This is a genomic window from Lentibacillus cibarius, from assembly GCF_005887555.1.
GTDB lineage: Bacteria > Bacillota > Bacilli > Bacillales > Amphibacillaceae > Lentibacillus > Lentibacillus cibarius.
Window position 1 is genome coordinate 3,054,996 of record NZ_VCIA01000001.1, and the last position, 115,343, is coordinate 3,170,338.

115 protein-coding genes, 1 tRNA gene, 1 pseudogene and 3 riboswitches (2 of these 120 cut by a window edge) are annotated in these 115,343 nt (G+C 42.3%); of the genes and pseudogenes, 94 read left to right on the forward strand and 23 right to left on the reverse strand.

What is annotated here, in order from left to right; translation table 11 throughout:
• The 9 genes from FFL34_RS14965 to FFL34_RS15005 all read left to right on the forward strand — a co-directional run.
• Positions 1 to 327, forward strand: partial view of a DUF4352 domain-containing protein gene (locus tag FFL34_RS14965; RefSeq protein WP_138604134.1) — the 3' portion only. It extends 534 nt beyond the left edge of the window; the window shows 327 of its 861 coding nt (coding positions 535-861); its start codon lies off the left edge, out of view; the stop codon is at positions 325 to 327.
• Positions 328 to 512: 185 nt separating this feature from the next.
• Positions 513 to 986, forward strand: a complete 474-nt coding sequence (locus FFL34_RS14970; protein ID WP_181955021.1) for a DUF4183 domain-containing protein — start codon at positions 513 to 515, stop codon at positions 984 to 986.
• A gap of 241 nt (positions 987 to 1,227) precedes the next feature.
• Entirely contained in the window at positions 1,228 to 1,611 is a 384-nt protein-coding gene (locus tag FFL34_RS14975) for a DUF4183 domain-containing protein (RefSeq protein ID WP_138604136.1), read from the forward strand.
• Positions 1,612 to 2,823: 1,212 nt separating this feature from the next.
• Positions 2,824 to 4,209 (forward strand): MmgE/PrpD family protein, encoded by a 1,386-nt coding sequence (locus tag FFL34_RS14980; RefSeq protein ID WP_199799056.1) that lies wholly within the window; start codon positions 2,824 to 2,826, stop codon positions 4,207 to 4,209.
• A 1-nt stretch (position 4,210) separates the two neighbouring features.
• Entirely contained in the window at positions 4,211 to 5,041 is an 831-nt protein-coding gene (locus FFL34_RS14985) for a phosphosulfolactate synthase (protein WP_138604137.1), read from the forward strand.
• Between the two features lie 262 nt (positions 5,042 to 5,303).
• Positions 5,304 to 6,653, forward strand: coding sequence for an ISLre2 family transposase (locus tag FFL34_RS14990; RefSeq protein WP_234031459.1), 1,350 nt, complete (start codon positions 5,304 to 5,306; stop codon positions 6,651 to 6,653).
• A 199-nt stretch (positions 6,654 to 6,852) separates the two neighbouring features.
• The gene (locus tag FFL34_RS14995) at positions 6,853 to 7,197 is read left to right on the forward strand and encodes a hypothetical protein (protein ID WP_138604138.1); all 345 of its coding nucleotides are present in this window, start codon (positions 6,853 to 6,855) and stop codon (positions 7,195 to 7,197) included.
• 118 nt (positions 7,198 to 7,315) lie between these two features.
• A complete protein-coding gene (locus FFL34_RS15000; protein ID WP_138604139.1) occupies positions 7,316 to 7,750 on the forward strand; it encodes a cell wall hydrolase in 435 nt (144 codons plus the stop codon).
• A 409-nt stretch (positions 7,751 to 8,159) separates the two neighbouring features.
• Positions 8,160 to 9,098, forward strand: coding sequence for a ketopantoate reductase family protein (locus tag FFL34_RS15005; RefSeq protein WP_138604140.1), 939 nt, complete (start codon positions 8,160 to 8,162; stop codon positions 9,096 to 9,098).
• 107 nt (positions 9,099 to 9,205) lie between these two features.
• On the opposite strand, the gene FFL34_RS15010 is transcribed toward FFL34_RS15005, so the two are convergent.
• From FFL34_RS15010 to panB, 4 genes are all read right to left on the reverse strand, one after another.
• Complete coding sequence (locus FFL34_RS15010; RefSeq protein WP_138604141.1) at positions 9,206 to 9,682, reverse strand: GNAT family N-acetyltransferase; 477 nt, start codon at positions 9,680 to 9,682, stop codon at positions 9,206 to 9,208.
• Positions 9,683 to 9,806: 124 nt separating this feature from the next.
• A complete protein-coding gene (locus FFL34_RS15015) occupies positions 9,807 to 11,069 on the reverse strand; it encodes an SEC-C metal-binding domain-containing protein (protein ID WP_138604142.1) in 1,263 nt (420 codons plus the stop codon).
• Between the two features lie 191 nt (positions 11,070 to 11,260).
• Entirely contained in the window at positions 11,261 to 12,133 is an 873-nt protein-coding gene (gene panC / locus FFL34_RS15020) for a pantoate--beta-alanine ligase (RefSeq protein WP_138604143.1), read from the reverse strand.
• A gap of 11 nt (positions 12,134 to 12,144) precedes the next feature.
• Entirely contained in the window at positions 12,145 to 12,975 is an 831-nt protein-coding gene (gene panB, locus FFL34_RS15025) for a 3-methyl-2-oxobutanoate hydroxymethyltransferase (protein WP_138604144.1), read from the reverse strand.
• A 279-nt stretch (positions 12,976 to 13,254) separates the two neighbouring features.
• Between panB and FFL34_RS15030 the strand changes: the two genes are divergently transcribed.
• Together FFL34_RS15030 and FFL34_RS15035 are read left to right on the forward strand one after the other, a co-directional pair.
• On the forward strand, positions 13,255 to 14,106 hold the full coding sequence (locus FFL34_RS15030; protein WP_171046403.1) for a glycine betaine ABC transporter substrate-binding protein: 852 nt from the start codon (positions 13,255 to 13,257) through the stop codon (positions 14,104 to 14,106).
• Positions 14,107 to 14,332: 226 nt separating this feature from the next.
• Positions 14,333 to 15,409, forward strand: coding sequence for a C45 family autoproteolytic acyltransferase/hydolase (locus tag FFL34_RS15035; RefSeq protein WP_138604146.1), 1,077 nt, complete (start codon positions 14,333 to 14,335; stop codon positions 15,407 to 15,409).
• A gap of 42 nt (positions 15,410 to 15,451) precedes the next feature.
• Here FFL34_RS15035 and menC read toward each other — a convergent pair whose 3' ends face one another.
• Together menC and FFL34_RS15045 are read right to left on the reverse strand one after the other, a co-directional pair.
• Positions 15,452 to 16,558, reverse strand: a complete 1,107-nt coding sequence (gene menC / locus FFL34_RS15040) for an o-succinylbenzoate synthase (RefSeq protein ID WP_138604147.1) — start codon at positions 16,556 to 16,558, stop codon at positions 15,452 to 15,454.
• A gap of 16 nt (positions 16,559 to 16,574) precedes the next feature.
• Complete coding sequence (locus FFL34_RS15045) at positions 16,575 to 18,020, reverse strand: YfcC family protein (RefSeq protein WP_234031520.1); 1,446 nt, start codon at positions 18,018 to 18,020, stop codon at positions 16,575 to 16,577.
• A 119-nt stretch (positions 18,021 to 18,139) separates the two neighbouring features.
• Between FFL34_RS15045 and FFL34_RS15050 the strand changes: the two genes are divergently transcribed.
• From FFL34_RS15050 to FFL34_RS15215, 35 genes are all read left to right on the forward strand, one after another.
• Positions 18,140 to 18,964 carry a MurR/RpiR family transcriptional regulator gene (locus tag FFL34_RS15050; RefSeq protein WP_129676677.1) on the forward strand — a complete coding sequence of 275 codons (825 nt, stop codon included), beginning with the start codon at positions 18,140 to 18,142 and terminating at the stop codon, positions 18,962 to 18,964.
• Positions 18,964 to 20,091: a M20 peptidase aminoacylase family protein gene (locus tag FFL34_RS15055; protein ID WP_138604148.1), complete on the forward strand. Its 1,128-nt coding sequence runs from the start codon at positions 18,964 to 18,966 to the stop codon at positions 20,089 to 20,091. Before FFL34_RS15050 ends, FFL34_RS15055 begins: the two co-directional genes overlap by 1 nt.
• A gap of 316 nt (positions 20,092 to 20,407) precedes the next feature.
• A complete protein-coding gene (locus tag FFL34_RS15060) occupies positions 20,408 to 21,514 on the forward strand; it encodes a class II histone deacetylase (RefSeq protein ID WP_138604149.1) in 1,107 nt (368 codons plus the stop codon).
• 185 nt (positions 21,515 to 21,699) lie between these two features.
• Positions 21,700 to 23,793, forward strand: coding sequence for a sigma 54-interacting transcriptional regulator (locus tag FFL34_RS15065; RefSeq protein ID WP_138604774.1), 2,094 nt, complete (start codon positions 21,700 to 21,702; stop codon positions 23,791 to 23,793).
• A gap of 317 nt (positions 23,794 to 24,110) precedes the next feature.
• Positions 24,111 to 24,368: a hypothetical protein gene (locus FFL34_RS18965; RefSeq protein ID WP_325053281.1), complete on the forward strand. Its 258-nt coding sequence runs from the start codon at positions 24,111 to 24,113 to the stop codon at positions 24,366 to 24,368.
• Positions 24,308 to 25,480 (forward strand): aminotransferase family protein, encoded by a 1,173-nt coding sequence (locus FFL34_RS15070; RefSeq protein WP_325053282.1) that lies wholly within the window; start codon positions 24,308 to 24,310, stop codon positions 25,478 to 25,480. The genes FFL34_RS18965 and FFL34_RS15070 overlap by 61 nt, the downstream gene beginning before the upstream one ends.
• Positions 25,481 to 25,599: 119 nt before the next feature.
• Entirely contained in the window at positions 25,600 to 26,238 is a 639-nt protein-coding gene (locus FFL34_RS15075) for a GNAT family N-acetyltransferase (protein WP_138604150.1), read from the forward strand.
• A gap of 272 nt (positions 26,239 to 26,510) precedes the next feature.
• Positions 26,511 to 27,854 carry an APC family permease gene (locus tag FFL34_RS15080; RefSeq protein ID WP_138604151.1) on the forward strand — a complete coding sequence of 448 codons (1,344 nt, stop codon included), beginning with the start codon at positions 26,511 to 26,513 and terminating at the stop codon, positions 27,852 to 27,854.
• Positions 27,855 to 28,330: 476 nt separating this feature from the next.
• On the forward strand, positions 28,331 to 29,440 hold the full coding sequence (locus FFL34_RS15085) for a C45 family autoproteolytic acyltransferase/hydolase (RefSeq protein WP_138604152.1): 1,110 nt from the start codon (positions 28,331 to 28,333) through the stop codon (positions 29,438 to 29,440).
• Positions 29,441 to 29,765: 325 nt separating this feature from the next.
• The gene (locus FFL34_RS15090; RefSeq protein ID WP_138604153.1) at positions 29,766 to 31,190 is read left to right on the forward strand and encodes an NAD-dependent succinate-semialdehyde dehydrogenase; all 1,425 of its coding nucleotides are present in this window, start codon (positions 29,766 to 29,768) and stop codon (positions 31,188 to 31,190) included.
• 285 nt (positions 31,191 to 31,475) lie between these two features.
• Entirely contained in the window at positions 31,476 to 32,567 is a 1,092-nt protein-coding gene (locus tag FFL34_RS15095; RefSeq protein ID WP_138604154.1) for an ABC transporter ATP-binding protein, read from the forward strand.
• A 30-nt stretch (positions 32,568 to 32,597) separates the two neighbouring features.
• The gene (locus FFL34_RS15100; protein WP_138604155.1) at positions 32,598 to 33,665 is read left to right on the forward strand and encodes an ABC transporter substrate-binding protein; all 1,068 of its coding nucleotides are present in this window, start codon (positions 32,598 to 32,600) and stop codon (positions 33,663 to 33,665) included.
• Between the two features lie 109 nt (positions 33,666 to 33,774).
• Entirely contained in the window at positions 33,775 to 34,539 is a 765-nt protein-coding gene (locus FFL34_RS15105; RefSeq protein ID WP_234031522.1) for an ABC transporter permease, read from the forward strand.
• Between the two features lies 1 nt (position 34,540).
• Positions 34,541 to 35,392, forward strand: a complete 852-nt coding sequence (locus FFL34_RS15110; RefSeq protein WP_138604157.1) for an ABC transporter permease — start codon at positions 34,541 to 34,543, stop codon at positions 35,390 to 35,392.
• Between the two features lie 43 nt (positions 35,393 to 35,435).
• Positions 35,436 to 36,719 carry an NAD(P)/FAD-dependent oxidoreductase gene (locus FFL34_RS15115; protein WP_138604158.1) on the forward strand — a complete coding sequence of 428 codons (1,284 nt, stop codon included), beginning with the start codon at positions 35,436 to 35,438 and terminating at the stop codon, positions 36,717 to 36,719.
• A gap of 48 nt (positions 36,720 to 36,767) precedes the next feature.
• The gene (locus FFL34_RS15120; protein WP_138604159.1) at positions 36,768 to 38,288 is read left to right on the forward strand and encodes a bifunctional GNAT family N-acetyltransferase/carbon-nitrogen hydrolase family protein; all 1,521 of its coding nucleotides are present in this window, start codon (positions 36,768 to 36,770) and stop codon (positions 38,286 to 38,288) included.
• 180 nt (positions 38,289 to 38,468) lie between these two features.
• Entirely contained in the window at positions 38,469 to 39,662 is a 1,194-nt protein-coding gene (locus FFL34_RS15125) for an IS256 family transposase (protein WP_138602395.1), read from the forward strand.
• Between the two features lie 413 nt (positions 39,663 to 40,075).
• Positions 40,076 to 41,425 (forward strand): aspartate aminotransferase family protein, encoded by a 1,350-nt coding sequence (locus FFL34_RS15130; protein ID WP_411712877.1) that lies wholly within the window; start codon positions 40,076 to 40,078, stop codon positions 41,423 to 41,425.
• Positions 41,426 to 41,470: 45 nt separating this feature from the next.
• The gene (locus FFL34_RS15135; RefSeq protein WP_138604161.1) at positions 41,471 to 42,931 is read left to right on the forward strand and encodes a CoA-acylating methylmalonate-semialdehyde dehydrogenase; all 1,461 of its coding nucleotides are present in this window, start codon (positions 41,471 to 41,473) and stop codon (positions 42,929 to 42,931) included.
• A gap of 396 nt (positions 42,932 to 43,327) precedes the next feature.
• A complete protein-coding gene (locus FFL34_RS15140; RefSeq protein ID WP_138604162.1) occupies positions 43,328 to 43,969 on the forward strand; it encodes a prepilin peptidase in 642 nt (213 codons plus the stop codon).
• Positions 43,970 to 43,996: 27 nt separating this feature from the next.
• Positions 43,997 to 44,677 (forward strand): hypothetical protein, encoded by a 681-nt coding sequence (locus FFL34_RS15145; protein WP_138604163.1) that lies wholly within the window; start codon positions 43,997 to 43,999, stop codon positions 44,675 to 44,677.
• A complete protein-coding gene (locus tag FFL34_RS15150) occupies positions 44,670 to 45,317 on the forward strand; it encodes an SAF domain-containing protein (protein WP_138604164.1) in 648 nt (215 codons plus the stop codon). The genes FFL34_RS15145 and FFL34_RS15150 overlap by 8 nt, the downstream gene beginning before the upstream one ends.
• A 3-nt stretch (positions 45,318 to 45,320) precedes the next feature.
• Positions 45,321 to 46,448 (forward strand): AAA family ATPase, encoded by a 1,128-nt coding sequence (locus FFL34_RS15155; protein WP_138604165.1) that lies wholly within the window; start codon positions 45,321 to 45,323, stop codon positions 46,446 to 46,448.
• Entirely contained in the window at positions 46,432 to 47,754 is a 1,323-nt protein-coding gene (locus FFL34_RS15160; protein WP_138604166.1) for a CpaF family protein, read from the forward strand. The genes FFL34_RS15155 and FFL34_RS15160 overlap by 17 nt, the downstream gene beginning before the upstream one ends.
• Positions 47,754 to 48,683, forward strand: a complete 930-nt coding sequence (locus tag FFL34_RS15165; protein ID WP_138604167.1) for a type II secretion system F family protein — start codon at positions 47,754 to 47,756, stop codon at positions 48,681 to 48,683. Before FFL34_RS15160 ends, FFL34_RS15165 begins: the two co-directional genes overlap by 1 nt.
• A 6-nt stretch (positions 48,684 to 48,689) precedes the next feature.
• Positions 48,690 to 49,616 carry a type II secretion system F family protein gene (locus FFL34_RS15170; RefSeq protein WP_138604168.1) on the forward strand — a complete coding sequence of 309 codons (927 nt, stop codon included), beginning with the start codon at positions 48,690 to 48,692 and terminating at the stop codon, positions 49,614 to 49,616.
• Positions 49,617 to 49,632: 16 nt separating this feature from the next.
• Positions 49,633 to 49,863 (forward strand): hypothetical protein, encoded by a 231-nt coding sequence (locus FFL34_RS15175; RefSeq protein WP_138604169.1) that lies wholly within the window; start codon positions 49,633 to 49,635, stop codon positions 49,861 to 49,863.
• Positions 49,864 to 49,904: 41 nt separating this feature from the next.
• Positions 49,905 to 50,276, forward strand: coding sequence for a pilus assembly protein TadE (locus FFL34_RS15180; RefSeq protein WP_138604170.1), 372 nt, complete (start codon positions 49,905 to 49,907; stop codon positions 50,274 to 50,276).
• The gene (locus FFL34_RS15185) at positions 50,269 to 50,994 is read left to right on the forward strand and encodes a pilus assembly protein TadG-related protein (protein ID WP_138604171.1); all 726 of its coding nucleotides are present in this window, start codon (positions 50,269 to 50,271) and stop codon (positions 50,992 to 50,994) included. The genes FFL34_RS15180 and FFL34_RS15185 overlap by 8 nt, the downstream gene beginning before the upstream one ends.
• A gap of 42 nt (positions 50,995 to 51,036) precedes the next feature.
• Positions 51,037 to 52,443, forward strand: a complete 1,407-nt coding sequence (locus FFL34_RS15190; RefSeq protein ID WP_138604172.1) for a hypothetical protein — start codon at positions 51,037 to 51,039, stop codon at positions 52,441 to 52,443.
• 56 nt (positions 52,444 to 52,499) lie between these two features.
• Positions 52,500 to 52,805: a hypothetical protein gene (locus FFL34_RS15195; RefSeq protein WP_138604173.1), complete on the forward strand. Its 306-nt coding sequence runs from the start codon at positions 52,500 to 52,502 to the stop codon at positions 52,803 to 52,805.
• A gap of 280 nt (positions 52,806 to 53,085) precedes the next feature.
• The gene (locus tag FFL34_RS15200) at positions 53,086 to 53,385 is read left to right on the forward strand and encodes a hypothetical protein (protein WP_138604174.1); all 300 of its coding nucleotides are present in this window, start codon (positions 53,086 to 53,088) and stop codon (positions 53,383 to 53,385) included.
• Between the two features lie 218 nt (positions 53,386 to 53,603).
• Entirely contained in the window at positions 53,604 to 53,903 is a 300-nt protein-coding gene (locus FFL34_RS15205) for a hypothetical protein (RefSeq protein WP_138604175.1), read from the forward strand.
• Between the two features lie 130 nt (positions 53,904 to 54,033).
• The gene (locus tag FFL34_RS15210; protein WP_138604176.1) at positions 54,034 to 54,354 is read left to right on the forward strand and encodes a hypothetical protein; all 321 of its coding nucleotides are present in this window, start codon (positions 54,034 to 54,036) and stop codon (positions 54,352 to 54,354) included.
• 92 nt (positions 54,355 to 54,446) lie between these two features.
• The gene (locus FFL34_RS15215) at positions 54,447 to 55,784 is read left to right on the forward strand and encodes a vWA domain-containing protein (protein ID WP_171046404.1); all 1,338 of its coding nucleotides are present in this window, start codon (positions 54,447 to 54,449) and stop codon (positions 55,782 to 55,784) included.
• Positions 55,785 to 55,880: 96 nt separating this feature from the next.
• On the opposite strand, the gene fdhA is transcribed toward FFL34_RS15215, so the two are convergent.
• Positions 55,881 to 57,098, reverse strand: a complete 1,218-nt coding sequence (gene fdhA / locus FFL34_RS15220) for a formaldehyde dehydrogenase, glutathione-independent (RefSeq protein ID WP_138604178.1) — start codon at positions 57,096 to 57,098, stop codon at positions 55,881 to 55,883.
• Positions 57,099 to 57,293: 195 nt separating this feature from the next.
• Here fdhA and FFL34_RS15225 point away from each other — a divergent pair, with 195 nt between their 5' ends.
• The 3 genes from FFL34_RS15225 to FFL34_RS15235 all read left to right on the forward strand — a co-directional run bounded on the left by FFL34_RS15225 (position 57,294) and on the right by FFL34_RS15235 (position 58,911).
• On the forward strand, positions 57,294 to 57,707 hold the full coding sequence (locus FFL34_RS15225) for a GlcG/HbpS family heme-binding protein (protein ID WP_129674691.1): 414 nt from the start codon (positions 57,294 to 57,296) through the stop codon (positions 57,705 to 57,707).
• Positions 57,708 to 57,825: 118 nt separating this feature from the next.
• Positions 57,826 to 58,497 (forward strand): uracil-DNA glycosylase, encoded by a 672-nt coding sequence (locus tag FFL34_RS15230; RefSeq protein ID WP_138604179.1) that lies wholly within the window; start codon positions 57,826 to 57,828, stop codon positions 58,495 to 58,497.
• A 135-nt stretch (positions 58,498 to 58,632) separates the two neighbouring features.
• Positions 58,633 to 58,911, forward strand: a complete 279-nt coding sequence (locus FFL34_RS15235) for a YciI family protein (protein ID WP_138604180.1) — start codon at positions 58,633 to 58,635, stop codon at positions 58,909 to 58,911.
• A 353-nt stretch (positions 58,912 to 59,264) separates the two neighbouring features.
• Here the strand turns inward: FFL34_RS15235 and FFL34_RS15240 are convergent, their stop codons facing one another.
• Both FFL34_RS15240 and FFL34_RS15245 read right to left on the reverse strand, forming a co-directional pair.
• Complete coding sequence (locus FFL34_RS15240; RefSeq protein WP_138604181.1) at positions 59,265 to 60,473, reverse strand: DnaD domain-containing protein; 1,209 nt, start codon at positions 60,471 to 60,473, stop codon at positions 59,265 to 59,267.
• 31 nt (positions 60,474 to 60,504) lie between these two features.
• The gene (locus tag FFL34_RS15245; protein WP_138604182.1) at positions 60,505 to 61,071 is read right to left on the reverse strand and encodes a sigma-70 family RNA polymerase sigma factor; all 567 of its coding nucleotides are present in this window, start codon (positions 61,069 to 61,071) and stop codon (positions 60,505 to 60,507) included.
• Between the two features lie 358 nt (positions 61,072 to 61,429).
• Here FFL34_RS15245 and FFL34_RS15250 point away from each other — a divergent pair, with 358 nt between their 5' ends.
• From FFL34_RS15250 to FFL34_RS15270, 5 genes are all read left to right on the forward strand, one after another.
• Entirely contained in the window at positions 61,430 to 62,416 is a 987-nt protein-coding gene (locus FFL34_RS15250; protein ID WP_138604183.1) for a diaminopimelate dehydrogenase, read from the forward strand.
• A gap of 599 nt (positions 62,417 to 63,015) precedes the next feature.
• Positions 63,016 to 64,209 (forward strand): IS256 family transposase, encoded by a 1,194-nt coding sequence (locus tag FFL34_RS15255; protein WP_138602395.1) that lies wholly within the window; start codon positions 63,016 to 63,018, stop codon positions 64,207 to 64,209.
• 365 nt (positions 64,210 to 64,574) lie between these two features.
• Positions 64,575 to 64,684: riboswitch (TPP riboswitch) on the forward strand.
• Positions 64,685 to 64,784: 100 nt separating this feature from the next.
• Positions 64,785 to 65,468 (forward strand): thiaminase II, encoded by a 684-nt coding sequence (gene tenA / locus FFL34_RS15260; RefSeq protein ID WP_138604184.1) that lies wholly within the window; start codon positions 64,785 to 64,787, stop codon positions 65,466 to 65,468.
• 138 nt (positions 65,469 to 65,606) lie between these two features.
• Entirely contained in the window at positions 65,607 to 66,206 is a 600-nt protein-coding gene (locus FFL34_RS15265; RefSeq protein ID WP_138604185.1) for a DNA-3-methyladenine glycosylase, read from the forward strand.
• Positions 66,187 to 66,582, forward strand: a complete 396-nt coding sequence (locus FFL34_RS15270) for a hypothetical protein (protein ID WP_138604186.1) — start codon at positions 66,187 to 66,189, stop codon at positions 66,580 to 66,582. The genes FFL34_RS15265 and FFL34_RS15270 overlap by 20 nt, the downstream gene beginning before the upstream one ends.
• A gap of 80 nt (positions 66,583 to 66,662) precedes the next feature.
• Here the strand turns inward: FFL34_RS15270 and FFL34_RS15275 are convergent, their stop codons facing one another.
• Entirely contained in the window at positions 66,663 to 67,454 is a 792-nt protein-coding gene (locus FFL34_RS15275; protein ID WP_138604187.1) for an N-acetylmuramoyl-L-alanine amidase, read from the reverse strand.
• 342 nt (positions 67,455 to 67,796) lie between these two features.
• Between FFL34_RS15275 and FFL34_RS15280 the strand changes: the two genes are divergently transcribed.
• The 20 genes from FFL34_RS15280 (at position 67,797) to FFL34_RS15375 (ending at position 84,570) form a co-directional block, all read left to right on the forward strand.
• Entirely contained in the window at positions 67,797 to 68,198 is a 402-nt protein-coding gene (locus FFL34_RS15280; protein ID WP_138604188.1) for a GPO family capsid scaffolding protein, read from the forward strand.
• A gap of 141 nt (positions 68,199 to 68,339) precedes the next feature.
• Positions 68,340 to 68,526, forward strand: a riboswitch (cobalamin riboswitch).
• A gap of 120 nt (positions 68,527 to 68,646) precedes the next feature.
• The gene (locus tag FFL34_RS15285) at positions 68,647 to 69,633 is read left to right on the forward strand and encodes an ABC transporter substrate-binding protein (protein ID WP_138604189.1); all 987 of its coding nucleotides are present in this window, start codon (positions 68,647 to 68,649) and stop codon (positions 69,631 to 69,633) included.
• Positions 69,596 to 70,648: a FecCD family ABC transporter permease gene (locus FFL34_RS15290; RefSeq protein ID WP_138604190.1), complete on the forward strand. Its 1,053-nt coding sequence runs from the start codon at positions 69,596 to 69,598 to the stop codon at positions 70,646 to 70,648. The genes FFL34_RS15285 and FFL34_RS15290 overlap by 38 nt, the downstream gene beginning before the upstream one ends.
• A 98-nt stretch (positions 70,649 to 70,746) precedes the next feature.
• Positions 70,747 to 72,207: an adenosylcobinamide amidohydrolase gene (locus tag FFL34_RS15295; RefSeq protein ID WP_138604191.1), complete on the forward strand. Its 1,461-nt coding sequence runs from the start codon at positions 70,747 to 70,749 to the stop codon at positions 72,205 to 72,207.
• 3 nt (positions 72,208 to 72,210) lie between these two features.
• A complete protein-coding gene (gene cbiB, locus FFL34_RS15300; RefSeq protein WP_138604192.1) occupies positions 72,211 to 73,176 on the forward strand; it encodes an adenosylcobinamide-phosphate synthase CbiB in 966 nt (321 codons plus the stop codon).
• Positions 73,151 to 74,227, forward strand: coding sequence for a threonine-phosphate decarboxylase CobD (gene cobD / locus FFL34_RS15305; RefSeq protein WP_138604193.1), 1,077 nt, complete (start codon positions 73,151 to 73,153; stop codon positions 74,225 to 74,227). Before cbiB ends, cobD begins: the two co-directional genes overlap by 26 nt.
• Complete coding sequence (locus FFL34_RS15310) at positions 74,209 to 74,769, forward strand: bifunctional adenosylcobinamide kinase/adenosylcobinamide-phosphate guanylyltransferase (protein WP_138604194.1); 561 nt, start codon at positions 74,209 to 74,211, stop codon at positions 74,767 to 74,769. Before cobD ends, FFL34_RS15310 begins: the two co-directional genes overlap by 19 nt.
• Positions 74,766 to 75,620, forward strand: coding sequence for a cobyric acid synthase (locus tag FFL34_RS15315; RefSeq protein ID WP_138604195.1), 855 nt, complete (start codon positions 74,766 to 74,768; stop codon positions 75,618 to 75,620). Before FFL34_RS15310 ends, FFL34_RS15315 begins: the two co-directional genes overlap by 4 nt.
• Positions 75,610 to 76,416 carry an adenosylcobinamide-GDP ribazoletransferase gene (cobS, locus tag FFL34_RS15320; protein ID WP_138604196.1) on the forward strand — a complete coding sequence of 269 codons (807 nt, stop codon included), beginning with the start codon at positions 75,610 to 75,612 and terminating at the stop codon, positions 76,414 to 76,416. Before FFL34_RS15315 ends, cobS begins: the two co-directional genes overlap by 11 nt.
• The gene (locus tag FFL34_RS15325) at positions 76,374 to 77,000 is read left to right on the forward strand and encodes a histidine phosphatase family protein (protein ID WP_138604197.1); all 627 of its coding nucleotides are present in this window, start codon (positions 76,374 to 76,376) and stop codon (positions 76,998 to 77,000) included. The genes cobS and FFL34_RS15325 overlap by 43 nt, the downstream gene beginning before the upstream one ends.
• The gene (locus FFL34_RS15330; protein ID WP_138604198.1) at positions 76,952 to 77,407 is read left to right on the forward strand and encodes a bifunctional adenosylcobinamide kinase/adenosylcobinamide-phosphate guanylyltransferase; all 456 of its coding nucleotides are present in this window, start codon (positions 76,952 to 76,954) and stop codon (positions 77,405 to 77,407) included. Before FFL34_RS15325 ends, FFL34_RS15330 begins: the two co-directional genes overlap by 49 nt.
• Positions 77,408 to 77,409: 2 nt before the next feature.
• On the forward strand, positions 77,410 to 78,006 hold the full coding sequence (locus FFL34_RS15335) for a cob(I)yrinic acid a,c-diamide adenosyltransferase (protein ID WP_138604199.1): 597 nt from the start codon (positions 77,410 to 77,412) through the stop codon (positions 78,004 to 78,006).
• 6 nt (positions 78,007 to 78,012) lie between these two features.
• Positions 78,013 to 78,711, forward strand: coding sequence for a hypothetical protein (locus FFL34_RS15340; protein ID WP_138604200.1), 699 nt, complete (start codon positions 78,013 to 78,015; stop codon positions 78,709 to 78,711).
• Positions 78,712 to 78,771: 60 nt separating this feature from the next.
• The gene (locus tag FFL34_RS15345) at positions 78,772 to 79,233 is read left to right on the forward strand and encodes a divergent PAP2 family protein (RefSeq protein WP_138604201.1); all 462 of its coding nucleotides are present in this window, start codon (positions 78,772 to 78,774) and stop codon (positions 79,231 to 79,233) included.
• A gap of 134 nt (positions 79,234 to 79,367) precedes the next feature.
• The gene (locus FFL34_RS15350; RefSeq protein ID WP_171046405.1) at positions 79,368 to 79,685 is read left to right on the forward strand and encodes a YolD-like family protein; all 318 of its coding nucleotides are present in this window, start codon (positions 79,368 to 79,370) and stop codon (positions 79,683 to 79,685) included.
• 297 nt (positions 79,686 to 79,982) lie between these two features.
• Entirely contained in the window at positions 79,983 to 80,864 is an 882-nt protein-coding gene (garR, locus tag FFL34_RS15355; protein WP_138604775.1) for a 2-hydroxy-3-oxopropionate reductase, read from the forward strand.
• 30 nt (positions 80,865 to 80,894) lie between these two features.
• Positions 80,895 to 81,887, forward strand: a complete 993-nt coding sequence (locus FFL34_RS15360; RefSeq protein WP_138604203.1) for an LLM class flavin-dependent oxidoreductase — start codon at positions 80,895 to 80,897, stop codon at positions 81,885 to 81,887.
• 66 nt (positions 81,888 to 81,953) lie between these two features.
• Positions 81,954 to 82,178, forward strand: coding sequence for a hexameric tyrosine-coordinated heme protein (locus FFL34_RS15365; RefSeq protein WP_138604204.1), 225 nt, complete (start codon positions 81,954 to 81,956; stop codon positions 82,176 to 82,178).
• 245 nt (positions 82,179 to 82,423) lie between these two features.
• Positions 82,424 to 82,525, forward strand: a riboswitch (purine riboswitch).
• A 156-nt stretch (positions 82,526 to 82,681) separates the two neighbouring features.
• Positions 82,682 to 83,269, forward strand: coding sequence for a xanthine phosphoribosyltransferase (locus FFL34_RS15370; protein WP_138604205.1), 588 nt, complete (start codon positions 82,682 to 82,684; stop codon positions 83,267 to 83,269).
• On the forward strand, positions 83,269 to 84,570 hold the full coding sequence (locus FFL34_RS15375; protein ID WP_138604206.1) for a nucleobase:cation symporter-2 family protein: 1,302 nt from the start codon (positions 83,269 to 83,271) through the stop codon (positions 84,568 to 84,570). Before FFL34_RS15370 ends, FFL34_RS15375 begins: the two co-directional genes overlap by 1 nt.
• A 1,022-nt stretch (positions 84,571 to 85,592) precedes the next feature.
• Here FFL34_RS15375 and FFL34_RS15380 read toward each other — a convergent pair.
• Together FFL34_RS15380 and FFL34_RS15385 are read right to left on the reverse strand one after the other, a co-directional pair.
• Entirely contained in the window at positions 85,593 to 87,425 is a 1,833-nt protein-coding gene (locus tag FFL34_RS15380; RefSeq protein ID WP_138604207.1) for a cation:proton antiporter, read from the reverse strand.
• A gap of 115 nt (positions 87,426 to 87,540) precedes the next feature.
• Positions 87,541 to 88,728, reverse strand: coding sequence for a CdaR family transcriptional regulator (locus tag FFL34_RS15385; protein WP_171046406.1), 1,188 nt, complete (start codon positions 88,726 to 88,728; stop codon positions 87,541 to 87,543).
• 169 nt (positions 88,729 to 88,897) lie between these two features.
• On the opposite strand from FFL34_RS15385, the pseudogene FFL34_RS15390 reads away from it, so the two are divergent.
• Together FFL34_RS15390 and FFL34_RS15395 are read left to right on the forward strand one after the other, a co-directional pair.
• A pseudogene (locus FFL34_RS15390) lies at positions 88,898 to 90,063 on the forward strand (NAD(P)/FAD-dependent oxidoreductase).
• A gap of 74 nt (positions 90,064 to 90,137) precedes the next feature.
• Complete coding sequence (locus tag FFL34_RS15395) at positions 90,138 to 91,496, forward strand: sodium-dependent transporter (protein WP_138604209.1); 1,359 nt, start codon at positions 90,138 to 90,140, stop codon at positions 91,494 to 91,496.
• A 260-nt stretch (positions 91,497 to 91,756) separates the two neighbouring features.
• Here FFL34_RS15395 and FFL34_RS18360 read toward each other — a convergent pair.
• Positions 91,757 to 91,853, reverse strand: a tRNA-Sec gene (locus FFL34_RS18360).
• A gap of 113 nt (positions 91,854 to 91,966) precedes the next feature.
• On the opposite strand from FFL34_RS18360, the gene FFL34_RS18365 reads away from it, so the two are divergent.
• Positions 91,967 to 92,131, forward strand: coding sequence for a hypothetical protein (locus tag FFL34_RS18365; protein ID WP_171046407.1), 165 nt, complete (start codon positions 91,967 to 91,969; stop codon positions 92,129 to 92,131).
• A 475-nt stretch (positions 92,132 to 92,606) separates the two neighbouring features.
• Entirely contained in the window at positions 92,607 to 93,767 is a 1,161-nt protein-coding gene (locus tag FFL34_RS15400; protein WP_138604210.1) for a YkvI family membrane protein, read from the forward strand.
• 115 nt (positions 93,768 to 93,882) lie between these two features.
• Here the strand turns inward: FFL34_RS15400 and FFL34_RS15405 are convergent, their stop codons facing one another.
• Both FFL34_RS15405 and sdhB read right to left on the reverse strand, forming a co-directional pair.
• The gene (locus FFL34_RS15405; protein WP_138604211.1) at positions 93,883 to 94,779 is read right to left on the reverse strand and encodes a patatin-like phospholipase family protein; all 897 of its coding nucleotides are present in this window, start codon (positions 94,777 to 94,779) and stop codon (positions 93,883 to 93,885) included.
• Positions 94,780 to 94,941: 162 nt separating this feature from the next.
• A complete protein-coding gene (gene sdhB, locus FFL34_RS15410; RefSeq protein WP_138604212.1) occupies positions 94,942 to 95,715 on the reverse strand; it encodes a succinate dehydrogenase iron-sulfur subunit in 774 nt (257 codons plus the stop codon).
• 201 nt (positions 95,716 to 95,916) lie between these two features.
• On the opposite strand from sdhB, the gene FFL34_RS15415 reads away from it, so the two are divergent.
• Positions 95,917 to 97,401: a glycine betaine uptake BCCT transporter gene (locus FFL34_RS15415; protein WP_138604213.1), complete on the forward strand. Its 1,485-nt coding sequence runs from the start codon at positions 95,917 to 95,919 to the stop codon at positions 97,399 to 97,401.
• Between the two features lie 102 nt (positions 97,402 to 97,503).
• Here FFL34_RS15415 and FFL34_RS15420 read toward each other — a convergent pair whose 3' ends face one another.
• The 3 genes from FFL34_RS15420 to FFL34_RS15430 all read right to left on the reverse strand — a co-directional run bounded on the left by FFL34_RS15420 (position 97,504) and on the right by FFL34_RS15430 (position 101,892).
• Positions 97,504 to 98,166, reverse strand: coding sequence for a hypothetical protein (locus FFL34_RS15420; protein ID WP_138604214.1), 663 nt, complete (start codon positions 98,164 to 98,166; stop codon positions 97,504 to 97,506).
• 35 nt (positions 98,167 to 98,201) lie between these two features.
• The gene (locus FFL34_RS15425; RefSeq protein ID WP_138604215.1) at positions 98,202 to 99,788 is read right to left on the reverse strand and encodes a peptide chain release factor 3; all 1,587 of its coding nucleotides are present in this window, start codon (positions 99,786 to 99,788) and stop codon (positions 98,202 to 98,204) included.
• Between the two features lie 454 nt (positions 99,789 to 100,242).
• A complete protein-coding gene (locus FFL34_RS15430) occupies positions 100,243 to 101,892 on the reverse strand; it encodes a CoA-disulfide reductase (protein ID WP_138604216.1) in 1,650 nt (549 codons plus the stop codon).
• A gap of 154 nt (positions 101,893 to 102,046) precedes the next feature.
• Here FFL34_RS15430 and FFL34_RS15435 point away from each other — a divergent pair, with 154 nt between their 5' ends.
• From FFL34_RS15435 to FFL34_RS15470, 8 genes are all read left to right on the forward strand, one after another.
• Complete coding sequence (locus FFL34_RS15435; protein WP_138604217.1) at positions 102,047 to 102,418, forward strand: hypothetical protein; 372 nt, start codon at positions 102,047 to 102,049, stop codon at positions 102,416 to 102,418.
• Positions 102,408 to 102,668, forward strand: a complete 261-nt coding sequence (locus FFL34_RS15440; protein WP_138604218.1) for a metal-sensitive transcriptional regulator — start codon at positions 102,408 to 102,410, stop codon at positions 102,666 to 102,668. The genes FFL34_RS15435 and FFL34_RS15440 overlap by 11 nt, the downstream gene beginning before the upstream one ends.
• A 146-nt stretch (positions 102,669 to 102,814) precedes the next feature.
• The gene (locus FFL34_RS15445; protein WP_138604219.1) at positions 102,815 to 103,294 is read left to right on the forward strand and encodes a DsrE/DsrF/DrsH-like family protein; all 480 of its coding nucleotides are present in this window, start codon (positions 102,815 to 102,817) and stop codon (positions 103,292 to 103,294) included.
• Positions 103,295 to 103,393: 99 nt separating this feature from the next.
• Entirely contained in the window at positions 103,394 to 104,524 is a 1,131-nt protein-coding gene (locus FFL34_RS15450; RefSeq protein ID WP_138604220.1) for an MBL fold metallo-hydrolase, read from the forward strand.
• 60 nt (positions 104,525 to 104,584) lie between these two features.
• On the forward strand, positions 104,585 to 104,812 hold the full coding sequence (locus FFL34_RS15455) for a sulfurtransferase TusA family protein (protein ID WP_138604221.1): 228 nt from the start codon (positions 104,585 to 104,587) through the stop codon (positions 104,810 to 104,812).
• A 90-nt stretch (positions 104,813 to 104,902) separates the two neighbouring features.
• Positions 104,903 to 105,685: a sulfite exporter TauE/SafE family protein gene (locus FFL34_RS15460; RefSeq protein WP_138604222.1), complete on the forward strand. Its 783-nt coding sequence runs from the start codon at positions 104,903 to 104,905 to the stop codon at positions 105,683 to 105,685.
• Between the two features lie 43 nt (positions 105,686 to 105,728).
• Entirely contained in the window at positions 105,729 to 106,301 is a 573-nt protein-coding gene (locus FFL34_RS15465) for a class I SAM-dependent methyltransferase (protein ID WP_234031523.1), read from the forward strand.
• 169 nt (positions 106,302 to 106,470) lie between these two features.
• Positions 106,471 to 106,770, forward strand: coding sequence for a rhodanese-like domain-containing protein (locus tag FFL34_RS15470; RefSeq protein WP_138604224.1), 300 nt, complete (start codon positions 106,471 to 106,473; stop codon positions 106,768 to 106,770).
• A 92-nt stretch (positions 106,771 to 106,862) separates the two neighbouring features.
• On the opposite strand, the gene FFL34_RS15475 is transcribed toward FFL34_RS15470, so the two are convergent.
• Both FFL34_RS15475 and FFL34_RS15480 read right to left on the reverse strand, forming a co-directional pair.
• The gene (locus FFL34_RS15475) at positions 106,863 to 107,075 is read right to left on the reverse strand and encodes a hypothetical protein (protein WP_138604225.1); all 213 of its coding nucleotides are present in this window, start codon (positions 107,073 to 107,075) and stop codon (positions 106,863 to 106,865) included.
• A 40-nt stretch (positions 107,076 to 107,115) separates the two neighbouring features.
• Positions 107,116 to 107,409: a hypothetical protein gene (locus tag FFL34_RS15480; protein ID WP_138604226.1), complete on the reverse strand. Its 294-nt coding sequence runs from the start codon at positions 107,407 to 107,409 to the stop codon at positions 107,116 to 107,118.
• 161 nt (positions 107,410 to 107,570) lie between these two features.
• Between FFL34_RS15480 and FFL34_RS15485 the strand changes: the two genes are divergently transcribed.
• From FFL34_RS15485 to FFL34_RS15495, 3 genes are all read left to right on the forward strand, one after another.
• Complete coding sequence (locus FFL34_RS15485) at positions 107,571 to 108,962, forward strand: HAMP domain-containing sensor histidine kinase (RefSeq protein WP_138604227.1); 1,392 nt, start codon at positions 107,571 to 107,573, stop codon at positions 108,960 to 108,962.
• On the forward strand, positions 108,949 to 109,629 hold the full coding sequence (locus FFL34_RS15490; protein WP_138604228.1) for a response regulator transcription factor: 681 nt from the start codon (positions 108,949 to 108,951) through the stop codon (positions 109,627 to 109,629). Before FFL34_RS15485 ends, FFL34_RS15490 begins: the two co-directional genes overlap by 14 nt.
• 88 nt (positions 109,630 to 109,717) lie before the next feature.
• A complete protein-coding gene (locus FFL34_RS15495; protein ID WP_138604229.1) occupies positions 109,718 to 109,939 on the forward strand; it encodes an FAD/FMN-containing dehydrogenase in 222 nt (73 codons plus the stop codon).
• Positions 109,940 to 110,104: 165 nt separating this feature from the next.
• Here the strand turns inward: FFL34_RS15495 and FFL34_RS15500 are convergent, their stop codons facing one another.
• On the reverse strand, positions 110,105 to 110,296 hold the full coding sequence (locus FFL34_RS15500; protein ID WP_138604230.1) for a DUF342 domain-containing protein: 192 nt from the start codon (positions 110,294 to 110,296) through the stop codon (positions 110,105 to 110,107).
• Positions 110,297 to 111,296: 1,000 nt separating this feature from the next.
• Here FFL34_RS15500 and FFL34_RS15505 point away from each other — a divergent pair.
• The 3 genes from FFL34_RS15505 to FFL34_RS19070 all read left to right on the forward strand — a co-directional run bounded on the left by FFL34_RS15505 (position 111,297) and on the right by FFL34_RS19070 (position 113,984).
• Entirely contained in the window at positions 111,297 to 113,153 is a 1,857-nt protein-coding gene (locus tag FFL34_RS15505; RefSeq protein ID WP_234031576.1) for a copper-translocating P-type ATPase, read from the forward strand.
• Positions 113,154 to 113,321: 168 nt separating this feature from the next.
• Positions 113,322 to 113,531: an SHOCT domain-containing protein gene (locus FFL34_RS15510; RefSeq protein ID WP_234031524.1), complete on the forward strand. Its 210-nt coding sequence runs from the start codon at positions 113,322 to 113,324 to the stop codon at positions 113,529 to 113,531.
• Positions 113,532 to 113,906: 375 nt separating this feature from the next.
• A complete protein-coding gene (locus FFL34_RS19070) occupies positions 113,907 to 113,984 on the forward strand; it encodes a four-helix bundle copper-binding protein (protein ID WP_411712880.1) in 78 nt (25 codons plus the stop codon).
• A 258-nt stretch (positions 113,985 to 114,242) separates the two neighbouring features.
• Here the strand turns inward: FFL34_RS19070 and FFL34_RS15520 are convergent, their stop codons facing one another.
• A complete protein-coding gene (locus FFL34_RS15520) occupies positions 114,243 to 114,638 on the reverse strand; it encodes a cupredoxin domain-containing protein (RefSeq protein WP_138604234.1) in 396 nt (131 codons plus the stop codon).
• 141 nt (positions 114,639 to 114,779) lie between these two features.
• Entirely contained in the window at positions 114,780 to 114,905 is a 126-nt protein-coding gene (locus FFL34_RS18850; RefSeq protein WP_267900373.1) for a hypothetical protein, read from the reverse strand.
• Between the two features lie 193 nt (positions 114,906 to 115,098).
• Here FFL34_RS18850 and FFL34_RS15525 point away from each other — a divergent pair, with 193 nt between their 5' ends.
• A protein-coding gene (locus FFL34_RS15525; RefSeq protein WP_171046445.1) for a metal-sensing transcriptional repressor crosses the window boundary here: on the forward strand, positions 115,099 to 115,343 show its 5' portion. 46 nt of this gene lie beyond the right edge of the window; the window shows 245 of its 291 coding nt (coding positions 1-245); its start codon is at positions 115,099 to 115,101; its stop codon lies off the right edge, out of view.

Sequence of the window (115,343 nt, forward strand, 5' to 3'; positions counted from 1 at the left end):
TATGTCATGCATGTGGATAAAGTTGAGATTGCCGACAATATGACCCGCGTCTATGTGAAAATCACGAACAACACAGATAAGGAGATTTCTTTTTACAGTTTTAATTCCAGATTATTAATTGGCAACAAACAACTGGAGGAAGAGCAGGTCTATGATAGTGGTCTACCGGAAGTGCAATCCAGTATCCTGCCAGGTATGGAAACAGAAGGAGTGATCACGTTCCCGGCGGTTGATCCATCGACGGAAACGATGACCTTTCATGCCGAGGGGTCCTCAGAAAATTATGATCTTAATTTCAAACCATTTACCTTTGATATCGGGAAGTAGACATAGCCGGGGGATGCTTTCTCCCGGTTATTGGGTTAACGAAAAAAGATTCAGTTACCTAAGTAGGTCTTTTTAATCCCCTCAATCTTGACATCCGCACAAGCAACTCGTCCGTTGTTTAAATATGATAATGTATCAGCACGCTTTTATATGCTCGAAAAGTGCAAAGAAAGGGGGAGTTCAAGTTGACCAAAAAACAAAATCGCCCCTGTGGAGAGTGTGCGAAGAAAAACTTATTGGACGGAAATAGAAATGACTGCAGGCCGTGTGGGTGCTGCTGTAGGTGTTGCAAGCAAAGCAAAGAAAACGTTAACAATTGTCCCGTCAATACCTTTAATCCCACGTTTAATCCTTCTATTACAGTTAATGTGACCCCGGAACAGACACCAACACCTTCTATCGGTTTGGAAACTGCCCAATACATTGCCTTGGCTAGTGAAGGCAAAAAGGTATATACAAACCAAGATGCATTGAAACAATACGGAAGCAGCGATATTCTTCATCCTGACCATGTTTCCTATATCAATTTGTTTATAAATGGCGTTTTACAACCTCCATCCATCTACCATGTGGAGGAAGGTGTTCTTTATTTAAAATCGGATGATCTTCCCCCAATTGACGCTCCAATTAATCTTTTGTTTGTCATTGTGAAAAATTAAACCTTTCTAAATGCCCCAGTATGATCATTTAAAATTGATATGTGTTCCAGGGATCCTCTGAAACTAAGCCTCAAACTTAAAATAATTGTCCTTTTTCATTAAAAATGCCTGGCAAGAAATGCATGAACCTATTCATCTAGTTACTTGTTGGTTTTCGACCATTGGCTGACTCCTGTCCAAGCATTGGCAATGACCGACTCATAAGGTAATAGTAGCTTGGCAGAATGGAGGTGAATTCGGTATGGCACTTCAGCTAATGAAAATTTCCATTGATGGTACGATTGACACGAATGTTGAACCTGATTCAGCAAAATTCTTCTATGTCACAACAGCAGAAACCGCTGCTGGTGATACACTGATCGTTGATGCTGGAGATTTTCTTCAGGATGACGGTTCGACGGCTACGGAGCTTCCAGACCTAGCCACGGATAATAGTTATTACACGGTGTATATTAACGGTGTTGAGCAAATGCAAGGGTTGTCCACTTATACACCTGGAGCCACGGGAACCGGGTCGTTAGAAATTCAAGTTCCGGCCGGGGGTCCGTCCATTAAGGAAAACAGTCCTGTCGTCCTCCACATTGTTAACTTCACACCATCATCCTCAGGAACATTTGAAACCTAGTCAAACGGCAATTATTTCCCCAATGGGCTCCGCCAAGCATATTGGTGGGGCTCTTGAGGAAAAACCTTTAAGTACTGTCTGTTCTTCCTGCTACCCTCATCTATCACAGAAGGGCCCTCATCTACTTGGAATCGTTGGCATCCAGGCTTGCACGGCGCTCGGCTACATAAACGTTCCTTTTTGTATCTATTTTCCTGCAGGCTGATATTTTCCGGGAACAGCACGGATCGTGATGGCCAAACGATTTCAGCTATTGATGGCATTTATAGCATACACCAAGTCAACAAAACCCTTCTTAATAAAATGTTCTCTTACCTCATGATATAACTCATCTGACACATTGTGTACCGATATTTCCGTGATTGCTTCTGTTAGTGCTAAAGCGCTCAAGACCGTTTCGGCCGGATTCAGGTGCTGTTATGGTCTCGAGACGGGCTCTCAAGACCTTTTCAGCCGTTTTCGAGTGCTGTTATGGTCTCGAGGAAGGCTCTCAAGACCTTTTTGACCGGATTCAAGTGCTGTTATGGTCTCGAGGAAGGCTCTCAAGACCTTTTTGACCGGATTCAAGTGCTGTTATGGTCTCGAGACGGGTTCTCAAGACCGTTTCGACCGTTTTCGAGTGCTGTTATGGTCTCGAGAGGGTTTCTCAAGACCGTTTCGGCCGGATTCGAGCGTTGTTTTGGTCTCGAGACGGTTTCTCGAGACCTTTTCAGCCGTTTTCGAGTGCTGTTTTGGTCTCGAGACGGGTTCTCGAGACCTTTTCAACCGGATTCAAGTGCTGTTATGGTCTCGAGGAGGGTTCTCGGGACCGTTTCGACCGATTCCGAGTGCTGTTTTGGTTTCGAGGAGGGTTCTCGAGACTTTTTTGACCGGATTCAAGTGCTGTTATGGTCTCGAGGAAGGCTCTCAAGACCTTTTTGACCGGATTCAAGTGCTGTTATGGTCTCGAGGAAGGCTCTCAAGACCTTTTCGACCGAATTCAAGTGCTGTTTTGGTTTCGAGACAGGCACTCAAGACCTTCATTCACCTCTAAAAAAAATCAAAAGTTGTTGTTATCAATGTATATAAGTATAATGTATCACTTTTATAGTTTTAAATAATTTATTTTTATCGGTGATGGGTGTATTATAATAAGTGAAGCGGGACGAAGAAACGATATCCGCTTCCCCTTGCGGCCACAAGGACAATTATAGTCTCGAAGAGGTGGTTTACGTGTCACAGCAAAAAACGATGGTAGAGAAGCTGGGAGATTGGGTATATGCCGCTAGCTGGGATGATTTGTCATCCGAGGCTAAAGAAGCATTAAAGGGGCGTGTACTGGACTCCGTCGGCTGTGCGATTGGGGCATTAGAGGGAGCGCCGGTCAAAAGCATTCGCCGGCTTACCGATGATCTGGGTGGCAGTCCTTATGTCACTTTGATAGGCGGTGGAAAAACCACACCGGATAACGCAACATTCTACAATGGTGCAGCGATTCGTTACTTGGATTTCAATGATGCGTACTTGGCAAAAGAAGAAACAGGCCATCCATCTGACAATATAGCACCAGTACTAGCTGCTGCAGAATATGCCAATGCGAGTGGGGAGCAATTGTTGCTTGCGCTGGCGGTGGCCTACCAAGTACAGTGCCGGCTTTCCGATATCGCACCAGTACGTAAGAATGGATTTGATCATACCGTCCAAGGTGCCTACGCTGCAGCAGCGGGGGCGGCCAAGGCAATGGGACTGACTGCTGGTGAAATTGCCAATGCAATCGCCATTGCCGGAACTGGATATAACTCATTGCGCGTGACCAGAACAGGCGAATTGTCAAACTGGAAAGGACTCGCCTATCCAAATACCGCGATGGGTGCGGTACATGCGGCCATGCTCGCTAAGTACGGTATAACTGGTCCGCGTGAAGTTTTTGAAGGAAATAAAGGATTCATGGATGCCATTGCTGGTGATTTTACCATGGACTGGTCCAATGAGGATCTTGAGCGTGTAACCAAAACCATTGTGAAACGTTATAACGCCGAAATTCATTCCCAAGCATCGATTGAAGGACTGCTGGAACTGCGTGAACAGGAAAGAATAGCGCCGGAAGCCATCAAGTCCATTCAGCTAAAGACATTTGATGTTGCCTACCATATTATTGGCGGGGGTGAAGAGGGCGATAAAAAACGCATCCGCTATAAAGAAGAAGCAGACCATTCGCTACCGTATATGCTGGCAGCGGCGTACCTGGACGGTCAGGTTATGCCTGAACAATATGAAGCTGCACGCATTAAACGGGATGATATTCAACAGCTGCTGCAAAAAATTGACGTACAGCCAAGTGAAGCGTACAGCGATCGTTTTCCACAAGAAATGGCATGCGATATCACGCTGGAAACAAACGACGGACGAACGCTGACCATGGAAAAAAGTGATTACAAAGGATTTCACACACGCCCGGCCAGCTGGGACGTGCTTATGGAAAAATATAATGGACTAACACGCAACGTGAACAAGACAAATGCTGCGGCTATCGCAAGTACGATACGCGGCTTGGAAAATAAAAACGTTTCTGATTTAACAACACTACTTGAACAAATAACAGTCAGGGAGGCTGAATAATATGAACAATCAACGTGCATTTCAAAACATCCGTATGAACAACAGGCAAATGAAACCACGTAACCAAGGAATCACGGAGGTTCGTGGGCCATACTACACAGTGATGGGCAAGCATTATTTGCAGGATATGCTGGAAACGATGGGTGAGTATATAGATATTCTGAAGTTTTCGGGCGGTTCATTCATGCTTTACCCGGAAGACAAACTGCGCGAATTACTGGATTTGGCACACGTTTATGATGTCAAAGTTTCCACCGGGGGATTTATGGAAACCGTTCTGACGCAAGGACCGGAAGCAGTCGATCATTATTTGCAGGAATGCAAGCGGGTCGGCTTTGACATTATTGAAATATCGACAGGTTTCATTACGATGCCGACCGATGACATTGTTCGGCTGGTGAAAAAAGTGCAGGCTGCCGGATTGCTTGCTAAACCGGAAATAGGTGTCCAGTTCGGAGCAGGCGGCACCAACTCGATTGAAGAAAATGAAGCGGAAGGCGTAACAGACCCGTCGCAAGCAATTGAAGTCGGTAAACGCTGCCTGGACGCCGGAGCTTATATGCTGATGATTGAATCAGAAGGCATCACGGAAAGTGTTCGCTCCTGGAGAACGGAAATCGCCACCCAATTCGCGCGTGAACTCGGTACGGAGAATGTCGTGTTTGAAGCTGCAGATCCGGAAGTGTTTGAGTGGTATGTGAAAAACTACGGTCCGGAAGTGAATGTGTTTGTCGATCATAGTCAAATTGTTCAGCTGGAAGTACTGCGCAGAGGCATCTGGGGAACCAAAGATCTATGGGGCCGTGTCATTACGTTTAATGATGGTGAATGACAAGTGTGAGCAGCAGGGACAGGACATTTTGAAACTGTCCCTGTTTTTTCTATATAAAGGATAGAAAAATTGACGGTTAGAGTAAAATGTTTATGGGAGAACATATACCTCATCTTTGGTGTTGAAGTCGGAAGACTTCTACGCCAAAGATGAGGCCAGCAAGCGAAGCGCGGTAGTTTAAAGGGTGTTTTACATGAAAAAGAGGACCTTTTCTTGTATAGTTAAGTCTGCTACAACAACAACTATAGAAAGAGGTCCTCTAATGAAAGATATCATATCTGCGCTTACAATGAAAGAATTAGAACAAATTACATACCGTGCATTGCAGGAAAGTTTTTCTCAGGTGATGGCACAGACGTTACAGGAAATAGATGAGGCGATTGCTTCAGAAAGGGATAAGCAACGATTTTATTTGAAGGATAAAAGAACATTAAAGTTTGAGTCCGTCTTTGGGCAGGTGGAACTGAAAAGAAATTATTATCAAGATAAAGAGACGGGAAAGTATGTCTATTTATTGGATCAGTATTTAGCTTTTGACGGCACAAAGGGAATGAGTCCGGTGGTGCAAGATTTGGCTATTGAACTGGCTGTAACAGGCGTTTCCTATCGACAGGCTGGGAAGGCAATGGAGAAGCTTTTGGGCTACCCTGTCATCAGTCATGAAGGTATACGCCAGCAGCTTTTGAATACGGAGGTTGTGCCGGAAGAGTCAGTGCCACTCGAACAGGATGTTGTATTCGTGGAGGTGGACGGGCTTTATACGAAAAGCCAAGAGAAAAAGAAAAAAGGCAAGGAAATTAAGATTGCCAGTGTGCATCAGGGCTGGGAAATGAATGGTAAACGAGCAAAGCTGATAGAGAAGCGACATTTCATTCATGAAGGAAATCTGCCGTTCTGGGAAGAATTTGAGCAGTATCTAATGGCTACTTACGAGTATGATCCGACCAGGCACCACCTCGTTATTAATGGGGATGGAGCGAAGTGGATCACATCCTGCCGGGATCATTTCCAGCATAATGCGACCTTTGTCATCGACCGTTTTCATGTTGCCCGGGATGTGCAGCGTTTGTTTCGGGGTCATTCAAGATACCGCTCCATCCGAAAGAAACTAGCAAGCTATGACTGGGAAGGTTTCATGGTGGAATTAAACAGTGCGGTGGGTACGCTTGAAAATGAAAAGAAGGAAGAACGGCTGGAAGAGTTAATTGCCCAGCTTTCCCAATATCCAGAGGCACTGGGAGATTACCGTGAAAAACTAAAAGAGAGGGGCATAGATACAACAGGATTCCGCCCGATGGGGAGTGCAGAGGGAACGATGAGTGTGTTCGCTAGAAGGCTCAAAAACGGGCGTAGTTGGAGTGATAAAGGGCTTGATAAATTCATCGATATCATGGTTGCCCTCAAAGATAATCTGAAGATAAAAACGCTGCAGGGGATACTTGAACAGACGCAGGAATTAATACAGGAAAGCAAAGAAGAAAAGCCGCCTAAACACTTTGTAGAAAAGCTAAAAGAAAGTGCTGCAGAAGCAACACGCAACAATCTGGGTTATCTGAGGCAGGCTATCGGGAAACCAATTACAGACGCATTAAAAGGATTACGGGGAATTTGAAAAAGTAAAAAAGCACCAACTGATTAAAATGATATAAACATGAAACCGTTACCAAAAGTTGACTAAAACAATACAAAAAAGGGACTTGAAAAAAATCTCCCACAAGTACTTGACTCAATCAAATTGACGCACGTCAATGAAGTTTTCCAATCATTGATAGATAATAAGACTATCAAATGGAAGAAAGAAGGATGATCATATGATTAACACTGGTGATTGGGGACTATTTGTAAGTGATTACCCGTTCTTGTTCATCGCAGGATTGATTACGGCAGTTTTAGCCATTGCGCTGAGATCTCCAGTAGTTACAGGGCTGCAAATGCTCTTTATAATGGTTAGCTTTTTTATAGGTGGAATGAATGCAGCTATAGATCCCATATTGCTTATTATTCAAGCAGTGATCAGTCTAAGCGTGTTATATAAGTACGTCAAAGCGGTGGATATGAATGAACAGCTCATCCTGGAAAAGACCCATCAAAAGGCACCCCATCTGATCAAAGAGGAACACCGGGGCAGCCGCTTTTCATTCTGGCATACTAGGTAAGAGAGGACAGGGCAAGGAACTCGTCCCGGGAACGAATGAAGCATGGGAAATACAAGAAAGATAGGAATAATGATATCAAAGCGGGCTTTTTTTCATACACTATTTTTGGGGTGAAAAAATGTCAATCATAAAATACACAAGTAAAGACGTTGATTTAATGGCAAGGATGATGCGAGCGGAGGCCGTTGGTGAAGGAAAAATGGGAATGATGTTTGTCGGAAATGTCATTGTTAACCGTGCGAAAGCGGATTGTTTAGACTTTATCGATGTAAGAACAGCTCGAGAAGTCATTTATCAAGTGCAGGGGGGAAATTATTCCTTTGAAGCTGTTCAAAAGGGAAGTATGTTTTATCAGCCCGCGCGAGATGCTGAAAAACGATTAGCAAGAAAGAACTTGAAATTCTGGAGGCGCCATCCATCGAAATATTCGCTTTGGTATTTCAACCCATTTGCACCATGTCCGCCCACATGGTACGGCCAACCTTTTGCCGGCCAATATAAAAACCATTGCTTCTATGAACCGGCAGCCGGATCATGTGACAGTGTTTATTGAGTGATAAGGGCGACAGGGCGGCCCGCGGGAAGGGCGGCCCACGGGGACAGGTTCATTGGTCCACAAAGGACGATGGACCTGTCCTTTGTGGTTTATATTGGAAAGGAGGCTTCACTGGTGTGAGTCAGGCACTTGCGGCTGTAATATACTTTCATTTTTCAGTATTTTTGGTATACTATTTGTAGAAACACACCCGGTTTATCCATACAAAAATCTGCAAAGGAAGTGCACATATGACCCTCGCTGTATTAGTTAAGGAAAGCCCTTCAACTACACTCACCACGACCAACACTTTTTTTGAGGAATCTCTGGATGCCTTTTTCCGGATGTTCACGACAGGCATGGACGGAAAAAGTTTCACTGAGTGAATTTTGAGACGAGATAAAACTTTTAAAGGAGAATAGGAAAGATGAAACTATTAATCCTTGGCTCCGGTGCGATGGGGAGCTTATTTGCCGGAAAACTAAAACAAAGCGATGTGGACGTCACATTATTCAACCGGCCGAATGACCATGTGAAAGCTATTCATAAAGATGGCCTGCGGATAATCGATTGGGATGGAAATGGGTCAACTGTTGCGCTTTCGACAGCAACCAACCCGGCTGAACTGACCGGTGATTATGATATTGTGCTCGTACTCGTTAAAGCTTTTGCTACAGAAAGCGTCCTTGAAAAAGTTTTACCGGCCATACATAAGAATACGCCGATTATGACGCTGCAAAACGGGATTGGGAATATGGAAACAATTAAAGCTCTGGCACCAGCGAATGACGTCCTCATCGGCGGAACACAAGCCGGAGCAGGAATTGTAGAACCTGGTACCGTTGTTCAACGGGCATGGGGTACGACGTTTATAGGGAATGCGCAACATGGTGCTGATCAGCATTTGCTGGATGAGCTGGCATCGGTTTTTACCGAGAGCGGTCTCAAAACACATGTGTCGGAAAATGTCCAGTCCATTATCTGGAGCAAATTGCTCGTGAATGTGGCATATAACGGATTGACAGCAGTTACCAGACTTACGAATGGGGGCGCCATACGTACCCGGGAAGGTGAAGACATCCTGGCCAACTTGGTGACCGAAGCCGTAAAGGTTGCCAAAGCAAAGGAAATCCCTTTATTGTATAAGGACCCCGTAGCTGAATGCATCCGATTGGGCAAAGAAGAGATTGGCATGAACACATCTTCTATGCTGACCGATGTGCTCCATCAGCGCAAGACAGAAATAGAAGTGATGAACGGTGCCATTGTTGAAGAAGGAATACACCACGGGATCCCAACCCCATATAACGATATGATGGTCAAATTAATAAAAATTATTGAAAATAGTTATTACAAATCCACGTGAGAACCAGAGGGACAGGCTCATTGGTCCATGTGCTTGTCATGAGAACCAAGGGGACAGTGAGAACCAAGGGGACAGGAACCTCGGTCCAGTTGCGCTTGTCACGGTGGCTACAGTTCTTTTAAAAACCACGTGTCCATTGTATGATGTGTTGAACCATCCAGTGCAGTTTCCAGTCGTTGGAAGCCAAACTGAACGTATAAGCTGTTGGCTGCCTGGAGTATTTCCATGGTTTCAAGATAACAATGCGTATAATACTTCCTCGCAAAGTCTAGTGCTGTTTTCATTAATTCTTTTGACAGCCCCATACCTTGAGCAGCAGGTGCGATATATAGCTTTTGCAGCTCGCAAACTCCCTTCTCTTCCGGGAATGGTGCAATGCCAACGCCGCCAACCACTTCATCTTGTTCATTCACTGCAACCCAGTACTTTGCATAGGGTTGCTGCTTGTAAAATTGTGCCAGATTACGCAGCTGTGGATCAAAATAAGCCGTTCCCGGAATATCTAAACCAACTGATTCCAGGGAGCGCTTAATAATTTGCTCCATAGGTTTATTATCCCTTTCTTCCATCTCCCGAATCTGCATTCATACTACCTCCCATTCATTGGACCAGAGGGACAGGAAAACTGGTCCATTATGTATTGGCCCGCGGTTCCTGTCCCTCTGGACCACCCCATTCAATGGACCACCTGCCCCTTTGGACCACTTTCTATCTCCCGCAGCACTTCTTATACTTTTTGCCGCTTCCGCATGGACATGGATCATTCCGGCCGACTTTCTTTCTGGATTGGAAATCAACGACATTGTCTGTATGACCGGGGGATGAGCGCCAATTTCCTTTTTCCAGCTGATGTACTTCCTTTGCGGTAAATCCTTTTAAAAACCATTGTCTGGTGTTGTTGGACAGGTTGATGAGATGGTCCATAAATAACTTTACATCATCTATTCCTTTCATCTCGAATTGCTGTTGAAGTAAGTGCAGGATATCATTTGGTGATTCTCCAAGTTTAACGCCATGTGCACATTGATCAACAGTCATCTCTGCCTCTTCGCGTGAAACCTTATAATGCTGGGTAATAAATTTTTCGAATTGCTTAAAACTGTTGTTTTGTTCCATGTAGTCCGGCACACCAGCGGCAATTAGTTCTGACTTTGAGAACGGATAATAAGGAATCCCCGGTCGCTTATTCTGTTCGTTCAGTATGTGTTCCGGATTAAAAGCGTCGATATGGGAAAACCCATTCCAATCAGATCTGATTTCTTCATAGTAGTCTTCCGCTTCGTTTATAACCTTGAAAAAATCAAGTGAATCTCCCATTTCAAAGGCTGAATATTTTTTTACCATTTCAATTAACTTTGAATTAGAAAGTACGCCATAGTAGTACAAAAGCCCATGCGTCAGCTTAATCCACTCTGTATTCCTATCAATGGTTGTCTTTATATTTGAATGGTCAATGGATTGAAAAGCTGCCATAAGCTCGTCCGGAATGACCGCAACTTTTTCTCCATTATAACTTCCTGTAAAAACAAGACCATGGTTGCCAAGTTTTTTTAGTGTTTCAAGCGGTAGGTGTTCTGCGTTGACGGATCCGCCTTGGTTAGCAATCTTTTCGATGATACTGAATCTCTCTGTATCTATCGTTAAACATATTTTTTCGAACCTTGATGGGATTACCTGTTGTAAGAGCTGGATCAATTGCTCTTTCTTCAAACTGCTTGCGTTTTTAATGTCCAGTTTTTGACGTATGCTGGTGAGCTCATCCTTCGTCAATCTGGACAACGCGGCATTCAGGCTAATTGGAACCTGGATGTCACGCCAAATACGTTTCCATTCTTTGTTTTCCATATCAGCTCGGGCTTTCTTAGCGCCGTCCAGCGCACTCATCAGATTCTCTTGTAGTTCTTTATTATCAGTCCGATTACTCATATTCATCATCTCCAAACTATCCAGCTGCCTGGTGTTTGTAACCATTCGGAATTGCTCCGGTGCCTAGTACTAATATACTTGTTAATCTTTGTTTTCGTCCAGTCCCGGGCGCTGCTTTACATTCGGCCTGTGCCGCGCGACTTTCCTCAGACCAGAGGGACAGGAAACCTGGTCCACCATATATTGGAAAATGGCCCATGGTTCCTGTCCCTCTGGTTCCCTCATACCATTTCTGCCTAGTCATACCGTGCAACAATCTCTCCATTTTGATCAAGCAGCAGGTTGTCTATTAGTCTGGCCTTGTCAAAGTAAACGGCGGCAGCAAGAATGACCTGCTGATTAATCGTTGTCACAGGTTTTAGGGACGGGTAACTGAGCAGTTCCACATAATCGATTGTTCCTGATAGGTTCTGTTGCATGATTTCTGTTACTGCACGAACAACCTGGTCTGGGTGTTGTTCGCCGTGATGGATGAGCTGTTGTCCATGCTGCAATCCTTTATAAAGCCAAATGGCCTCGTTTCGCTCCTGGTCGGTCAGATTAACATTGCGGCTGCTTTTCGCCAATCCGTCTGCTTCCCGAACTGTTGACAATCCAACTAATTCAATGGGAAAATTTAAATCCTCAATTAAGGCATCCACAACGGCTAGTTGCTGGGCATCTTTTAAGCCGAAATATACTTTGTGCGGACTGACGATATGGAATAGTTTCGTTAATACGGTAAGTACACCTTCAAAATGACCGGGGCGGGAGCGGCCGCATAAGACGTCGGTCCGATCGGTGATTCCTAGTTGAATGAGTGTTGGCTTAGGATACATTTCAGCGGCGGCTGGGATGAACAACACGTCAACGCCTGCTTCCTCTGCCTGACGTGCATCCGCCTGTTCATCTCTTGGATACCTTTCATAATCTTCATTGGGGCCGAACTGTAATGGATTAACAAAGATACTGGCCACGACGATATCATTTTCCTTACTCGCTTCCCGCATCAGACTTAGATGTCCTTCATGCAGATACCCCATGGTAGGTACGAAACCAATCTGCTTCTTTTGCAACCTGTAATCGCTCATTAATTGTTTCATATCCGGAATCGAACGGATGACCTTCATGTTATCTCTCCTCACTCAGTGTCAGGTAATGAATCATGGCTCTTAGCCAAAAAGGAATGGGCGTCAGTAGGAAACTTTTCCTGTTTTACATCCGACATGTACGCTTTCAACGCTTCTGTCCCATGATCATTAAAATCCGCATAAGACTTCACGAATTTTGGTAGACGGTCGACACCGTATTTTAGAATATCGTGATAGACAAGCACTTGGCCGTCACAATCCACACCCGCCCCAATTCCGATGGTAGGGATGCTGATAGATTGACTCACCATTGCTGCAAGTTGTTTCGGAACGCATTCTAAAACAAGCGCAGCAGCTCCATGCTCGGCCACTTTTTTAGCGTCATCGAGCAGCTTTTGTCCAGCGTCTTTATCTTTTCCCTGTACTTTAAACCCGCCCAGCACATTGACGGACTGGGGTGTTAATCCTATATGTGCAATAACCGGGATTCCCGCTTCTGTTAAGCGCCGGATGAGAATAAGGATGTCGTCGGATGCGCCCTCAACTTTCAAACTTTGCGCGTTCGTTTCCTGAAAAAGCTTTTTCGCATTCCTTAATGAGTCCTCAAGTGAGATATGATAAGACATGAAAGGCATGTCCACCGCAGTGAATGTATTCGGTGCGCCGCGTTTGACTGCCTTTGCGTGGTGGATCATATCTTCCAGCTGGACTTCAACAGTAGACTCATAACCGAGCACCACCATTCCCAGCGAGTCACCAACGAGAATCATATCCATTCCGGCTTGCTCCGCCTGTTTGGCAGAAGGGTAATCATATGCTGTAACCATCGAAATCTTTTCCTTGTTTGCTTTCATATGTTTCAAATCTAGTATACTGAGCATTAAAATCCCTCTCCGTTTATATGATTCAGAACTATTTGATATTGATTATTATACAAAAAAGGGGGGCAAATGTATATAGGAAAAAGCGATGCAGTAACAGTCCTTGAGTCGAAGCGCTAGTTAAACAATTAGAAAAAGTATGTTATTATAACATGTGAAGTGTGCTTCAAACATGGGGGTGTAACCTCTATTTAATGCACTTACAAAATGAAGAAAGTGGGAGTAATTATTAGTTCTGCAAGTCTTGCAAGAAAATTAGTTTGGTTAAGCGTGACCCTTATGCTAGTGTTATCGGCTTGCGATGGGGATCAGAAGCAGGAAAGCAAAAGCAATCAGGAAAGTCAAAATGAAGACGAGCAAAAAACAATTTCCATCGGGTTAGACCCTTATGATTATGCAACGGTTCCGGCATATCTTTCTAAGGAGATTTTGGAACAAGTTGGGTATGAAGTGGAGATTGAGGAGGGGCAAGTTGGCATATTGTATGAAGCATTGTCCAACGAGGGTATTGATGCATTTATTGATATCTGGTCGCCCAATCTGCACAGCTCCTATTTAAAGAAATATAAAAATGATTTCGAAGTAGCGGGTACACTTTACTCTGAGATGCCGCTTGGCGTAGCTGTCCCAACCTATATGGAAGATGTGAATGCTATTCCGGATTTGAAAAAGTATCAGGACAAATTTGATGGGCAGGTATATGCCATCGATCCGGGAAGCGGGATGGCACAAACGACCAAGAAGATGGTAGAAGCCTACAACATGCAGGATTTTGAGATTAAAAACAGCAGTACTGCCGCGATGCTTGCTCAAGCCGAAAGTACTATGGCTGATAAAGGTGGCGTTGTTTTTAACGCCTGGCGTCCGCACCCGATGTTTACTAGATTGGATATCAAATTTCTGGATGATCCTAAAAATGTTTGGAAATTGGATGATGTTCAAATTGGCGTTACAGACGACTTAAAAGAACAGTCACCTACAGCTTATACACTGTTTTCCAATATGAAGCTGACGCTGGATATGGTTGAAAAATGGCAAATCGGCCTTTCAGAAGAAAAAGAACCGGAAGAATTAGCTAAAGCCTGGGTGAAGAACCATCAGGATAAGGTGGATAAATGGCTAGAGAAATAGTGATGCAGCAGCCGCGTCCAAGTTAGAGGATAGCGGCTGCTGTTATTAACGGTGGGTGATTTGGCTATTTCGTTGTAACGACGATCTATAATACGTTAGTAATTGACACTACACTGCAATTAATTCAATAATTAAAAATTGTCTGATGAAGTGAGTAGTGGTAACATTAAAAATAACAATCACCGTTTCGACGTAATGTAGGGAAAACATAGGGAGGTAGGGCTTTATGAAAGCATTATATTTATCTGGTACAGCATTTGATATTGGAAAACAACATGGAACACAAGCCAAGGAAGAGGTTCACCACAGCTTGGATTCTTATGAAAGGTTGTTTTGGTATGAAGCAAATATGAAATGGAAGCATGCGATTGAATTAGGAAAGTTGCATCTTGATTACATCGAAAAGACAAATATTGCTCTTTTGGATGAAATGGAAGGGATTGCAAAAGGAGCTTCCGTCAGTTTTCATGATATTTTAGCTTTAAATGCCAGAAGTGAAATAGCTTTAACCAATAATAAAAGTGACGGCTGTACAAGTGTGGCATTAATGCCTACGATAGCAGAAAGTGCATTTTTAGGACAGACTTGGGATTGGCGAGCATCTCAATCAAAAAGCTTGATCTTCACTAATATTAAGCAAAATGATGCACCTGAGATCAATATGGTGACTGAAGGTGGGATCATTGGGAAAATTGGCTTAAACGCTTACGGATTAGGGGTTTGTTTGAATGCGTTACGTGCCAATATGAAGTCGAATAAATTGCCGGTTCATTTAGGCTTAAGAGAGATTCTTAATTCAATAGATCTGAATGAGGCACTTGAAAAAATAAGGGATCAAAAAATAGCTTCTTCTGCAAATTTCTTAATTGCTCAATGCGATAAATCGGGCGCAAAGGCAACCAATGTCGAAATATCCCCTGTTGGAGAAGACAGAAAAACAACGCGAGATAACTTTTTATATCACACGAATCACTTTTGTTCAGCAAGACTTGTCGATCAAATAGGAAAAGAAAAACTGAATACAACAGAAAATACATTTTACAGAGCTAGTAGGATTAAAAAGCTGATAAATAATACAATTAATGATAAAAAGATTATTACTACAGATATAATTAGACAATGGTTTTCTGATCATGAACATTATCCGAATTCGATTTGCAGGCATATGGAAGAGGATTCATCAGAATATACAAGTACGGTTACAGCCTTTTCTATCATTATGGATTTGAACAAACATAACTTGTATCTCATGGAAGGGCAGGCTTGCAATCCTAGCGAAATAGCTAATTTCCATTTTAATTGAGTAAAAAAGGGGCCCTGGACGTATAACCAGAGCCTCTTCGTTTCAGTTAAATTTTTTACTTTCCGTTGTATTACGCAATACTTCATCCAAATTCACATCAAAGCCAATTCCCGGTTTATCCGGCACCGTAAGTAGTCCATTCTCCACAACCACTTCCGGATCTATAATATCTTTATGCCAATATCTAGCGGACGATGCCGTATCACCTGGCAGGGTGAAGTTGGCTAGAGAGGTGATTGCAATATTATGTGCCCGTCCCACACCTGATTCCAGCATTCCACCACACCACATAGGGATATTTTCTTGTTTACATAGGTCATGGATTTTTTTAGCTTCGGTTAAGCCACCAACCCTGCCGACTTTTAAATTAATAATTTTTCCACTGCCGATTTCAACCGCTTTTCTGGCATCTTCATAAGAGTGGATACTTTCATCGAGACAAATCGGTGTTTCCATTTCTTTTTGCAACTTTGCGTGATCGATCAGGTCACCGGCTGTTAGCGGCTGTTCAATCATCATTAGATTAAATCTATCCATTTCTTTCAATGTCGGAATATCATCTAAGGTATAGGCTGAATTTGCATCTACCATTAATGGGATATCCGGGAATTGTTTCCTAACCTCTGCAAGAACATTTACATCTTTTCCTGGTTTAATCTTAATTTTAATTCTTTTATATCCTTCTTCTGTTTTTTGTTTAATATTGTTTAGCAAGGTATGAATATCTTCTTCAATTCCCAGACTTACCCCGACTTCAATAGTTGACTTAACGCCGCCCAAAGCTTCGGCTAAGGTCATATCTTTTGATTTAGCATATAAGTCCCAAACTGCAGCTTCTAATGCTGATTTGGCCAAGTGATTGCGCTTGTATGCTTTAAACCTGTCTTGTAGTTCGTCTGGATGCTCAATTTTAGTCTTTAAAACAGCAGGTATAAGGAATTTTTCAAGCATCATCCAGCTTGCGTCTGTAAACTCCTCAATGTATAAAGGGCGTTCTGTTGTTACGCATTCACCCCAGCCAGACAAATCATTTTCATTTTTTACTTCCACCAGTATAAATTTTCGGTTTTGTTCCGTTCCGAAGCTAGTGGTAAATGGATTTCTCATTTTCATGGTTATTTTATATAAGTTGATTTCTTTAATATACACGTTTAACTATCTCCTTTTACATTGGTCCCCAATTAATTAACACGGCAATTGATAAGTAAATCATGCCAATGACATACCAAATTAATGCTAGTGGAATTGCGAATTTGATCCATTTTGTCCAAGGGATTCCTGCAATTGCCAAGTTCGCCATCAAAACTCCCGATAGAGGTGTAATCATGTTTGTGAATCCGTCCCCCATTGAGTATGCTTGAACCGCAACTTGACGCGGAATTTCCATGATATCAGCAAGAGGTGTCATAATTGGCATCACAATTGCGGCCTGTCCACTTCCTGAAGAAACGATCAGATTGAATATTCCATTCCCTATAAAGAGTGCGATTGCACCGGCTACACTTGAAAAGGACCCCATTGCAACAGACATGCCTTGGACTATTGTATCCAATACCATGCTGTTTTCCAGGATGACAACAATGGATCTTGCCATACCAATGATTAAAGCTCCATAGACAACCCCCTTACAACCATTCATGAATTCTGAAACCATCGTATTGGATCCCATCCTAGTTACAATTGCTGTCACTATAGCGATGGCAATGAAAACACCGGCCATTTCATTGATGGACCAACCCAGCTGGAAAACACCGAAGACGTAAGTGCCAATGCCAAGCCCTAGGATGACCAGTACTAGTTTCTGCGTGTTTGTTAATACTGACGATACTTCGTCCATATTCTTCTCTTCAAGCTTTGGAAATCTATTTTCTTTAAGAATACTATTCTCAGGGTTTTTCTTCACTTTGTTAGAGTACCAAGTAATATACAAGATGGAAGAAGTTAATATCGTTAAATAGATAAGAATACGGTATCCTAGTCCTGAGAATAAAGGAAGTTCAGCAATTTGCTGAGCAAAACCAGTTGTTAATGGATCTAAAAAGCCAATTGAGAATCCGGAATAGGCACCAAGATAAATGATTGCGACTCCAACAATAGCATCCATTTTCATTGCTCTAGCAAGAACAATGCCAATTGGAATAAAGGCAATAACAGCGTTGACGACAATACCGAGACCGCCAAAAATGGAAAATACGATTGCTACCATTGTTATAAGAAGCCACTCTTTATTCTTCGTTTTATTTATTGTTTTCATAATCATTGTGTCAATTGCACCAGTACTTTCAATAACGGAGAAAGCACCGCCAATAATCAATACCAAAAATATTATGCTTGCTCCCCCGATTAATCCTTCCTGAATGGATCTAAATACCTCGATGACACTGGCTGGCTGTTGTTCAATCTGTTCAAAACTGCCTGGAATGACGACAGAGGTACCATTTTCGGATGTCTCTCGATCAAACGATCCTGCTGGAATGATGTACGTTGCAATTGCGGCAAGAAGCAATATGACGAACAAAATAACATAGGCATCAGGCAGTTCGAATTTTTTCTTTTTCTTTGGATTTTCGTTTACTTCCATATTTGAATCCTGCAATGGTTCATTACCCATTTGTTTCCCTCCCATAGAAAATTATTTTTGAAAATTAAAAGTTGAAACAAATTATAATATAGTTTATACTTCAAATCAAGATAGAATAATGTAAAAACTTCAAAAAGTGGTGAAATGATGTGGAGCCAAGTTTTATAGAAGAAACAAATAAACACTTTTCGACGCTGACAAAAGGGCTTAGGAAAGTGGGGGACTATTTGTTATCGGATCCGATGATTTTTGCTATACATCCTGCCAAAAAGGTAGGTCAAATTATTGGTGTGAGTGAAACTACTGTTCTTCGTTTTTGCAATACGATTGGATACACAAGTTACAACATTCTGCAAAAAGATGTTCGAAAATATTTATTGGATCTAAATCAAAGACCAATAGATGGGTTGGAGGAAAATATAGAAACCAATAATCTTGCTGAGAGCATGAAAGTAGATATCAACAACCTAAAGGGAACGATTGAACACCTGTATTTGGAAGAGATAGAAAATGCTATAGAAACAATAATTGATAGTGAGCGTATAACTGTTGCTGGTTACTATCAATCATTCACTTTTGCCCATTGGCTGTATTTTAACTTGAATTATGTACTAGGGAACGTATCGTTATACAGACCTGAAAATGATGCGGGAATTCTGGATATATTACCCAAAAAATCTTGTGTTATTATCTTTTCCTATTACCGGTATGCCCTTGATACAATTAGGCTAGCGGAAGAGGCAAAAAATAAAAATATTAAAGTTATAGCCATAACCGATTCGCGCGTGTCACCAATTGTTAAATATGCTGATACTGTATTAACGATTAATATAAGCAATAAATCATTGATTAATAAAGGCCCGATTACGCTAAGTCTTATTAATGCTTTGTTAAATGAAGTTATTCAGCGGGTAAAAGAGCGGGGAAAGATAAGGTTTACATATAAATATTTAATAAAGGATGGCGAAGATTAATGAGTAACAAAACAATTGAAAAAAAGATTACAGCTACTTTCCAATATCTGCATGAGAATGCTGAAATTAGCTGGGAAGAAGTTCAGACCACGAAGTATATTGAGGGAATATTAAGAGAAAGTGGATGTGTTGTCAGGACTTTCGATGATTGTACAGGAGTGATAGGGGACTATGGTAACTTTAATGGTGATTTGCCAATAGTTGCTGTACGTGCCGATATTGATGCCCTATGGCAAGAAGTGGACGGGGTTTTTCAGGCAAATCATTCATGCGGTCATGACGCACATATGTCTATGGTATTAGGGTTATTATGGCGGTTAGAACAAGAAAAAGACTTGGCGGATAAGGTAGCTGTGAGATTTATTTTTCAGCCGGCAGAGGAAAAAGGTGCCGGAGCATTAAAGATGGTTGAAAAAAGAGTTGTAGATGATGTTGATTATTTGTTCGGAATACATTTGCGACCTGTGCAGGAAACAGAAATGGGACACGCTTCTCCGGTCATCGTACATGGAGCAACTAAAACATACAAAGGGATAATTAAAGGTGAAGATGCCCATGGAGCACGCCCTCATCTTAACCATAATGCCATCGAAATTGGTACCCAGTTAGTAAATATGATCAGACAAATTCACATTGATCCGCTTGTTCCTCATTCAGTCAAAATGACGGCTTTGCAGTCTGGAGGGGAAAGCGCGAATATTATTCCTGGCAAAGCAACTTTTTCACTGGATTTGAGAGCTCAAACAAATGAAGCAATGGAGAAGTTGGATTCAAAAGTTAATCACATTATCGATACGCTTAAAAATCTGTACGAAACAGATATAGAACTTAAAAGTACAGGAGAAATAGCTGCTGCTAAATTAAATAGTGATGCCATCGAAATTATGGGAACGGCTATAGAAGATAGTCTTGGAAGAGAGGGGGTTGACGAGCCGTTACAAACGCCCGGCGGTGATGACTTTCATTATTATACTATTAAAAAGCCTTCTCTAAAAGCAACCATGCTTGGTTTAGGATGTGACTTGAAGCCGGGACTCCACCACCCGAAAATGGCCTTTGACAAAAAAGCACTGTTAAATGGAACTGATATTTTGTATAAGGCTGTTAAAAACGTATATTCCTTATAAATGAACCCGGTGGAGAAGAATACTAGCTAAAAGGCGAAATCAAAGTATAAATTGTTGAACGATAAACCTGGGGGGGATAAATGACCCTAGGGTTATTTTGTTTAATTGAAACATTATTTCAATCCCACCTTCAATAACAAAAGAATACTAGCATTGCTCCTGTAATAATATAGTAAAAAGGGAAGGTACCGGTGAGAAAAATGGTCCACATGGATAGGGGGAGTCCCTTGCATGATGGCGTTTGCTAAGGTTCCTTTCAATGGTGGTGTCGTCTTAGATTATTATTCTCATATTATTCACAGATGGGGGTTAAGCAATGACAGAAGAAACGGGTTTTGTTTGTGATGAAAGTTATTTTTGGCACCAGACCGGAAACGGCGCGTTAAATATCCGCTCTGGCGGCTGGGTTCAACCGGACACACATGCGGAAAATCCGGAATCGAAGCGGCGTGTCAAAAATTTACTGGAACGCAGCAAATTTATGAATGAGTTAAAGCCAATAGAACCGAGATCGGCAACCGCAAAAGAAATCGAATTGGTTCATCGCGCGAATTATATAAAGGAAGTTCGACAGTTAAGTGAGGCAGGCGGTGGGGATGCCGGTATTCATGCGATTGTTGGTCCGGATTCTTATGAGATTGCTTTGAAGTCAGCAGGAGGCGCGTTAACGGCTGTGGATGCGGTGATGAACGATACGGTGAAAACGGCATATGCGCTTGTCCGGCCGCCGGGTCATCATGCCGAACCTGGAGAAGGGGCTGGCTTTTGCCTCTTTAATAATGTAGCAATTGCAGCAAAATATGCACGTGAAACATATGGGCTGAAGCGGATCCTGATTTTGGATTGGGATGTGCATCATGGCAATGGTACCGAAACAGCTTTTTATCATGATCCTGACGTATTATTTATTTCGATACATCAAGAAAATATTTTTCCAAAAGGTCGGGGATCGATGACGGATGTTGGTGAAGGTGAGGGAGAAGGCAGGAATGTAAATATTGAATTGCCGGCTGGTACAGGAGATGAAGGATACCTTTATGCCTTTGATCATATGATTGCGCCCATCGTTGATCAATTTCAACCAGAATTGATTCTCGTTTCCGCAGGCCAGGATGCCAGTCGTTTTGACCCATTAGGCCGGATGCTTGTGACCGCGGCAGGCTATTACGAGATGGCTAAAAGGGTAAAATCATTAGCTGCTAAACATTGTCACGGACGTGTTGTTGCTTGTCACGAAGGCGGGTATAGCACGGCCTATGTCCCTTTTTGTACGTTACGCGTGCTGGAAGCATTACGAGGCAAACGTAGTCAAGTTGATGATCCGTTTGACCAAGGGTATCATGAAGGTCCGATTTATCCGCATCAAAAGGAAGCCGTGCAGCGAGCGATTGACTTGCAATCGACGTATTGGGAGCTTTTTTGACCCCGGTAATTTTAAAGAACGTAATATTTTTTATCGGCGTACTAGCTTGTTAATTTTGCCTATACGCTATTTATAATGCATATAAAAAACTTATGTGATATAATGTTCTAATAATTACTACTGTTTATTCTATTCTTTAAACAGGAGGGTGAATCCTTACATTGAATAAGACCATCCTTAGCAAGATGCGATCTATTTTTGCAGTTCCCAAGAACATAGGAGAAGATACGTTTACAAAAAAGATTATCGATTACCAGGATCAGTATCTATTTTTGACTGAGAACAATCAATTACATTCCTATGTTGACTTAAAGCAACTAAAGACCGGGGATAAGGAATATTCAAATTTACATATTGATCAAATAGTTTCAAACGCGGTTTCTATTGATAAACTTGGGGTGTTTAAATCTGAACAAACTCTTTCTTTATCGTTTATTTTTAAAGCCTTAGGAGAACCTATTGTTTTAGTGAAAGATAAAAACAACGAGATTATAGGATATCTAAGAAGAGAAGACATGTTGGCTTGTATGTTTCGTGAGGAAACACGAAATATTAATATTTTACGCATGTTATTAGCTTCGATACCGATGGGATTATTTGTAGTGGATGAAGATTGTAAAATTGTTAATTACAATGAATCCGGATTAGAAATGATTCGATCTACAGAAGATTTGGTAATGGGAAAAGATGCAAGAAATATATTTCATGAAGAGCATATTAATGAAATTTTTGCTACAGGTAAGACTATCTTAAACCAAATTCGTATAACAGATAAAATGGCTGTGCTGGTTGACTACAGTCCTATAGAAACAACAAGTGGCAGTGTTGATGGTGCTATTATTATTATTCAGGATTTGCCAGCGGTTGAAAAAATGTCTATGGAGATAGAAAATGTAAAAAACCTAAATAACGATATGAACGCTATTTTGTCAACGATCTATGATGAACTAGTGGTTATAGATCGAACAGGTGAAATATTACGTCATAGTGAAAACTATAACTTTGATTTCTGGGATAGTGAATTGAATGAATTAGTAGGAAAAAATATATTTGATATGGAGGAGAAAGGAAATATATCACCATCTATAACCAAATTAGTTTTAGAAAGAAAGCAAAAGGTTTCCCGTGTTCAAGAAGGAAAAAATGGTAAAAAAGTGCTTGCTGTCGGCAATCCTATCTTTAATGAAGCTGGAGAGATGCAAAGAGTTGTTGTAGCTTCCCGGGATATTACTGAAAACACAAAATTAAAGACAGAGCTTAAACAGACAAAAGAAATGACAAAGAAGTACAAAGAGGAACTTAATCGTTTAAAGAATAAAACTGACGAATCACCTCACGAAATTATTTATTGCAGTTCTAAAATGAAGCAGATTGTTAATCAGATAGAAAAGGTGGCGAGATTTTCATCTACTGTGTTAATTCAAGGTGAATCAGGTGTAGGAAAAGAAATGATTGCTCGTGAAATCCATTGTAAAAGTGATCGTTTTAATAAGCCTTTCTTAACGCTTAATTGTGGTTCAATTCCGGAAAATTTACTAGAAAGTGAATTATTCGGCTATACAAAAGGCGCCTTTACCGGAGCGAATGAAAAAGGAAAAAAGGGATACTTTGAACAGGCGGATGGGGGAGTTTTGTTTTTAGATGAAATTGGGGATATGCCGTTATCTCTGCAAGTAAAACTGTTAAGAGTTCTTCAGGAAGGTGAAGTTGTTCCAATCGGAAGTGTTACCGCTACCACAGTTGATGTTCAGATTATAGCAGCCACAAATAAGGATCTAAACGATATGGTTGAGAAAGGTACCTTCCGGGAGGATTTATTTTACCGTATTCATGTCATACCAATACATGTTCCACCTTTAAATGAAAGGTCAGAGGATATTCCATTACTAGCATACCATACATTACAAAAACTAAATCAGCGATACAATAAAAAATGTTATTTTTCTCCAGACGCATTAACCTTACTGGAAAGCTATTCATGGCCTGGTAATATCCGTGAGTTACAAAATTTTGTTGAACGACTATTTGTGACGACGGAAGACAATGTAATAAGTGCAGCATCCGTTGATCAAATTTTGTCATTAGTGTCTAAAAACAAAACAAAACCCGTGATCAGTGAAGTAATACCTCTCCAAAAAGCTAAAGAGGATGTTGAGAACCAGCTTATTCGTTTAGCGATGGAGAAATACGGAACAACAATTAAGGCAGCTGAAGCTTTGAATATTAGCCAATCAGCAGTCAGTCGTAAGTATCATAAACTCTTACATACAAATGAATAAAAGAAATAAAAAGCAGCTTACTTATAAATTAGTGAGCTGCTTTTTGTGTGTAAAGTAACGACGACAAACATTTCTTGTTTCCATACATTACTTTTGCAATTATGAATATTTTCATAGGTTGTATGCAATTAAGTATAGAATATTTTGATTTCGGTGAAATAATTAGATGTATAAAGTTCTTTATAAACTTTGAATGTATGGTCTACATTAGGGCTTCAACCATTTTTTATGGCTCATTTTTTATCAATGTGGATATTGGCATATAAGTTGCATTATAAAGAAAGAAGAAGCTATTAATATATAGGAGGTTTTTAACAATGACAGAGAAACAAAATGTGATAAGCCCCAAAACAAAAGAGGAGCTAGTTGAATTAGATAAACGGTACTTTATTCATCCAACTTCAGTCCCTAAAAAGGCAGCTGAAGATGGACCTGATATTATTTTTTCTGAAGGTAACGGTATTTATGTTAATAATATGGAAGGCGAACCATATATTGATGGGATGTCGATGCTATGGAACGTGAATATTGGGCATGGTCAAAGAGAATTGGCAGAGGTGCGAGCGAGCAAATGATGAAAATTGCTTATTCATCAGCATTCAAAGGTTTTTCAAATGAACCAGCTATTAAACTAGCAGAGAAATTAGCATCAATGGCACCCGGAGATTTAAATTCAGTCTTTTTCACATCAGGTGGATCTGAATCAAATGACACCGCTTTCAAATTATCGCGGTTTTACTGGGAATTAAAAGGTCAGCCAAAGAAGAAAAAAGTAATTGGAATGAGAGCTGGATATCATGGAGTAACACAAGCATCTCAAAGCGCGACTGGAATTCTTGCAACGCATATTTTTGCTGGATCAAATATAAAAGGATTTTACCATGCAACTCCGCATTTAACAAATTGTGAATTAGGTGATAAAAACGACCCGGATTACGAAAACTCTATAAGATCCCTTATCGAACAAGAAGGCTCAGATACAATTTCCGCAGTAATTATGGAACCTGTGCAGGGAGCGGGTGGCGTAAATATGCCTCCTGAAGGGTATATCGAAGCTGTTAGAAAACTTTGTGATGAGTTTAATATTTTATTTATAGCTGATGAGGTTATTTGTGGCTTTGGGCGCACCGGAAAAATGTTTGGCGTAGAGAATTGGAACGTCATACCTGACATGATGTGTATGGCAAAAGGTATTACTAGCGGTTATTCGCAGCTTGGTGGCGTTATGATTAGTGACAAAATTCGAGAAGTCATTATCAATTATGAAGATGTTATGTCTCATGGTTTTACCTATAGCGGACACCCAACAGCATGTGCAGTTGCACTGAAAAATATTGAAATTATCGAACGTGACGGTCTATTGAACAACGTCAAAGAAATGGAAGAAGAATTACGGAAAGGGCTTGCATACCTAGAAAAGAAGCATGACATTGTGAGAAATTGTCGCACTCTTGGATTGCTTTCAGCATTTGAACTATATAATCCTGAAACAGGAAAAAGTTTCGATTCATCCTTGCAAGCGGCGGCTACGGTTGTTAATGAATGTTTTGATCGTAAACTTATTCTCAGGAATATTGGCGATTTTAAAGTTGCAATCGCACCGCCTTTCGTAATTAACCAACAGGAGATTAAAAACATGATTGATATTATTGATGAGTCACTTACTGTTTTTGAAAATTCACTTTAAAGAAAGCATGTTCAAAAAGACACATAAACTGGTGGTCTTTTTGAACATGACCATACCGAAGAAGACATAAAGAGATCATAACCCAAGAAAGTCACCAACTTGGTAAGGGGGAAAAAGAGATGTCGGATATAGAAGTGGCCAGTGAACATATGGACATCCAGAGGATCAAACCAGAAGACATTGATGAGGTTACTATATTGTCAAGAAAATGTTTTGGTCCCGATATGGCGTTAACGCGTGAAAACTTTGCAAATCAACTAAAGACTTTTCCGGAGGGCCAAGTGTGTCTCCGGTATAAAGGCAAAATTGTAGGCTCAGCTTCAAGTTTAATTATAAATTTTGATGATTACGGTGAAAACCACTCTTATACTGAAATATCTGATGATGGTAATATTCAGAATCATAATCCGAATGGAGAGAATTTATATGGTATAGAAGTTGGAGTGGATCCGGATTTTAGAGGGATGAAAATTGGTAAATATCTGTATATGGCAAGGAGGGAAATTTGTAAGGAATTAAATTTAAAAAGCATTATCATTGGTGGCCGCATCCCTAATTATTATAAATATGCAGACCAATTAACGCCAGATGAGTACGCCTCTGAAGTTATTCATGGAAGAATTTATGATCCTGTTCTTACCTTTCAGTATAATAATGGTTTTCAATTAAGGAAAGTGATGCGTAATTATTTGAAGGATGACAATGCGTCTTTAACGAACGCAACGTTAATGGAGTGGCATAATCCATCTTTTGCATAAAAGCCTGAAGAGAATTTATTTAAACTATGCAGACTTTTTGTATTTCCTCACAACTCTATATTATCGACTGAATATATTAGGTCAATATTAATAAAAATTTGATACTTAACGCAATTGGAGGGAGTAAGTACTCTCTCCTAGTAAGGAAAAACAGCGATTGAAAGCGATTACAACATTAAAGAGAGAAAATACCAATAAGCCTTAAAGAGATATGGTTCCGACGGTTTTGATTAATGACGGCTTTGATTAATGATAGAAAAGGAGAAATGCTAATGTCGGAAAAAACAACTCTCAAACGTTCATTAGGACTCTGGTCAATTGTTGCTCTTGGATTAGGTTATATGACACCAACTGTTGTGTTTGACACGTTTGGCATTGTGTCAAAGCAAACAAATGGTGTTGTTCCCCTAGCCTACATTGTTGCTTTAGGTGTGATGTTATTTACGGCTATTAGTTATGGGAAGATGGTACAAATCTTTCCCAGTGCAGGTTCAGCTTATACGTATACACGCGAAACCATGAATCCTACCTTAGGTTTTATGGTAGGCTGGGCATCGTTATTGGATTATTTGCTCCTCCCGATGGTTAATGCGTTAATTATCCGGATATATCTTGTTTCGTTGTTTCCCAATGTGCCAGCTTGGGTTTGGGTGGTTAGCTATGTTGCAATTGTAACAGCAGTTAATGTATGGAGTATGGGTAAGACATCTAATTTTAATATGATTCTTGTTGTTTACGGGGTTATTTTAATTGGTGCGTTCATTGTACTTGCTTGGATGAAATTGTCCCAGGGAATGGGTCAGGGAACCATCTTTACCACTCAACCTTTATTTCATGAAGGGGTGGAATTATCAGCAGTTTTTACGGGGGCAACCGTAGTCGCTTTCTCGTTTATTGGATTTGATGCCATAACAATGTATACCGAGGAAGCTATTGATGAAAAAACGGTACCAAAGGCTATTATATTAACAGTTCTCATCGGTGGTGTCATCTTTTTCGTGGGCGGCTATTTTGCACAAGCGTTATTTCCCGATGTTTCGAATTTCAATGTGACTGATGATACATTGCCTGAAATTGGTTTATATACAGGTGGAGAGATTTTTAAAATAATCTTTGTTTCTAGTGGGTTTGCGCTTACCGCTGCTTCTGGCTTAGCCTCACATGCAAGTGTATCCCGTCTTTTATACGTTATGGGTAGAAATGGAGTACTTCCACGAAAAATGTTTGGTTACGTTCACCCGCGATTTCGGACGCCAGCGTTTAATGTGATATTAGTTGGTATAGTGTCGTTACTAGCCATAGGCCCAGATCTTGAGTTAATTTCCGCTGTAATTAATTTCGGTGCGTTAATCGCTTTTACGTTTGTTAATTTATCCGTTATTGCTTATTTCATATTCATGCAAAAAAGATATAAGTCTGCTCAAGATATATTCAAATACTTAATAATGCCAATTATAGGGGCTGGACTAACTGGTATTTTGTGGTCTTTCTTGCATAAAGATGCTTTAATAGGTGGAATTGTTTGGTTGATAGTCGGGTTAGTTTACTTGTTATTTATTACTAAATTCTTCAGTGTAGGAATTCCGGATATGGAAAATGAAGATGAAGTAAGTTAATAAGATTCTGGATTATAAATTGAAAATTTAAAAGAATGAATGGAGATAATTAATGCAGAATTCATTGATACAAAAATGTCCTTGGGATAGAGTTCATGTATTTAGGTGCTTTCGTAAGTGTTACAGTATTCTTTCGTGCATAATTTTAATGCTAAATTGAATAAAGATGTTACCTTTTAATTCTTAAATTTATCGTCAATTGTCAGCATGTCCATTAAAATCATGTTGTCGCCTTTGTTATGAAGGTGTTTCATAAATAATTTATTTTGGTGTGTTGATATTGGCACAAATTTTGCAATGTTACTAATAGTACTTCATTAAACATAGAAATGGGATTGTGAGATAAAACAACTAGGTTATTACATTCCTACCGTGGTTTTAATAGCCAAGATTGAAGTGGAAATAATAAGGACTAAGGAGAAGCGCTTCAAAGTTATTAGTACTAAATTGTAAATTACCAAAAAAGGGTGAAGGAAATGAAAGTATTAAATTTAAATGGTAATCCCAAGGAAATTGGCCGCCAGCATGGAGAACAAGGAAAGTCCGAAATTAGCCAAAGTATCGAAACTTACGAACGACTTTTTTATGATTATCAAGGTATTGACTGGGGTCAGGTTAAAGAGCGGGCAAAAATTCATATACCGGCAATCGAATCATTTGATCCTGCTCTACTCGAAGAAATAGATGGAATTGCCATAGGTTCTGGTCTATCGTTTGAAGATGTATTGGCATTGAATGCACGAAGCGAAATTGCACTTACGGGGGACGCTCATACGTCGTTTAGTGACGGGTGCACAAGTATTACAACGTGCAGCCCACTTACGGTTGACACAATCATCGGACAGAATTGGGACTGGAAAGGCGCACAAAAAAATAGTTTGCTTATGCTAAACATTGAACGTGACGATCGACCAAATATTCTAATGGTGACAGAAGGGGGAATCATTGGAAAAATAGGCTGTAATGAACATGCTGTGGGTGTCGGATTGAATGCACTTCATTCTAGTAAAAAATCAGATGGGGTACCGATTCATTTGGGACTTCGCTCCGTTTTAGATTCAACATCTCTTCATGAAGCGATGGCAAAAATTCAAGAAGGACAAATGGCTTCTGCTGCGAATTTTATGATTGGGTACAGTGAAGGCGAAAATCGTGGAATGGCGTTTCATGTGGAAGTTTCACCATTTGGAATCGAAATCATAAACGATAAGAATTCCCATGGTGTGCATACAAACCATATTTGTTCACAAGAAATTCAAATGAAAGTCGGGGATGCAAATAATTTGCGTTACAGTGACTCGGAAATTCGCAAGCGTAGAGCAGAGCAGTTACTTGCGCAGGCGATTAAAACAAACACAGAAATTACCGAAGAAACTTTTCAATCATGGCTAGGTGATACATTTAACGCACCGAACTCAATTAATCATTATGTGAATAAACAGGCACCAACACACAGACAAATTGAGACGGTTTTCAGTATTGTAATGAACTTAACGACAAATTGCATTTATGTCAGTAATGGTATGCCTGCGCACACCCCATTTGAAAAATATTCGGTAAAACAGCAGAGCAGAGAAAAAGTTTAGTTATTTGAATCAAATTCTTAAGTGCTGATTTTTGCAAAAATATACGAACTTTTGTTAGTGATTAGGGCTTGATTGCTCGTATTTATCAACGTTAGTTGTCCGTAATGAAAGGTGACCGACTCCTGCGGGAAAAGCATGTGTCTAAAAACCCCGCAGGAAGTGGTTTTCTTCCGAGGAGGCTGAAGCCACGCCCGCGGAAAGCGTGTCACCTTTCATGCAGGACGACGGTAGCATGAATGAAAGTATAAAGTTCGTGTTTTACTTACCTACTGAAGACTAAATATCTTTTAAACAACTATTTTGTTTGAACTAGGAGGATTTATAAATGTATATTAATGGAAAATGGCTGGAAACTGATAAAACGGAAACGATTATTAATCCGGCAACAAAAGAAGAAACTGGCGTTGTATTTGTTGGTGGAGAGAAAGAAGCAGAAGAGGCCATTCAAGCGGCACAACACGCATTTAAATCATGGAGTGCACTTTCCGGAAATGAACGCGGTAAAATTTTAATAAACGTAGCAAAGGAACTAGTAAATAAACAAAACGAAATAGCGGAGACAATCACGAAAGAAATGGGGAAACCAATCACAGATGCACGTCGAGAGGTGACATCTGCAGCGGCATACCTTGAATGGTACGGCGAGGAGGCAAAACGCGTATATGGAGAAGTACTCCCCGCACTTGATACGAAAAAACAATTGATGGTACTTCGTCAGCCCATTGGAGTTGTTGGAGCAATTACACCATGGAATTTCCCTGTATCAATGATCACACGTAAGCTGGGGCCGGCTTTAGCTGCCGGATGTACCGGTGTGTTGAAACCCGCTCCGTCGACACCAATGTGTGCAATGGAGGTGTTCAAATGTTTTGAAAGTGGAGGTCTGCCAGCAGGAGTTGCAAACCTCGTCGTTGGTGAAGCTGAAGCAATCGGAAAGGAGATGACAAGTAATCCAATTGTTAAAAAGATAACTTTTACAGGTTCAACAAATGTTGGAAAACTATTAATGCGTAATGCTGCAGAGCATGTTCAAAAGGTATCGATGGAGCTAGGAGGGCATGCCCCGTTTATTGTGTTCGAGGATGCTGATTTGGATGATGCCGCATCTTCAGTAATTGGTACGAAATTCCGTAATTCCGGTCAGACGTGCATTAGTACTAATAGGATTTACGTACATGCATCGATAAAAAATGAATTCAGTGAACGGCTTGCTAAAAAGGTACGTGAATTAAAAGTTGGAAACGGTATGGAGAAAGATACAGATATGGGCCCGCTTGTTAACCTATCTGCATTGGAAAAAGTGGAGGATCAGGTTAAAAAGGCTACAGAAGCAGGTGCTACTGTGGTTACAGGCGGCACGCGACTAGATAATGAAGAAGGTTACTTTTATGCACCGACAGTATTGGTAGATACAACAGACGCCATGAGTATTGCAAAAGAAGAAACGTTTGGCCCAGTTGCGCCTATTTTCACGTTTAATACTGAAGAGGAAGTGGTTGAACGTGCCAATGACACACAATATGGTCTAATGGGATATTGCTTTACAAATGATTTAAGTCGAGGGATGCGTATGATGCATCAACTTGATTACGGAATGGTCGGTATTAACGATCCCGCACCAGTCGCACCGCATGCACCATTCGGTGGGGTGAAGGAAAGTGGAATTGGCCGGGAAGGTGGAACTATCGGATTACATGAATTTATGGAAGAAAAATTTGTCTCCATACGAACGTCCACAAACTTATTCTAAATAATAAAGAGACATAAGGGACAGAAATGCTATGCCCAATACGTGTATATAAAATGTGTGTGACCAGGGAACTTGTCGTTACCCTCCGAGAGGTGATAAACGGAAAATGGATCTGTCCCTTTGTATCGAAAGAAGAAAATGAAAACATAAGTAACACGTATATATGAAGAGACCTGGCATCAGTGTTAGTTGCCCGTGATATAGGTGAGACTGAGGATATCTTTCTGAACATATAGGCAATTAAAGATTTGGCAAATCACTATAAATATTTGAAGGGAGATAGAAATGACTGAGGATATGGTAAGGTTGGAGGGTATCTCTAAAAAGTTTGATAGTACTTATGCGATTAAAGAATTAAACTTAGAAATTCAATCAGGAGAGTTTTTGACCTTGTTAGGACCATCTGGATGTGGAAAGACGTCGACATTGCGGGTGATTGGGGGATTTGAAAAACCATCCTCGGGGAGTGTTTGGATTAACAGTAAAAAAGTAGATGAAGTTGAACCATATAACCGGGACGTAAATACAGTTTTTCAAAGTTATTCCTTATTTCCACATATGACAGTTGCTGACAATATTGCTTTTGGATTAAAAATGAAAAAAATTTCAAAGCAGGAAATAAAAAAGCGAGTTCGAGAAGCTTTGAGACTCGTACAACTTGAAAATTTTGCTGATAGAAAGCCAAAAAAGCTTAGTGGTGGTCAGCAGCAAAGGATTGCTATTGCACGTGCGGTCGTAAATAACCCGAAAGTTCTGCTTTTGGATGAACCTTTGGGAGCATTAGATTTAAAACTTCGTAAACAGATGCAACTAGAATTGAAACAATTACAGCAAAAGCTTGGCATGACATTCATTTATGTTACTCATGATCAAGAAGAAGCTTTAACCATGTCTGATAGGATTGTCATTATGAATGAAGGACAAATTGAACAGATTGGATTACCGGAGGAAGTCTATGAAAAACCCGCAACGAAATTTGTGGCTGATTTTATAGGTGAGACAAATTTGTTTGAAGGAATAATTAAGGAAATAAAAGACGTTTACGCAACAGTACAATGTTCTGAACAAAACATAAGAATCTATAATAATAAAAAATTACTAACAAATGAAAGCGTTTTTATTTCGGTTCGTCCAGAAAAAATTAGGGTTTCCTCTAATCCTGATAGCCATGATAACTATTTAAAAGTAATCATGAAAGATAAGATTTATATAGGATCTGTGACAAAGATAATTGCTACACTTCCCGATGGGCATGAAGTTATTGCCCATGGGTCACAGGGTATTTATGAAAACTCGTCAAAAGGCGATCAATTATATTTAAACTGGGATCCATCAGATTGTGCCGTTTTTAAATTGAAAGATAAGATGGATAGTTAATCTCGAAATAATAAATAGGGGGTTACAAAATTGAAAGGAAAATTAATTATTTTATTAACGGTTTTGGTCGCTACATTAGTCGCCTGCTCAGAAAACGGCACTGATTCATCTGATGCAAAGGGGAATGGAAAATTATCTGATGAATTAATAGTGTTCAACTGGAGTGAATACATGCCACAGGAAATTTTAGATGAATTTGAAGAAGAATTCGGGGTTGATATCGTTTATTCTACGTTTAGTTCGAATCAAGAGATGCTTGCTAAAATAAATGCTGGTACTGTTTCGTATGACGTTGTCGTCCCTTCTGATTTTTATGTAAACCGGTTAAAAGAACAGGAGCTTATTCAGGAAATTAATTTCGACAATATACCAAATTATAAAAATATTTCAGACGAATGGAAAGAACTCCCGTTTGATCCTGATGAAAAATATTCCATTCCGTACATGTATGGGTATGATGGTATTGCTTATAATAAAGAGAAAGTAGATGAGCCACCTACTAGTTGGGCTGACTTGTGGAACCCTGCATATAAAGGGCATGTTATTACAATGGAGGAACCAAAAGAAAACTTTAACATGCTTCTACAATATTTAGGGTACGATCACACTAATCCAACGGAAGAACAGCTTAAAGAAGGTGGGGAAAAGTTAAAAGAATTGGTTCCGAATTTATTATCGTTTAAGTCCACTCCAGAGGCGGAGTTTGTAAGCGGAGAGGCTTGGATTGGCTATGCTTATTCTGGGGCAGCGGCTGTAGCTTGGAAGGAAAATAAAAACGTAGGGTTCGTTCTTCCGAAAGAGGGTGGCATTCGTTGGACCGATAACATGGTTATTCCAAAGAATGCTGAACACAAATATACGGCAGAGGTATTCATTAACTATTTGTTAAGACCGGAAGTAAGTAAAAAATTGTCTGAAGCATATCCTTACGGGAACCCGAATGAAGCTGCAGTGGAAATGTTAGACGATAGCATAAAGAATAGTCCCGGCCTTATCATGCCCGAAGAAAAAATAGAAAAGACTGACTGGGGAAAGCCGCTTCGTCCGGAGAAGAAAAAGTTAATGAATCGTTATTTCCAAAAAGCTAAAGTAGAATGAGAAAAAATTTCAATGTCCAGATCGGAAATGATTTCCGATCTGGGGAACCATAATTCAATGCTGAAAGGCAGGTGTAAACATGAGGGAAGGTACAAGGAAGACGTTATTTGTGATTACTAGTTTGGTTTTTGCTTTCCTTTATATACCTATTCTTGTCTTAATAGTTTTTTCGTTAAATGATTCTAAGATAGGAACGGTATGGACTGGTTTAACATTTGATTGGTACGCTCGCTTATTTTCCAATTCGCAAATTATTGATGCGGCGCTTAATAGTTTATTTGTAGCGGTAATTACGACAATAATCTCAACAGTACTAGGAACATTAGCCGCTCTTGCCCTTCACCGTTATGGATTCCCAGGGAAACGAACAGTAGGTTTTGTTTTTTATATCCCGATCGTCATACCTGATATTGTTTTAGCTGTAGCTTTGCTGGTACTTTACAGTTTTTTAGATATTAAGTTTAGTTTGGCTACTGTAATTCCTGGTCATGTTGTTTTCGGAATTTCATTCGTTATACTTGTTCTTTTAGCGAGGTTAGCTGGATTAGATAAAGCAATGGAAGAATCAGCTGAAGACCTTGGTGCCAATAAATGGCATACATTTTGGAAAGTCACATTTCCTCTAATTTATCCTGGTATTCTAGCAGGGGCTTTATTAGCATTTACAATTTCTTTAGATGAATTTGTTGTTGCATTTTTTACGACTGGTCCAGGATCTAACACGCTTCCTGTTTTAGTCTATTCTATGGTACGACGAGGGGTTTCTCCAGAAATTAACGCATTGTCAACTATTTTGATTTTATCAGTTACACTGGTTATTGCAATTGTTGGCTGGAGAATGAATAAGAAAAATAAACAGGAGAAAGGGTTTTAAAATGATTCGAAATATAAGAACAGCATATTTGATGCTCTCTCCAACTGTATTTTGGTTTCTATTTTTTCTGATCATTCCTGTTAGCATGATAGCTGTCATTAGTTTCGCAACGAATATTGGGTTTGGTGACATCCTGTATGATTTCAATATTGAGGCGTATCAATCAGCATTTAGTTCTTTATATGCAAAAGCAATCTTGCAATCACTTTGGTGGTCAATTATAGCAACAGTTCTTTGTGGAATTATCGCTTACCCTTTTGCTTACTTTATCGCAAATGCTGGAAAGTGGAAAAATTTCCTTCTTTTATTAGTGATGGTCCCTTTTTGGACAAATCTTTTAATTCGACTTTATTCCTGGATTGTTTTAATGAATAATCAGGGGGTTATTAATAACATACTTCTCAAAACAGGAATTATTGATGAGCCAATTAAGATGCTTTATACACCATTTGCAGTTATTGTAGGGCTGGTATACGGTTTCTTGCCCTTTATGATTCTTCCAATCTATGCATCAATTGAGCAGTTAAATAAAACTTATTTAGAAGCTGCAGAGGACCTAGGAGCGAACCCCATTAAAACATTTTTCGCAGTAACTTTACCACTTACGTTTCCGGGGGTACTTTCAGGTGCAATCATGACATTTGTACCAGCTATCAGTGTTTTTGTTGTAACTGATTTACTTACGGGAGGACGCCTCCTAATGATTGGAAATGTAATTCGTGATGCGTTTTTGGTAGAGATGAATTGGCCATTGGGGTCGGCAATTTCTCTATTACTAATGATTTTGGTTTTACTATCGATGATAACGCTGATGAAGTTTACATCGTCTGATGATGAAAGTTCCTTATTATAAATGACTTTTATAATAAATATAATTTCAAATAAAGGGTGAAAATATGGATCTCTTATCAATGTGGGAAGGTACGGCGAATAAAAATGTGAATCGAGTACAGATAGAAGGAGAGCAAAGCTGTGATGTTGTTATTATCGGTGGTGGATTTACAGGACTCTCCACAGCTTATCATTTAGAAGAAAAATCCTGCAGCACAATAGTTTTAGAGAAAGGGAAAGTTGGTAGTGGGGCAAGTGGTAGAAACGGAGGCGAAGTACTGACAGGTTATCTCGGTTCGATGGAATACTGGGCAAAGAAAAAAGGTTTGCAAGCAGCAAAACAAATGTGGCAACTTTCCTTGGATTCCATTGATTTAATTGAAGATATTATTACTAAAAACTCTATATCTTGTGACTTTGAACGTAATGGTGAATTTGTTGCGGCCTATAAACCATCTCATCTGGAAGCGATGAAAAAGGATCAGGAATTTATGGCTAACAAACTGAATTATCATGAAATGGATATCATAGAAAAGAATGAAATGAAAAGAGAATTAGAAACCACATTTTATTCTGGGGGGTGTATAGATTACAATAGTGCCCATTTTCATCCGCTAAACTACACATTGGGTCTGGCTGAGGCTGCTGAGAAACTTGGTGCGAAAATATACGAACGATCGGAAGCTGTTCATATAAAACGAAACTCCAAAAACAATTTCATTGTACACACCGAAAAAGGCAAAGTTATTGCCGATAAGCTAGTTATAGCAACAAATGCTTATTCTGGTGATTTAAACAAAAAAATTAAAAAGGCAGTGGTTCCGGTTGAAAGTATTATGATTGCCACAGAGCCACTTTCAGAACCTACAGTGAAAAATTTAATAAAAAATAATCGTGCGGTATCTGACACTAAAAATCTTCTTTACTATTTTAGAAGGACTGGTGACAATCGTCTAGCATTTGGTGGCTCGGGAAGAGCATCAAGCAAACGTGATCAGAATCAAATCTATGAAAATCTTCTTGATGGAATGTTATGTGTTTTTCCACAGTTAAAAGGAGCGCGTATCGAGTATCGATGGGGAGGCAAAGTAGGATTTACGAAGAATATGCTTCCTTATGTTGGTAAGATGAAAGAAGGCATCCATTTTGCGTTTGGTTACGGCGGGCATGGTGCTGCGATGTCGTCACTACTGGGGAAGACAATGGCAGAAGATATTTTTGAAGAAGGAAATCCGAACAATCCTCTACGTGTAAAAAATTTAAAGTCCATTCCATTTCATAATCAGCATGCTAAAGCGGTCGGATTCATGAAGTTTTACAAACAGTTTCAGGATCGATTTTTAAATTAACTTTTAGTATATAAATGAGTGTCGAAATTCTAAGAAAGGATTGAGATAATGACGGAAATAGATATTTCCAATTTTGAGAATGAAATTGTTATTCGAAAGATACAAGAAGAGGATATTGATGAAATTGTACAAATTGCGCAATTGGGATTCGAAAATGCTGACATAGCATTTGAAAGAAAACACTATGAAAGCCATATTAACATTTTTCCTGAAGGGCAAGTTTGTGTCTTATATAACGGAAAAATTATTGGATCGAGTTCTAGTCTTATTGTGAATTACGATGAATATGGTGACGAACACTCAATAGATGACATTTCTGGGAACGGATACATTACGAATCACAATCCTAACGGTAAAAATCTGTATGGAATTGACGTGGTGGTACATCCTGATTTTAGGCATTTAAAAATTGGAAGGCGTCTCTATGAAGAACGTAGAAAACTATGCAAAAAATATAATCTGGAAAGTATTATATTTGGAGGGCGAATTCCTAACTATCATAAATATGCAGATAAGTTAACTGCGGAAGAATATGTAGAGCAAGTGAAATCTCAAAATATTTATGACCCTGTGTTAATCTTTCAATTAATGAATGGTTTTGAGATTAGAGGAGTGAAAGCGAATTACTTATTGGAGGATGAAGCATCTTTAAAGTATGCAACGTTGCTTGAATGGAAGAACGTGGATTATATTCCGGAAGATCGTGAAAATATACAGCCGTCAAGACCGATAAGAGTCTCAATGGTTCAGTATGGATTAAAGAACATAAATAACTTTGAATCATTTGCTTCTCGGTGTGAATATTTTATTAACCTTGCATCTAAACGACGTTCAAACTTTGCAGTATTCCCGGAAGCTTTGACACTGCAGTTGTTGTCTTTTATAGATGAAAGAGTCCCAAGCAGACAAATTCGGTCACTAATGGATTATACAGATGAATATTTGAAGCTTTTTTCTAATTTAGCTGTACGTTACAGCATAAATATTATTGCGGGTTCACATTTTGTAAAAGAAAACGGCTTTATGTATAATGTGTCTTTCTTATTTCATCGCAATGGAAAAATTGATAGACAATACAAACTGCATATCACTCCAGACGAACGAAAATGGTGGGGAATTAAACCTGGTAGTAAATTAGAAGTATTTGAAACAGATTGCGGTAAAATTGCTATCCTTTTAGGGTATGACATTCTTTTTCCTGAATTGGCAAGAAAAGCGATTGATAATGGAGCAGACATTTTGATGACACCATACACGGTTGAAGACCAGCAAGGGTACACACGTATTCGCAACTGTGCACAGGCACGGGCTATTGAAAATCAGGTTTATACTGTTATTACCGGAATGACGGGCCATTTACCTCAAGTACATCGCATGAACGCTCAATATTCATGTTCGGCTATTTTTTCACCATCTGATATAAACTTCGCAAATAATGGGGTGTCCGTTGAAGCAGATTCGAATGTGGAAATGACGGTACATGGGGATATGAATTTAGAACTTATCAGGCGTAATCGTGAAGTTGGTACAGTTACGCCTGTGAAAGATAGACGCTTGAATGTTTATTAAAATATACAGATTGTGATTAACTGAGGAAATGATCTTACATTAAATGTTTTATTTTCAACAATTCAAGAGAGCGTAAAATAGTTTGTGTAAATGAATATACCTAAACGATGGTCATAGAAAAAGGAAGACCTTTTCCTGTAGAATAGAGTTAGCACACAAAACCCACAGGAGGTCTTCCCTATGAGTCATCTTACTACAGATTTGCTAGAAGGACTAGCCCAAAAGCAGGATATTGAAGAAATTTTTCGCCATCACTTGGAAACAGCCATCAATCAGCTTTTAAAACACGAATTAACGGCTTTCCTGGACTATGAGCCTTATGAGCAGGCCGGCGTTAACTCCGGTAATTCCCGTAACGGGTTCTATGACCGAACGTTCAAAACGGAATACGGCAGCCTTGAGCTGCATATTCCCAGAGACCGCAACGGTTCCTTTCAGCAACAAACGCTGGCGCCTTATAAACGTTCTAACGACACGCTGGAACAATTTGTAATCCATTTGTACGAAAAGGGCATAACGACGGATGAAATTGCTGATTTGATCGAAAAAATGTATGGTCAACATTATTCCAAACAGACCGTTTCAAATCTGACACAGCTTGTGTCAGAAGATGTTCAGGCATTCCATGAGCGAACCCTGGAGCGACGTTATGTGTGCATTTATCTGGATGCCACCCAGATCCCGATTCGTCGTCAAAGCGTTGAAAAAGAATCGGTCTATATTGCCATTGGCATTGCAGAAGATGGCGGCAAAGAAGTACTGGACTTTACCATTGCCCCAACGGAATCCGCCAATGTGTGGGAGGAGTTGGTACAGCACTTATCTGAACGCGGTGTTGAACATGTCCTTCTCTTTATTTCGGACGGCTTGAACGGCATGACAGATGCCTTGCATCGTGTCTACCCAAAAGCCAAACATCAGGTGTGCTGTGTCCATGTTTCCCGCAATATCGCTAACAAAGTTCGTGTGAAAGATCGTGCGGCTATTCTGGATGATTTCAAGGCTATTTACGAAGCTGAGGACCGCCAGCAAGCTCTTAGTGCCCTGGACCAATTTCAAAATAAATGGCACAAAACGTATCCTCGCGCTGTCGACGCAGTGATGAGACAGGATCGCTTATTAACGTTCTATGATTTCCCGGTATCCATCCGTTCCAGTATTTATACCACAAATCTCATCGAAGGATTTAACAAGGAAATCAAACGCTACGTCAAACGCAAAGAACAATTTCCCAACGAGGATGCCCTGGAACGTTTTCTGGTAACCCAATTTTTGGATTACAACCATAAATTCGGTATGCGGTGCCACAAAGGATTTGGAAAGGCGAAGCCCGAACTACTGCAGATGTTTGAAGCGCTGGAAAATCAGGCTTAACACCGCCATCCTTGACCCTGCTTGCGGTCGTGGTGGTGTGTACATGGCGGCTGGGCAAAATAAAGCCCTCAAGGGGCTCCATCCGCACACCGAGCGTACCACGACCGATCTCTTCTACGTTCTCGCTGGCCGGGTCCCTGAACCCAACACAGCGAATCACGAAGAAGAGGCGCAGGGTCAAGGACAAGCAGCTGCCGCTGTGGCTTAGAGCAGCCACCTAATCTTGAAACTTTGAAAAACAATGGCTAACCTTCTACAGGAATAGGGTCATTTACACAAAATTATTGACGCCCCCCAATTCAAAGCTTGTTCTGTAAGCAAAATCGAAGTTTTTATTCAAGTTTAGTATATTATTGCATCAATACTATCGAAGAGTGAAGCCTTACAAAATGTTTTAGTCTGGAAAAGGAGGAATCAAAATGGATACGAAGTCAAATGAACTATTAAACAAAGACGAAAAATATGTATGGCATGCGATGCGGCATTATAATCCTGATGCAACCATGGTTATCCGTAAAGGGGAAGGGGCTTGGGTAACCGATATTAATGGAAATAAATATTTGGATGGGATGTCTGGTCTTTGGTGTGTGAATGTTGGTTATGGTCGTGAAGAATTGGCAAGGGCGTCTTATGATCAAATGAAAGAGCTTCCGTATTTTCCGATGACACAAAGTCATGTACCCGCCATTAAACTTGGTGAAAAGTTAAATGAGTGGCTCGACGATGACTATGTAATCTTTTTTTCCAATAGTGGGTCTGAAGCTAATGAAACCGCTTTTAAGATGGCTCGTCAATTTCATCAGCAAAACGGTGAACCTGAACGGCAAAAGTTTATATCGCGCTACCGTGCCTACCATGGCAATTCAATGGGGGCACTTGCAGCGACTGGCCAGGCGGAGCGAAAATATCGTTACGAACCATTAGCACCAGGTTTTCTGCATGTGACACCGCCGGACATGTATAGAAGTCCATATAAAGGAACGAAGGAAGAGCAAAGCATAGCATGTGCGGACGAAATTGATCGTGTCATGACATGGGAGATGGATAAAACGGTAGCGGCTGTCATCATGGAACCGATTATTACCGGCGGTGGTGTGATCATGCCGCATGACAGTTACTTGCAGCGGGTAAGAGAAATTTGCGATAAGCATGGGGCTTTGTTAATTATTGATGAAGTGATTTGCGGATTTGGCAGAACAGGGAAGCCTTTTGGTTTTCAGAATTACGGTGTAAAACCTGATATCGTTACGATGGCCAAAGGGGTGACCAGTGCGTATCTACCATTATCAGCAACTGCAGTTAGAAGAGAAGTCTATGAATCTTTTATGGGAAAAGAGCCATATGATAATTTTCGTCATGTGAATACGTTTGGGGGAAATCCAACGTCATGTGCCGTGGCGTTGAAGAATATAGAGATCCTGGAAAGAGAAAATCTTGTTGAACGTTCGGCCACCATGGGAGAAAAATTGCTGAATGAGATGTCAGAACTCGAAAATCATCCATATGTTGGCGACGTTCGCGGTAAAGGACTTCTTTTGGGGATTGAATTAGTCGAAAACAAGGAAACCAAAGAACCTGCCAGTTCAGACAAACTTGATCAAATTATTTCTTTCTGTAAGCAAAAAGGACTGATAATTGCAAAAAACGGGGATACCGTTGCCGGCTATAATAATATCTTGACGCTCAGTCCGCCGCTTAGCATGACTGATGATGATTTAAAGTTTATTATAAAAACAGTGAAAGAAGCATTTGCACAAATTTAAATTATGTTTTTAAAATAGAGAATAGTAACTATAGGAGGTATGGACATGGTTCAAACACAAGTGAAAGTACTCAATAACTATGTAGGTGGCGAGTGGGTGGAAGCTAAGACGGATCAAACGGAGGAAGTCATCAATCCTGCAACGGGTGAGGTCATTGCGCACGTGCCTATTTCAACACAGGAAGATGTGGATCAGGCTGTGAAAGCTGCGAATAAAGCGTTTCAGGAATGGAAAGAAGTGGCTGTTCCGAAACGTGCTCGGATTATGTTTAAGTACCAGCAATTGCTTGTTGATCACTGGGATGAGCTGGCGGAAATTATCACGACAGAGAACGGGAAAAGTTTTAAAGAAGCGAAAGGGGAAGTGCAGCGCGGGATTGAGAATGTGGAATTCGCTGCTGGTGCACCTTCTTTAATGATGGGAGAACAACTGCCATCGATTGCGACTGATTTGGAATCCGGTGTCTATCGTTATCCGATTGGTGTCGTTGGCGGGATTACACCGTTCAACTTCCCGATGATGGTGCCTTGCTGGATGTTCCCGATGGCGGTTGTGACGGGCAATACCTTTGTATTAAAGCCATCCGAACGCACGCCATTGCTTGCCAACCGACTGGCGGAATTGATGGAAGAAGCCGGTTTGCCTAAAGGCGTGCTCAATATTGTCCATGGTGCGCATGATGTCGTCAATGGGTTACTGGATCATAAAGATGTAGCAGCCATTTCATTCGTAGGTTCCCAGCCTGTCGCCGAATACGTATATAAACGCGGCACGGAAAATCTGAAGCGGGTGCAGGCGCTTGCTGGTGCGAAAAACCACTCGATTGTTTTAAAAGATGCGAACCTGGATAATGCAACGACGCAAATACTCAGTGCCGCATTCGGTTCAGCGGGAGAACGGTGTATGGCGGCTTCGGTTGTTGCTGTGGAAGATTCGGTTGCTGATGCATTCATTGAGCAGCTTGTGCAAAAGGCAAATGAAATCAAAATCGGAAATGGCTTGGATGAAGGGGTGTTTTTAGGTCCGGTCATTCGTGACAATCATAAGAAGCGCACACTGCAATATATCGAAACGGGTGAACAAGAAGGGGCAACATTGGTCCGGGACGGCCGTAAAGATGAAGCGGCGAAACGAGAAGGCTACTTTGTCGGGCCAACCATTTTTGATCATGTAACAACAGAAATGAAAATCTGGCAGGATGAAATTTTTGCTCCGGTTTTATCGATTGCCCGGGTAAAAGATTTGGATGATGCGGTTGCATTAACGAATCAATCGCCTTTTGCGAATGGATCCTGTATTTTCACCAACGATGGCGGAAGTGTTCGTCAATTCCGTGAAACCATTGACGCGGGAATGTTGGGCGTGAACATTGGTGTGCCTGCACCGATGGCATTTTTCCCATTCTCGGGGTGGAAAGATTCGTTCTATGGTGATTTGCATGCCAATGGCAAAGACGGCGTGGAGTTCTATACACGAAAGAAAGTGATTACGACGCGTTGGGTTTAATCGAATGACATATGGTTTGAATCAACAAAGGCGGAAGCTTCATTTTCTTATTCTGTCAAATAAACAGCCCTGCTCATGATGGTGAGCAGGGCTTTGTTTGTGACGGCGAGGGATTATTCTGGAATAAAGGGAAAAATTAGTAGTTAACTTAAGGGGTTAAACAATTCTGAAAATGATTCTTTTTATCTATTTTTAGAGGTGGACATTCATTTTTTAATGGTTTTTTTAGGTCTATAGTCCTTTAAAACAATTAGTGGAAAATATTGTTTGAGGAAAGGATTTTTTTTAATAGTTCGTTATTCCTGTATGAAGGCTTGTTAAAACTTTGTCACCGAATTGACACACTACGTAATTATGCGAAGATATATATATAATTGGAGAGAAGGATTGGCATAAATGCTGGGAACTGCAAAGCTTGTGGCGGATGATATGGTGGTGGAATTAACTGTTGCTTTCTTAATGGCGGCCATGACTGTTCTATTAATTAAGTCTATGCTTCCTTTTTATACGGTAACCCATTTGCGAACGAAGCATATATTTATGACACGATCTTTTTTGGTACTTATCATTACATACTTTTTCATCACTCGGGCCACCGGTTTGACTTCCGTAACGTATGATCAATTAATCGTCCTTTTATTAATCGTACTTGTAATTACTGCAGCGGTTATGGATGCAGCATATATGGTTATTCCGGATCGGTTGTTGGTTGTGTTTGCTCTTCCTATTCTTTTGACACAGATTTTTAATCATACATGGTTAGTTGGATTGGGCGGCGGGCTTTTTGCTTTTATTCTTTTGCTGTTGTTAGCAGTGCTTTATAAAGGCGGGATTGGGGGCGGAGATATTAAGTTAGTCACAGTTATTGGACTCGGGACTTCGCTTGAGTTTGTTTACTGGTTATTAATTTTCTCTTGCCTTTTGGCGTTTTTTTTCGGAATACTTTCCATTTTCTTGGGGTACAGAGACAAAAATGAAATGGTTCCGTTTGGCCCGGCTATCGCACTCGTTGCCATCTCAATGTTGTTATATAACTAGTACGATCAAAGGGGAGGGGGGAAGACGTTGAATCAATCAAACAGGCAAACTACTATCATTGTAGAGGGGAACAGTGGTTTTCTAAAATCGCATCCACTGATTAAAGCAAACAAATTCGTTAGTCAGCCTAATTTATCAGCAAGTCTTTCGGACATAATAGCCTTAATACAAGAATATAAAATGGATCAGCATATCATTTATTTGTATCAGCCCAGTCACAAAAAACAGCAGGCATTATGGAAACTGCGAAACCTTTTTCTGCCCGAGTTAAATATTAAGCCTTTGCCATACCCTAATAATCATGCAGAAGCTGTTCACTTATTGTTTTTAGTGGCAAGTAACCCAAGTCAAACACTTCAACAAAATCTGTTCGCATGGAACGTATTAAAAGGTCAAATGAAATCGTTTGTCATTCAGCATGCTAAGGCGAAAAAAATCTTGAAAACGAAGGACAAAATAACTTCCGAAGACAAATATATGTTGTATCAAAATGATTTTAATCAAAAGAAACTAAACAAAGGCTTATTAAATGCACTGTTGGAACAGATAAAAGGTTACATAAAGGGCTACAAACTATTAATTATTCAGGAAACAGCTGAGAAGAAGTATCACTATTTACAATCAGTAAATCAAAACGAAACTACTGATGATACGGTTAAAATATCTATTTGTGCAGTTAAAGATTTAGGAGTGGAAAGCAATGGTTGATGCAAAAAGAAAAGCATTTATATTTTTGCTGCTAGCATTTATTTTGGCAGTGATTGCAGGGGGATTAATTATTAATCAGCTTCAGGCGATTGCCGAGTCATCAGGAGAAACAGAAACGATAACGGTTGCAACAGCTGCAAAGAATATTAACAGTTATGAGAAGTTGCAGTCGGGTGATATTGCATGGACGGAAATTCCGGTTACAGAGCAATCAGGAAACTTTATAGAAAATAAATCCCAAATAGATGATGCAATGATTGTGGTTGATATGGAAAAAGGAAATTTTATCACTTCAAATATTCTAAGAACGACACATTCTATCCCTTCCGATCATCGAATAGTCAATTTAAATGTTACTGACAATGTGATTATGGACCAGGATGTGGCTCCAGGTGAAAAAGTAGATATAATCGTTGTCTATAAAAAAGACGGGAATATGTTATCAGAGCGTCTTTTCAGTGGAGTAAGTGTCGTTCAAATGGAAAAGGTGGATAATCAAGAAGCAAAACCGGCTGTTAAGGTCAGTTTAACGGTTGAAAAAGCACGACAACTGATCTATTACCAAAATGTTGCTGAACAAATCAGGGTACTAAGAATCAATGGAGTTGACGAGAAACCTGCAGAACAGAAAGGAAAGTAGTTCATGGATACAAGCGCGCTTTTACTGAGTCAAAATAATGATTGGATTGAAAAAATCATATCTATTTTTAATCAGCTTGGCATTCATCATGAAGTTACCACGGAGAATCTGGGTAACAAACTATTTAATGAGCATGTGATTATTGACGGAAGTTTCATTTCACCCGAAGCATTTAGTGGTGCACCCAATGTTCATACATTAACGGTGCTGGTTGAAAATGAAAACTTTGATGAAGCTAGAAAGTGGATGAATGTAGGGGCAGATGCCATTTTTATTTTTCCGAGTGAAATTGATCGTTTTCATGAATGGTTGAAGGAAATGGATGAACAGATTAAAAATCGCAAGGACTTTATGGGAAATGATGAACATGGTAATGAAGTGTGGGCTTTTTACAGTGCAAAGGGTGGTTCAGGTAAGTCCACGATTTCGGCTATTGTCGCACAGTCGTTAGCTATACACGAGGATAAAAGAGTACTATTAATTGATATGAACAGTCAATATGGCGGCCAAGAGCCATTGTTCGGTTTGGAGTCAGGACGTTCTTACGAGCAATTGCAAATAGTTTTGGATGAATTGACGCCGGAACATATCATGAATGTCAGTAACCAAACCGTAACCGGAGTAAACGTATTGCTTGGTCCTTCAAATCCAATGAAATCAGCGGACTTGCCGGAATACCTGCTGCCCAAGGTTATAAAAGTAGCTAAAACATATTTTGACTATGTACTTCTGGATTTGCCTACTGAATTAAGTGACAGAAGCTATGCTGGATTAAGTGAGGCTACGAGGGTTTTCTATGTTTTAAACGGTGATAGTTTGTCTATTCGGGCATTCAAACAGGCCAGGTCTTTATTTGACCGATTGGCTTTGAAAAACGGAGACAATTTTAACGTTATTCTAAACAGGGACAGTTCAAAGAGCGAACTTCAGGAAAAAGATGTAGAGAAAATAATTGACGAACCGATATTTACCAAAATAAGTGCCGACTTTTCCGGTCTTCAGCCTATGATTAATATGGGGTATCCGTTCTTTGAAAAGAAAAAGGATAAAGGAAATAATAAAGTGAGCCGGGATGTGAGAAAGCTGGTGCTTCAAGTTATGGAGGGGGATAATCATGTCGTGGGTACATAAACTTCGTGAAAATGGCTCAGCAGATGACATGGGAACCAGCGGTCAATTAGATGAACTCGTTAATCATTTTAAACAGAGACTGCTTAACGAAGCGAACCTTGATTCCATTACGTCATTGCCTTCCCAGGAGAGAAAACAAACCATTGAACGTTTACTGCTACAAATGATTAGTGAAGAGAAAATTATTGTTAAACAGGAAGATCTTAAGCAGATTGTCAATTTTATTATTAATGAGTCGGTGGGGTATGGACCACTTGAAAAACTGCTGGCAGATGATTCCATAACTGAAATTATGGTTAATGGACCATCGGAAATTTACATTGAACGTCATGGTAAACTTTCAAAAACGGATGTTCGTTTCAGAGACGAAAATCATATCCGTCATATCATCGACCGGGTGATTGCACCGCTAGGCAGAAGGATTGACGAAAGTTCACCAATGGTAGATGCCAGGCTTCATGATGGCAGCAGGGTTAATGCGATTGTCCCGCCCATCAGCCTTGACAGTCCATCACTGACAATCCGTAAATTTCGCAAGACACCATTTTCGATGAATGATTTATTAAATTACAGCTCCATGACCGAGGAAATGGCTTCATTTTTACAGGCGGCCATCATGTCGAAATGTAATATTATTGTGTCCGGTGGTACCGGAAGCGGGAAGACAACACTGTTAAATGTGTTATCGGAATCTATCGTTCAGGGAGAGAGAATTGTAACAATAGAGGATATGGCTGAACTGAGATTTCAGTATGATAATATTGTCCGACTGGAGGCGCGCCCGGAAAATGCTGAAGGAACGGGGACCATCACGATAAGGCAATTGGTAAAAAACGCGTTAAGAATGCGGCCTGACCGCATCATTGTCGGGGAGGTAAGAGGAACGGAGGCCTTCGATATGCTACAGGCTATGAATACCGGTCATGAAGGTTCACTTACTACGGTTCACGCAAATTCCCCGAAAGATGCGCTCGGCCGTTTGGAAGCAATGGTTATTATGTCCGGTCTTCAATTAACAACCGATGTTATATCCAAGTATTTCGTTGGGGCGATAGATTTAATTGTCCAAATGGATAGGTTAATAGACGGTAATAGAAAGATTACCAGAATCTCGGAATTATCTACTAATGAAAATGGTTTGGTTGTCAATGATATTTATCGATTCAATCAGACATCTGCAAATAGCCAAGGTCAAGTAAAAGGTGACTTTGAATTAACTGATTACAGGCCGGAAGTGATTGATCGTTTTCGTCGGTATGGGTTGGATATCCCCGAAGATATGCGCGAGAAGGCAGGTTGGTTGTAATGATGCAGGTAATGGTTTTATCGCTTTCTATTTTTTCGGCAATGGTAGGGACATATTATTCGTTTCGTGCTATTAAGTTAAGAAAAAAACGCAGCAAGATTTATACGTCGTTTAATGTAAAGGAACAGAGTGAGCGCAGGAGCTTTATGATGAAATTCGGTGATAAGTTTGACCGTTCAAGTGTTGGTAAAGATCTTTTATTGCGCCTTCAGCGGGCAGACATAAATATAAAGCCTTCAGAATTCATGATGTTGTTTTTGTTAATATTTAGCGTTTTATGGGTGATAAACAATAAATTACTGCAGTTAATGTTTCCTTTGGATGGTTTGTTGGCTTTTGCGATTGTCTATTTTTCGTCGCGTTTCCTTTTATCTTCAAGGAAAAACAAACGATTGGAGAAACTTAACGCCCAACTTCCGGAGATATGCAGACTAATGGCTAATTCTTTAAAAGCAGGCTTAACGATTCAGCAGGGGATTAAGAATTGCGCAGATGACCTAAATGAACCGGCAAAGACTGATTTTCAAATTATTGATAAAGAACTGGCCATTGGCGAGGACTTAGAATCGACATTGAATCGGTTCAGGGATAAATCTTCGTCAAGTGATGTCAATATTTTTGTCGGGACGCTTCTTATTCAGAAACAGGTAGGAGGAAATTTAGGAAACATACTTGATAATATGGCGCAAACACTGGAGTCAAGATCGCGAGTATACAAAGAAATCAGGTCAGCTACCGCCGAAGGGAAATCTGTTGCGTACATACTGCCATTAATGCCTGTTATTATGTGTGGAATGATGTCTCTCATTATTCCCGGCTTTTTAAATCCACTGTTTACGGTTTTTGGTTTAATTTTATTAGGTGTTGTCGGTGGCATTATATTTATTGGGATTATGATTATAAAACGACTGACAACGATTAAGGTGTGATGGAAATTGGGAGGATTTCAGGCAGCAATTGTTTTAATCATTCTTATTTTAATTTCACTACTGTTTGCATCCATATTTCTATATATTTATTTTACAAAGAAAATCAATCTGCAAAAACGTTGGGAAAAGAATATGAAAAAACAGCCCCGGGTCAAACTGACACACCGAATAAAAAAACGGTTATTGGCATGGGGGGCTAACATGGGGCCTAGGGCTTCATCGCTATTATCATTCAGGAATACCGAGAAGGACAAAAAGCAACTACATTTGGCTGGATCAAACATGACTTTAAATACTTTTTACGGTTTGAAATTGGTGCTGGTGTTTTTAGGAGCTATATTTTTCTTTGTTTCGTTTATTCTTGGCTCCACCATGCTTCTTTTGCTTTCGGTTTTGCTCTGTTTTGCTGCTTTTATGGCACCGGATATTTATATAAGCATGAAGGCTAAAGAGCGCCAACGAAGAATAGGTGAGGAAATGCCTGACTTTTTGGATACCATTAGTGTGATGTTGGAGGCGGGCAGTTCCTTAGATGGATCGTTGAAAACAAGCACGAAATATATGGAAGGTCCACTTTTTGAAGAAATAAAAAAGTTTAATCAAGAAATTGAACTTGGTGTGCCTAGGAAAACAGCCTATCTTCATTTGATGAATCGAAATAATTCCAAGGAGCTTCAGGCCTTGGTGCAAGCACTTATTCAAGGAAATGAGCTTGGTGTTCCTGTAGCCCAAACATTTAGTGTTCAAGCTGAAGATCTTAGGTCAAGCAGAGGTAGTCTGGCAAAGGAAAAGGCAGCCAAAGCCAATCCAAAAATCTCATTAGTGACAACGTTTTTGATTGCACCATCGATTTTCTTTTTGCTTATAGGACTGATGATTTTGAATATGATTTATAATCCTGATTCATTTGGGGTTACTAATATTTTTAATTAAAAGGGAGAGGATTGACATGTTACAAACAATTGGAACAAAAATTTACGGGATGTTCCATTTAGCAAAAGCGCGATTAAACAATGAAGACGGAGCGGAATTGATGGAATGGATTGGTATGTGCTTAGTGGTTTTGGCGCTTATGGGGGCAATCATTACTTTCTTTAATAGTAGTGGAAGTGAAGGCATAGGGGAAAAAATACAAGATTTTATCACCACTCAGATTGGTAATCTTTCCAATGATGGTTGATCAACCATTTATTCCGATTCATTTCTAATGGGGTGCCCAGTATGAAAAAGTATCTAAAAAATGAACGAGGTTCTCAAACGTTGGAATTTGTTGGCATGTTCCCATTGATTGTCATTGCTGCACTTGTTGCCTGGCAAATTTTAATGGCCGGATATACGATGATTGTTGGTGAAGCAGCTGCCCGTGATGCGGCGCGGGTTGCAAGTGTTGATGGTAATTATGAACAGGCGGCGAGGAATTCTGCAAGTGGTCTTTACGTGAGTAGCCGAAAATCAGACTTAGGCGATAGTGTTGAGGTGACTGTTACAACTAAGGTTCCTACTTTAAAAATTCCTATTTGGGAAAATCCGAATTTTGAAATCGAGGCATCTGCTATCATGCCCGTGGAATCTGGTGAAGAAGACGATGACTAAAAACGAACTAAGAAATGAAAAAGGTTCCACCACGCTTATGATGATGGGACTGCTGCTAGGTATTATTTTAATGGGATTCGTTTTCTTTGATATGTCTAGTGTCTTAATGGAACGACGCATCTCTCAAACTGGCAGTGATGCGGCTGCTATTGCCGCTGCACAAGAAGCTGAAAAATCTTATCAGGAAGTACTGGAAGAGGAAACAAGGGTTGAATTGACAGATTTACATGAGCGTACAGAGGATTATAAAGAAGACTGGGAGGAATCAGTTGGCGACGATGAAAGTAGTGTCTCATGGGGAGATGCATTTGACGAATGGATCAATAATTTGGAAGAAGAATTCGATGACAGGTCCATGCCTGCAAGTATAGTAAACTACTTAAAAGGGGCTAATTCCGGGGTTGATATTGACGAGGCAATCAAGTTTTTATGGGACACTGACAGTTTGTCAAATCTAGTCTGCGATGCAGTTAGCAGCCATACAGAAGAGATCCGGGAAGCTGCCCAACATTATGCAGATCTAAATGGAATTGAGAATGATATCTCGATTGTTTTTCCCGTTGAAAATGGGGATGAAGGTTTCAAGGTTGGTGTACGCACAAAGAGTACAATAAATGATTCTTTCCTTAATAGTGTTAACACAGAACAGCTAAAGGTTCCGGCACATGCAATTGTTAATATTCAGCAACCGGAAGGCATGAACATCATTTGCGATTGAGCACTATCATAAGGTAAAGCAAGTGAGCACAGGTGGTGTCGTATGAAAAAACAATTGTTAGGGTTATTTGTATTGTTATTGTTCATGTCTCCTTCGACTATTTTCGCCTCGGGCAATGTGAAAATAATTGGTGAAATAGAAATGGAAGGCGATCACCCTACACTATCAGATGGTGAAGTCAGTGAAACGGAATGGCGGGAGGGGCTGCCCGGTGGAACTGACGGGAGCGGCAGTGAAGAACCGGGGTCTCCCGATTCTGATGGGGGTCTCGTAGATTGGCTGGCTGATTTATGGGATGACGCAGTAGATGCCGGCGAGAAAGTCTGGGATTCACTAAAGGATGGTGCCAAAGTAACATGGGATACCATTGCCGGCGGTGCGGAAGCTAGTTGGGATTTTATTAAAAATGTCGGTGTATCCATTTCGGATTGGTATAATGATCTGCCGGATTGGGGTCAGGATCTGATAAAAACAATCGGTGCAGTCATCATTGGGGCTGCGATTGTTATAGGTGTCATAGTTGGAGGAGCTGCCTTATTAGGTATCACTATAGCCGTGGGGAGTGTAATCGCTGGAGCAATAGCAGGAGCGGTTTTATTAGGTGGCGGCTATTTTGCATTAAATGGTGGAACCGATGACTTTTCCTTCTCACATGCACTTATGTGGGCTACCGGTGGCGGATTTTTAGGCGGATTTGCATTTACATCGGCAGGAAGTGCAGTTGTTACCGCACTTGCGCGAAGGTTAGCACCTACATTTGCTCAGAAGCTATATTTGATTTTTCAATTAGGTGGAAGAGGAATGGCTGCACGTTTTTTGTTAGGTACCTGGTTGAGGAATTCAGTTGTACCTATGAGTGGATTAATAATATTTGAAGGGCTAAATATTTTCATGACTGGTGAACTACCTTCTGCAAGGAATTTTGCATCTAATACCATTCTTACATTATTAACAGCTCCAATAGGAGGTCATTTTACCAACAAGGCAATATCATCATTTGGAAATAAAAAGATTGTTAATGGAGTATTGTCGGCTTCAGCTGGGATGAATATTGGCGGCGCATCAAGTTATTTGCTTGAATCAGCAGGATCGGGAAGCGGATCATGGATAGACTATGTAGGTGGTATGGCTACTGCAGGATTATTTATGAGGCTTAGACCGACAGTGAATAAATATATGACTGATAAAACAAGGGAAATAGGGTATGAAGTGTTACAAAAATCTACTGGTGGTCAGCTGTCGAATATTCTTAAAGGAAAACCAAATATTATCAATGGTTTCCAAGAACCTACTAATACTAAATATTATAGAAAAACACCAAAGAGTTTTAATTTAAATGGATCAGTGGATCCTAATTTGTCATATGATTCGTTACAAAATAAAAATAAGTTAACTCAGCAAGAACAAAAGGCATTACAAGATTATCTGCAAAGTATAGGGGAAAAATGATTTGAATAGATAATATGTAGTATTATTGTTTATTCTTGTATAAAGGGTGGTTATGTTTGAACGACAAGTTGTGGAAAACGATACAAATTTCCAGTTTTATATTAATCTTGGCATTAATTATAATGACCATTATCGTATCACCACTTGAGCCACTGCCAGGTGGAGGATGGGAAATTACATTTCCAAGTAAGGCTTACCAAATTATTGGAATTGTGGTCATTATAGCACTTGGTCTGACATGGGTTTTTGCTACCTATGTTCGAAAAGAAGGAGAAGTATCAATGAAGGCTGTTAAGAGTGGACTTTTCTTCATTGTTGGCTTTGGATTATTTTATTTATTGTTACAGATCATTAATTCTTAATTCCGCGTACAAAATTATTAATATCCGGGGAACCAAAAGGAGTAAACACCATTAGCTATGGAGCAAAATCGGTAGAGGGTAGCCCATGGTGAAACATATCTATTAATCTTTTAAAAGAAAAGCAGGTACGGAAATCGGTGATATCATTAATCAAAAAACTGATTATATGAAAAAGCTATAACTCGTCAATGAAAAGGCAGTTTCAAGTTACAGATGAAAGCAGGATTTGGGACATTTTATCCTAGATCGGAGAGGTTCTTGCGTATATGAGGTGTTGTATTTGAACGATAAGTTGTGGAAGTCGATACAGTTTTCAAGTATGATATTGTTTTTAGGGGTATTTATAGGGGTAATTTTAGTCTCGGATCTCGAGCCTAAGCCGGATGGTGGCTGGCATGCAACATTTCCCAGTAAAACTGTCCAATTGACAGCATTAGGACTCTCGATTGTACTTTTTCTGACATGGGTATTTGCTACATATGTGAGAAGGGAGGGCGAGGTTTCACTTCGGGCTGCTAAACGCGGTGTTCTATTTATCATAGGAATGGGCATATTCTATTGGTTGCTGCAACAGATTTAGTCCTATCATCCTCTTCCTTGCATAAGAGATGTTGGTACTTGATCATGACATTTCATTTATTGTTTAACAGAGTTGGACGTTTTTTCACTCCCAAGAAAAAAATTGCTGTTGCAAGTCAATAGCCCCCTCAAATGCCACAAGAACAAATTGCATTCTAAGGATATCTGGAAAGCATAAGCAATAATTGGTTATTCCAGATTCAGAAAGCAGGTGTTCAAGTGAACGACAAGTTGTGGAAAACGATACAAATTTCCAGTTTCATATTAATTTTGTTCATTTTTTTGGGAACTATTTTAGTTTCGGAACTCGAGCCTAAGCCGGATGGTGGCTGGCATGCTACATTTCCCAGTAAAACTGTCCAAATGACAGCATTAGGACTCTCGATTGTACTTTTTCTGACATGGGTCTTTGCTACCTATGTAAGGAGGGAGGGGGAGGTTTCACTTCGGGCTGCGAAACGTGGTGTTCTATTTATCATAGGAATGGGGATATTCTATTGGATGCTGCAACAGATTTAGTCCAATTGCTTCTGATTAGTCGCGTCCTCCCCGATGATAAACGCTTCTATTAATTTCCAGATAACTAGAGGGAGTGAACTTTTGGCCATCATTAACCTTTAAATCTTCGTATGACGAGGAGGTCGGCGTTATGAGTAACAGAGAGGAAATATGGGGGGGTATCAGGCTGGTATCGTCAGTCTCCAGTCTGTTAGCTGTGCCTGCCTTCTTTTACTTTTTTGGTTATCGGATTACAGGAAAGTGGGAAGTAGCTGTTGAAAGTCTTTCATGGAACAATCCTTTTTTATATGTGATTGCTGTTGTGGTAATTGGGGGAGCTGCTTTAGCGATGCTGACGTTTGATGTTGAGAAAAATGATTATCGATTAAGTGGAAAAGTAGTTTTAAAGACGTTGCGAAGAATTGTATCAATTGTCATAGTAGTTGCTTTGGTACGGCTATTTATCATGTAACCAAGGGAAAAGCAGGTTATTGGAATGGGGTATGATATTAGCGTACGCCATTTTTTCTATCTACCAAACAACCTTCAGAGAGGGGGATGAAAATGATTAAAAGATCATTCATCATTTTTTTAGCACTAACTAGCTTATTCATTGTTCTTGCTGCCTGCTCAAATGAAAATCAAAGTACATCAGGCGAGGAAGATACACAAGCGCAAAAGGCATCGGGTAAAAAGGAGATAGACATTCCAGAAGCACCCACAGAACCTGAAAAGATGGTGAAAAATGGTCCGGGGAAATCGTTCGCAAATGATATGACAGACGATGACATATCTCAGGTATTAAAGGAGATGCCGAGTGATCTTAAAGATAAAGACGTATATAATTATTTGATTGACCAGTTTGCGTATGACTACAGTGATGCCATGAATGCCTATGAATCATTTGATCCGCAGTTTGAACTGACAAAAGCTCCCGATGTGCAGGCTGATGAGGACAAAGTGCAGCATATTAGCTTATTGTTGGATTCAAGCGGAAGTATGGGGGCATATGTAAACGGAAATAGGAAAATGGATGAGGCCAAGACAGCATTAAAGGACTTTGCCTCCAGTATGTCAGAAGAGACGAAGACAAGTTTGATTGTGTATGGTCATAAAGGAACCGGCAGTGAGGAAGATAAAGCGTTATCTTGTGATAGTATTGAGCTAAGTTATCCATTGAGTACATATGATAAAGATTCTTTTAATAAAGCTTTGAAGGACCTTGAACCTGCTGGATGGACGCCACTGGCAGGGTCACTGGAAAAGGCAAGAGAAGTGCTGGGATCTGACGCCGGTGACAATGTTGAGAATGTTATTTATGTCATCAGTGATGGCACCGAGACATGTGGCGGTAATCCCGTTAAAAAGGCAAAAGAGCTGCATGAATCTGATTTAAATGCAACAGTCAATGTGATTGCTTTTGATGTCAATTCCGAAGAACAAAAACAGCTGAAAGAAGTTGCCGATGCGGGAGGTGGATCATTTAAATCCGTAGCAAACGGCAAAAGCATGTTCGACATGGTGGATGAGATTGTAGATGAAGCCGTTTCAGGTCTGGACGTGAATTTGTGGACTGCTAGAGAAGGCCAGGATATAAATAATGAGCATCGTGGCAAGCAGAATGAATTAAACGATGCGGAAAGCGTATTTAATGCGTTTATTGACGATGAACATGACGCATTAATGAGTGCGTTCGATAAATTGGAAGAGTCAGGGCGAATTGATGAAGAGACAGCAAATCAAACTGAACAAAAACTTTCCGACAGAAGAGATACCCTGAGGCAATACAATGATCAGCTCCGGAAAGAATACGGTCAAACACTTAACGACGAACGAGAGAAAACCTTTGATCTGCTGGATGATATAAAGCAGAAAAAAATGGATGAGTTGAGTAAAGACTAATAGCTTCTATAGGGATTGTCTTGTTGCTAAATAAAAAGCGAACAGTCTCGGTACTGTTCGCTTAATTATCACGTTTTTTTTATAAGAAGAGCGCTCTTATTTACGCACCATGCCGTGTGGGTCAATAACGAACTTTTTAGCGACGCCACTGTCAAAATCCTTATACCCCTGTGGCGCTTCATCCAGCGAGATAACGGTAGCATTAACCACATTGGCAATGTCTGCTTTGCCATGTAAAATGGCGTTCATTAACTGGCGCTGGTACTTCATGGCTGGTGTTTGCCCAGTCGCAAAACTGTGGGCTTTGGACCACCCTAAACCGAAGCGCATCTTAAGAGATCCGTGCATGGCGTCTTGGTCCTTGGCGCCGGGATCATCCGTCACATAAATGCCTGAAACACCAAATTTACCACCGGCTTCCACAACGTCCATCATTGTGTTTAATACCGCAGCTGGCGCTTCTTCATGATTCGTTCCATGTCCATAGGCTTCAAAACCTACTGCATCTATACCACAATCTACTTCCGGCACACCTAGGATTTGCTCAATTTGTTCGCCGACATCATCATGATCCTGCAGGTTAATCGTTTCACAGCCGAAGCTTCGAGCCTGTTTCAACCGCTCTTCTTTTAAATCGCCGACAATGACAACGGCGGCTCCGAGCAATTGAGCAGAATGAGCAGCGGCCAGACCAACTGGACCTGCACCGGCCACATACACAGTAGATCCTGAGGTGACACCGGCATTCACCGCTCCGTGATATCCAGTTGGAAAAATGTCAGATAACATGGTGAGATCAAGGATTTTTTCCATTGCTAAGTCTTTGTCCGGAAATTTCAACAATTGGAAGTCAGCATAAGGCACCATCACATATTCGGATTGGCCGCCAACCCAGCCTCCCATGTCGACATAACCGTACGCCCCACCTGGACGTTCGGGATTCACGTTCTGACAAATATGCGTATCTTGGCGACGGCACATTTTACAACGGCCGCAAGCCACATTAAATGGCACGGACACAATATCGCCTTTCTTTAAGAACTCCACGTCCCGGCCGACTTCTACAATTTCACCGGTGATTTCGTGTCCAAGTACTAACCCTTCTGGAGCGGTTGTACGCCCCCGTACCATGTGCTGGTCGCTACCGCAAATATTAGTGACAATGTTTTTAATAATAACGCCGTGCTCACATTTGCGCCCGGCATTTTCCTTTGGTACACCAGGTCCTTCATGCAAAACCAAATCCGGGTACGATATATCTTGAACTTCTACCTTGCCACTTCCTAAGTACACGACACCACGATTATCAGCCAACAAAAAACCTCCTAGAATAAATCAGATCTCCCAGTGTTCACTTATTTGCGACCGTCTTAGTTATCTTATTCCCGGTCCTGTTATTTTAAAACTAAAAAGGGTAAGAAAATTCAGTGTTTATTAAATGGAAATACGGGAATATATCGTGTACGTATGCATAAGCTTTTAAAAGGTTTCAAGAAAGGATGGATTTTCATGGGAACATTAAATCTGGAAATGGCTAAAAAGGTCATTGAGGGAGCAGAAGCAGAAGCGGCTAACATAGGGGTACAGATGGTTATTTCTGTCATGGATGATGGGGGAAATCTGATTGCCACCCATCGCATGGATGATGCATGGCTCGCAAGTGTGGATATCGCACGGAATAAGGCTTGGACATCCGTTGCGCTTAAAATGCCAACCTCCAACCTGGAAGATGCGACGGTACCAAATGCTGAGTTATGGGGACTTAATACAACGAATCAGGGAAAAATTGTTGTATTCGGTGGCGGCATCCCGCTGGAAAAGGACGGAAAAGTACTCGGAGCGATTGGCGTAAGTGGTGGCGCCGTACCACAGGATGTTCAAGTAGCAGAAGCGGGTGTTAACGTATTTGAAAAAGAAAAATAAGTGATGAAATAGGACCTCCATCAGAATGGGGGTTTTATTTTTATTTTTATTTTTCAGTCCCCAAATGGCGTGATACGATATAAAGGTGATTATATTGCGTGAGAGGGAGCTGAGAATGGTGGCTATATTAACAAATGATTGGGCGCCGATGCTGCAGAATGAATTTCAGAAAGACTATTATTTACAGCTGCGTTCATTTTTAAAACAGGAGTATGGTACCGGTGCGGTTTATCCTGATATGCACGATATTTTTAACGCTCTTCATTATACAACCTATGAAAATACGAAAGTGGTTATTCTTGGACAGGATCCATACCATGGTCCCAATCAGGCGCATGGATTAAGTTTTTCCGTTCAGCCGGAAGTCACGATACCACCTTCGTTAAAAAACATCTATAGGGAACTTCATCATGATCTTGGTATTCCGATCCCTCATCACGGGTGTCTGACAGACTGGGCTAAACAAGGTGTTCTTTTGTTAAATACGGTTCTGACGGTCAGAGCAGGAAAACCGGCATCTCACCGTGGAAAAGGATGGGAAAATTTCACGAATGAAGTGATCAGACAGGTGAATGCCAAACAAGATCCGGTCGTATTTATCCTTTGGGGGCGGCATGCACAGGCAAAAGAGACGCTAATTACAGCACCGCACCATCAGATCATTAAATCACCACACCCGAGTCCGTTTTCCGCGCACAAAGGGTTTTTTGGCATCCGCCCATTTTCACGTGCCAATCAATTTCTAGACGCGTCCGGCCGTACACCTATTGACTGGCGCGTCCGGGAATGAACCTATATGCGAACTGCAATAATTTTTGAAAAACGCAGCTAGAACACTTGTTTGCTTCTGGTCGGTGTGATATACTACGTGTAAATAAACGCCTAGACAAGAACAAAAAATTCAGAAACACAGGGAGGAACTGTTATGAAATATTATGCCGTGATTTTAACCTTGCAAGATGAAGAAAAGAACCGATCATTTCGTCCACAACACTTGGCGTTCCTGGAGCAAATGAGACAGGAAAATAAAGTAGTGATGAACGGACCATTTACTGATGGGGCTGGTGGTTTGGTTATCTATGCAGCGAATGATTTGGAAGAAGCTATATCCTATCTGAAACAGGACCCCTATATTGTAAATGGCGCAAGAAACTGGGAAATTCATGAATGGGCGTTGGACACGAACCCTAACTTTCAATTGTAACGTGACTTATGGGATGATGCGTTAAATTATTTTAGGGCAGGGGAACAAGCGGGTTGGTTGACACTTTTGTACAAGGGTAATCATACAACAACCGCCCTGTTTGCTTGTTCTTCGTAGTCCTATGTCTAAATATACACCATCTGCAGCTAGTCGGCTGATTGTCTGAAGCGTTGTTGCGGTAAAATAGTTCGCACGATGACAGGCACGTTTTTGACGTACGAATCCTTTTTGTAGTATGCACCCAGATTTCCTATTGCACGCCCAACTAGCAGCCAATGCCAAAGGATGGAGGTGCTGTTAGGGATAACTGGTTCGTTGTTTTTTCATACAGCACAATCCAAACATTCACTGCCCTACACAAGCACCTTGCTGTTGGTATGCTTTTTTGAATATTTGACTAATAAACGCTCGCACTCCTCCCATTCTGGGGAACCGACCGCATGCGACGTTGCTGTCTGCTGCTGTTTTTGTTGTCTGTTACGTTCCTGCTTTTGTTTTCGTTTCTGAAACCAGCCGGGTATAACTTCACTGCCGGCAGTCGAGGGACGTTGATGCTGTTGCTGCAGTTGGCGGTTACGGAAGGCAGCTTCATTCGCAGCTACCTGTTCAACGGTCGTAATACCTTTTTTGGACCAGGCTTTTAGAATGCCTTTTACATATTGCCATCTGGGCTTTTGTTGGTCCAAGGCACGTTGCATGGCCTCAAGTACAAGCGGTTCACCGATGTCGTTGATCCAATGGCAGATATCATCGGCAGTGTAAGAACTAGCCATGCCAAAATAATCCTGGTAAAACCGGATGGCATCAGTTGTCGTTGTTGTTTGTTTTGTTTTATGTTTTATTTTATTTTTGTTTATGTATTGTTTAACTAATGGGTCCGCATTGTGGTCCGTGTTGTGGTCCACGTTGTCCTCCGCATAGTGGACCATGTTGTCTGCCGTATAGTGGTTCTTGTTGTGGTGCGCACTGACTTTTGTACTGTTAGTGGTACTGTGGTCCGTGTTGTGGTCCATATTGTCCTTCACATTGTGGACCAGGCTATCTTTGGTCGTGTGGGCTGCACGTTGGTTCGTATTGTGGTTCATATTATCTTCGTTCATTTGGTGTGCTGCTTGGTTCTCGATAGGTTCGTTGACGGGCTGTTCCAATGAGTCATGAGTAAAATGTGCTGATTGCTCTGCTTGGGACGGCTGCGTCTGCCATTGGGTTTCAGAAGCAGGGATTGTGTCTTGTTTCGCATCCGTTTCTACGTCCATGAAACTATTAACTTGGCACATTGGTTTAATTTGTGAAATCATTTGATAGACAGCGGCCTGCCTTCCGCTCCGTGATGTTACGCGGATGTAGCCTTTTTCTTGCAGCTCATCGCGTGCGCGTTTAAACGACGAGCCTTTGATACCGGATTTTAACTCAATAATGGAAACAGGAACGGAGAACGTTTTTTGCCATCCGGATAGATTATTGAAATGCATTAATGTGTTCCAAAGTGCGACAGCCGATCCGGACAGTGGATTGAAAATTATTTGCTGGTAAAAAGCGTTTAATTCTTTTAAGTAGTTCATATGAATGCTCCTTTATATTTTTACGTATGTGTTAAATGTCCTTATCATCCAGCGACAACATGTGACGAAAATGCGGGTCCTTTAATTTCTTCTTCACTTGCCGCCCCCAATTTTTCACCGCGTCAACAGTTGTGTTTTCCTGTTCGGCGATTGTTTTATAGGACATTTCTTGGATAATAGCGTAATAGACCCATTTCCATTGCTTGTCCGTCAGTTGGGACTGAAGATTTTTCCAAAGATTGGAATCAGCCAGCTGGAGTTGGTGATTGGCCGCTATGGGACGGGCGCCCTCCGTGCCTCGGTGGTAATTGCCGTCAGTGTATTGTGTGTGTTGCTCGTGAACGGTTTGCTGAAGAATCTCATGTTGTCTGGTATCATGCCGCATACGATCAATCAGACGGTTTCGGATGATATAGTTGAAGTACGTTGCCATGGGCCCCTTGTCCGGTTGATACGTTTCAAACGCATTCCAAAGTGCGACTAACCCCTCCTGAAAAAAGTCATGATGCGGGTCACGGATGTTCATTTTGTGAATCTGATAATGAATTCGCCGCTCGTTTTGCTGAAAAATCTCCTCAAATGTCAGTTTTTTGTCCATGTGATTACTCCTTTATGATTTTGGATAGAACGCTTCTACTCCTATAATCGAAAAAAGAAGTCAAAAAGTGTCATGGTAATGAAAAAAGTTTTGTCTTTTTTGTGACATTTTGTGTTGAGATGGGTCTGAAAAGGAGAGAGGGGACCATTACTTAGTCGTTCAGTTTTGGGAGTACAATTTTATTATAAAGTCGTATAAATAACCGTAAAAAAAATCGTAAAGTATTTGTAGGTGCTTTCACATGGCACAAATGTAGCGATCATATAAAATAGTTTCAATAGACGTCGCATTCATTTATAATAAAAGGCACCTTGAACCATTGTTTCTTAGACAGTCACTTTAAAAAGGAGAGATACACATGAGCAACAAAATTAAATTGGGAGTCGTCGGTTATGGTAATCTGGGAAAAGGCGCAGTAAAAGCCATTAAAGCAACTGAAGACCTGGAATTAGTTGCCGTTTTCACCAGAAGGGATCCGGAAGCATTGAAACTTGATGATCCTGATGCTAAAGCTGTACATATTGATAACGCAGGCAATTACCAAAATGACATTGATGTAATGCTGCTTTGTGGTGGATCGGCAACAGATTTACCCGAACAAACCCCATACTTTGCAAGCATGTTTAACACAGTGGACAGTTATGATACGCATGCAAAAATTCCCGAGTTTTATCAAATGGTCAATGAAGTTGCAACAAAACATCATACAACTGCTATTATCTCAACAGGCTGGGATCCGGGCTTGTTCTCTCTAAACCGCGTAATGGCTGATGCGATTTTACCTAACGGAGAAAACTATTCATTTTGGGGAAAAGGACTCAGCCAGGGACACTCTGATGCGGTAAGAAGAGTTAACGGTGTGAAAAATGGTGTCCAATATACCATTCCATCCGAGGAAGCAATTGAACAAGTACGCAGCGGTGCCAACCCGGAATTAACCAAATCGGGGAAACATCGCCGTGTTTGCTATGTTGTCGCTGAAAAGGATGCGGACAAAGCAGCAATCGAAAATGAAATCAAAACCATGCCGAACTATTTCGCCGATTATGACACAGAAGTGAATTTTATTTCCGAGGAAGAATTGGAACGTGACCATTCTAAGGCACCACACGGTGGCTTTGTGATTCGAAGTGGCAATACAGGAGAAGCTAACAAACAAATTTACGAGTTCTCGCTCACATTAGACAGCAACCCTGAATTTACGTCCAGTGTGTTAGTCGCATATGCAAGAGCTGCCCATCGAATGAGCCAGGAAAATCAATTTGGTGCCAAAACAGTTTATGATGTCGCACCAGCTTATATTTCACCACGATCAGCAGAGGCGTTAAGAAGGGATTATTTATAAGGAGTAATTGCAGCTGCACAGGGCTGACTCAAACAGCCATTCAGTTTTAGCAAAGAGAATATAAAATAACAAATTTATTGCGATGCAAATCACAAGTGGTTTAGCATCCTTTTTTTATTGTTATGACAATCTTAAGTTTCATTTGCATAATGAAATAACATACCAACTGCCATACTTATCTGCTAAATCCTTGTTATTTTCAATGTTATTTAATGCGAAAATTATAGTATTCTAGGTGAAAAGAGATGATTAATGTGACTGCATTGTTGAACGCATGGGACTGTAAAACGTACAAAAGTTTCCAGGGGAACAGAAGAAGTAAGAGGTAATCTGTGACAGGAACTCTAAAAAAGCAATCACAAGTGAAGTTCGACAGTAAAAAATTGATTAGAAGTTTTTTTAAAATAGATACCGAAGAAAATATTAAGATGATTTCTATAACAAGTATTTTAAATTACTTTTTTGTACTCTTAAATTGAACCACGGAGAGCGTAAAATAGTTTGTGTAAATGAATATACCTAAACGATGGTCATAGAAAAAGGAAGACCTTTTCCTGTAGAATAGAGTTAGCACACAAAACCCACAGGAGGTCTTCCCTATGAGTCATCTTACTACAGATTTGCTAGAAGGACTAGCCCAAAAGCAGGATATTGAAGAAATTTTTCGCCATCACTTGGAAACAGCCATCAATCAGCTTTTAAAACACGAATTAACGGCTTTCCTGGACTATGAGCCTTATGAGCAGGCCGGCGTTAACTCCGGTAATTCCCGTAACGGGTTCTATGACCGAACGTTCAAAACGGAATACGGCAGCCTTGAGCTGCATATTCCCAGAGACCGCAACGGTTCCTTTCAGCAACAAACGCTGGCGCCTTATAAACGTTCTAACGACACGCTGGAACAATTTGTAATCCATTTGTACGAAAAGGGCATAACGACGGATGAAATTGCTGATTTGATCGAAAAAATGTATGGTCAACATTATTCCAAACAGACCGTTTCAAATCTGACACAGCTTGTGTCAGAAGATGTTCAGGCATTCCATGAGCGAACCCTGGAGCGACGTTATGTGTGCATTTATCTGGATGCCACCCAGATCCCGATTCGTCGTCAAAGCGTTGAAAAAGAATCGGTCTATATTGCCATTGGCATTGCAGAAGATGGCGGCAAAGAAGTACTGGACTTTACCATTGCCCCAACGGAATCCGCCAATGTGTGGGAGGAGTTGGTACAGCACTTATCTGAACGCGGTGTTGAACATGTCCTTCTCTTTATTTCGGACGGCTTGAACGGCATGACAGATGCCTTGCATCGTGTCTACCCAAAAGCCAAACATCAGGTGTGCTGTGTCCATGTTTCCCGCAATATCGCTAACAAAGTTCGTGTGAAAGATCGTGCGGCTATTCTGGATGATTTCAAGGCTATTTACGAAGCTGAGGACCGCCAGCAAGCTCTTAGTGCCCTGGACCAATTTCAAAATAAATGGCACAAAACGTATCCTCGCGCTGTCGACGCAGTGATGAGACAGGATCGCTTATTAACGTTCTATGATTTCCCGGTATCCATCCGTTCCAGTATTTATACCACAAATCTCATCGAAGGATTTAACAAGGAAATCAAACGCTACGTCAAACGCAAAGAACAATTTCCCAACGAGGATGCCCTGGAACGTTTTCTGGTAACCCAATTTTTGGATTACAACCATAAATTCGGTATGCGGTGCCACAAAGGATTTGGAAAGGCGAAGCCCGAACTACTGCAGATGTTTGAAGCGCTGGAAAATCAGGCTTAACACCGCCATCCTTGACCCTGCTTGCGGTCGTGGTGGTGTGTACATGGCGGCTGGGCAAAATAAAGCCCTCAAGGGGCTCCATCCGCACACCGAGCGTACCACGACCGATCTCTTCTACGTTCTCGCTGGCCGGGTCCCTGAACCCAACACAGCGAATCACGAAGAAGAGGCGCAGGGTCAAGGACAAGCAGCTGCCGCTGTGGCTTAGAGCAGCCACCTAATCTTGAAACTTTGAAAAACAATGGCTAACCTTCTACAGGAATAGGGTCATTTACACAAAATTATTGACGCCCCCGAACCACGTAGACCATTACTTAGTTGACTTTCTCACTTAAGATTGGTAAGATGATTTTGAAAATAATAAATGTTTCCGCTAGGGGTGCCCTTTTAGAAGGGCTGAGATTAAAGTGATACTTTAGAACCCTTACAACCTGATCTGGTTCATACCAGCGGAGGGAAGTGGTATCGTCGCTTGTCTATGTTTATGAAAAATGGTTTCTTTCCATAAATGGACGTAAGCAGCGAACCTTCCCCTCCTCAATCTGTCGGAAACAGTAAAAGAGGAGGATTTTTTAATGAAATTTTCAGAAACACTGCGAGAGGCAACGAAACAAAGCTGGGAGATGAGTCTGCATCATCCGTTTGTTACGGGAATTGCAAATGGTGATTTGCCACTGGAGACGTTTAAGTATTATATTCTCCAGGACATTTACTATTTGAAGCATTACGGGAAAGTGCATGCGATGGCAGCCGCGCAGGCAAGGGATTTCGAGACGACGGCGTTACTTGCGGATAAAGCGAAGATGACGGCACAGGCTGAATTGACGGTTCATGAGGAACATGCACGCGTTCTGAACATTACGAAGGAGGATATGGCGCAGTTTAAACCAGCCCCGACGGCATACGGGTATACATCTCACTTGTACCGGGCTGCTCTCTCAGGCAGCCTCGGGCAGACGATTGCTGCGGTACTTCCTTGTTATTGGCTGTATGCGGACATTGGCCAGGTTTATCAGAACGCGGTACCGCAGGAAGAAATCTATCAAAATTGGATTCAAATGTATGCAAGCGAATGGTTTCAAACTTCGACCCAGGAAATGATTGATCTGCTGGATGCACTGGCGGAAGAGGCCAGTGAACAGGAAAGAGAAGCCATGAAAGAACAATTTGTTATTGCCAAAGAATACGAGCTTGCATTCTGGGAAATGTCCTATACGAAAGAAACGTGGCTTTCCAGCAGAATGGCCGTGCGACAATAAGTATACGTGGCATAGCGATGTGCCGCTATACCAACGTGAAACAATCCCCATCTGTACAGGTGGGGATTTGTTATGGTTAAAGTATATAATGTTTTGTCCTGGAAATGATGAGAATGATCGGGAGAAGGAGGATATACCATGTGCCACTTACCGGAGCCATTACACTTATCATTTTATCACCAGCCGACCCTCCAACTGGCGCAGTCACTGCTAGGAAAATTGCTGCTGAAGGAAACAAAGGAGGGGGTTGCCGGCGGTTTGATTGTGGAAACGGAAGGCTACATTGGGCCTGGTGATCGTGCAGCCCATAGTTTTAATCACCGTCGCACGAAACGAACGGAAATCATGTTCGGTGAGGCTGGTTATACATATACGTATTCGATGCATACGCACTGTCTCTTTAATGTTGTGAGCGGCCAGATTGACGCGCCGGAAGCTGTATTGATTCGCGGTGTGGAGCCGTATATTGGCCAGGAATTAATGGAACCACGGCGGCCCAAAGCGAAAAAGAAAAAAGAATGGACGAATGGCCCCGGCAAATTAACGAAAGCGCTCGGCATCACGATGGATGATTATGGACATGCACTTAATCAGCGTCCGCTGTGGATTGCTCCGGGGAGAAGTGTGGATGTTTCAGAAATTGCTGCTGGTCCACGGATCGGGATTGGAAACGCCGGGGAGGCAAAAGACTATCCATGGCGCTTTTGGATCCGCGACAATGCGTTTGTTTCCAGATGAAGAAACGCAAGCGTCCTCGAAGGCTAAAAACGTCACGTCCTTGAAAAAGAAAACCACTTTTGAATGGGAAGATGTGTCGATGATTCCCCGTAAAGCGTTGATAATTGCAGCTAAAGCGTTGATGTTGCGCCGTGAAGCGTTGATAATTGCAGCTAAAGCGTCGATGTTGCGCCGTGAACCGTTGATATCCGTTGCTAAAGCGTTGATGTTTGCCGCACACCGGTTGATATCTGCTTTTGAAATTGCGATACGCCTTCAGTACCGGCAGGCTAAAACCGCGACATCCTGTGCGGGCGCCTGCACTAGCGCGTCGAAGCTGGACATGGCTGATTTGGAACCTCAGCTGTCCACAGCAACCAAATCTACCATTATCTAGATAGTAAAAAAGCGAACAGTGTGGGTGCTGTTCGCTTCGTGTGGCTGCCTCCCTGGGACTAGAAGATCGTCTCCGAGGTCCTATTCAGCGGTGATAAATGCATCTTCAACGCCTGCTTTTTTGACTTCCTCTAGTCGTGCTTTGGCGTTATCTCGTACGAAGAAGGCACCGGCCTGTATGCGGTACCAACGCTTGCCGGAAATGGTAACTGCCGCGACAAATGACTCGATTCCTTTTGACCGAAGATGGGCTGTCCGATTTTCTGCATTTTCTTTTGATTGAAAGGAACCGGCAATTACTTTATAAAGTGTTCCAGCGCTTGCTTTACGCTCGAGGTTGAATGCTTTTGCTAATCCATTCACGTGTCCCTGTGCAACGGTTTGCCGCCAGGAAGCATCCTTCATCAGGTCAGCATCATGATCATTGTCGATAAACCCATTTTCCGTTAAAAGCGCTGGCATCATCGTTTCTCGCAGTACATGAAAGTTTGCCTTTTTCTGCCCACGGTTGCTAAGCTGATTCACCTTTGTTATTTCGTTGTGCATGATACCCTGATAATGTGCTGTTGTCGAGGAATCAGACAAGCTCGAGTGAATATAGTCCTCATATCCTTGCGCGGCCCCATTATAGGAATTGCAGTGAATGGACAAATAATAGTCCGCACCCCAAGCATTGGCTTCGTTTGTTCGCTCACTTAAGCTTTTGCTGCTGTCATCAGTCCGGCTCATGCGGACATAGACGTCATTGTAATCATTGGTTAAAAGATGACGGATGCGTTGCGCTATATCCAGCGTCATATCTTTTTCTTGCATGCCGTTTCCTTGTGCTCCCGGATCGGCACCACCATGCCCCGGATCTACATAAAATTTCACTACGAAAACCCTCCTCTCTGTTTACAGACCTGTTCAATCATATTGTATTAAAAGGAAGCGACGAACAATTGGACAAATGATTGGATTTGGCTAAATTAAGTCAAACGATGAGAATGACGACAGCATGCCTTAGGTTGAGGAAACTCTATTGCGAGATCGCGCTTCCTATAACTATAATCGGATGTCGGTGAGAAAAGGTGTGATGCGGATTTAACAATACCTGCCAACGTTTATTTAACCTGTCGAATTGTAGACTATTTTGGCAGGAGAGGTTATAATGATTTAAGTAGAACAACTTGTGCGATGGCAACGAATAAAGCAAAAAGGGAGGGGGAGTTAGCGTTGACAAATGAACAAAATCTGCAAATCATGCAGGCCATCAAAGAGCTGCAGGAGCAAATGAATGCAGGATTTGCAAAAGTGGATCAGCGGTTCGAAGCGGTTGATCAAAGGTTTGAGGCGGTTGATCAGAGATTTGAGGCAATCGATCAGAGATTTGAGGCGATCGATCAAAGATTTGACAAAATGCAAGAAGAGATGGACACCAGGTTTAAAGAAGTGGATGCAAGGTTTGAAGCAATGGACACTAGGTTTAAAGAAATGGACGAAAAAATGGATTCCGGGTTTAATCAGATGAATAAAAAGATGGACGACCTGCAGGGCAGTGTTGAATTGCTTGCCAAGAAAACATGGCATAATGAGGATGATATATATAAGGTGAAAAGAACGATGGGGATGGTATAAGAATCAGCTTTTCGCAGCCGAAACGAGGCTGTTTTTTTTGTCTGAATTAATTGTTGGTGCCAGGCACTTATATAATTCTGAATAGTTATAGTGCCTGGCACGTTTGTGTAACTTTATGTATAATTAGAACTAGCGAATAACTTAATCGTTTAGGGTACGGGTGATTTCAACTTATGAAATCTTAAAAGGGAAGCTGGTTAAAGTCCAGCGCGGTCCCGCCACTGTATTTGCGAGCTAGCTGCTATGACCACTGTACATGTGTATGTATGGGAAGGTGCAGCAAGTGATGACCATGAGCCAGGAGACCTGCCTGTTACCTTCATGCACCAATGCCTACGAGGAATAGGAGGGTGTAAAGGGGCAGGCTAATGATGACTGTTCTTTTACATAACCATCTTCATTTCTCGTGAAGATGGTTTTTTATTTGCGTACACTAGGAGGTATTGAAATGAAAAAGGTTTTATCATTTTTTCTATTGGTCATGTTTACAATCGGTCTTTTAACCGGATGCGGTTCTGAAAGTCCCGACTCCGAAAAAGAGCCAGAGAACAAAGATGGAAAAACGGAAGAAACAGAAACGGGGCAATCTGCTTTTCCACTAACGGTAACAGATGCACTCAATCAAGAAATGACTATTGCCGATAAGCCGGAGCGGATTGTTTCCTTAATTCCAAGTAATACCGAAATTGCCTTTGCGCTTGGGTTAGGGGATAAAATTGTCGGTGTCTCTGATCATGACAATTATCCGGAAGCGGTCAAGGAAAAAGAAAAAGTAGGCGGTATGGAATTGAACGTGGAAGTGATTCTAAGCCTTGAGCCTGATCTTGTGCTCGCACATGCTTCCAGCGCACATAATTCTAAAGAAGCGTTACAGCAGCTTCGGGATGCTGGCATTCATGTGTTTGTGGTACACGATGCACAGCAAATTGAAGAGACGTATGAAGCGGTTGAACAAATTGGACAGGTTACTGGCACGCAAGAAAAGGCAGAAGCTATTATTAGCAATATGAAAGAAGAATTTGCCGCACTGCGTGAAAAAACAGATGAAATAAGCGATGAGGAACGAAAGTCTGTCTTCTTTGAGGTTGCACCAGCACCAGACATTTTCACTGCAGGTCAACACACCTTTTTTAATGACCTCCTGCAGCTTGTCAATGCGGATAATGCGGCGAAAGAACAAGATGGCTGGGTCCGGATTGATCCTGAGTCCATTGTGGAACTTAATCCGGACGTCATTATAACAACGTACGGGCATTATGAGAATGATCCAGTGGAACAAATCATGAATCGTGATGGCTGGGGGGACATGACCGCGGTAGAAAAAGAGCAGGTTTATGATGTCCAATCCGATCTTGTCAGTCGTCCCGGACCCCGCTTAGTGGAAGGTGCAAAGGAGATTGCCGAGGTTGTTTATCCGGAACTTTTTGAAGAATAACAATGTACTTGCTTATGTGCTGGCGCTAGCGTTCTTACTTATTTCGATGTTGACGGCTATATCCGTCGGCAGTGTTTCTGTTCCTGTATTAGATATCGTAAAGATCATTGGTGCAGACGTTTTTCGCTTACCGATAGCTGAACAGGTCGATCCGGTATATAAGAATATTGTTTCGCAAATTCGCTTGCCCAGAGTGCTTCTTGCTGGTTTAGTGGGGGCCTCTCTTGCCATTGCAGGAGCGGCTTTCCAGGGCCTGCTGCGAAATCCATTGGCAGATCCGTATATTTTAGGTGTCTCTTCCGGCGCTTCCGTGGGGGCAGTAGCAACATTGTTTTTTAATATATCGATTCCTTTGCTTGGGCTTTTTACGCTGCCGGTTGTAAGTATCATAACTGCTCTATTAACTATTTTACTTGTGTTGTTTTTTGCCAAAAGTGTTGATCGGACGATGCGGGTGGAGACGATTATCTTAACAGGTATTATTTTCAGTTCATTTTTGGGTGCTTTTATATCCTTGATTATTGCATTGACAGGTGATGAATTACGGCAAATTATGGGCTGGTTGCTTGGCAGTGTATCGATGCGGGGGTGGAGTTATATTGGCATTATTATCCCGTTTTTCATCCTGGGATCTTTGTTACTTTTATTGAATTGCCGGGAGCTCAATGCGATGTCATTCGGGGAAGAACGGGCGCAGCATCTCGGAGTCGACGTCGAAAAGCGGAAACTCGTGATTCTTGCTGCCGGCTCGATACTCACCGGTGCGGCAGTAGCTGTTTCCGGAGCCATCGGTTTTGTCGGATTGGTGATTCCTCACTTGACAAGGCGGTTATGGGGGCCGGATCATGTTCATCTTCTGCCTTTATCCATTTTAACCGGGGCCGGCTTTTTAATGCTGACAGATCTTATATCACGAACCATTATATCACCAACCATTCTGCCGATTGGCGTGATTACTGCATTAATTGGTGCACCGGTGTTCGGACTTATCCTAATAAAACAACGAAAGGCATAAAGAACGGACGGCTTTTGCATCGAGTATTACGAAAACCGAAAAAGTCGCGCGGCCCGGCCCGAAAGTCGCGCGGCCCCAAGGAGAGGAGGTGTGCTGTTATGTTGAACTTGGAGCATGTTTCTGGCGGCTATGATGGGCAGACAGTTATTAAAGATATCAGTTTTTCTGTTTCGCCGGGAGAGTTTTTTGGAATATTGGGCCCCAATGGGAGTGGCAAAACGACGCTTTTGAAAATGGTGAGTGGTTTAATCCCTTGCATGTCCGGTTCTGTTCAGATTAATAACAAAAATATACGCCATTTTTCGCGAAAAGCTTTGGCTAAGCAAATGGCAGTTCTCCCTCAGCTTACGGCACATGCGTTTTCCTATACGGTCAGGGACACAGTTGCGCTAGGGAGGTATGCCCATCATCAAGGTTTTTTTCAGACGTGGACCGCTGAGGATGAACATGTGCTTCAGACTGTCATGGAGCAAACGAATATTACGAACTTTCAGGATGAGGCGGTGCAGGAATTATCAGGTGGGGAACAGCAACGGGTATTTTTAGCACAGGCATTAGCCCAGCAGCCGAATTTATTATTACTTGATGAACCGACCAACCATCTGGATTTAGCCTATCAAAAGGATTTGCTGGATCTATTGAAAAAAGGGGCGAGACAAGAGGGATTAACTGTTGTTTCTATTTTTCATGATTTGAATCTGGCTAGCTTGTACTGTGACCGGCTGTTGTTGTTGCATGACGGTCAAAAGCGGGCTTTGCATACACCTGATGGCGTGTTGACAGAGGGCCTGATTAAAGAAGTATACCAAACGGATGTGACCAAACATCCACATCCGGCTGTCGCTAAACCACAAATGCATTTGCTTCCTGATGAGGATGATATTTCAGCTGAAGAAGTAAGCATTGGCCCTTCCATGTTACATGTTAAGCAGGAGTATATTAGCTTGGCCGCACCAACTTCACTACGAACATTATCTTCGGGTGTATGTGGAGCTGGCTTTGGCTGGAACAGTGCTTTTGTTAATCGTCATGTAGCAAACAACTATGATTGTTCGGATCCTGAGGGCGAGATGCGGTGTTATCTTGAAAAAAACGGCTTCGACACATCCTGTACAGTCGGCATGATGACAGCGGTTCAGCTAGCAGATGTTGCTTATGGCTTTTGGGAAAACGATCACGTCTCTCTTTTTACCGTCGTAACAGCTGGTGTCGGGAATGCAACTGACGGTACACGTTCTGCCGGGGGACGTCACCCGATGACGCAAGGTACGATTAATACATGGTTGTTTATCAACGGACACGTAACGGAAGAAGCGTTCATCCAGGCTATCATAACCGCAACAGAGGCAAAAGCCCAGGTGTTACGTGAATTGGCTATTACAGATGAAAATACGGGCACCATCGCAACGGGGACTTCAACAGATAGTGTTCTGGTTGCTGCTACTCAACAAGGACAAACACTGTCCTATGCAGGAACCGCTACAGCACTTGGTCAATTAATCGGAAAAAGTGTTTATACAGAAACAAAAAAAGCAATTCAGCGTTACCAGGCGAGGTAAGACATGGTCATTTATCATTTAATCAGTCTGACCCTAGCCGTGATGATAGATCGGATGATTGGCGATCCACCTTCTTGGCCACACCCCGTACGCTGGATCGGCTGGCTTATTTCATGGCTGGATCGTCGTTTGAATAAAGGATTCTTTAAAAAGGCTAAAGGGGCTTTGCTGTTAGTTGTTATTGTGGTAACTGTATTTTCTATGACATGCTTGGTTGTGTGGGGAGCTTATCAATTTCATGCCATAGCTGGAATTGCCGTCGAATCGGTAATGATGGCAACAACCATTGCACAAAATGATTTGAAAAAAGCTGCGATGAATGTTTATCAGCCATTAAAGCAAGGAGATATCGTAACAGCCAGACAGCGGGTGTCCATGATTGTCGGCAGGGACACCGAATCAATGAATGAAAGCGGGATTACGCGGGCAACTGTTGAGACCATTGCAGAAAATATTAGCGATGGGATTACGGCTCCATTATTTTGGGCACTTATAGGCGGTGCGCCATTGGCAATGGTTTATCGCGCTGTTAATACGTGTGACTCGATGGTAGGATACGAAAATGTACAATACAGTGCATTCGGCTGGGCGTCTGCCCGGTTGGATGATGTACTTAATTGGCTCCCAAGCCGCATTACCGGTTTTTGTATGCTTGCCACCACCTCCTCTCCGCACATGACGAAGCAGCAGGTGTTTCATGATTTGAAAATAGAGGCAAAAAAGCATCCAAGTCCGAATAGCGGATGGGGGGAGGCTGCGGTTGCTCTTCTTTTGGGTGTGCAACTGGGCGGAACTAACTATTATCAGGGCGTGAAATCGGAGCGTGCGGTTATGGGGCGACCGTGGGAAAACTTGCAAAAAGATCATATAAAAGCTGCCCTCACCGTCATGGCACGTTCAGTAAGATTATTTTTAATACTTTTATGGATAGGGGGAGGATGTTATGCAATTACCGGCACATGGCTCTAATCCGGATCATCTGTTTAAAGCTTTGGATATGGAACCGCCCGCGGAAATGGTGGATTTCAGTGTCAATATTAATCCTTTAGGTGCACCTAGAGAAATCAAACACCACTGGCAAAACTGGCTGGGAGATATTGCTGATTACCCAGACCCATCAGCCGCACAACTGAAACAGGCTATTGCTGCCAATGAAGGTGTAAGAGAGGCGTGTCTGCTGATCGGAAATGGCGCATCCGAACTCATTACGTTAATTGCCCGTTATCTTTACGGAAAAAAGGTGCTAATCATCCACCCGGCTTTTTCCGAATATGCGTCTGCTTGCAAGAACGAACATTGCACCATTTTTTACCATATCGTTCATCCACCGAATTGGCAGTTGAAGAAAGCTTCATTGGAACAGGAGATAAAGGCTGTTGATGCCGTGTTCTTTTGCCATCCTAATAATCCGACTGGTGTGCAATATGATAGTTCAACTATTGATTGGCTTATTGATACATGCCACCAGGCCAAAACCTTGTTAATCATCGATGAGGCATTTTATGATTTTTCATCCAATCCCATTTCGTCCATGAAGCAGGCTAGTCAATCACCATACTTATTGGTATTGCGTTCATTGACAAAAATGTATAGTATTGCCGGATTGCGCCTGGGTTTTCTGGCGGGACATCCGGAACTGCTTGCACGAATCGGAACAAGCCAGCCGCATTGGAGCGTCAATGCCATCGCTTTAAAAGCTGGGGCCGTGTGCCTGAATAATCATCAGCATAGTAAACAAACCCGCGCGTATATATCAGCTGAGAGAGAACGATTGTTTTCTTACTTCAAGGAAAATAATTTTCAGCACAGTCCAGGGTCGGTCAATTTTTACCTTATCCGAGATCCTTCATTGGGCGATCAGCAGGAATTGTTCTTGTTTTTATTGCGAAGCGGGATTGTTCTCCGGCACACGTATAATTTTCCCGGGCTTGAAGGAAAGTGGTTGCGTGCGGCAATTAAAAAAGAAGCGGAAAACAATTGGTTGATGGAGGCACTATCCGAATGGAAAAAGGGAAATTGATTTTTGTCACAGGCGGGGTCCGGAGCGGAAAAAGCTCCTTTGCAGAAAACATGGCTATAAACTTAAGCCGGCAGTTGGAAGCAAACTTGCACTATATTGCGTGTGGTGTTCCTTCTGATGAGGAGATGATTGAACGGATTGCCCGTCACCGGGAAAACCGCACAAATGCATCCACACCCTGGAAAACATGGGAATGCCCGTATCATTTGCAGCGCATTTCCAACTATTTTTCGAAACAGGATATACTCGTACTGGATTGTGTTACCACCCTATTAAACAATTATTTATTCGAGTGCAACATAGATGAGCCTGATCAGGTGATAGATTGTATTTCCATAGATATAGCCAGTCTCAAGCGCGCTTCTGCCGGGTTGATTGTTGTTTCTAATGAAGTTGCCCAAGGGATTCCTAATCAGGAGCCATTTATAAGGAACTATCAATCCATACTCGGTAATGTTCATCAAAACATCGTCAATCGGGCGGATGCTGCTTATCTAGTTGAAAACGGCATACCGATTTGTAAGAAAGGGGCCATGGCATGAAAGGGATGATGATTCAAGGAACAGCTTCCAATGTAGGGAAAAGTCTATTCACAACAGCATTGTGCCGGCTATTTGCTAATAAGGGATATACGGTAGCGCCGTTTAAAGCACAGAATATGTCCAATCGCACGATACAAACAGAAGACGGAAAGGAAATGAGTGTTGCGCAAGCGCAGCAAGCGAAAGCAGCGAATTACACGCCTTCTGTCCTCATGAATCCGATTATATTGAAGCCTGGTGAAAATCATCAGACCAAGGTGGTTTTTATGGGTGAGACAATGCGTACGATGGATGGCCGAGATTATCAACAAACGTATTACCATGACGCCAGACAAACCATACAAGCGGCATTATCCCAGTTGGATCAAGCGGTTGATTTTACTTTCCTCGAAGGAGCGGGCAGTCCTGTGGAAATGAACCTGAAAGACTATGATCTTGCCAATATGGCGGTTGCCGAAATGGCTGATGTCTCTGTTATTCTTGTTGCTGACATTGACAAGGGTGGCGCGTTTGCGAGTATAGTTGGAACGCTGGCACTATTTACGCAGAAAGAAAGAAATCGGGTCAAGGGATTGGTTATAAATAAGTTTCATGGCGATGTTTCCTCGTTTGCTTCGGGGCGTCAGTGGCTGGAGGATTATACCGGTATCCCCGTTTTGGGTGTTATTCCTTACATCGATCACGACCTTGTTGAAGAGGATGGTATGATAGATGTAAGTACACTGGAAGCGCATACGTCCGATCTAACCGACAAAGATGCTACATATGAAAAGCTGGCGGGGCATTTGGAAGCACATATCGACGTGGAAAAGCTATTATCGATCATGCTGGGTGAAGTACATGTTAACTAGTTTACGAGGTATGTTTATAGGGATGGGCATCAATCTGCAGTTTTTTACAAGCATTCCCTTAAAAAAACAGCTCCCAATGAACCGTTTCTATTTGTCATATGCGTTACGGACTTTCCCGCTGCTTGGATTACTGCAGGGGGCGGTCTATACAATCGTTCTGTTTCTACTTCTGTATCATACATCTTTTTCTGATGTCATGATTACACTTTGTCTATGGCTTGTATTCATCCTTCTGTCGGGTGGCATTCACCTGGATGGCTTGATTGACGCAAGTGATGCCTATTTTTCATACCAGGATGTTAACAAGCGGCTGGACATTATGCAAGATCCTCGTGTCGGTGCGTTTGGCGTGTTGTCCGTTATTGTATTTCTCAGCGTGCGGTTCGTCATCTTATATGAGTTGACGACATTGGCAACTGCCTGGACGTTTCCGATGATCCTATTGGTTCCGTTTCTTGGAAAAATGCTGTTGGGAATCTATTTGCAACTGCTGCCGGCAGCTAGAAATCATGGGATGGCCCATTTTTTTAAACAAGGCTCCAGCCGGTTGAACTTGCCGATTTATGGGTTTTATGTAGTCATGACGGGAATAGTGATCGCGCTTTTAAACGTTGAATTACTGCTATGCTATTTGATTCTTATAAGCAGCATGGTTGTTTTCGGATATATCAACAGCGGGAAAATAAAGAAACATTTCGGTGGTATATCAGGTGATACATTAGGGGCGAGTTCTGAAGGGATGGAGTTAGTGTTATGGATAGTCATGTGGCTGTTACACTCTTTCGCCATGGTGTGACGACAGGAAATCTGGAAAAGAGATATATGGGCTGGAGTGATGCGCCGTTAACGCATGAAGCCGAATATGCATTGGAAGCGCTAAAAAGTAATCTGCCAAGCTACGACTTATGTGTAACAAGCGATTTATCCCGGTGCAGTCAAACGGCCGCTATCCTGTGTCCCGATTTACAGCACGTGGAAAGTCGAGCGTTTCGCGAAATGAACTTCGGCCAATGGGAACAGAAAACGTATGAGGAGCTTTGTCATGATGCAGTATATCAGAACTGGCTGAGTGATCCTTTTTCGATAAGGCCGCCTCGTGGTGAAAGCTTTGCCGAAATGGAAAGAAGAGTAATGGAAGGCTGGCAGTCGCTAAAGCAAGCCATCGATGAACGAGGGCATCGGGAAATCTTACTTGTCATACATGGCGGGGTGATCCGTTTGTTGTTAACGAAGCTGGCTAAGGAGGTGAAGCGTTTTTGGCAATGGAAAATCCCTCATAGCAGCGGAATCAGGCTTTGTTGGAACGGTTGTGGTTGGAAGGAGGATGCTCGATGCACTTCATTACAGGTGGTGCCTTCAACGGGAAACGAAAATGGGTGAAAAGAAATTATGCTATGGACCAATGCGTATGGTTGACTGCCTATGAAGCGGATTCCCTAACAATGCCGCCGAACGCTGACATCCCATCTGTTGTCGTATTGGAGGGCCTTGAAGAAGAGATACATACACGAATAAATCCAGTGCTATCACCTGATACAATACGTCAAGATGTCATGAATCAAATCGATCCCTGGTTGGCGTGGGAAGCGGCGGATAGCCACCGACGGCTTGTGATCATAGGAACGGATATTTCCAAGGGGATTGTCCCAATGGAAAAACGGGACCGGTTATGGCGGGACGTGACTGGATGGGTCTATCAGGATTTAGTAGAACGGGCGGAGCGGGCTGATGTGATCTGGTATGGCATGGAACAAACGATAAAACGAAATGATAGAAAGGGGAAATAATGATGCGACTTTATACAAAATCAGGTGACAAAGGGCAGACAAGTGTTATCGGCGGAAGAATGGACAAAGACGACGTTCGTGTGGAAGCATATGGAACCATTGATGAGGTGAATTCGTTTGTTGGAAAGGCTATTTCGGAATTAGACAAGGAGATTTTTCCGGATATCATTGCAGACCTTGAGAAAATACAACACGAATTATTTGACTGTGGCTCTGAATTATCGAATATCACGGAAAAACGCAAACATACATTAACCGAAGAACCAATTACGTACCTGGAAGATAAAATGGATGAATTAATTGATGAAGCACCGGAATTGGAACGGTTTATTTTACCGGGCGGTTCAGATGCCTCGGCGTCGATTCATATCGCCAGAACCGTTGCACGTCGGGCGGAAAGATTGATTGTCTCACTGATGAAAGCAGAAGATAAGATTTCACCTGTCCCATTAAAATATATGAATCGTTTGTCGGACTACTTTTTCGCTGCAGCACGGGTCATCAATGCTAGACTAGATGTTCCGGATGTCGAATACGCACGCAGCGCAAAGGTTTTCCGTGGAACCAATAAGAAGAACAAGGATGAAAAAAGGAGCTAACCAGGGATGAGCAATGCTGTTGTGCAGCCATTAACTGCTGATCTGGAACTTGTTATTGCTTCTGATAATAGTGGTGCGATTGGTGAGAAAGCTCATGATGCAGTAAACACACCAAACACGGTTGTGGGCTACTTCGCCTGTCGTGTTGCGGTCATGGAATGCCTTGCAGCAGGTGGTGAACCACAAACGATTGTGATGCAGAATTTCACCGACGATGATGCTTGGAAGGACTATCAGCGTGGTGTAGGGCTGGTGTTGGATGAATTAATGCTAAACGGGCTTCCCATTACCGGCAGTACCGAAAGTAATTTTGCCAGCCTGCAGTCAGGTCTTGGTCTGACGATGATTGGAACGCGAACTGTGGGAGAAAAATTTGAATTCACAGGTGACGAGGCGTTTGCGGTTATTGGAACCCCTTTAGTCGGCAAGGAAGTACTTGATCAACCCGATAAACTAGCCCCACTTTCTTTATTCCAGCGTCTATGCCGGATGGATTCGGTAAAAGCTTTGTATCCAGTTGGTTCAAAGGGTATTACCTTCGCGTGGAGAGCCTGGACGAAACGAGCGAATGAGTTGGATGGTGTAATGAACTTGGAAAAATCCGCCGGCCCGGCTAGCTGTTTTTTGATTGCATTTGACAAAGAAAATGAGGAGAGAATCAGGGAAGTAGTGGGTTCCTTTTTTCATTGGTTAACGCCTGTGTGATTTGATTATGATGTATAATCGATGACTTTTTACACCACCTTAAGTTTGAGGTGAATGTACATGGTTAATCGTGCGCTTACAACGGCTCTAGTAGGGATAGGAGCTGCCCAATTGTTAAAAATCCCGCTCCATTATAAGCAAACGGGTTCATGGGATTGGAAAAAGCTATTCGGTTCCGGTGATATGCCAAGTTCCCATTCGTCAGCTGTTACGTCAATCACGACTTATGTAGCGCTCAAGAACGGGATTTCCTCGACTGATTTTGGCATCAGCAGCATTTTCGGCCTGATTGTTATGTATGATGCGATGGGGATACGTTGGCAGGCTGGCCAAACAGCAATTGCAGTCAATGATATGTATGAACAAGTGGAAAAGCTTGCCGATCACCATCCCGATTTTGCCTATAAGAAACGTGATAAGGAACTAAAAGAAATGCTCGGCCATATGCCTATTGAAGTGGGCGGTGGTGCACTACTTGGAATTGGCATAGGAGCCCTCAGCCATTTAACTGAAAAACGTTAGCATACGCAGGTACATGGATTGGCATCCCTCTCTCACCTTCCGAATAATCTAGTTTTAAAGGAAAAGAAGGTATTGCTTGGAGGGATTTTTTGTGCTAATATATAGAACAAATGTTCCTTTATAGGAGGGCTCTTATGCATGATGTAAATGACCGTGGCACAAAGAAATGGACTGCCATGATGATACCGGAACATGAAGCATTGTTAAGACAAATGTGGTCTGAGCAGGAATATAAGGAAAAGCCGGTTTTGGATGAACAGCAAAAAGAAGAAATTAACGAGCGGCTGCAAACGGCTGTGAACAATAATCTTACGGTAGAAGTGAAGCATTACAATGGCCGCGACTTTTTGACGAATAAAGGGAAAGTGACAAAAATAAATCAAGAACAATTATGGCTTGGCAATGACACTGTCATTAAGCTTGCTAATATGTTGGATGTGTATGTTGATTGACTTTGATGATAGGGTTAACGCTACCATTGTCTTGAGACTTACTACATATTCAGCGACTTGGAGCGTTAGCAACAAAGGCCCATCAGCTGCCCACGGAAAGCGTAGTGTATTGCCGTAGCGGTGTCATAGCGCTATATCAAATATGATGCTACAACAACGAGCCATTCATCCAGAAAGTCATCTAGTATATTTCTTCATTGTTTTAAGTCTTATATGTTTATTAAAGGCTGTGAAGTTGAGTTATTTATAAAATTTTTTGACTTGTTGTAAAATGAAAGTGAAGGGAGGGGATTTGTGATGAAGATAGGTTTTGTCGGTCTCGGTATTATGGGAAAGCCGATGAGTAAAAACTTAATGAAAGCAGGCTATGAGCTGGTCATTTCCAGCAGCAATCCGGATACAAATAAGGAACTAGGTGCGCTCGGTGCTGAAGTGGTCGATTCGTATACTGAATTGGCTGCGGCTGCGGATGTTATCATCACGATGCTGCCTAATTCACCAGAAGTCAAGCAAGTGGTGCTTGAACGCGGGGGACTTATAGACGGTGCCAAATCCGGCAGTGTCGTCATTGATATGAGCTCGATTGCCCCGACAGTCAGCCAAGAAATCGGTAAAGCGCTGCAGGAAAAGGACATTGGTTTTCTGGATGCTCCGGTAAGCGGTGGAGAACCAAAAGCGATTGATGGTACGATTGCGGTGATGGCCGGTGGAGCTGAGGAGACATTTCAAAACTGCCTGCCTATTATGGAAGCAATGGCTGGTTCAGTTGTCCGAACTGGTGAAGTGGGTTCGGGCAATGCCACCAAACTGGCTAATCAAATCATCGTTGCACTCAACATTGCCGCTGTTTCCGAAGCCATGATGCTGACGCGAAAGATGGGCGTTGACAGTGAATTGGTTTACAACGCGATTCGCGGTGGTCTGGCCGGCAGTAATGTGCTGGATGCCAAAGCACCGATGATGATGGAAGGTAATTTTGACCCGGGCTTTACGATTGATTTGCACTTGAAAGATCTTAACAATGTACTGGAGACCTCCAGTGATATTGGTGTACCGTTGCCACTCGCGGCTTCTGTTAAAGAAACCTTGCAGGCGCTTCAGGCGGGTGGTCACGGTGACAATGATCATGCGGCAATTGTAAAGTTCTATGAAAAGCTGGCAAACATGACGGAGGACTGACTGTTTTAAACGGGAAAGGAGACACCGCAGATGAAGCTGAGTGTACTGGATCAGGCGCCTATTTCCAGAGGATCAGGACCTGTTGAAACATTGGAAAACACACTGGAACTGGCCAAAACAGCTGAAAAACTAGGTTATACCCGTTATTGGGTAGCGGAACATCATAATACCAACGGGCTCACGAGTGTGTCCCCTGAAATATTAATGGCCCGCATTGCTTCCTGTACAGACACAATTCGGGTCGGTTCCGGCGGTGTGCTGCTGCCGCAATACAGTCCGTATAAAGTGGCGGAGAATTTTAAATTGCTTGAAGCAATGTTTCCCGGCCGGATCGATCTTGGAATCGGGCGGTCGCCGGGTGGGTCACAGGACACGCGACTGGCTTTAACCGATGGCGCACCTAAAAGCATGCAGGAATTCCCGCGGCAACTGGCTGACTTGCAGGGCTTTTTGCATAATACCTTGCCAAAAGACCATCCATATCGCCTGGTAAAAGCTGCACCACGAACGGAAACTGTACCACCGATGTGGGTGCTTGGGCTGTCGGAACGGGGAGCGGCTAATGCGGCAGAGCAAGGTGCGGGCTTTGTTTTCGGCCACTTCATCAGCCCAGCAAAAGGACACGAGGCGCTTAGAACATATCGGGAGAACTTCCAGGCTTCCCCAAATGCAGAAAAACCGCATACCATTGTCTGTATTTTTGTCGTATGCGCTGACACAGAGGCAGAAGCGGAGGAACTTGCTCTCAGCCAGGATAAATGGTTGCTGAATGTCGGAAAAGGCTCAGATGTGAAAGTACCCTCAATCGAGGAAGTTAAAAAAAGGACGTTTACAAAGGACGAACTGCAAGAAATCAAAAAGAATCGGGAACGTTGTGTGATCGGTACACCGGAGCAAGTGAAAAAAACGTTACATCGTCTTCAGGATGTATATGATACCGACGAGTTTATGGTGATTACAAATATTTATGACCACAAGGCAAAGCTGCATTCCTATAAGCTATTGGCTGAAGCTTTTCAATGACATGATTAATGTATGAACCAAAAGGGTAAATTAAAGGTAGTAAGACAAATAGGAGGAGATATATTTATGAGTAATTGGCTTACAAGTCTACAAACAGAAACACCTCAGGAGGGTTTTGAATTAGCTATTTTATTGGCGAGAAAAGGGGTAGGCTATACCCAGCCTTCTGAAGATATAAGAGAAAAGCTGCGAACGGTATACGAGGATAATGCGGATAGCCTCATTGCTTCCTCACAGGTCGTTGCCATCCACTACCAGACAATAGCAGCCGCTAACAATTATTGGAAATAAGAAAAAAGTGAGGGACAGGCTCTTTGTCTCACATTGACTGTGACAAGGAGCCTGATGATTCTCTAAGTGCAGTTTTTCAGAAAGACTAGTGACGTTATTTGAATGGGATTATCACGATATGTACATAAACGTGTGGTTCGGAATTTTTTGACAAAAACGGAAGGACAAAAAGTAAATCCACCCTTGTCGAAGAATGTCACGATAGGGGGTTGATTTCAGCTGTAGACGTGATATAATCAACCTATCAATTTCATAGCTTATTTTTTCATATAATCGCGGGGATATGGCCTGCAAGTTTCTACCGGTTTACCGTAAATAAACCGACTATGAAAGAAAGCACCGTGTATGGTGCCATTTTACATAAATGGTACTGTTGTTATTTTCGGTTTTTTATACCCGAAAAACATGCTTTCCTCATAGTTTGAGTGGAAGCTTGTTTTTCGGGTTTTTTAGTTCTTGTTAATCATCATTTACGTACAAATTCCTGGGAAGGGGAGATCATCATGAATTTACTAAAGCAGAAAATTATATCAGAGGGAAACGTATTATCTGATTCGGTATTAAAAGTGGATGCGTTTTTAAATCATCAAGTCGATCCGGTATTAATGCAGGCAATTGGTGAGGAGTTTGCTTCCCGTTTTGCCGGCGAGAAAGTCACCAAGATTCTAACCCTTGAGTCGTCGGGGATCGCGCCGTCAGTGATGGCGGGCTTAGCCATGGGGGTACCGGTTATTTTTGCACGGAAACGTAAGTCTCTCACACTGACAGATCATCTCTATTCTGCAGCCGTTTACTCCTATACTAAAAATGAAACGAAAGAAATTTCGGTATCACAAGACTATATTTCTAGTGATGATGTTGTTTTGGTTATCGATGACTTTCTTGCTAACGGACAGGCGGCTAAAGGGTTAGTTTCAATCGTGGAACAGGCTGAGGCATCGTTGGCCGGCGTCGGCATTGTCATTGAAAAAGGTTTTCAGGACGGGCGTGATGTGTTGCATCAGCATGGTATCCGAGTAGAGTCACTAGCTATCATTGATTCATTAGCTGATGGGAACGCGACATTTCATAATGAGGAGGCGTCACTTTAATGAAAACATTCACGCTTAGTTTGCAGCATTTGCTTGCCATGTATGCTGGAGCCGTTCTAGTGCCGCTCGTTGTTGGTCAGTCACTGGGGCTGACGACGGAACAATTGACTTACTTGGTTGGTATCGATATTTTGATGAGCGGCGTGGCAACCATCCTGCAGGTTATTCGTAATCGCTATTTCGGGATTGGGCTTCCCATTGTTCTCGGGTGTACGTTCACTGCAGTTGGGCCCATGATTGCCATTGGCGGGCAGTACGGTATATCCGCCATTTACGGATCGATTATCGTTTCCGGCGTTTTTGTGATGCTTATCAGTAGATTCTTCGGTAAATTGGTACGTTTTTTCCCGCCAATTGTAACAGGAACGGTGGTAACCATTATTGGAATTACGCTCATTCCGGTCGCCATCAACAATATGGGCGGTGGAGAAGGTGCCAGCGATTTCGGATCAATGATCAATATTTCGCTGGCGTTTGGAACGCTTTTATTCATTATTCTATTGTATCGGTTTTCTAAAGGTTTTATCCAGTCTATCTCCATTTTGCTGGGGCTCGCGATTGGCACGATTGTTGCTGCATTTATGGGAAAAGTTGATTTTTCAGCAGTTACAGAAGCGTCGTATCTCCACATGGTCCAACCATTTTACTTTGGCATGCCGACCTTCGAGTGGTCAGCAATCATCACGATGGTCTTAGTTGCTATCGTTTCATTAGTTGAATCGACCGGTGTTTACTTCGCGCTCGGAGATATAACCGAGAAAGAAGTGAACGAAGAGGATCTAACACGTGGCTATCGTGCAGAAGGCCTGGCCGTTTTGCTCGGTGGAATTTTCAATGCGTTCCCGTATACAGCTTTTTCACAAAACGTCGGTCTGATGCAAATGACAGGGGTCAAATCGCTCAGGGTTATTATGATTACTGGGGGAATGCTTGTTACCCTCGGGCTTATTCCCAAAATTGCCGCACTGGCTACCATTATTCCGACGTCCGTTTTAGGCGGGGCCATGGTTGCCATGTTTGGAATGGTCATCGCACAAGGAATTAAAATGCTCAGCACGGTTATTATGGAATCATCGGAAAACGCGATGATCGTTGCTTGTTCAGTCGGAATGGGGCTGGGGGTAACGGTTGTTCCGGAGTTATTCAAGCAGTTCCCATCCAGCATTCAGATTTTGACGAGTAACGGTATTGTAGCTGGAAGTATCACCGCCATCGTGTTAAACATTATTTTTAATATGACACCAGTGCGGATGAGTCAGAAGCAGAAACAGCCAAGCGCTGTGCGTCAGGAAAGTGCTTAAAGATCCGATGATTCGTAAGTCAGACTCGTGTAATTGGAAATCATCACTGGACATGTGACAAATAATATATTGATTTGCGCCTCTTACGTCGCTCATTACTTGTATGAGCGGCGCTTTTTTGTGTGCTGTTATGTTTTGGGCACTCATAGCGGAAATGAGCGACCTTTTCGGCGAAGATTCGCCATGTTTGGGCACTCATAGCGGAAATGAACGACCTTTTCGGCAAGGAATCGCCATGTTTGGGCACTCATAGCGGAAATGAGCGACCTTTTCGGTGAGGATTCGCTACGTTTGGGCACTCATAGCAGGGATGAGTGCCTTTTTCAGTGAGGATTCGCTACGTTTGGGCACTCATAGCAGGGATGAGCGACTTTTTCAGTGAGGATTCGCTACGTTTGGTCACTCATAGCGGAAATGAGCGACCTTTTCGGCAAGGAATCGCCATGTTTGGGCACTCATAGCAGGGATGAGTGCCTTTTTCGGTGAGGATTCGCTACGTTTGGTCACTCATAGCAGGGATGAGTGCCTTTTCGGTGAGGAATCGCTACGTTTGGGCACTCATAGCAGGGATGAGCGACCTTTTCGGTGAGGATTCGCTACGTTTGGGCACTCATAGCAGGGATGAGCGACTTTTTCGGTGAGGATTCGCTACGTTTGGGCACTCATAGCAGGGATGAGCGACTTTTTCGGTGAGGAATCGCCATGTTCGGGCACTCATAGTGGAGATGAGCGACTTTTTCGGTGAGGATTCGCTACGTTTGGTCACTCATAGCAGGGATGAGTGCCTTTTTCAGTGAGGATTCGCTACGTTTGGGCACTCATAGCAGGGATGAGTGCCTTTTTCAGTGAGGATTTGCTACGTTTGGTCACTCATAGCGGAGATGAGCGACCTTTTCGGTGAGGATTCGCTACGTTTGGTCACTCATCACGGAAATGAGTGCCTTTTCCGGCAGCGAGCCACCTCGTTCGGTCGTTCTTAGCAGAGATGAGTGCCTTTTCCGGCAGCGAGTCACCGCACTCGGTCACTCATCACGAGATTGAATGACGTTCTCGTTTTTTTCCTCTTGTTTCGTAAGCATCACCACCCGGTCGCCTTCATTCAATTCTAATTTTTCGCGACGAAGCGTCATGAATGCAATTTCTTTATTTTTTCTCCAAATAAACAGTAGCATCGCCGTATCCGTGAATGCTTCTCTTTTCACTGTCTTCTGTTCAGTTATTTTCATGGAATCAAATGTATAACCTTCTCGTAATTTGCTGCTCAACTCTGCTAATACAGCATTCTCGTGAAAAAGCACGTGCCCTTTAATGGCTGGGGAGATTTCTTCATTATTGGCATCTCCTTTCTTACTGGCTGGCAGGGCGAATGTGTTATTGTAGCCGAATTCCGGTGCATAGGACTGACATATAAGCGCATTATAGGCAGGTTCATCTGTCATCGCCAAAATGTAATCATATGGGGTAAGATCCACTTCAAATTGAATATATTCGGATAAAATTTGCCCGTAAAAAGTGTTGATTCCTTTTTGCTTGGCATCAAGTAAATGCTCATAGGAATCATCGATCATTAATACGGGAATTTCCAGCGATTGGCAGTAATCAGCGAACGTAATGGAAAAGTGGTTCGCACCGATAATCAAAATGCCGGATTGTTCGTTGCTGGCCAGGTTAAGTTTCTTGGCAAGCGGGCCTAGTGTGAACCCGTGCGCACAAACGGTGATGAAGACGAGTGCAAATGTAATCGTCATCAAAATTGAAGCACCCGCATAACCATCTTCGGCCAGTACGCTTGCAAAATAACCTGCTACGGTTAGTGCGACAATGCCGCGTGGGGCAATCCAGCCAATCAGCGTTTTTTCAGCAGCTGACATTTCGGTACCAATGGTGGAAATCCAGATGGACAGCGGACGCACGATCAATAGCATCATCAGGACAAACCCAATAATGGGGAACGTGAAGATTTCTAAAATCGTTTCTCTTGTCAATGATGCGGTCAATAAAACAAAAATGGTTGATGTCAAGATAACTGAAATGTTTTCGACAAAATGAGAGACATTGCCAATGGATGTTACATATTTTTTCGTTTTAGCCATGGTCATTCCCATCACCGTTACAGCAAGCATCCCTGTTTCATGCATGATGACTTCACTGACTGTAAAGCAGAGGAGCACAAACGACAGAACGATGGGAGACTTCAGAAATTCCGGAAATAGCCCTTTGCGGATCATTCGGCTGACAAAAATACCAGCTGCAAAACCGATAATTCCCGCTAGCAGTGCGCCTATAAAAAAGGTGAGTAAATAACTGCCTTGAACGGTGTCGTCGCCGATTACTTTAATTACTTGGTAGGCAAACAGCGCCAGCAATGGACCGACTGGATCGATAATGATCCCTTCCCATTTCAGCACTGTTGCTACCCTCGGCTTTAATTTTGCTTGTCTTAGCAGTGGTATGATGACGGTTGGCCCGGTAACGATGAACAGCCCGCCGATGATGAATGAAATGGCAAAATTGAGTCCAGCTATGTAATGCGCTGCCATTGCACCACCAATCCACGCTAGAAATGCGCCGGCTGTCACGACACGCAACACAGACTTAGAGATTCCTTTCAATTCACGGAAGTTGAGACTGGAACTGCCTTCATACAACACGACAGCAACTGCAAGGGAAATGAGCGGTGTATACAGTTCACCTAGTGCTTGCTCCGGATTGATGAGTCCTAAAACAGGCCCGATTAAAAGACCAGCAACCGACATGATGACAATGGAAGGCCACTGGATCCGCCATGCCAGCCACTGTGAAAAGATACCTAGAACGATGATGATAACGATACTGAGCAGCTCTGCTTGTTCCAACGGTCTCACCTTCTTTTTCAAATGCGTGACAGCAGCCCGGTGCCATCCCGAGGAATAGTTCGTATCCGTTAGTTTGTACGTTTTTCCGGCGAATTATCCTTGTTGAGAAGAGGCGCTATTCGGGTATTGCGTTTTTCAGGATAAGATAAAGTACCACACAATCATCGAATGAACCGGTATTGAGTGATGTTAGTGTATTGATTTTTTGCAAGCGGTAAATTAGTGTGTTGCGGTGGATAAATAAATCGTTAGCAGCTTGGCTAATAGTCATATTGTTTTCACAGTAGGCGATAAAACTTTTGGCTAGTTCCGGAAATCGTTCGTCATTAAAGAGATGTTTCAAGCGGAATTGTACTTTTTCATGGAATGATGCAGGAAGCTGAAAACGAAGCAATTCCTTGACCATATCCCAGTTGTGATAGGTATAAATCTTTCTTGCCGGATTCCATCGCTGCCCGAACTGGCGAAGTGCTTCTGCTTCCTGGTAGGATTCATTTACGTTGCTAAGTGTTTGAGCCAAGCTGCCAGCTGCTATCGATGCATCTGTTACATGATACACATCGAACATTTCCAGTAACTTCTCACTTTGAAAGGTGAACGCCTCCAATGCTTCCCAATACGTCATTTCTGAATCTATCTTTTTTAATAGGATGATTTTTTCAGTGTTTAAAAATGAACAAATGGTATCATCACCGCATTGATAAGCTTTTCTCGTACAGTCCAGCAGTCGCATTTTTAATTGATCAATCGGTATCGTTTGCTGGATATTGCTGATGAGCGAGTCACCGATATGGATGACAATGCAAAATCGCTCTGCATTCAGGGAGATTCCGAACATCCGGCAATATTCTTCCAATTTTACTTGACTGGTCGTTTCGTTAAGCAAGATATATTGCATAAATGTTTCCAGTGTTTTAGATTCTAGTTCTTTCAATTGTCTATGAAATGTTTCATGCCACGTCATTTCAACATATTGTTTGATCAGCATCGCATATGGTTTTACTTCTTCAGGCGGGCCGATAATGCCAAGCACACCAACCGTTTGCTGGTTCAATTTAAGCGGGGCGGCAATACCGGGATGCACATTAGGCATTCCCTTAATTTTATCCTCATCAAATGACAGGAGCGTATTCTTTGTGAGAACTTCTCCAGATGGCTCGTGCTGTTTACCGATCCGACTTGGGTCAGTGGAACCAATGATACAACCGTTTGTGTCACTTAAGCTAATCGGGAACGGTAAAATATTTGAAACCGCTTTCACCACTTTTTGTGCACCATGCACGAATCCCTCGATTCCGTTCACGTCCCTTCGTTCAAGTGTCATTTCCAACGATTATTGTACCACAATTAAGGCAATTTTAACAATATTGGTACATTTTTTGTTTACAGTAACCATAGTCGCTAAGGCATCTTATGCGGTATAAATATATGTAATATTAAAAAAATACAATCTTTTAGTTAGGGTGAGTTTTATGGCGAAACAAACGGATATAATCATCGTCGGTGGCGGGGTCGTTGGTTCAAGTATTGCTTACCATTTGCTGCAAGATGGCTTTGAAGGGTCGGTTACTATATTTGAAAAAGATAAAATTTATGAGTTCGCTTCCACACCAAGGAGTGCAGGGGGATTAAGGCAACTATTTACAACGAGTGTCAACATTCAATTGAGCCGGTATGGACTGCAGAAGTATAAAACATTTCCGGAAGACATGGCGGTTGACGGAGAGAAAGCAGAAATTGATTTTAAACAGCGTGGGTATCTGTTTTTAGCTAAAAATGAAAATATGGAACAGTTGCAAAAACAGCTTCAATTACAGCAAAAGTATGGTGTTCCTGCAGAATTACTCGCCAAGGAGGAGTTGCATTCCATTGTCCCGGAACTCGTCATTGATGATCTGCAAGGAGGACTATACTGCAGTGAAGATGGGTATTTGGATCCGTATTCGGTGATGCAAGGCTATGTGCGCAAAACGAAGGAGTTAGGAGGGACGTATGTTTACGAGGAAGTGGAGACAATTTTGACGGAAAGGGGAAAGGCAGCAGGAGTCCAGTTAGGCAACGGAGAGGTTTATAAAGCACCTGTTGTGATAAATTGCGCCGGACCATGGGCACCAGAATTAAGCGAAAAAATTGGCCTGCCATTGCCGATTGTTCCTTTAAAACGACAAATCATCCAGTTTGATGTCGCAGAACCACTGGAAAAATATTTGCCACTGACGATTGACCCGACCGGTGTGTATTTCCGGCATGAAGGTGATGCACTGATAACAGGATTCTCGGAAAAAGTAAAGCCAGGCATCGATTTTAGATGGAAACGTTCATTTTTTGAAGATCAGTTATGGCCGGTGCTGGCGGAAAGGGTCCCGAATTTTGAACGAGCAAAAATTAATCGTGGCTGGGCCGGTATTTACAGTCATAACACAAAGGATCAAAACGCAATTATTGAAAACACCCACAGCTGGATGGGTACTACATGGCATGCGGATTCAGCGGCCATGGCATGCAGCAGGCGCCTGGAGTGGGAAAAGGAATGTCTGAATTAATACGCAAAGGTCGCTATGAAACACTCGATTTGCGTCCGCTCTGTTTTGAACGATTTGCTAATAATGAGTTGATTATTGAGGGGGCGGTTGTATGAAAAAATGGTCTGTTTTCAAGCATGCCATTTAAACGTCGGAAGTCTGCCTGATGAAATATAGAAGGGAGATTGTTATGCAGCGATCTGATAAAGGGAAAGGAAGGGAAAACTGGGGAAGCAGATTAGGGTTTATTATGGCGGCTTCGGGATTTGCTATTGGTCTTGGCAATATATGGCGTTTTCCATATATTGCTGGAAACAACGGTGGGGGAGCATTTCTGCTTATCTATCTTGCCATCGTACTCATTTTTGGTATCCCTTTGTTTTACGCAGAAGCAGGACTAGGGAGAAAAGCTCAAGCTGGTGCAATTAGTGGGATGCGAAAATTAGCCGGAAAAGGTAGTCCATGGGTATCTATTGGCTGGCTCGGAACATTGGCAGCGTTATTAATTATGTCCTACTACCTTATGATTATGGGTTGGTTGTTTGCCTATTTTTTCAACATTGGTATCGGTACATTCCAGGGGATTACTTCTGAACAAGCGGCTGTTGTATATGAAGATTTAATTTCTAATCCAATCGCTGTTATCGGTTACAGTATTATTCCAACATTAATTTTGGGTACAATCGTGTCGAAGGGTATTAAAAATGGTATTGAAAAATTTGTAAAAATCGTCATGCCTCTTTTGTTTATCATGCTTATCTTCTTAGCAATCTTTTCATTGTCATTACCCGGATCATTTGAGGGAGTCGTATGGTATTTGCAGCCTGACTTTTCTAAAATCAATGCAAATACGTTATTGGCGGCGCTAGGGCAAGCATTTTTTTCAATAGGTATTGGGTTGGCATCCGCCTTTACCTATGGCAGTTATTTAAAGCCTAAAGGTTCAAATTTGGTGAAAGATGGTGCTTGGGTTGTTTCACTGGATACGTTTATTGCCTTCTTATCAGGTTTGGTTATCTTTCCTGCTCTTTTTGCCTTTCAAATGGAACCAAATTCAGGACCCGGCCTGTTATTTCTGACAATACCGACCTTGCTTGAACAAATGCCATTCGGGTATGGATTTGGTCTCATTTTCTTTTGTCTGGTCATCATTGGATCCATCACTACAGGTGTAGGTCTAATTGAAACACTTGCTACTAATGTGTCTGAATTGTTTCATTCGAGCAGAAAAACAAGTGTCTGGATGACCATTGGTGTGACATTTACCCTGGCAATCCCAATTATCTTATCACAAGGTCCATGGTCACATGTGCATCTTTTCGGTATGGATATTTTTGACCTGGTTGACTATGTATCCGGAAATATTTTGCTGACATTAGGCGGCTTGTTGATTTCGTTATATGTCGTATTTCAGTGGACGTTTAACCGTTTTATGCAAGATATTAATACCGGAGCAGAAACAATAAAACTTTCATCTGCCTGGAAACCGGTTATAAGCTATCTCATCCCTTTATCAATAATTATCATTTTGATTACCGGTTTGATTTGATGAGAAGTAGTTGTAAGTTTCTACAATAATAATAAATACAGTAAGCGGATCTTTTCTGTAAAGATCCGCTTTTATGATGGCCGCCGGTATGAACGTGCTACTAAAATGATGCGTAAATTTGGGCAAAAAAATAGAAAAGTGGGGCGAATATCTAAAGCTCAATCAGTGGGAGATGGCAGTATTGCAGTCCAGTCGGGTCAAGCGTACGTTGAAAAATTAACGGATCTTTATCAGCGAAAGGGATTTTGAAAAGTGAGGATTGGCGGGACTGTGTGGGAATCGAACCCACCGAAGACGGCACGCGTCTCCCGCATGGTTTTGAAGACCAGGGAGGACACCAGTCACTCAGCCAGCCCCATTAACATAAGCGTCATTATGAGGGGTTTTCTGTCTACATGGTATCATATTTTTTTGTAATGTGTACATAAAAAATGTCTTCTATAAAGTTTTAGGAAAAGTGGGGAAGCAAAATGGGAGTTGATTACTTTACGAATGGGATGCCGGTCATAGCAAAAACGGCACTTTCTAAAGCGCCTACATATGTGAATACCGATCCTTTAAAGGGAGAAAAGGAACGGAAAGCATTAATTGACCCCGGGTATACGCTTTTGGAAATAAATGGAAGCAAGTTATAGATGTGGCATGAGGGTTTATCCGCCAGATGATTGCCGGAGTGGCAGGGATTGATCTTGTCCTTTAGTGATAAACGAACGAGTAAGGTGATCATCGGAAATGGATGTAGATTCAGGGGTCCATCAGTCTTGACGCGATTTTTGTTGTTATTTATCGACTTTTTCTACAAAAATTGCCCGGGAAATGATGTGCAAGCATGTTTCTCGGACGAGCAACTTCACCATTGGCTTTGTATTCAGCCACTTATATGGATAGTAGGGGGGATGGGCGCGAATCTGATGTCGTAAGCCCCGTGAGCACCAAATTCCGCACTAACACCTACTGAAGTAAGGCCCACAAATATGTCCGGCATAAGCAATTGTCGAAATTAACCTGATTAAATTATCAAAAAATATTTACAATTTGAATAAAATAATATATGATAAAGATGATTGTGGAAGCTGTTTTTTAAATCTTTGAAGGAAAGGGGTTTTCGGTGTGGCTGATCAAAGCAAAAACAGTCTTTTTGAAGGCGCTTTTGGAAGATTGGTGCTTCCGGGTATCATCATCCAATCAACCCTGATTGGCGGCGGTTATGCAACTGGTCGTGAAGTTGTTGCATACGGTGCGAAATTCGGAGCGCTGGGCTGGATTGCGGGTTTGACAATCATTGTCGGCTTCGGGCTGATGGCATTTTTGATGTTCGAAATTGCGCGCCGGTTCCGGGCGTATGATTACCGAAGCCTCGTGAAGCAGTTTTTGGGGCCGTTCTGGTTTTTATATGATATTATTTATTTTCTGCTGGCGATTTTGATTATTTCGATTGTCATTGCAGCAACCGGATCCATTCTCGAGAGTACGATTGGATTGAATTATTGGGTTGGTGTTGGCATTATTGCCATTCTAGCCGGGATTCTGAACTTTTATGGAACAGCGTTGATTGAGCGATTCAAGACGATAGGTACGACATCTCTGCTTTTGGCGTATATTCTGTTTGCGATTCTGGTCATTTCCAGTTCGTGGGGAGAAATCACGAATGTTTTTGCGACGGGTGATACAAGTTTTGCCGGGGATTTTACGATTTGGTCGATTATTGGTGCTGGTATCATTTATGTTGGTTATAACCTTGCTGTTTATCCGGCTGCCCTATTCACGGTGAAACGTCAAAAGACGATGAAGGATACGTTAGTTAGCGGCGCTATTGCCGGGGTGCTGATGACCGTTCCATGGTTTCTGACGTATTTTGCATTGATGGGCTTTTACCCGTCAGAAACTGTCTTCAACGCCGATGTGCCTTGGCTGCATATGCTTAATGGATACGGCTTGTGGGTTGCAGTTATCTTTGGAATTGTTGTCGGATGGACGCTAATTGAAACAGCAACGGGGATGATTCATGCGTTCCTTGACCGGGTAAACTATAACCTGGAAGAACTCGGGAAGCAACCGATGTCAAAAGGAATGAATGGAACCGTGGCCATTATCGCATTGGCACTGTCTGCTATTCTATCTAACGTAGGTATTGGTGGCCTTGTTTCCACAGGATATACGATACTTGGGTACGCGATGCTGATTGTTTATGGTATTCCAATCCTGATTATCGGCTCGTACAAAATTATTAAAGGCGTCAAAAACGACGAGAGCTCAAAAATGAGTGCATAATGCAATGAACAGCTTCCACGATAACTTCCCGGCTGTATGACGAGCACATATGGCCGGGTTTCTTGTGGACCGTATCCTGATTAGCAGCCCACGCGAATGGATACATCTATCGGTTTTAGAATGGCGTTGCTTTGTCCATATGTAATGGTGTGGTTTGCGTACGTTCTAAAAAATGCTGTAATGCCGGGAATTTCTTTTCAGCTTCTTGATAGCCTTGCTCATAGAGACTTTCCAGCTTCTGACTATTTTTTTCTATTCGACTGGCAGCCAGTGGTTGTTCAGGCTGAATAATGAAGGCTTCATTACGCTGCTCCATATTGATCAGTGCTTGCATGGTTTCATTATAACGCTGATGCCGATTGCGCAATAATTTAATAAGTTCAGGTTTATCTTTGAAAACATGTTTGAAGAACCAATTCAGTTTGGAAGCTTTTTTCACGTAGCCTTTATTCCGTGTGAGAACAATGACATGCTTTTTCAGTCCGCGTGCCAGCAGTGGACGAATCGGTATCGGATCGGCAACACCGCCATCCATTAGCTGCTTCCCTTTATAGGAGACATTTGGTGCGAGAACCGGTAATGAACAGGACGCCCGGATAACCTGTATTAAATCATTTTTTTCCGTAAACGTATCGTGAAAAAGCGGCTTTCCCGTATTAATGTCGGTCGTTCCAACAATGAATGTAGCGTTTGCTTGTGAAAAAGATTGGAAATCCAGTGGGAACCAGTCATTGGCAAGTTGTTCAAAAATAAAGTCCATGCTGAATAACTCTTTTTTCTGCAGCAGCCGTTTAAATGAGATGACATCCGGCTTTTTTCTCAATGCTTCCAGTAGCTGGTAATTTCGTTCGCGTTGTTTGGCAATATAGGAACTACCGATAAGTGCACCTGCTGAGGCTGTTGCGACAAATGGGAATTCCAATTGCCGGTCTAAAAAGTAATCCAGAACGCCAACAGTGAACGCACATCTCATGCCGCCGCCTTCCAACATGAGGCCTGCATCATGTACCAATTTGTGCTACACTTCCTTTTTATTAGATAGGGGAAATTATAGCAGTAATTTCGCAATCTAACAATTCAGCTGTTTGTAGGAGTTGTTTGAACACGCACTTGTACAGATATTGGCAGAGTAGATGCGATGCAAAAAGAATAAGCAGCCTCGAGTTCAGGCTGCTTAATATCGATCACTTCCAAAAAAGCTTTTAAACGATTGTAGTGTGGCTTCCCGGTTCACCGCTGCGATGGATGTTGTGATGGGAATGCCTTTGGGGCAGACTTGTACACAATTCTGACTGTTGCCACACCCCTGCAGCCCGCCATCATCCATAAATGATTCTATGCGTTCCCCTTTATTCATTTCGCCGGTTGGGTGCGCATTTTTCAGACGGACTTGGGGAAAAACAAACGGTCCCATGAAGTCGTTTTTGTCGTTAACATTTGGACAAGCCTCGAGGCAAACACCGCACGTAAAGCATTTCGACAATTCATATGCCATGACACGCTTGTTCTCATTCATGCGTGGACCAGGGCCGATATCATAAGTACCGTCGATAGGTATCCACGCTTTGACTTGTTTAAGTGATTCAAACATGCTGTCTCTATCAATGATTAAATCGCGAACAACCGGAAAAGTGCGCATAGGCTGTATTCGGACAGGCTGTTCAAGTTCATCAATTAATGTGGAACAAGCCTGGCGCGGTACATCGTTAATCACCATGGAACATATTCCACACACTTCTTCCAAACAACTCATTTCCCATTGAACGGGTGTTGTTTCCTCACCGTTTTTGTTTACCGGATTTTCTCTAATAGACATTAAAGCTGAAATGACGTTCATATTTGATCGGTAAGGAATCGCGAATTCTTCTTTATAAGCCGGTGAATCAGGGTCATTCTGCCGCTCAATAATCAGATGAATGGTCTCCGTTTTTTCCTTTGTTACTGTCATGTTTTCACCTTCCTATCCAGTTTCCGCCGTTTTATTTACGAGTCTCTCTATAGTGTTGGAAAAAAAACTTATTCTATACAGCAGGGAACTGAAATCATTCGCAAAACAAGTGTTTGTCCACGCATCTATTGTATAGTTTGGTTTTTGTTTGAAAAACTAACTGCAGGATTAGTTGAATTTTCCTAGTGGGAGGTTTGAAAGATGAAAAAGGTGACGGTTGTTTTTTGGATTACGCTGGCCATTACTGTCGGCTTATCTTTATTGGGCATTGTTGTCCCGGATCAGTTTGAGGATGTTTCGGGTGCGGTGATGGGCTATATATCTGACAAATTTGGCTGGTATTATTTGTTGATTGTAACCCTGTTTGTTTTATTTTGCCTGTATTTGGTATTTAGTCCGTATGGCAAAATTCGATTAGGAAAACCCGGGGAAAAGCCAGAGTTTAGCTATTCGTCATGGCTATCCATGCTGTTCAGTGCCGGGATGGGTATCGGGCTTGTATTTTATGGTGTCTACTCACCGGTATCCCATTATGCCACACATCCACCGATGGCTGAACCTGGCACAACAGAAGCGATTGAGGATGCTTTACGTGTTACCTTCTTTCACTATGGTATTCATGCATGGGCCATCTATGCGGTCATTGCACTGGTGTTGTCGTATTTTATGTTTCGCCATGAAAAACCGGGGCTGGTCAGTGCGGCGTTGGAGCCTTTGTTTGGTGATAAGATGAAAGGGTTCACCGGGAAAGTGATTGATATTATTGCTGTCTTTGCAACCATCGTCGGAGTGGCTACAACGCTTGGGTTTGGTGCAACGCAAGTGAATGGGGGCATTGCTTATTTGTTTAATGTTCCGAATAACTTTTGGGTGCAGCTTATTATCATTTTGATCGTGACTGTTTTATTTATGATCTCAACATATACTGGGCTGAGTAAAGGCATTAGATATTTGAGTAATGCGAATATGGGTATAGCTGCAGTGCTATTCCTTTTCACGTTAGTCATCGGTCCAACACTGTATATTATCAATTCATTCATGGATACGGTTGGGGAGTACATCCAGCAGCTACCGCGGGAAAGTTTCCGACTGGCGCCTAACGATGAAGGCGAGCGGCAATGGGTGCTTGATTGGACGGTATTCTTCTGGGCTTGGTGGCTTGCCTGGGCACCTTTTGTCGGTATATTTATCGCACGGGTATCGAAAGGTCGTACGATACGGGAATTTATATCCGGCGTGTTAATTGTACCCACCGTCGTCAGTTTTCTATGGTTTTCCACGTTTGGTATTTCCGGAATTGAAGCACAAAATGAAGGCGCAGATATTGCTGGACTCCCTAAAGAACAGGCGTTGTTTGGGATGTTTGACGAATTTCCGCTAGGCATGGTGTTGTCCATATTGGCGATTCTTTTGATTAGTACGTTCTTTATTACATCGGCCGACTCAGCAACGTTTGTCCTTGGGATGCAGACGACCAATGGATCCATGTCACCACCGACAACAGTTAAGTTTACATGGGGACTGGCCCAATCGACTATTGCAGCGGTTCTGTTATATACCGGGGGACTGCAGGCGCTGCAAAATGCGCTTATCTCAGCGGCATTACCATTCTCATTTATCATGCTGCTGATGGTTTTATCGTTTTATAAAGCTTTGAAAAAAGATAAAGAAAAGAATTGGAAATGAAATGTTTTTGTGTGGACTGTCCAGGTCATGTCATTCGATTGACCTGGGCAGTTTTTTGGTATTGGGGGCCCGTTTGATCGCCACCTGGGTCGGGAGGGAACATTAACGGATCATGGGAGACATCACCGGATGGGGCTGGGATATCGACGGAATAGCAGTCAACATCACCGGAAAACGAAGGCGCATCACCGGAATACGGAAGCACATCAACGGAATACGAAGGCACATCGACGGAATAGCAGTCAACATCAACGGAATACGAAGGCACATCAACGGAATAGCGTCGATATCAACGGAATACGAAGGCACATCAACGGAATAGCAGTCGACATCAACGGAATACGGAGGCACATCAACGGAATAGCAGTCAACATCAACGGAATACGGAAGCACATCAACGGAATAGCAGTCGACATCACCGGAAAACGAAGGCACATCGACGGAATAGCGGCCAATATCACCGGAATACGGAAGCACATCACCGGAATACGAAGGCACATCGACGGAATAGCAGTCAACATCACCGGAAAACGAAGGCACATCGACGGAATAGCGGCCAATATCACCGGAATACGGAAGCACATCAACGGAATACGAAGGCGCATCACCGGAATAGCAGCCGACATCAACGCAATACGGAGGCACATCACCGGAATAGCAGTCAACATCAACGGAATAGCAGTCAACATCAACGGAATAGCGGCGAACATCATGCCAGCGCCACCTCGAAATTAATGGACCATAAAAAAACACACAGAATTTCACATTGGAAATCCTGTGTGCTCCTATTGGCATAGCTGTTACGTTGTCCGGTCATACTGGTTGACGTCAAACAGGTCAATTAGCTCAATGTCCGGGTGATTATCTTTAAACCAGTTCATGGAAAATTCATTTTTGAACAGGACGACATAATTGTCATATCGATCCCGGACCAGCATGTTACGTTCATCATAAAGGGACGGGTCGACCTGGTCGGGCTTTAGCCAGCGGGGGACTCGTTCGCCAATTGGTTCGAGCATGACGTCGACGTTATACTCATTTTTCATCCGGTATTGAAAAACTTCATATTGCAGTTCCCCGACAGCACCCAAAATGTACGATTCGGAACGGTAATGCTTATACAGCTGAATCGCACCTTCCTGGACGAGCTGTTCGATGCCTTTTTTGAACTGTTTTGCTTTCATGACGTTTTTAGCAGTAACACGCTGGAATTGCTCCGGCGGAAATTGCGGGAGTTCCTGATATTCAAAAAGGTTTTTGCCTTCCAGCAATGTATCTCCAATCTGGTAGGCGTTCGGATCGTATATGCCGATAATATCGCCGGCATAAGCTTCTTGAATCGTGCCTCTCGATGAAGCTACGAACTGCTGGGACTGAGCCAGCTTGATCGGCTTGCCGGTTCGTGCTAACTTCACACTCATGCCACGTTCAAATTTTCCCGAACATACCCGGAGGAAGGCGACCCTGTCACGGTGGGCGGGATTCATGTTGGCCTGGATTTTGAAAATGAACCCGGAAAAGTCCGGGTTATCCGGCGAAATAACTCCCTCGGTTGATTTACGCGGTGCCGGTGCTGGTGCCATGGAAATGAACGTATCGAAAAATGATTGCACACCAAATGGCGCTAGCGCACTTCCGAAAAAGACCGGCGTCTGCTCACCGGCCAACACTGCATCAAGCAAGAAGTCATCCCCCGCTTCTTCAACGAGGGCAAGCTCATCATTGGCAGCCTGATACGTCGCGTCGGAAACCAGCTCCGTGTATTCCGGGTTATCCAAATCTGCATATGGAATATATGTCTCTTCTTCGTTGCCGTTATACTGAATGAATTGCTCGTTGTACCGGTCGAATGTCCCTAAAAAGCGTTTGCCCATCCCAGCAGGCCAGTTCATCGGGTAAGTCTCGATATCCAAGACTTCCTCGATTTCTTCCAGTAACTCTAGCGGCTCGCGGCCTTCCCGGTCCAGTTTATTAATAAAGGTGAAAATCGGAATCCCACGCATTTTACAAACCTTGAACAATTTGATGGTTTGCGCCTCGATCCCTTTGGTCGCGTCAATAATCATGACAACACTGTCCACCGCGGTAAGCGTTCGGTACGTGTCTTCACTGAAATCTTCGTGGCCTGGGGTATCCAGAATGTTGACCTGGTAGTCTTTATAAGGAAAATTCATCACACTGGAGGTGACGGAAATGCCGCGCTGCTTTTCAATCTCCATCCAGTCGGACGTGGCAAATTTTCCCGATTTTTTCCCTTTAACAGTTCCGGCTGAGCGGATTAAATTCCCGAACAGCAGCAGTTTCTCGGTCATCGTTGTTTTTCCCGCGTCCGGGTGGGAAATAATGGCAAATGTTTTTCGTTTATTCACTTCATCATGTATCGTCATAAACAATCCCTTCCATATAGAATAGCTTGTTGTTCTGAAGAGGTGAGTAAGGGGATGTGAAAATGAGGGTGTCCTGCACATTTGTTGGTTTATGTTACACAATCACCATCATAAAATAGCACGTTGGGGTGATTTCGTCAAATGGGGCGGTGGACATCATGAAAACTTCTGATATAAATAGCGAATAAAAACGGGCTTAGTTTTCGACGCTATCAGAATCAGAAGTCCGCGAAAGTTTTCCTCCCGCTGTTAATTTAGCTTGGTGAGAGAGAACGACCTATAAAAAAATCCGAACCGATTTGACACCTTTGAGGAAGATGTTGCATCTCGTTCGGATTTTCCTTATTTTCTCTTTTAACCTGGATTCAGTTTATCAGATCATCTTGAAGTTAAGCGTCTGATTATATTCAGACTCCACCTCTGAGCGTGGTATTTTTCACCCTAGAGAACAGGCCTATTTGTTATAAGCGGCAGCATACGTATTCCAGCCACCATCGAGATTGATGGTATGAAATCCGCTTTCATCCAAAATGCGTGTTGCAATATAGCCACGCAGTCCTGCCTGACAGTACACATAAATGGTTTCGTTGGCTGGCAGTTCATCGAGCCGGTCGCGCAAATCATCGAGTGGGATGTTGATAGCGCCATCAATGTACCCTTGTTCCAATTCGTGTGGGTTACGAACATCGACCAATGTATCACCGTTTTTAGCGATAGCATCTATTTCATGCCATTGAACAGTTTGTGTCATGTCTTCTACCATATTGGTGGCAGTATAGCCAGCCATATTCACCGGGTCTTTTGCTGATGAATATGGTGGTGCGTAGGCAAGCTCCAAATCTGGCAAGTCCATAACGGTTAATCCACCTTTCATGGCAGTTGCAATGACATCGATTCGTTTGTCAACACCGTCCATACCAACAGCTTGTGCACCATAAATGTTGCCTGTTTCTTTATCAAAAATAAGCTTCAATGCGATGGACTTAGCTTCGGGATAGTACCCGGCATGGGAAGCGGGATGTACATGGACCACGTCATAAGGCACACCGAGTTTGGTTAGTGTTTTTTCATTATTGCCGGTTGCCGCTACCGTATAATCGAAAACTTTTGCAATCGACGTGCCTAGTGTACCATGGTAGGCTGCTTTTCTTCCATAAATAGCATCTGCCACAATCCGTCCTTGCCGGTTAGCCGGCCAAGCTAATGGCACCATCGTTGGCTGCCCGTTTGTATAGTCTTTTACTTCAATCGCATCACCGATGGCATATATATGCGGATCATTTGTTTGTAGTTGGTCGTTCACTTGAATGCCGCCGCGCTCGCCTATGGATAGTCCGGCATTTTTTGCTAGTTCGTTCTCAGGACGGACACCGATAGATAATAGAATCATATCTGTGTTGATCTCTAAACCATTACCTGTTATAACTTTACGTCCATGATCCTCAAAAGCTTGCACACCATCATCTAGAATTAATTGTATTCCTTTATCGATAAGGTGCTGATGAATGATGGAAGCCATTTCGTAATCAATAGGACCCATCACCTGGCTTGACATTTCAATGATTGTTACGTCTAGCCCACGATCACGCAAGTTTTCCGCCATCTCCAGTCCAATAAAACCACCACCGACTACAACAGCGTGCTTCGGATGCTGCTCATCGATGTAGGTCTTTATGCGGTCGGTGTCAGGTACGCTCCGTAAAGTAAAAAGTTCTTCAGCTTCCTGAATACCTTGGATAGGAGGTACAACCGGACGAGCGCCAGGTGATAAAATGAGCTCATCATAAGATTCTTGATACGTTTCACCTGTCTCAAGGTTGGTTACAGTGATAGATTTGGCAGATCGGTCAATCGCGGTTACTTCATTGGACGTACGGACTTGCATATTATACCGTGCAGACATACCCTCGGCGGTTTGCACAAGCAATTTATTTCGGTCCTGAATTGTTTCTCCTATATAATAAGGAAGGCCGCAATTGGCAAAAGAGATATAAGGTCCCTTTTCCAGCAAAATAATCTCAGCCTGTTCATCTAATCTTCTTAGTCTGGCTGCAGCCGTTGAACCGCCGGCCACGCCACCAACAATAATAATTTTTTTGGACATATCAACTATTCTCCTTCAAAATTTTAATTCTACCCCAGTGGGTATACGGGAATTATATGACAACCCACGGGGGTATGCAATGATTTAAATCACTTGTTGACAAAATACCACCAGGGGTATATACTAAAAGCAGTCCATTTAAAAGGAGAGACATATGATACTGGCATTCGCTTTAATACTGACGACGCTCCTTGTATTCATTTATCGCCGCTATATTCCAGTGGGGGGGATTGAAAATATGCCGTTACATTCGGTATCATGGAATCATAAAGCGGTTGTCTTTGTTGACACAAGGGATTTTCAGCTTTCATCCCGTGATCCAATCGAATGTGCATATCAACTTCCAATCCCATATTTAAAGCGGTATATTCATGAAATACCATCCGATAAACCAGTAGTCATTATCGCTTCAGACTATAAAGACAAAAACTTGGGAGCACGTTTCTTGAAAAAGAAGGGTATAAACATTATTGGTTATCACATGCTGAAAGAAGAAAGGAAGGGGGATTATGACCATGCAATATGAATCCGACGTAAAAAATCGCGTAAAACGTATTGAAGGACAAGTCAGAGGGCTCATGAAAATGATGGAAGAGGAAAAAGATTGCCGTGAGCTGGTAACACAGATGTCTGCCGTAAGAAATGCACTTGATCGTACGCTCGCATTAATCGTTAGTCAGAACTTGGAAAGATGCATCCGTGAAGAGAAAATGGATGGAGAAAGCTCGGGTGATTTGGTGAAAGAGGCAGTTGATTTACTTGTTAAAAGCAGATAAAAGGGTTGACAAAATACTCGAACTATTATAAAGTGAATATAGGTTAAGTCACAGTGTTTGTGCTAACCTTTTTTATTGCTCGTTTGTATACCCGTACAGGTATATGTATATAAGATAATAATTCCTAAACATGGAGGTGGTTCATTGTGACCGATAAAAAGAAGACTACAATCGTGTTATTCAGTGGGGACTATGATAAGGCGATGGCTGCCTATATTATAGCGAATGGGGCAGCAGCCTACGATCACGAAGTAACCATATTCCATACCTTTTGGGGGTTAAATGCATTGCGTAAGGAAAATCAGACCCCGGTTAAAAAAGGATTAATGGAAAAAATGTTTGGTAAAATGATGCCAAGGGGAACGAATCAAATGGGCCTGTCTAAAATGAATTATCTTGGCATGGGTCCGAAAATGATTAAAAAGGTGATGAAAAAGCACAATGCCATGCCACTACCGCAATTGGTTGAAATGGCCCAGGAACAGGATATCAACTTGATTGCCTGTACCATGACCATGGATCTGCTTGGACTGCAAAAAGAAGAACTGCTTGATGACATTGAATACGGTGGTGTTGCTGCTTACGTTGGGGAAGCCGAAGAGGGAAATATTAGTCTTTTTATTTAACTTTTATATACCCCTATAGGTAATTTTGTAGATGCAGTATCATTCAAAGATGTCGACATGTCACTGATATTGAAAAAGGATAAAAGGAGGCTTTCTATTATGTCGCAAAGCATGACGACAAATGAACTTGCAAGACGTGTAATCAATCGTGAGGAAACGCTTATTCTGGATGTCCGGAACACGGATGAGTTTGCTGACTGGAAGATTGAGGGTGATAGCGTTGACGTCATCAATGAGCCTTACTTTAACTTGCTTGATGGTGTTGAAACGCTTGCTGAGAAAATAAACAAAGATCAGGAAATCATCGTTGTTTGCGCAAAAGGCGGCTCCTCCAAAATGGTTGCCGAAATGATGGAGGAAGAAGGATTTACGAATGTCTATGATTTAGAAGGTGGTATGAAAGCATGGAGTGAACATCTGGAGCCTGTAAAAATTGCTGATTTGAATGACGGTGGAAGTCTTTATCAGTTTGTTCGTCTTGGCAAGGGATGCTTATCTTATATGGTTATTTCGGAAAACGAAGCAGCCGTCCTGGACGCCAACCGCATGACGAATATTTATGAACAGTTTGCTGAAAAGAAAGGCGTCACAATCAAATACACCATCGACACTCATTTGCATGCAGATCATATCTCTGGTGGACGCCAGCTCGCTATAAATATGGGCGGAACGTATCACTTACCACCGAAAGATGCCGGGGAAGTCACTTATGATTATGTCCCATTGGAAGAAGGAAAAGATATCACAGTCGGCACAACAACCGTCAAAGTCCAACCGCTTTATTCACCGGGACACACCATTGGAAGCACATCACTGCTAATTGATGATCAATATTTGTTGACAGGTGACATTCTGTTTGTTAAATCCATTGGTCGTCCGGACTTGGCCGGTAAAGCAGATGACTGGGTGGATGACTTGCGCGAGACCTTGTACCGCCGTTATAAGGAATTGTCTGGTGATTTGGTGGTATTGCCTGCACACTATTCATTTGTAGAAGAACTTAATGAGGATGGCAGTGTCCAGGCACGTCTCGGTGATTTGTATCAACACAACGAAGGCCTACAAGTAGATGAAGAGCAAGCATTCCGTACGATGGTGACAGAAAACTTGCCACCACAGCCGAATGAATATGAAAATATCCGCAAGACCAATATGGGTAAAATGAATCCGGAAGATGAAGAACAACGTGAAATGGAAATCGGGCCAAACCGGTGTGCAGTCCATGACTGAGTATAGTTATTAAAATGGAATAAAAAAACATTTGTATAAAAAATGATAGGAGGAATAACGATGGAAGCAACAAAAGTATTGGACGCAAAAGGTATAGCATGCCCTATGCCTGTTGTTAAAACTAAAAAGGCTATGGAAGCATTGAACACAGGTGACGTATTGGAAGTTCATACTACGGACAAAGGATCTAAAAGCGACCTAACCGCATGGGCTAAATCAGGTGGTCATGAACTAGTTAAGGAAGAAACAGAAGGTGAAGTTTTGAAATTCTGGATTAAAAAAGGTTAACAAAAGCGCGGCACTCGTCTTGTTATAGCGGGTGCCGGTGTTTTTCTTATGCATACCTGCTATTAGGGCTTTTCAAGGGGGGATAAGGGTATGGAGTATAGTCTTTTATTCATGATTGTTCTTTTTATTATTGGTTTTGCTGGTTCATTTATTTCCGGTATGGTTGGAATTGGCGGATCAATTGTAAAATACCCGATGCTTTTATATATACCGCCGCTCATCGGATTATCAGCTTTTAGTGCGCACGAGGTGTCCGGCATTAGTGCCATTCAGGTACTGTTTGCTACTATTGGTGGTGTCTGGGCTTATCGCAAAGGCGGTTATTTGAACAAAACACTAATCATTTATATGGGGATTAGTATCCTGGTCGGAAGTTTTATTGGTGGGTACGGATCGCGATTCATGACGGATGGCGGAGTCAATTTTGTATATGGCGTGCTGGCTAGCATTGCCGCAATTATGATGTTTATTCCTAAGAAACAGATAGATGATATTCCGCTTGATCAGGTTTCGTTTAATAAATGGCTTGCCGCCGTTCTAGCGTTTGCAACTGGAATTGGTGCCGGGATTGTCGGAGCTGCAGGAGCCTTTATTTTAGTGCCGATTATGCTGCTCGTTTTGAAGATACCGACACGCATGACGATTGCATCATCACTTGCAATCACGTTTATCTCATCCATCGGCTCCACTACCGGAAAAATCATGACAGGCCAAGTGCTGTTTATTCCTGCTGTTATCATGATTGTCGCAAGCTTAATTGCTTCCCCATTAGGAGCCAATGCGGGTAAACGGATAAACACGAAAGTATTGCAAGGAATACTAGCTGTCTTGATTTTAGGAACCGCTATTAAAATTTGGGTGGATTTCTTTTAAAAGACGGTTTGTTGGAATACAATTTGTATGAGGTGATGTCATCGTGAACAAACGATTTGATCCAAAAAACGCTGATAAATTACTAAATCAAAAACGGAAAAGAAGTTTACAACCTGAAAAAGTAATTGATTATTTACAAGTGTCCGAAGTTGATACCGTTGCAGACTTAGGTGCGGGCCCGGGTTTGTTTACCATACCTTTAGCCAAACAGACGGAAAAAGATGTATATGCTGTGGATGTTGAGCCGGAAATGCTCGAAAGACTCAAGCAACATGCAGACCAGGAAAATATAAAAAATATCAAATTGATAGAAAGTGACCTTGAACATATCCATCTTGCGGAACAATCTGTGAACCGAGTTTTAAATGCGTTTGTCATTCATGAAGTAGGAAGTATTGACCGAACGATTGATGAAATGAAACGGATTCTTACACCCGGGGGATATTTGTTGCTAATGGATTGGGAAGCAGTAGAATCGGAATCAGGCCCACCGCTTGAAATAAGAATCCCCTCAAAGGAAATGGAAAGCACACTGAAAGAACACGGGTTTAGTACGGAAATTTTCCATCCTGGTCCTGAGCACTACGCAATTAGAGCGCAAAAAGAGGAGCGTTAATCGTTTGACTGGCATATCACATCAAGTGTATCCTTTCTCCAGCGAATATTGAACTTTTCACCCAAATATTTATAATCATAACAATATCGTTTTGGCTGATAGCAAAGGTTTTTAACTGTATAATAAGAGAGTTGTAATATCACTATAACGAAATCGGGAGGAGTCACTAATGAAACAAATTGATATGAAAGAATTGGCGGAGAAAATAAGGAACAATGAAAACGTACATGTCATTGACGTACGCGAAGATGAAGAGGTGGCACAGGGTAAGATTCCCGGTGCCAAGCATATCAAGTTAGGTGAAATACCGGAACGTCTTGACGAAATGGACAAAGAAAAGCATTACTACATGGTTTGCCGTTCAGGAGGACGCAGTGGCAAAGCAAGTGAATTCCTGGAAAGTAAAGGCTATGATGTGACCAATGTTGATGGCGGAATGCTGGCCTGGGACGGCGAAGTGGAGAAATAAAAGTTTCTAGAATCCGGATCAGTTTATATCCCCATTATGACGAGAGGGGCTTGAGCCATAAACTTCAGTATGATAAGAAGTTTATGGCTTTTTTATAACAGATGACGGTGAAACATCAACGCTTTAGCCGCAGACATCAACGGATTACGGAGAAACATCACCGCTTTAGCCGCAGCCATCAACGGATGACGGTGAAACATCAACGCTTTAGCCGCAGACATCAACGGATTATGGTGAAACATCAACGCTTTAGCAGCAGACATCAACGGATTACGGAGAAACATCAACGCTTTAGAGTCAGACATCAACGGATTACGGGAAACATCAACGCTTTAGAGTCAGACATCAACGGATTACGGGAAACATCAACGCTTTAGAGTCAGACATCAACGGATTACGGAGAAACATCACCGCTTTAGCCGCAGCCATCAACGGATTACGGAGAAACATCAACGCTTTAGCCGCAGCCATCAACGGATTACGGAGAAACATCAACGCTTTAGCCGCAGACATCAACGGATTACGGAGAAACATCAACGCTTTAGCCGCAGCCATCAACGGATGACGGTGAAACATCAACGCTTTAGGGTCAGACATCAACGGATTACGGAGAAACATCAACGCTTTAGCAGCAGACATCAACGGATTACAGGAAACATCAACGCTTTAGCCACGGATATCACACATAAGCAGGGTGATTTGGCTTTTGTAGGATCTAGTTGGTCGTTAAACTGCATGAATTCTGGACATATATAATGTAAAATGGAATAGGCGTTTAGCTGCTTGAAAGAGGGATAGTAATGCTCAATAAATTGTCCATCAAAATCGGACTGCTCTTTTTCGTTTTTCTATTAATTATTGAATCATTTCTGTTTGTTTTGTTGTATACGAGCTTGGCCAATGAGCGCATCAATGAAGTGATGGACAGTCTTCTGGCACGCGGGAATACACACCGTAATGTTTTGGAAGAGAAATATGACGAGTCAACACTGGAGCATGTAAGGATGATGGAGTCAGCTTCCAGTTTTTCCGTCATTATTACGGATGCTAGTGGAGAGGTCGTTGTTCAATCCAATGAGATACATGAGGAAATGCGGGAGTTGATTGCCCGCTCCAATCAAGAAAAACTGCCTGCATCCGGCAGTGTGATTGAAGACCACTGGGAAAACAAGCCATACATTGCTACAGCAAGCCCGATTACATCAAATGGGGATAACAAAGGTAATGTTTTTATGTTTGTTGACACGGACTACGTGAAACGGATTTTGAATCAGCTCAACAAGCAGTTTGTGTTTGCCGGACTGGTTACGATAACGATGACAATTATTACCATTATTGTTCTGTCGCGACTGATCACATCACCGTTGATTAAAATGAAAGAAGCAACGGAGCATTTAAATAAAGGTAAACACAAAGTAGCTTTGACTACAGGAAGAAAAGATGAACTGGGTGAACTGGCCAAAGCAATCACCACACTATCAGAAGATCTCGATCGACTGAAACGGGAGCGGAAGGAATTTTTGGCAAGTATTTCACACGAATTACGAACACCGATCACATACATAAAAGGCTATGCCGATATTATCAGTCGGCAAAATATGACCGAAGCGGAAGTGAAAACATATACCGCCATCATTCGCGAGGAGTCAGAACATTTATCTGTTCTTATTAAAAATTTGTTCGACCTTGCCAAAATGGATCAGAACCGATTTGTTATTGAACGGGAGGACACGCTTTTATGTGAGCTGATATACACTGTTGCCGAACGAATGGAACCGCTGTTTGAAGAAGATGGTATTTTTCTAAACGTTCATTGTGCTGAGGAAAGCATGCACATCTTTGTTGATCCGGAACGCTTGCAGCAAGTATTAATTAACATTCTTGATAACGCTAAAAAACATTCCGATAAAGGTAGTGAAGTGAGTTTGGAAGCTACCGCAAAAAAGGAAGCGGTTGTTATCACGATTATTGACAGTGGAGAGGGAATCCCTGCTAAGGAATTGCCGCATGTTTTTGATCGTTTATACCGTGTTGAGAAATCCCGATCGCGTCAGAGCGGTGGTTCGGGATTGGGACTGACCATCGCTAAAGAAATTGTTGAATCTCATGGCGGACATATTGCTATAGACAGTGAACACGGGAAAGGAACCCGTGTCACGATAACCTTAGAGCGAGGTGATGACATTGCGTAACGTGTTATTAGTCGATGATGAGAAACGAATGCTGGATTTGCTCACCCTATACTTGAAACCACATAACTATACATGCCAACAAGCACGGGGAGCATATGAAGCACTAGATTATTTGGACCAGAAATCATTTGATATCGTGTTACTGGACATTATGATGCCGGACATGGACGGATGGGAGCTTTGTCAGGAAATAAGGGCTGTATCGGATGTTCCCATTATCATGGTAACCGCCCGTGATCAGAAAGAAGATGTCGTTAAAGGATTACGGCTCGGTGCAGATGATTATATTGCAAAACCTATTAATGAAGAGGAACTGCTCGCCAGGATGGAAGCGCTCCTCCGGCGGAATATGTCCGCCAATCGTGTGGAAGTTCGTGGCCTCGTCTGGGATGAAAACCGGTATGAGCTAACGTATCAAAGTAAACCGATCAAGCTGACACCGAAAGAATTTATGATGCTTGGTTATTTCTTGCAGCACCCTAATCAGGTGTTTTCCAGGGAGCGGTTGATTGAACTGATTTGGGGCTTTGATTCTAATACAGAAGGGCGGACGGTAGATTCACACGTCCGGAATATGCGGGATAAAATCAAACAAGCAGGCTTCCCGATCGAACAACACCTCCAAACGGTATGGGGTGTAGGGTATAAATGGACGAACAAATCGTAATATTAAAGGTGTCAATGGTTTGTCACAGTTTCTTGATAGATTCTCCAAACTTCTTTTGTATTCTACTAAATGAAGGGAGGAATAGACCATGAAAAAGAAGCTTGTAACGATTGCACTGGCAGTTTTCTTTGTAGCGGGTATTGGTAATGTTGTTTTCGCACATGGTGGTGCCCACGGCTTTGATCCAGGTAATGGCGTTCACAACGGCTGGAGATTTGAAGAGATGGTTCCCTTTATGAAAGATATGCATCCGAACATGAACCAAGAGCAAATGGAACAAATGTATCAGTATTGTCATGGCACGAACTAGCTTTTGATTATTTTCAACCCCCTAACAGAAAGACAGGGCTATCCTGAGCAAATAGCCCTGTCTTTCTAATAGTACGATTGTTTACGGAAATTTGTTCGAATAGAGCTACGTTCAAACGCAATCAGCTCTCACTTTGTTAAGGTGGCTTAAGTTACAATAATGTTTCTACCTCATTTTACTTTCCATCCATTGAAGCCTTTCGTTTATTTCATTCACCATTTGTCTGATTTCTTCTGTCATCTGCATATGTTCCTTCATCATTTCCATCATCTGCTGCTGCTTATCGGCAGGCATCATCATTTCCTCCCGTTTCGGCTGATAAGGATGCCCCCACATATTGGGCTGGTTATAATACAACTTAATCACTCCTCTGATAGTTTTCAAGTTAGCTTATGATTTTATTGGGATACTTGTGTAGAAATACATGGTCGCTCGCCCGGGGAATGAACGCCCGAATGCACCGTCTCGCTCGTCGAAAGGTCACTCATCGAGGGTATGAGCGCCCAAATGCGCCGTCTCGTTCGTTGAAAGGTAACTCATCAAGGTTATGAGTGCCCAAATGCAGTGCCGAGCTCGTTGAAAGGTAACTCATCAAGGGTATGAGCGCCCAAATGCGCCGTCTCGTTCGTTGAAAGGTAACTCATCAAGGTTATGAGCGCCCGAACGCGCCGTCTCGCTCGTCGAAAGGTCACTCATCAGGGTAATGAGCGCCCGAATGCGTCGTCTTGTTTGTTGAAAGGTAACTCATCAAGGTTATGAGCGCCCGAACGCAGTGCCGAGCTCGTTTAAAGGTAACTCATCAAGGGTATGAGCGCCCAAATGCGCCGTCTCGTTCGTTGAAAGGTAACTCATCAAGGTTATGAGCGCCCGAACGCGGCGTCTCGCTCGTCGAAAGGTCACTCACCACCACAAGCATTTGCAGTGGTGGAAAATATTTGATATGTTATGATTAATAGTTACCTTACTGGGGTATTGTATTAATGAAGGATCTAAGAAAGGAGTGAACCTTGTGTCGAATGATGAAAATAGCAAGCAGCAAAAACAGCATAAGCATCACAACCATGATACGCAGCATCACGAAGTAGCTACACAACACGACCACAGCAATCACGAGCACGACCACAGTCATCAAGACGAGCATCGTCACCACGACCACGGCGACGGGCACGGCCATCACAACGGGCACGACCATCACGATCATAGCGGTCACGACCACAACGGGCACGACCATCACGGTCATGGCGGCCATGACCATGGCGGTCACGACCATCATGATCACGGGGATATGATAAACGATTTCAAGAAGCGGTTTTATATATCGCTTGTCGTAACCATTCCTATCCTGATTTTATCCCCTATGCTGCAGAGTTTTGCGGGTGTGGACTGGCGTTTTCCGTTTGACCAATACATTGTGTTTGTGCTATCGACGTTTCTATTCTTCTATGGCGGATGGCCTTTTCTGACAGGCGGTATCAGTGAGTTAAAAAATAAGAACCCGGGTATGATGACCTTGATTGGTCTGGCCATTCTTGTCGCTTACGTTTACAGTTCGATGACTGTTTTCGGCTGGGAAGGCAAGGATTTCTTCTGGGAACTAGCTACATTAATTGATATTATGCTGCTCGGCCACTGGATTGAAATGAAATCGGTGATGGGTGCGTCGAATGCACTGGAAGAACTGGTTAAGCTGATGCCGAATGAAGCGCACAAACTCGATGAAAATGGGGAAGTGACCGACGTTCCGACATCAGAATTACAACAAGGTGATCATGTACTGATCAAACCGGGTGAAAAAATACCGGTCGATGGTACCATTTATGAGGGCAAGTCAGCTATTGACGAGTCCATGCTTACTGGTGAATCCGTACCGATTGAAAAAGAAAAAGACGATGAAGTGATTGGCGGATCGGTCAATAAAGAAGGGTCAATCAAAATAGCTGTAGAGAAAACGGGTGAGGATTCTTATCTGTCCCAGGTCGTTACGATGGTCAAGGAGGCACAGGAATCCAAGTCCAAAACACAGGACCTGACGAATCGTGCCGCCAAATGGCTGTTTTATCTCGCGCTTGCATCCGGGTTTATCACTTTATTTATCTGGCTTGCACTCGGCTATGCCTTTGATGTCGCCCTGGAACGTATGGTTACGGTTATGGTTATTACCTGTCCGCACGCGCTTGGATTGGCGGCACCATTGGTTGTGGCCGTATCCACTTCCTTATCGGCAAAGCGCGGTCTGTTAATTCGCAACCGAGCGAACTTTGAAGGTGCACGCAATCTGAATGCGGTCGTTTTTGATAAAACAGGCACACTGACGCAAGGCGAATTTGGTGTGACGGAATTAATCCCGAATGGCGATTATGAAAAAGACGAGGTTCTTGTATGGGCAGCCAGCTTGGAGCAGAACTCCGAGCATCCGATTGCATCAGGCATTGTCAGCTCGGCAACGGAGCAAGGTCTCGAACTGAAAACAATCGAGACCTTCGAATCCATTACCGGGAAAGGAATTGAAGGTACTATTGACGGGCGGAAAGTGAATGTCGTTAGTCCCGGTTATGTACAGAATAATGACATGACCTATGACCAGAAAACATTTGAACAGCTATCCGAAGAAGGGAAAACTGTCGTGTTTGTACTGCTCGATGATGAACTAATCGGCATGATAGCTCTGGCTGACATGGTTCGGGACACGGCGAAAGAAGCAATCGCATCCCTTAAGAAAAAGGGTGTCGAAACCATTATGCTAACCGGGGACAATAAAAAGGTGGCCGATTGGGTCGCTGGCCAACTCGGTATTGATGAGGTTTACGCGGAAGTGCTTCCCGATGATAAAGCGAACCAGGTGAAGACAATTAAAGGAAAGGGTTGGAAGGTTGCTATGACAGGAGACGGTGTCAATGACGCACCGGCACTCGCAACCGCTGACTTGGGAATTGCGATTGGCGCCGGCACAGACGTCGCCATGGAATCTGCTGACGTGGTCTTGGTCAAAAGCAATCCGAATGACGTGGTATCGTTGATGGAGCTGTCTCGAAAAACATACCGTAAAATGATTCAGAACCTATGGTGGGCAGCTGGTTATAACATTGTTGCCATTCCACTTGCTGCAGGTGTATTGGCGCCAATCGGCATTGTGCTCAGCCCTGCTGTCGGAGCAGTGTTAATGAGCTTGAGTACAATTATTGTTGCCATTAACGCTAAATTATTGAAAGCATAACGAAAAGCATGCCCTGAAAGATATCTATCTTTCAGGGCATCTTTTTTGTTTGCAAAGGGAATGGTTAAATGAAGGAAAAAACTTTAAAACATGTACAAATGCATCATTTCTCGATATTTTTCATGTATACTACCATTATAAACAATGAAAAAAGGTGATTTTATGCATATGATGGGGTATGGATCGTATTGGCCGATGATTATGATGGCGATTATATGGATAGGGTTAATTGTTGTGGCGGTCGTCCTGATTGCAAATTTCGTCAACGGCGGCCGTAAACAACGCCCCTTAGAGATTGCCAAAGAACGCCTGGCAAAAGGGGAAATATCAGAAGAGGAATATGACAGGCTAAAACAGAAGCTGAAAGACAAGCAGTAACAAGTGATGGTACAATGTTCAAAATGAGAAATTCGGTGATGTTCTCCTGCATAATATGGTCCAATCCAGACAAGCTAATCAGGACTAACCAATGAAAGGGGACCAAACATGGGGGTATTATCGGCATCACCAACCACTATGGATACTTGTATTGAGGCATGTCTTAAATGTATGCGGGCTTGTGAGGAATGTACAACCGCATGCTTGCAAGAATCGGATGTTCAAGCACGCGTGCGTTGTATTCAGACATTGAATGACTGTGCAGAGATATGTGCGCAGGCAGCGCAATATATGTCCCGGAATAGCTCGTTTGCAGCACAGTTGTGTGGCGTATGCGCAACCATATGTGAGCAATGCGCAACAGAATGTGAAAAGATGCAGGATAGCCATTGCCAGGAGTGTGCAGCTATATGCCGGCAATGTGCAGAAGCGTGTCGTCAAATGGCTGGCTAATATAAAAACATGCGTCCGGAAGTGTGATTACTTACCGGACGCATGTTTTTAATCATGCCTTATCTGTTAATTCCACGGCAACTTTACCATCTTCATTTCGTGATAGCTGAACGGTTTCGCCGGAGCTGAGGCAGCGGTTGTTTTGGCGTCTTTTACAAAAGTCAGGCCTAGCCGCGCCTTATTGTGAGTCCCGAAGCTCCGACGTTTCAATAAAAATCAAGAAGCTATCCTACCAGAACAGCTTCTTGATCGCGGGTATTATTCAACAACCAATGTTGACTTCATGTCAGCGTGTCCTTGACCACAAGGAACACTGCAGTAAATGGTATATTCGCCTGGTTCTTCAGGTGTAAATGTTGCTTCTCCTTCACCTTCAATATTCACATCGAATTCATCAATGCCAATTCCGTGCATGCCTTCTTCATTGGTCAGTGATACGGTTACTTCTTCGCCGGCAGGTACTGTATATTCATCTTTATCAAATGAAAAGTTGGTTGCTGTTACATCCATTGTGCTTCCGGCTGTTTCAGCTGCATCGCCGCCATCGTTTCCTGTTTCGTCGGACCCATTGCTGTCGTTACTGTCACCACCGCCGCAAGCTGCTAGAAACAGTGCCAGTCCGAGAACAAGCATTGCTAATAAACCTTTTTTCATAATAGCCCTCCTCGACTAATAAGTTCTTTTATTTTTTACATTTTCCATAGTAGGAACAGTTTGTGCAGATTTTATCGAGAAACAATGGCGACTCTTTGAACAATTTTGTTAGAAAAATAAGAAAATTCAGCAATATAACTTTTACTTGTAAGGTAAGTCCATTCCGGTCATGGAAGGAATCAATGGTCGGTAATGTGTTACATAAATGATAATGATTAGGACTTGTATGGTAACAAGTCCAATGATAAACAGCAATGGAACTGACATTATTTCAACTCCTATCATAAGTTGTCCTATACCACTATATGTACTGTGTTGTTGATTATGCTGTACCGATAGGGGGTATAGAAGGTTTGATACTTAATTGTTCCTAAAGTAAGTTTTATCTATTGACAAATGATACATAAGGGGGGTACCCTATAATTAGAACAAAAAAGGAGTGAGGCAGTTGGGTGAATACATGCATGATCATCCGGTGACGCCCCGGACAAAAGATGAAAAAGATGCCGTCGTCAATCGCTTGAAGCGGATTGAAGGACAGGTACGGGGTATTCAAAAAATGGTGGAAGAAGATCGTTATTGTGTGGATATCCTAGTGCAAATCAGTGCTATCAATGCTGCCTTGAAAAAAGTCGGGTTTTCCGTGGCCGAGCGCCATACGAAGCATTGTGTCAGCGATGCAGTGCAATCCGGCAAGGGTCATGA

Excerpts from the sequence above, each read along its gene's own strand:
- FFL34_RS15190 (WP_138604172.1), top strand. The coding sequence starts at position 51,037 with ATGAAAAAACAATTGTTAGGGTTATTTGTATTGTTATTGTTCATGTCT.
- FFL34_RS15345 (WP_138604201.1), top strand. The coding sequence starts at position 78,772 with ATGGTTAATCGTGCGCTTACAACGGCTCTAGTAGGGATAGGAGCTGCC.
- FFL34_RS15510 (WP_234031524.1), top strand. The coding sequence starts at position 113,322 with ATGATGGGGTATGGATCGTATTGGCCGATGATTATGATGGCGATTATA.
- FFL34_RS18365 (WP_171046407.1), top strand. The coding sequence starts at position 91,967 with ATGGGAGTTGATTACTTTACGAATGGGATGCCGGTCATAGCAAAAACG.
- FFL34_RS15335 (WP_138604199.1), top strand. The coding sequence starts at position 77,410 with ATGCGACTTTATACAAAATCAGGTGACAAAGGGCAGACAAGTGTTATC.
- FFL34_RS15325 (WP_138604197.1), top strand. The coding sequence starts at position 76,374 with ATGGATAGTCATGTGGCTGTTACACTCTTTCGCCATGGTGTGACGACA.
- FFL34_RS15460 (WP_138604222.1), top strand. The coding sequence starts at position 104,903 with ATGGAGTATAGTCTTTTATTCATGATTGTTCTTTTTATTATTGGTTTT.
- FFL34_RS15470 (WP_138604224.1), top strand. The coding sequence starts at position 106,471 with ATGAAACAAATTGATATGAAAGAATTGGCGGAGAAAATAAGGAACAAT.
- sdhB (WP_138604212.1), bottom strand. The coding sequence starts at position 95,715 with ATGACAGTAACAAAGGAAAAAACGGAGACCATTCATCTGATTATTGAG.
- FFL34_RS15310 (WP_138604194.1), top strand. The coding sequence starts at position 74,209 with ATGGAAAAAGGGAAATTGATTTTTGTCACAGGCGGGGTCCGGAGCGGA.
- FFL34_RS15350 (WP_171046405.1), top strand. The coding sequence starts at position 79,368 with ATGCATGATGTAAATGACCGTGGCACAAAGAAATGGACTGCCATGATG.
- FFL34_RS15480 (WP_138604226.1), bottom strand. The coding sequence starts at position 107,409 with ATGTCTGCTGCTAAAGCGTTGATGTTTCTCCGTAATCCGTTGATGTCT.
- FFL34_RS15060 (WP_138604149.1), top strand. The coding sequence starts at position 20,408 with ATGACAGAAGAAACGGGTTTTGTTTGTGATGAAAGTTATTTTTGGCAC.
- FFL34_RS15450 (WP_138604220.1), top strand. The coding sequence starts at position 103,394 with ATGTCGCAAAGCATGACGACAAATGAACTTGCAAGACGTGTAATCAAT.
- FFL34_RS15495 (WP_138604229.1), top strand. The coding sequence starts at position 109,718 with ATGAAAAAGAAGCTTGTAACGATTGCACTGGCAGTTTTCTTTGTAGCG.
- FFL34_RS15010 (WP_138604141.1), bottom strand. The coding sequence starts at position 9,682 with ATGCAGATTCGGGAGATGGAAGAAAGGGATAATAAACCTATGGAGCAA.
- cbiB (WP_138604192.1), top strand. The coding sequence starts at position 72,211 with ATGGTCATTTATCATTTAATCAGTCTGACCCTAGCCGTGATGATAGAT.
- FFL34_RS14990 (WP_234031459.1), top strand. The coding sequence starts at position 5,304 with ATGAAAGATATCATATCTGCGCTTACAATGAAAGAATTAGAACAAATT.
- FFL34_RS15370 (WP_138604205.1), top strand. The coding sequence starts at position 82,682 with ATGAATTTACTAAAGCAGAAAATTATATCAGAGGGAAACGTATTATCT.
- FFL34_RS15425 (WP_138604215.1), bottom strand. The coding sequence starts at position 99,788 with ATGACGATACATGATGAAGTGAATAAACGAAAAACATTTGCCATTATT.
- panC (WP_138604143.1), bottom strand. The coding sequence starts at position 12,133 with ATGAAGGTCATCCGTTCGATTCCGGATATGAAACAATTAATGAGCGAT.
- FFL34_RS15435 (WP_138604217.1), top strand. The coding sequence starts at position 102,047 with ATGATACTGGCATTCGCTTTAATACTGACGACGCTCCTTGTATTCATT.
- FFL34_RS15135 (WP_138604161.1), top strand. The coding sequence starts at position 41,471 with ATGGTTCAAACACAAGTGAAAGTACTCAATAACTATGTAGGTGGCGAG.
- FFL34_RS15490 (WP_138604228.1), top strand. The coding sequence starts at position 108,949 with ATGACATTGCGTAACGTGTTATTAGTCGATGATGAGAAACGAATGCTG.
- FFL34_RS15115 (WP_138604158.1), top strand. The coding sequence starts at position 35,436 with ATGGATCTCTTATCAATGTGGGAAGGTACGGCGAATAAAAATGTGAAT.
- FFL34_RS15090 (WP_138604153.1), top strand. The coding sequence starts at position 29,766 with ATGTATATTAATGGAAAATGGCTGGAAACTGATAAAACGGAAACGATT.
- FFL34_RS15270 (WP_138604186.1), top strand. The coding sequence starts at position 66,187 with ATGCGTTTGTTTCCAGATGAAGAAACGCAAGCGTCCTCGAAGGCTAAA.
- FFL34_RS15210 (WP_138604176.1), top strand. The coding sequence starts at position 54,034 with ATGAGTAACAGAGAGGAAATATGGGGGGGTATCAGGCTGGTATCGTCA.
- FFL34_RS14985 (WP_138604137.1), top strand. The coding sequence starts at position 4,211 with ATGAACAATCAACGTGCATTTCAAAACATCCGTATGAACAACAGGCAA.
- FFL34_RS15365 (WP_138604204.1), top strand. The coding sequence starts at position 81,954 with ATGAGTAATTGGCTTACAAGTCTACAAACAGAAACACCTCAGGAGGGT.
- FFL34_RS15150 (WP_138604164.1), top strand. The coding sequence starts at position 44,670 with ATGGTTGATGCAAAAAGAAAAGCATTTATATTTTTGCTGCTAGCATTT.
- FFL34_RS15315 (WP_138604195.1), top strand. The coding sequence starts at position 74,766 with ATGAAAGGGATGATGATTCAAGGAACAGCTTCCAATGTAGGGAAAAGT.
- FFL34_RS15395 (WP_138604209.1), top strand. The coding sequence starts at position 90,138 with ATGCAGCGATCTGATAAAGGGAAAGGAAGGGAAAACTGGGGAAGCAGA.
- FFL34_RS14995 (WP_138604138.1), top strand. The coding sequence starts at position 6,853 with ATGATTAACACTGGTGATTGGGGACTATTTGTAAGTGATTACCCGTTC.
- cobS (WP_138604196.1), top strand. The coding sequence starts at position 75,610 with ATGTTAACTAGTTTACGAGGTATGTTTATAGGGATGGGCATCAATCTG.
- FFL34_RS15035 (WP_138604146.1), top strand. The coding sequence starts at position 14,333 with ATGAAAGCATTATATTTATCTGGTACAGCATTTGATATTGGAAAACAA.
- FFL34_RS15475 (WP_138604225.1), bottom strand. The coding sequence starts at position 107,075 with ATGTCTGACTCTAAAGCGTTGATGTTTCTCCGTAATCCGTTGATGTCT.
- FFL34_RS15185 (WP_138604171.1), top strand. The coding sequence starts at position 50,269 with ATGACTAAAAACGAACTAAGAAATGAAAAAGGTTCCACCACGCTTATG.
- FFL34_RS15250 (WP_138604183.1), top strand. The coding sequence starts at position 61,430 with ATGAGCAACAAAATTAAATTGGGAGTCGTCGGTTATGGTAATCTGGGA.
- FFL34_RS15030 (WP_171046403.1), top strand. The coding sequence starts at position 13,255 with ATGCTAGTGTTATCGGCTTGCGATGGGGATCAGAAGCAGGAAAGCAAA.
- FFL34_RS15180 (WP_138604170.1), top strand. The coding sequence starts at position 49,905 with ATGAAAAAGTATCTAAAAAATGAACGAGGTTCTCAAACGTTGGAATTT.
- FFL34_RS14975 (WP_138604136.1), top strand. The coding sequence starts at position 1,228 with ATGGCACTTCAGCTAATGAAAATTTCCATTGATGGTACGATTGACACG.
- FFL34_RS15175 (WP_138604169.1), top strand. The coding sequence starts at position 49,633 with ATGTTACAAACAATTGGAACAAAAATTTACGGGATGTTCCATTTAGCA.
- FFL34_RS15330 (WP_138604198.1), top strand. The coding sequence starts at position 76,952 with ATGCACTTCATTACAGGTGGTGCCTTCAACGGGAAACGAAAATGGGTG.
- FFL34_RS15165 (WP_138604167.1), top strand. The coding sequence starts at position 47,754 with ATGATGCAGGTAATGGTTTTATCGCTTTCTATTTTTTCGGCAATGGTA.
- FFL34_RS15440 (WP_138604218.1), top strand. The coding sequence starts at position 102,408 with ATGCAATATGAATCCGACGTAAAAAATCGCGTAAAACGTATTGAAGGA.
- FFL34_RS15120 (WP_138604159.1), top strand. The coding sequence starts at position 36,768 with ATGACGGAAATAGATATTTCCAATTTTGAGAATGAAATTGTTATTCGA.
- tenA (WP_138604184.1), top strand. The coding sequence starts at position 64,785 with ATGAAATTTTCAGAAACACTGCGAGAGGCAACGAAACAAAGCTGGGAG.
- FFL34_RS15240 (WP_138604181.1), bottom strand. The coding sequence starts at position 60,473 with ATGAACTACTTAAAAGAATTAAACGCTTTTTACCAGCAAATAATTTTC.
- FFL34_RS15125 (WP_138602395.1), top strand. The coding sequence starts at position 38,469 with ATGAGTCATCTTACTACAGATTTGCTAGAAGGACTAGCCCAAAAGCAG.
- FFL34_RS15360 (WP_138604203.1), top strand. The coding sequence starts at position 80,895 with ATGAAGCTGAGTGTACTGGATCAGGCGCCTATTTCCAGAGGATCAGGA.
- FFL34_RS15285 (WP_138604189.1), top strand. The coding sequence starts at position 68,647 with ATGAAAAAGGTTTTATCATTTTTTCTATTGGTCATGTTTACAATCGGT.
- FFL34_RS15080 (WP_138604151.1), top strand. The coding sequence starts at position 26,511 with ATGTCGGAAAAAACAACTCTCAAACGTTCATTAGGACTCTGGTCAATT.
- FFL34_RS15065 (WP_138604774.1), top strand. The coding sequence starts at position 21,700 with ATGCGATCTATTTTTGCAGTTCCCAAGAACATAGGAGAAGATACGTTT.
- FFL34_RS15505 (WP_234031576.1), top strand. The coding sequence starts at position 111,297 with ATGCTGCAGAGTTTTGCGGGTGTGGACTGGCGTTTTCCGTTTGACCAA.
- FFL34_RS15215 (WP_171046404.1), top strand. The coding sequence starts at position 54,447 with ATGATTAAAAGATCATTCATCATTTTTTTAGCACTAACTAGCTTATTC.
- FFL34_RS15075 (WP_138604150.1), top strand. The coding sequence starts at position 25,600 with ATGTCGGATATAGAAGTGGCCAGTGAACATATGGACATCCAGAGGATC.
- panB (WP_138604144.1), bottom strand. The coding sequence starts at position 12,975 with ATGCTCAGTATACTAGATTTGAAACATATGAAAGCAAACAAGGAAAAG.
- FFL34_RS15095 (WP_138604154.1), top strand. The coding sequence starts at position 31,476 with ATGACTGAGGATATGGTAAGGTTGGAGGGTATCTCTAAAAAGTTTGAT.
- FFL34_RS15045 (WP_234031520.1), bottom strand. The coding sequence starts at position 18,020 with ATGGGTAATGAACCATTGCAGGATTCAAATATGGAAGTAAACGAAAAT.
- FFL34_RS15245 (WP_138604182.1), bottom strand. The coding sequence starts at position 61,071 with ATGGACAAAAAACTGACATTTGAGGAGATTTTTCAGCAAAACGAGCGG.
- FFL34_RS15485 (WP_138604227.1), top strand. The coding sequence starts at position 107,571 with ATGCTCAATAAATTGTCCATCAAAATCGGACTGCTCTTTTTCGTTTTT.
- FFL34_RS15015 (WP_138604142.1), bottom strand. The coding sequence starts at position 11,069 with ATGGTTACAAACACCAGGCAGCTGGATAGTTTGGAGATGATGAATATG.
- FFL34_RS15455 (WP_138604221.1), top strand. The coding sequence starts at position 104,585 with ATGGAAGCAACAAAAGTATTGGACGCAAAAGGTATAGCATGCCCTATG.
- FFL34_RS19070 (WP_411712880.1), top strand. The coding sequence starts at position 113,907 with ATGCAGGATAGCCATTGCCAGGAGTGTGCAGCTATATGCCGGCAATGT.
- FFL34_RS15265 (WP_138604185.1), top strand. The coding sequence starts at position 65,607 with ATGTGCCACTTACCGGAGCCATTACACTTATCATTTTATCACCAGCCG.
- FFL34_RS15375 (WP_138604206.1), top strand. The coding sequence starts at position 83,269 with ATGAAAACATTCACGCTTAGTTTGCAGCATTTGCTTGCCATGTATGCT.
- FFL34_RS15520 (WP_138604234.1), bottom strand. The coding sequence starts at position 114,638 with ATGAAAAAAGGTTTATTAGCAATGCTTGTTCTCGGACTGGCACTGTTT.
- FFL34_RS15055 (WP_138604148.1), top strand. The coding sequence starts at position 18,964 with ATGAGTAACAAAACAATTGAAAAAAAGATTACAGCTACTTTCCAATAT.
- FFL34_RS15140 (WP_138604162.1), top strand. The coding sequence starts at position 43,328 with ATGCTGGGAACTGCAAAGCTTGTGGCGGATGATATGGTGGTGGAATTA.
- FFL34_RS18965 (WP_325053281.1), top strand. The coding sequence starts at position 24,111 with ATGACAGAGAAACAAAATGTGATAAGCCCCAAAACAAAAGAGGAGCTA.
- FFL34_RS15225 (WP_129674691.1), top strand. The coding sequence starts at position 57,294 with ATGGGAACATTAAATCTGGAAATGGCTAAAAAGGTCATTGAGGGAGCA.
- FFL34_RS15005 (WP_138604140.1), top strand. The coding sequence starts at position 8,160 with ATGAAACTATTAATCCTTGGCTCCGGTGCGATGGGGAGCTTATTTGCC.
- cobD (WP_138604193.1), top strand. The coding sequence starts at position 73,151 with ATGCAATTACCGGCACATGGCTCTAATCCGGATCATCTGTTTAAAGCT.
- FFL34_RS18850 (WP_267900373.1), bottom strand. The coding sequence starts at position 114,905 with ATGTCAGTTCCATTGCTGTTTATCATTGGACTTGTTACCATACAAGTC.
- FFL34_RS15415 (WP_138604213.1), top strand. The coding sequence starts at position 95,917 with ATGAAAAAGGTGACGGTTGTTTTTTGGATTACGCTGGCCATTACTGTC.
- FFL34_RS15160 (WP_138604166.1), top strand. The coding sequence starts at position 46,432 with ATGTCGTGGGTACATAAACTTCGTGAAAATGGCTCAGCAGATGACATG.
- FFL34_RS15155 (WP_138604165.1), top strand. The coding sequence starts at position 45,321 with ATGGATACAAGCGCGCTTTTACTGAGTCAAAATAATGATTGGATTGAA.
- FFL34_RS15110 (WP_138604157.1), top strand. The coding sequence starts at position 34,541 with ATGATTCGAAATATAAGAACAGCATATTTGATGCTCTCTCCAACTGTA.
- FFL34_RS15235 (WP_138604180.1), top strand. The coding sequence starts at position 58,633 with ATGAAATATTATGCCGTGATTTTAACCTTGCAAGATGAAGAAAAGAAC.
- FFL34_RS15085 (WP_138604152.1), top strand. The coding sequence starts at position 28,331 with ATGAAAGTATTAAATTTAAATGGTAATCCCAAGGAAATTGGCCGCCAG.
- FFL34_RS15430 (WP_138604216.1), bottom strand. The coding sequence starts at position 101,892 with ATGTCCAAAAAAATTATTATTGTTGGTGGCGTGGCCGGCGGTTCAACG.
- FFL34_RS15295 (WP_138604191.1), top strand. The coding sequence starts at position 70,747 with ATGTTGAACTTGGAGCATGTTTCTGGCGGCTATGATGGGCAGACAGTT.
- FFL34_RS15340 (WP_138604200.1), top strand. The coding sequence starts at position 78,013 with ATGAGCAATGCTGTTGTGCAGCCATTAACTGCTGATCTGGAACTTGTT.
- FFL34_RS15070 (WP_325053282.1), top strand. The coding sequence starts at position 24,308 with ATGGAACGTGAATATTGGGCATGGTCAAAGAGAATTGGCAGAGGTGCG.
- FFL34_RS15000 (WP_138604139.1), top strand. The coding sequence starts at position 7,316 with ATGTCAATCATAAAATACACAAGTAAAGACGTTGATTTAATGGCAAGG.
- FFL34_RS15255 (WP_138602395.1), top strand. The coding sequence starts at position 63,016 with ATGAGTCATCTTACTACAGATTTGCTAGAAGGACTAGCCCAAAAGCAG.
- garR (WP_138604775.1), top strand. The coding sequence starts at position 79,983 with ATGAAGATAGGTTTTGTCGGTCTCGGTATTATGGGAAAGCCGATGAGT.